This window comes from Stenotrophomonas sp. YJH_SMC_32 (genome assembly GCF_059369975.1).
This window is the reverse complement of sequence record NZ_JCAFTE010000001.1, coordinates 736,715-852,057: the sequence shown is the minus strand read 5'-3', so window position 1 is coordinate 852,057 and position 115,343 is coordinate 736,715. Positions and strand designations below refer to the sequence as shown.

Below are 115,343 nucleotides of genomic sequence, written 5' to 3'. Positions count from 1 at the left end.
CATGCGTGCCGCGATAGCCGCGCTGGAACAGCTTGGCGGCATCCTCTTCGCTCAGCCCCGGTCCGCTGTCGGTCACCGACACCGAATTGCTGCCGACAAAGACGCGCACTTCGCCATCCTGCGAGTACTTCACCGCGTTGCCGATCAGGTTGCCCAGCGCCACCGACAACGCGGCTTCCGGCGCATCGATCACCAGGTTGCGCTCGCCTTCCAGTGCCAGTTCCAATGGCTTGCCTCCCAGCTGTGCACGGTGGGCGTCCAGCAGCTGTTCGGCCACGCGCGCGACGTTGCTGGTGCCCTGCCCGCGTTCATTGCGCGACAGCAGCAGCAGTGCGCCGATCAGGTCGCTGCACTGTTGTTCGGCGCGCTGGATGCGCTGCAGACGCTGCAGCACCTTCTCATCCAGGCCGGGCCGGGTCAGCAGCAGTTCGGTGGCGCCACGGATCACCGCCAGCGGCGTGCGCAGCTCGTGGCTGACGTCGGCATTGAACTCACGGTCGCGCTGCACCACTTCAGTCAGCCGCGACGAATAATCATCCAGCGCCTGCGCTAGTTGCCCCACTTCGTCATCGGGGAAACGTGGCGCCAGCGGCTCGGGCTCGCTGGTGCCGCCGCGATAGGCACGCAGCCGCGCGGCCAGGTCCGAGACCGGCTTCATCACCTTCGAGGCCGACCACCAGCCCAGCACCAGCGACAACAGGCTGAACACCAGCACCGACAGTACCAGCGCGCGGTTGAGCTGCTGCCCGCCGCGCACGCTGTCGGTCATGTCGTAAGCCAGGAATGCCCAGGCGTCGGGCGTCTTGCGCACGGCCAGCTTGTACGAATAGCGCTGGCCGCGCTCATCCACGCCGCCCATGTTGTACAGGCCATCCTTGAACTCGTACCAGTCCGGCTCTTCCTCGCGCAGCGCCTCGAACTTGTCAGGCTTGATCAGGCGCGCACGCATCTGCTGCACGGGCAGGTCGGGGTTGCGATCCGGGCTCTCGTAGAACCGCCGCACGTACTCGTTGATGTTGCGGTTCATCACGTCTTCCACCAGCTGGTTTTCCACGCGCATGCGGGCCCAGTTGGTGGCGAACGCGAACAGTGTCGTCAGGCAGAAGCCCAACAACACGAACGAGACGATGATGCGGCTGCGCAGGCGCCGCCGATACGGCGAACGCCGGCGCTCCCCCTTGGTTGCCACGGAATCAGGCTTCCGGGGTGGCGATGCGGTATCCGATGCCATGGCGGGTCTGGATCAGCGGCACTTCAAACGGCTTGTCGACCACCGCACGCAGGCCGTGGATGTGGACACGCAGCGAATCCGAATCGGGCAGCTCTTCGCCCCAGACGCGGGTCTCCAGTTCCTGGCGGGTAACCACGGCCGGCGCGGCCTCCATCAGGGCCTGCAGAATCTTCAGCGCGGTCGGGTTGAGCTGCAGCAGCTTGCCCTGGCGACGCACTTCCAGCGTGTCCAGGTTGTATTCCAGATCGCCGGTTTCCAGCACGCGGGTCTGCACGCCCTTGCCGCGGCGCGACAAAGCGTTCAAGCGCACTTCCACTTCCTGCAGCGCGAACGGCTTGATCAGGTAGTCGTCGGCGCCGGAATCGAAACCGGCCAGCTTGTTGTCCAGCGAGTCGCGGGCGGTCAGCATCAGTACGGGGGTCTGCTTGCGCGCTTCGTTGCGCAGCTTGCGGCAGACTTCAATGCCGTCCATGCCCGGCAGGTTCAGGTCCAGAACGATGGCGTCGAACTCGTGGACCACCGCCAGGTGCAGGCCGGTCACGCCGTCGGCGGCGAAGTCCACGGTGTGGCCACGATCCTCAAGGTAGTCGCCAAGGTTGGCGGCGATGTCGCTGTTGTCTTCGATTACGAGAATGCGCACTGGGACCTCTGGTTCTTGAAGGGTCGTCGGGGGGCCAGGCCCACCTGCTCAGGATGCCCCTGTGCGGGTGGACGCGACGTCTACCTGCTGAACGATACAGGTTCCATTCTTAACATTTCGTACCGGAGGGACGACACCGGCAAACGCCCCCGGGGCGAGCGCTCAGCGGCTGATGCGCTGCTGGTCGGTCAGCGCCCGGCGGCTGTCTTCCTGGGCCTTGCGACGCTGGGCCACGGTCAGGCAGACACTGGTCGGCATGTTGCTGCCGGTCAGGCGCTCGCGGCGGCAGATCATGCGGCTGTCGGCCTGGGCGCGGGTCATGATGGTGTTGACGATCTCCTGCTCGTTGAACAGGTCGTTGCGCTCCTGCGGGGCCAGCTCATCCAACTTCTCGCGGCCATTCATCTTGATCCGGATCCGGTTCAGCGCCTGCTGCACGCGGCTCTTGTCCTCCAGCCCGATCTCGCTGTAGTCCTCGCTGCCCATGGCCGTTTCAACGCGGCGGATCTGCTCGGATACCGGGGTGAAGGAATCCATCTGCACGGTGTCCTTCTGCGCCTTGGCCTGCACGGTGGCCACCAGGCCGAGCGACAGCATCAGGGCGAGCGTAGTGGTGCGGTACATGACGAGCTCCATGTTCGTCCATGAATAGGGTCTCGACTTTACGGTTGCGCCGATGCGTCCACAAGGGACGCACGGCAGGGTGACCGATGGCGGCCTGCGACCGGTCCAACCACGGTTACGGCTTGTAGTTGTTGAAACGCTGGTTGTCGTTGAGGGCCTTGCGGCTGTCTTCCTGCGCCTTGCGGCGCTGGGCCACGGTCAGGCAGACGCTCTGCGGCATGTTGCTGCCGGTGGTGCGCTCGCGGCGGCAGACCATGCGGCTGTCGGCATGGGCGCGGGTCATGATCGTGTTGATCACTTCCTGGTCGTTGAAGATCTCGGTGCGGTCCTGCGGGCTCAACTGCTCTACCCGTTCGTGGTCGCCCATCTTGATCTTGATACGGCCCAGCGCCTGCTGCACGCGGCTTTTGTCTTCCAGCCCGATCTCGCTGTAGTCCTCGGTGTTGATCGCCGTCTCAACGTTGCGGATCTGTTCGGCCACCGGCGCGTTGGCGTCGAACTTCACCTGCCCTTTCTCGGGCTTGGCGTGCGCGGTGGTGGCCAGTGCCAGGCCCAGCATCAGGGCGAAGGGGGTCATGCGCTGCATTGTTACCTCCAGGTTCTTCCATGAGTGGAACACCGACCCTGCGGTGCCACCGATACGCCGTTACGGCACCCCGGTGGACCGAAAGGCGGTGCGGTCAACGCCCGGCGGGCGGTGGGCTGAGCGTGTTGTAGCTGCGCTGGTCGTTGATCAGCGCCTTGCCTTTCTCTTCGATCCGGCGCCGTTCGGCCACGGTCAGGCAGCGGCTCCTGGGCATGTTGCTGCCGGTGGTGCGTTCGTACCTGCAGATCTGCCGGCTGTCGTCATGGCCACGCGCCATCAGGGTGTTGATGCGTTCCTGCTCGTTGAAGACCTCGGCCTGCAACTGCGGCGGCAGCTCCTGCACGGTCTGGCGTTCGCCCATGTGCTGGCGGATACGCGACAGCGCCTGCTGCACCTGGCCGCGATCCTCGGCAGACAGTTCGGCATAGTCGGGGGCAGCCAGCGCGGTTTCCACCTGGCGCATCTGCTCGGCGACCGACCCCTGCCGGTCCATCTGTACAGCGACTTTCTCCGGCTTGGCGGCAACAGCGCCAGACAGGCCCAGCAGCAACGCGATCGTCATGATGCGGTACATCGCCAACCTCCCGATCCATCCCGGAACGAAGGGCCAACTCTACGACCGTCACGCGGCCTCCACAAGAGACCTTGGGCACAGAGCCGACAGGCATAAAAAAGGCCCAGGCGGTGCACCCGCCTGGGCCTGAAGTCGTATCCCGATACCGATCCTGCTGAGAGGCAGAGCTACGGTTCGCTGAAGCCTACGCCGGGGCCGATTAAAGCCTCGTTAAAGCCCCGGATCATTTACCCATGAGAATCACAACCCCATGAATAATCAAGGCTTTTTGATCTTCTCTACGTGTTCGATGATGCGTGTGGCCACGTCCACACCGCAGGCCGCTTCGATGCCCTCCAGCCCCGGCGTGGAGTTGACCTCCAGCACCAGCGGGCCGCGCGCGGAGCGGATCAGGTCCACGCCGCACACCGACAGGCCCAGCGCCTTGGCCGAACGCACCGCCACCTGCTGCTCGGCGCGACTGGCCTTGGCCGCCACGGCGGTGCCGCCAGCGTGCAGGTTGGAGCGGAAGTCACCCTCCGGTGCCTGCCGCTGCATCGACGCCACCACCTGGTCGCCCACCACGAAGCAGCGCAGGTCGGCGCCCTTGGCCTCGCCGATGAATTCCTGCATCAGGAAGTTGGCGTACAGGCCGCGCAGCGCTTCGACAATGCCGCGCGAGGCACTGGCCTTTTCGGTCAGGATCACGCCGCGACCCTGGGTGCCTTCATTGAGCTTCACCACATGCGGCGGCGGGCCGAGCATGGACAGCAGATCGACGGTGTCATCGGGGTTGTCGCCGAACACGGTAACCGGCATGTCGATGCCCTTGGCCGCCAGCAGCTGGTGCGCGCGCAGCTTGTCGCGCGAACGCAGGATGGCATCGGACGGATTGGGCGTGCGTGCGCCCATCAGTTCGAACTGGCGCAGCACGGCGGTGCCGTAGCGGGTGATCGAGGCACCGATGCGCGGAATGACCACGTCCACGCCGGTCATCGGCCGGCCCTTGTAGTGCATGGAAAAGCCATCGGCGGCGATGCGCATGTAACAGCGCAACGGGTCGAGGATGCGCACGGTATGGCCGCGCGCGCGCGCCGCCTCGACCAGCCGACGGGTGGAATACAGGGAGCTGTTGCGGGACAGGATGGCGAGCTTCATCGCGGCGGGATCGGTCGGCAGGCGCGCAGCATAGCGCGGGCGTGTGGCGGGCGGATGATGCCCGTCGTCGACGATCTCGAGCGTTGTGGATGAAGCTTCAGCTGTCCCGTTCAGCACTGACCTGGAAGCCACGGGCCGCTTCGCCCAGCGCCGCCACGCAGGCCATCTGCAGGGCAGAATTGCTGAACGCCTGCTGGTAGATCTGCTCGAGCAGTTCCGCGGCCTTGGGACCACCGGCACGCCCCAGCGCGCGCACGGCTTCAAGCTGCTTGTTCGAGCCGACGCCGGCGGAAAGAAAGATCCGATGGATGCGCTCGACGACGTCGTTCCGGCAGTTCATGGAAGGCAGCTCCTGGTCAGTATCCGCTCACGCTAGTCGGTCAGCGCCGGCCTGCCCATGGGAAAAGTTTGAAGCGTTACGCGCCCCCTCCGCAGCGCCTCTAGGAGTTCTACGAAAATGTCGCTTTCGGCTGGAAGCAGGCGAGCGTGCCGATCACCATGGAAGCTCCTCCCAAAGCGGAAATCCCGATGTCGAAAATGGAGCAACTTGCACAGAAGCTGCAGCAATCTGCACACGCGGAGCAGGCCAGGGCCGCCGCCGTCGAAAAGCAGTACCAGGACTGGATCCAATCGCTGCATGTGCTGTTCGACACCCTCGAACTGTGGCTGCAACCGTTGGTGCAGGCGGAGGTGGCCACGCTGCGTCGGGACACGGTCACCATCACCGAGAATCCGTCATCCGGGGAACTGAAAACCTACGCGGCCCCCGCACTGACCCTGAACGTCAATGGCAAGGCCGCCGCGATCAAGCCTCTGGCCCGCTTCTGCTTCGGCTGCCAGGGACGGGTGGATATTCTGGCCCGGGAAAACCAGTGGCACCTGACACGGCACTTGGAGCCGGACGAGGTCTGGTACCTGCACACGCATGATCGCGCCCAGGGACGCGTGCTGGACGCGGACGCGTTGGCCGCGGTGTTCGCGGCGTACTGAGGCTGTCTGAAGGAACCTGCGCGGCGGAAACGCGGCGCGGTCTTGAAAGATGGAGCGGGCGATGGGAATCGAACCCACGTCAGTAGCTTGGGAAGCTACAGCTCTACCATTGAGCTACGCCCGCAGTGCGCGGTGAAAGTCTATGCGGTTGGCCCGGTGTTGCGCAATGGCGGCCACCGCATCCGCGAGGGGTCAGAGCCCTTTCCTCGCGGAAAGGGCTCCGACCCCGGCGATTGCTGCTTAGAACGTGCCGCTGAAGTTGGCGAACAGGGTGGCGTCCTGCGCGCGCTTCTGGCCGGTCGACGCGCTCAGGCCGAAGTTGCTCTGCAGGCCGAACAGTTCGGTGCGGGCACCCAGCACGACGGTGGCGTAGTTCTTGTCGAACTTCAGGCCCGGCACGCGGTAGCTGCCCAGTTCCGGCAGGGTCTGCAGCCAGGCGCTGGCCTGCTTGGTGTCCTCGAACTCGTGGTCGTAGGTCACCTGCGCATACGGCTTGAGGGTGCCGCCATCGAAGCGGGCCTGCCAGCCAATGCGGCCGACGGTCGAATCGACGTTCTGGCGGTCGTAGCCCAGTGCAGTGGCCAGCGTGCCGGCCGCGGCGCTTTCGGTGTAACCGTCGATCTTCACCTTCTGCCAGATCACCGAAGCGATCGGGCCGTGACGGAAGCCGCCTTCGGTGCCGAACTCGTAACCGGCGTTCAGGGCGGCGGTCAGGTTGCTGCCGTCCGGCGAACCACCATGCTCACGGGTGACCGGGCCCAGCTGGACCTTGCGGTTCACGTCATAGGACAGCCAGGTGTAGCTGACCTGACCGTTCACCCAGATGCGGTCGCCGTACCAGCCAGCGAACAGACCGGCCGAGGTGTCCTTCTGGGTGAAGTCGCCACGGTTGTTGCCGAAGTCGGCGTTGAGGCGACCGAAACCGGCGAAGCCGCCGAACACCATGCCGTCGCGTGCCCAGTCGATACCGAACAGGCCGGCCGGGGCCAGCCCGTCGTACAGGTCGGCGTGGTCGTAGCGCTGCAGGTCACCCCGCACGCCTCCCCACCAGGACAGGCCGTCAGCCGGACGGCCGCCCAGATGCATGCTGACCTGGTCGGCGCGCGAGCGGCCGATGGTCTGCGCCGAGTGACTCAGCACCTGCTGCAGGCGCGGCGCTTCCAGCACCGACACGGCGTACTGGCCCAGCAGCTGATGGCCGGCGGTGGTCGGGTGCACGCCATCGGCGAACAGGTAGGTGTTGGCCGCATCCGGGCTGACGTAGCTGGTCGGGTTGCAGGTCAGGATGCTCTGCGTCGAGTTGGCCGGATCGATCTTGCAGGCGGTGCTGGTGACGTTGGTGAAACCGTACATGCCCGGGTTGGCGGTCACTTCACGCAGGATGCTGAAGGTATCGAGCGGAATGAACTCGATGCCCGCCTGCTTCAGGCCACCGTACAGGGCCTTGTTGTAGCCGGCCGACAGTGCGGTGGCGGCGGCGGCATTGGGGCCGCGGAACTGTGGGGTGATGCCCACATCCGGCAGGTTCGGTACCAGCACGTACTGGGCGCCGGCCTGCTTCAGGGCACCCACCAGCGCGATCTGGTCGGTGACTGCTGCGCCGATGATGCCCTGCACCTGGGCCTGCGACGCGCCACCTGCCGCCGCACGGGTGGCCGCGAACAGATCATTGGCGCCTCCCCATACGGTGTACAGGGCGTTGCCGTCAGCCTTGCCACCGTTCGCGGCAAGGTAGCGGGTTGCTTGCGACTTCAGCGACGGAATCACGCCCAGGCCACCGGCCTCGTCCACCGACACGCGGGCACCGCCGACTGCATAGTTGTCACCGCTCTGGCCGTTGCCGTTGGCGGCGCCATTGAGGCCATAGTAGTTGGCGACCTGCTGCGACCACACCCAACCCGGGTTGGTGGTGAACTGGCCGGTCACCGGACGCACATCGGCCGGCAGCAGCGGGCGGAAATAGCCGGCATCGGTCAGGCTGTCGCCGAAGAACACGGCCTTGGAATACGGGGATTCGCCTGCCATGGCCGGAACCGCGGCCAGCGCGATCGCGGCCGCCATCAGGGAGCGGATCGGGCGTTTGCTGAGCAGCATGGTAAGAAACTCCTGTGGGGATATCGTTGAGGACCCGGCGGACGTACGCCGGCGCACGGTGAATGGTTTCACTGCGCCGCGTTTTGCTCACGCTGCGCCGCCGCATGGATTGTCGCCCGGCAACGTCGGACAACGCTGTGCCGGGGCTGGCGGCCGAGGCAATTTGCAAGGGTTCCGATCCGCGCAGGCCGTAGGCGACAATGCGGCGATGAACATCCAGCTCAACGGCGAACCCCGTACCCTGCCCGCCTCGGCGACCCTCCACGATCTGCTGCAGGCCGAGCAGTTGCTGCAACGCCGGGTCGCGGTCGAGGTCAACGGCGAGATCGTCAGCCGCAGCCGCCATGGCGAGCACGTCCTGGCCGAGGGCGACGTGGTGGAGATCGTGCACGCGCTGGGTGGGGGCTGAGGCTGCGCGGGTGTTCAGGGGTCAGATCCCTTTGCCGGTGGCAAAGGGATCTGACCCCACGCTCGACCCCGCCCTCTACGTGACCCCATCTTCAGGCGGATAAGCGATAATCGCGCCATGAACGTTCATGTCTCCCCCGATTCGCTGGTAATCGCCGGCAAGACCTATGGCTCGCGGCTGCTGACCGGCACCGGCAAGTTCAAGGACCTGGAAGAAACCCGCCTGGCGACCGAGGCCGCTGGTGCCCAGATCGTCACCGTGGCCATCCGCCGCACCAACATCGGGCAGAACCCGGGCGAGCCGAACCTGCTGGACGTGCTGCCGCCGGAGCGCTTCACCATCCTGCCCAACACCGCCGGCTGCTACACCGCCGAGGACGCGGTGCGTACGTGCCGCCTGGCCCGTGAACTGCTGGACGGCCACAACCTGACGAAGCTGGAAGTGCTCGGCGACCAGAAGACCCTGTACCCGGACGTGATGCAGACCCTGAAGGCCGCCGAGCAGCTGGTCAAGGACGGTTTCGAGGTGATGGTCTATACCTCCGACGACCCGATCCTGGCCAAGCGCCTGGAAGAGATCGGCTGCGCTGCGGTGATGCCGCTGGCCGCGCCGATCGGTTCGGGCCTGGGCATCCAGAACAAGTACAACCTGCTGCAGATCATCGAAGACGCCAAGGTCCCGATCATCGTTGATGCCGGCGTGGGTACCGCGTCGGACGCGGCGATCGCGATGGAGCTGGGCTGCGACGGCGTGCTGATGAACACCGCCATTGCCGGTGCGCGAAGCCCGGTGCTGATGGCCAGCGCGATGCGCAAGGCGGTCGAGGCCGGCCGCGAGGCCTTCCTGGCCGGGCGCATCCCGCGCAAGCGCTACGCCAGCGCCTCCTCGCCGGTGGATGGGCTGATCGGCTGATGACCAATCCTTTTGACAGCGCCGGTTCCAAGGCCCCGCCCAAGCCCTTCACCGTGAGCGAGGGCCGCCGCGAGGTGCGCAGCTTCGTATTGCGCCAAGGCCGTTTCACTCCCGCCCAGCAGCGCGCGTTCGACGAACGCTGGCCGCGCTTCGGCATCGATTACACCGGCCAGCCGCGCGACCTGGACGCCACCTTCGGCCGCCCGGCACACAAGGTGCTGGAGATCGGCTTCGGCAACGGTGCCGCGCTGCGCTTCGCGGCCCAGCACGACCCATCGCGCGACTACATCGGCATCGAGGTGCACGCCCCGGGCGTGGGCCGGCTGCTGAACGCGCTGGCCGAGGACGATGCCGACCATGTGCGCCTGTACCACCACGACGCGGTGGAAGTGCTGCAGAACGAGATCGCCGACGGCGCACTCGATGAAGTGCGCATCTACTTCCCGGACCCGTGGCACAAGAAGCGCCACAACAAGCGCCGCCTGCTGCAGCCGGCATTCGCCGAACTGCTGGTGCGCAAGCTGCGCCCGGGGGGCCGCCTGCACTGCGCGACCGACTGGGAAGACTACGCCGAGCAGATGTGGGACGTACTCGACGCAACCGCCGGGCTGGTCAACCGCGCCGGCCCGCGGGGCAGCGTGCCGCGCCCGGACTGGCGCCCGCAGACGCACTTCGAGACCCGCGGCCAGAAGCTGGGCCACGGCGTCTGGGACCTGCTGTACGACCGCACCTGACGATCGCCTGAGGACGCCGCGCCCCACATGGATACCGCGCTGACGCTGACCAACGACATGAAGCTCGTGCTCGGGCTGGTCGGCTTCACGATGGCGATGTTCCTGTTCGAGCGCATCCGCGCCGACGTGGTCGCGCTGGTGGTGCTGGTGGTGCTTGGTGTCACTGGGCTGATCGCGCCGGAGGAGATCTTCGGCGGTTTCTCCGGTAACGCGGTGATGAGCATCATCGCCACCACCATCCTCGGTGCGGGCCTGGACCGCACCGGGGCGCTGAACCGGCTGGCGGCCTGGCTGCTGCGGCGCGGCCACGGTGTCGAGCAACGGCTGCTGATGATGACCACCGCCATCGCCGGCCTGAACTCCTCCTTCATGCAGAACCCGTCGGTGATGGCGTTGTATCTGCCGGTTGCCTCACGACTGGCAGCGCGCACCGGGCTGACGATGCAGCGCCTGCTGCTGCCGATCTCGGCGGCGATCGTGATGGGCGGTGCACTGACCATGGTCGGCAATTCGCCGCTGATCCTGCTGAACGATCTGCTGGCCTCGGCCAACAACAACCTTCCCTCCGGCCTGGCCACCATCGAGCCGCTGCGCATGTTCGCGCCGCTGCCGATCGGTGTGGCGTTGCTGATCGCTTCGTTGCTGTACTTCCGCTACTACGGCGACCGCAAGCTGATCGAAGAGGAAAGCCTGGTCAATGACGGGGTCACCCCGGCGCGCACCGAGAGCTACTTCGCCAAGACCTATGGCATCGAAGGCGATGTGTTCGAGCTGTTGGTGACCGCCGAGAGCCCGCTGGTGGGCATGACCCTGGGCGAGGCCGAGACCCTGCACGATGCGCCACTGCTGCTGGCCCTGAAGACCGGCAACGACACCCGCCTGGCGCCGCCGGCGGAGATGCGCATCTGGGTCGGCAGCGTGCTCGGTGCGATGGGACCGCGCCAGCAGATCAGCGACTTCGCGCAGAACCAGTTCCTGCGCATGTCCTCGCGCCTGAAGCACCTGGGTGACCTGTTCAACCCCAGCCGCGCCGGCATTTCCGAGGCAGTGGTGCCACCGACCTCGAACGTGATCGGCAAGAGTGCGGCCGATCTGCGCCTGCGCAAGGAGCGCGGCATCAGCCTGCTGGCGATCAACCGCGACAAGCAGGTGATCCGCGAGGACGTGCGCGACGTGCAGCTGCGCGCCGGCGACATGCTGGTGTTCCACAGCATCTGGACCGACCTGGCGCAGGCCGCGCGCAGCCGCGACTTCGTGGTGGTGACCGATTACCCGACCGGCGAGCAGCGCCCGCACAAGTTCAAGATTGCGATGGCGATCTTCGCGCTGACCATCCTGATCGCGCTGACCAGCAAGCTGCCGGTGGCGCTGACGCTGATGACCGGCGTGGCCGGCATGCTGCTGACCGGCGTGCTGCGTATGGACGAGGCGTATGCCTCGATCAACTGGAAGACGGTGTTCATGATGGCCGGGCTGATTCCGCTCGGCTGGGCGATGGACTCCAGCGGTGCGGCCGCGTGGGTGGCCGGCCATACCATCGACAAGCTGCCGACCGGCATTCCGGTGTGGGTGCTGGAGGTGGCGCTGGCGCTGCTGACCACGGCGTTCTCGCTGGTGATCAGCCATGTGGGTGCGACCATCGTGATGGTGCCGATCGCGGTGAACCTGGCACTGGCAGCGGGGGGCAACCCGACCGCGTTCGCGCTGATCGTGGCGCTGTCGGCGTCCAACAACCTGATGACGGCCTCCAACCCGGTGATCTCGATGATCACTGGCCCGGCCAACTACACCCCGCGCGAGATGTGGCGGGTCGGCGGCCCGCTGTCGCTGATCTATACCTGCGTGGTGGTGCTGATGATCAACCTGATGTTCTGAGGGTTAGGTTCTACAGTAGATCCACGCCATGCGTGGATGCCTTTTGTAGCGTCGAGCCATGCTCGACTGCTCCTGGTTTGATGGGGTCAGAGCCGTTTTCCTGCGGAAAACGGATCCGACCCCCAGCTGGCCTCAGGCCAGGTAGACCAGCCCGTCGCGTACGTCCACCGGCACCGTACGCAGGCGGTCACCCTTGCACGGGCCGGCGATGCAGTCGCCGCTGTCCAGCGTGAACGAGGCGCCATGCGCGGCGCATACCAGGTGGCCCTCACGGCTCTTCAGGAACTGGCCTGGGGCCCAGTCCAGGCGGCGGCCAGCGTGCGGGCAGATGTTCAGGAACGCGCGCACCTGCGCGCCGTCGCGGTACAGCACCAGCGATTCGGCATCGCCATCGACCACCGCTTCGACCTCGGCAAACGCGCCATCGGCAATGGCATCAAGGGCGATCAGGGCAGCAGCGATAGTCATGGCAAAGGCTCGGACGGTAAACCGGAATTGTCGCATGCCTGCTCAGGTGACTGGCTGCGACATGAACACAAGTCATTGATCCGTAATAAGCACAGGCTATATTTAACGAGTTTTTCACTCAATGACAGTGGCGCGTCCCGATACTCTGTTTTCGCTGATCCCAGCCTATCGAGCCGCCATGTTCAATCGCGCATCCGCCTTCAACCAGTTCCGCACCCTGTTCGCGCCGCGTAAGCCGCGTCATCCGCTGGTGCGCGTCGCCGTGGGCCTGCTTGGCCTGGCGATCCTGGCGGCGATGGTGTTCATCGGTGTGTTCGTTGGCGCGGCGATGATCCTGGTCGGCCTGGCGTGGAAGCTGCTGGCTTCGCGCAAGCCGGGCGTTGCGCGTCCGGTTGACCCGACCGTGGTTGAAGGCGAGTACCGCGTGGTGCGCAAGCCGGTGTTGCCGGCCTCGCGCTGATCCAGGCCTTCCGCGCCCGCTGACGGCGGGCGCCATGCGTTCTAGACTGCGGGCACGCCCTTCCTGGATGCCCGCATGTCCGATGTCTCCGATGTGATCCCTGCCGTAGCCCTGCCGCGTGTACCGGTAGCCGGTGGCGGCAGCTTCCCCGTGCACCGCATCTACTGCGTCGGCCGCAATTTCGCCGACCACGCCCGCGAAATGGGCGCGGCGGTGCCGGCGGCCGATGACCGCGGCCGCCCGATGTTCTTCAGCAAGCCGGCCGATGCGATCGTGGTCGGCCACGACGATGCCATCCCCTACCCGCCGGCAACCGCCAACCTGCACCACGAAGTGGAACTGGTGGTGGCGATCGGCCGCGATGCGCCCGCAGGCGAGCTGGCCGTGGCCGACGCCGATGCGCTGGTCTATGGCTACGCCGTCGGCCTGGACCTGACCCGCCGCGACCTGCAGGCCGCGGCCAAGGACAAGGGCCACCCGTGGGACGCGGCCAAGGGCTTCGACGCCTCCGCGCCGATCAGCGAAATCGTCCACGCCGAGGAAGTCGGCGACCTGGCCGCGCTGAACCTGTCGCTGGAGGTCAACGGCGAAGTGCGCCAGCAGGCACTGCTCGACCAGATGATCTGGAACGTGCCGGAGATCCTGCATGAGCTGTCCAAGCTATGGCAGCTGCGTGCCGGCGACCTGGTGTTCATGGGCACCCCGTCCGGGGTGGCTGCGTTGAAGCCCGGCGACCGCTTCAGTGCCCGCCTTGAAAACGTGGCCGAGCGCCACGGCGTGATCGCCGGCTGACATCACCTGCGCTACCCTGCGCGCTGTCCACTTCCCCACCGGAGAAAAACAACAATGGGAATGCTCACCGAGTTCAAGGAATTCGCCATGCGCGGCAACGTCATCGACCTCGCCGTCGGCGTGGTGATCGGCGCGGCCTTCGGCAAGATCGTGACGGCGCTGGTCGAGAAGATCATCATGCCGCCGCTGGGCTACCTGATCGGGCGCGTGGATTTCTCCAGCCTGGCCTGGACGTTGTCGCCAGCCCGGCTCGGACCGGATGGCAAGGAGATCCCGGCGGTGGTGGTTGGCTACGGCGACTTCATCAACACCGTCATCCAGTTCGTGATCGTGGCTTTCGCGATCTTCATCGTTGTCAAGGCGATCAACCGACTGTCGCGGAAGAAGGAAGCTGCCCCGGCGGCGCCGGCCGAAGAAGTGGTGCTGCTGCGCGAGATCCGCGACAGCCTGAAGAAGTAAGGTGTCGGGCGCCTATGGCGCCCCTCCCACCTGTAGAGCCGAGCCCACGCTCGGCTGATCTGCAAAAGGCAGCCGAGCATTGGCTCGGCTCTACAGAAGCAGGCGAAAGCCCCGTCCTGGCGGGGCTTTCGCTTTGCCGGTCATGGCGGAAAACAGCGTTCGCGCCAGCCATGACCTCCCGCCCATGCGCCGGGCTGAACGACTGTTAAGCTCCAAGGCTTAGGTCCCTTCCCGGAGTTGTCCATGCGTCGCCGCGTCCTTGCCATCGCATCCTCCCTCGCCCTGCTGGCCGCCCCGGCCTTCGCGGCGCCGCACACCACTACCCTGCCCCCGGCGTCGCTGGCCACCGCCGCACAGCTGCGCGACCAGGCGCTGGCCGATGACACCGGCTGGAAGGTGGTCGAGTCGCTCACCACCGAAATCGGTCCGCGCATCGCCGGCAGCGAAGCCGACGCCCGCGCCGTGGCCTGGGCCGAAGCCAAGTTCAAGGCCCTCGGTTTCGACAAGGTGTGGAAGGAGCCGGTGACATTCCCGAAGTGGGAGCGGCGCAGTGAACACGCCGCCGTGACCGGCAGGAACCCGCAGCCGCTGCAGATCACTGCGCTGGGCGGCAGCCCAGGCGGCACCGTGGAAGCCGAGGTGGTGCGCTTCGCCGACCTGGCCGCGCTGCAGGCCGCACCGGCGGGTTCGCTGAAGGGCAAGATCGCCTTCGTCGATTACCAGATGCTGCCGTTCCGCGATGGCCGCGATTACGGCCGCGGCGGTGCGATCCGCAGCAAGGGGCCGTCCGAAGCGATCCGCAAGGGCGCGGTCGGTTTCCTGATGCGCTCGGCCGGTACCGACTCGCACCGCGTGCCGCACACGGGTATCACCCGTTTCGATGACGGCCTGACCCCAGTGCCGTCGGCCGCGCTGTCGGTGCCCGATGCCGACCAGCTGGCCCGCCTGCTGGCGCGTGGCAGCACCACGGTGAAGATGGCACTGGATTGCGGTTGGGATGGCACCGCCACCTCCTACAACGTGATCGGCGAGATCACCGGCCGCAGCCTGCCGAAGGAAGTGGTGGTGATCGGTGGTCACCTGGATTCGTGGGACCTGGGCACCGGCGCGGTGGATGACGGCGCGGGCGTGGGCATCACCATGGCCGCCGGCCACCTGATCGGCCAGCTCAAGCAGGCACCGAAGCGCACCATCCGCGTGATCGCCTTCGCCAATGAGGAACAGGGCCTGTATGGCGGCAAGGCCTATGCCGAAGCGCACGCGAAGGACGTGGCCCTGCACCAGCTGGCCGCCGAGAGCGATTTCGGCGCAGGCCGCATCTACGCCTTCAATACCGGTTCGCCGAATCCGGACGGCTCGCGTGAAGCGACGAAGCAGATTGCCGAAGTGATGAAGCCGCTGGGCATTGAGTACCAAGCCGACAAGGGTGGCCCGGGCCCGGACGTCGGCCCACTGGCCGCCAAGGGCGGTGCGTGGGCGTGGCTGGCGCAGGATGGCTCGGACTACTTCCACCTGCACCACACCGCCGACGACACGCTGGACAAGATCGACCCGAAGGCACTGGCGCAGAACGTGGCCGCGTACACCGTGTTCGCCTACCTGGCGGCGGAAGCGGATGGCAGCTTCGGTAGCGAGGCCAAGGCGACCACGCCGCCGAACGAATGAAATTCTGAAGGCGGAAGACGCTGAGTTGCAAGCTCAGCGTCTCCCCCTCTTTCCCTCAGCTGCGAGCATCCCCATACAGACAATCCGTCTTCCTGGAAAGTACGCGTGGAAGGATTCGAACTGCTCAACCAAATGGATTTCCACTTGGGTTTCCATAGCGCGTATCCGTTCTGGCTGGGACAACGCGTCAACATCTATGATCCCGAACAGAATCAATGCCTTCTCGGCATCATTCCGGAAGTGAAGGCGTGCCTGCAAACCGAACGATTCAATGCGGCAATTTGCGTCAACGGTTTGATGCTGCTGAATGTGCGACACCTTTCGCAGACCGCGCCAGACATGGGCATTTCAGGTGATTTTGATCAGTCTGCAATATGGATGGATCGACACTTGGATTACGCCAATGCACTTCAGCTGTGCTTGGAATCGGAGTCAATAAAGCATCCTGACTCCTACGAAGTCTCCGCCACTGCAACCCGGGCGAAGGAGATATGCAAGGTCGGATTCCTCGACGGCCGCCCCGTAAACGTCAGCTTTGGCACGGCTCGCACCTTGACCACGGTCATGCATGCGCTGTCCGGATGGGTAGCTGGAGGCGCCCTTGCGCCGTCTCCCCTGGAAGCACCCGGATGGAGAATTCCCCACGAAGTAGTTCATGTCGAAGCTGCTCGGTTTGCGCTGCAGAAATTCGCGCTCATAGCACGCAACGAACATCACGTCACATGGCTCTCCTATCTGCTCAAGGCCAAAACCGCATACGCCGACAACGACTACAGGATGTCATTCGTCCTCTCATGGTTCATCATCGAGTCCTCCCTCCGGTGGCACTGGATGATCGAGAACGAGAAGAACGTTAGATCTCCCGAAACCTGGAAAATCATCGACGATCTTTGTGCAGGGAAACTGATCTGCGACCAACACAAGCGCGCCCTCACGTCTTTGCGGACGCTGAGAAACGAACTCATGCACAATCCCGCCGACACCGTCTGCCAGCCAATTCAATGTTACGAGGCTGGACAGATCGCATGTGACCTTGCGCTGCTCGGCACCGACGTGGACCTCGTAACATCGTGGCGCACCAAGGTGCAGTTCTGAACCAAATGTTGCTGGAGAAGCGTCCCCGGCTCGTTTACTTCCCAAGCCGAGGCACTTCCAACTGGACCTGCAGACGTGGACTCGAATCACCCTAGCCTGTCTGCAGCTCTCACCTCACGCGGCGACTGGCCCATTGCGCCAGCAGTACCGCCGTGGCCGAGGCTACGTTCAGGCTCTCCACCGCGCCGCTGCCGGGAATCGAGACCTGCAGGTCGCACGCCCCCGCCAGGCTGCGGTCCATGCCCTCGCCTTCGGCACCCATCACATACACCAGGCGGGCCGGTAGCGAGCTGCGGAACACGTCATCACCGCCCTCGACCAGGGTCGCGGCCAGGCCGAAACCGGCTGCGCGCAATTGCGCCATTGCCTGATCGGTCTCCGGCAGCTGCACCAGCGGCACCGCTTCGGCACCGCCTTCGGCAACGCGCGCGGCGGCGCCGGACAGGGCCAGCGTGCTGCCGGCCGGCAACAGCAGCGCCTTGGCACCGAAGTGCGCGGCCGAGCGCAGGATCGCGCCGAGGTTGTGCGGGTTGCCCACGCCATCGAGCCACAGTGCCAGCGCCGGGGCCTCGCCGACCTGCTCCAGCCACTGCGCCAGCGGCAGTGCAGGTGCACGCAGCACATCAGCCACCACCCCTTCGTGATGGGTGGTGCCGGCGAGCTTGTTCAGATCGCCATCCTCGACCACGCGGTAGCCCACGCGGTTGGCAACGCACCACTTCAACAGCGGCTGCAGGCGCGGGATGCGTGCTTCCAGCAGGTACAGCTTGCGCAGCGCCTGCGGCCGCGCTTCGAACGCAGCCAGCACGGCATTCAGGCCGTACAGACGCAGCTCATCGCTGCCACCGCGCCCAACACCGCCCGTGGCCGGCACCTCCGGGCGCGGCAACGGCGTTGCGCGCGGCGGACGGGCGGACGGGCGGCGGTTGTTCCAAGGGTTGTTCACTTACACACTCTCCTGCTTGCGCTGGCGCCAGAAATCGGCGTTCTTGATGCCCAGGGCATCAGGGTCGAACACCGGATCCAGGCCCAGCTTCTTCTGTCGTTCGTAGTCACGCAGGGCCAGCATCGCCGGCTTCTGGATGATGAGGATGGCGATGATGTTCAGCCAGGCCATCAGGCCGACGCCGATGTCGCCCAGCGCCCAGGCCAGGGTGGCATTGTGGAACGCGCCGAACACCACCATGCCGATGATGCCCAGGCGCAGCAGCAGCACGGTCAGCGGCCGCTTCCTGTTGTGGTTCACATAGCTGAGGTTGGTCTCGGCCATGTAGTAGTACGCCATGATGGTGGTGAAGGCGAAGAAGAAGATGGCCACCGATACGAACGCCGAACCCCAGCCCGGCAGCACCGCTTCCACGCCGGCCTGGGCGTAACCGGCGCCTTCCGGAATGCCGGCCAGGCCCTGGAAGATCGGCGCGGCGCCCTCCACCGGCGAGTACACGTTGTAGGTACCGCTGGCCAGGATCAGGAACGCGGTGGCGGTGCACACCATCATGGTGTCGAAGTAGATCGCGAAGGCCTGCACATAGCCCTGCTTGGCCGGATGCGAGACTTCCGAGGCGGCCGCTGCGTGCGGGCCCGAGCCCTGGCCGGCTTCGTTGGCGTAGATGCCGCGCTTGATGCCCCACTCCACAGCCAGGCCCATCATCGCGCCGAATGCGGCATGCGTGCCGAAGGCACTCTTGAAGATGATGCCGAACATTTCCGGCACGCGGTCGTAGTTGATGATCATGATGATGATGGCCATCAGGATGAAACCGGCGGCCATGAACGGCACCACCACTTCGGCGAAGTTGGCGATGCGCTTGACGCCACCGAAGATCACCACGCCCAGCAGCAGCGCCACCACGATGCCGATCCCCAGCTTCAGCGCCTGCACCGATTCCATGCCGAAGGCCTGGCCATCGAGCGGACCGCACAGCGCGGTGCCACGGCAGGCGTTGATGATGCTGTCGGCGATGGCGTTGGCCTGCACGCCCGGCATCAGGAAGCCTGCGGCGATGATCGTGGCGATGGCGAAGGCCAGCGCATACCACTTCAGGCCCATGGCCTTTTCGATGTAGTACGCCGGGCCACCGCGGTAGCGGCCTTCGGCATCCTTGGTCTTGTAGATCTGCGCCAGGGTGCATTCGACGTACGAGGTGGATGCGCCAAGGAAGCCCATCACCCACATCCAGAAGATCGCACCGGGACCGCCGAATGCGATGGCGGTGGCCACACCGGCGATGTTGCCGATACCCATGCGGCCGGCCATCGACATGGCCAGCGCCTGGAACGAGGACACACCGGCGTCGGATTTCTCACCCTTGACGGTGAGGCGGCACATCTCGAGGAACCCCCGGATCTGCATGAAGCGCGTGCGCAGGCTGAAGAACAGGCCGGCGCCCAGGCACACGAAGATCAGTGCCTTGCTCCAGATGATGCTGTTGATGAAGTGTACGGTTGCTTCCACGCGCGCTCTCTCCAGTCGGCGGGTTGTAAGGACGTCCCGTCGGCTGGAGGGGACCGGTCGATTCTCCCTGATCGAAGGCCGCTGCGGTAGCGCCAGAAGACAAGGGGTCGGATCCCTTGCGCGCCGCGCGAGGGCTCCGACCCCGGTTCGCCCTTATGGCGGGTTGGGGTCAGAGCCCTTTTCTGGCGAAAAGGGATCTGACCCCGAGGGCTCACGGCAGCTGCGTGCGCACCCGGGCGAAACGGCGCAGGTCGTGCAGCACGCCGCGCTTGTAGACCGCACAGCGCTCCACGCCCTCTTCCTGGAAGCCGTTCTTCTCCAGCACCCGGGCCGAGCCGAGGTTGAAGTCGACCACGGTGGCCTGCAGCCTGAACAGGCGCAGCTCATCCATCACCCACGTGGCAAACAGGCCGACCACGCGGGTCATCAGGCCCTGCCCCCAATAGGCCCGGCCCAGCCAGTAACCCAGCTCGGCGGTATGCCCACGCTCGGCCAGGCCCTGTTGGGCACCGACGCTGCCGCAGGCCTGGCCGTCGATCTCGATGGCCAGGTTCAGGGTGCCGGGAGCCAGCACGCGGCCGGCGAGGAAAGCCTCGCCATCCCCGCGCGTGTACGGGTAAGGAAAGCGGTCGCGCAGGCCGCGCGATACCTCGGCATCGTTGGCGTGGCGCAGCAGGGAGTCCAGGTCATCCGGGCGCCAGGGGCGCAGCTGGAAGCCGTCGCCTTGCAGGTCTGGGGTCAGAGCCCTTTCCCTTTGGGAAAGGGATCCGACCCCGCCGGCGTACCGGTCAGGCATGCCCGCCCACCGACGGCGATTCCGCTTCCTGCTTCTCCAGCTCGCGCTTCACCGCTTCCGGCGAACGGGTGTACGGCGCCAGCCGCGCGTAGAACGCCGGCACCACGAACAGCGACAGGAAGGTCGAGAGGGTCACACCGAAGATGATCACGATGCCGATCGTGCCACGGCTGGCCGAACCAGGACCACCGGCGACCACCAGCGGGATCGCGCCGACCACGGTGGCGATCGAGGTCATCAGGATCGGGCGCAGGCGCACCATCGCCGACTCGATGATCGCCTCGCGCACGCTGCGCCCATCGTCGCGCAGCTGGTTGGCGAATTCGACGATGAGGATGCCGTTCTTCGCGGCAAGGCCGACCAGCATCACGATGCCGATCTGGCTGAACAGGTTCACGGTACCGCCACTCACCCACAACCCGACCAGCGCGCCGAGTACGCCCAGCGGCACGGTCAGCATGATGGTGAGCGGATGGATGAAGCTCTCGAACTGCGCCGCCAGCACCAGGTACACCACCAGCAGCGCCATCGCGAAGGTCAGCAGCACCGCGCCGCCGGCGCTCTGGTACTCGCGCGATTCGCCCTTCCAGTTCACCTGCGCGTACTGCGGCAGCTCTTCCTGGGCTACGTTCTGTGCCCAGGCAATGGCTTCGCCCAGCGGATAACCGGGCGCCAGGCCGGCACTGATGGTGATCGAGCGCAGTCGGTTGAAGCGGTTCAGGGTGCCGGCCTCGGCCACTTCACTCAGCGTGACCAGGTTGGACAGCGGCACCAGCTCGCCGGAGTTGGCGCGCACGCGGATCGCGGCCAGGTCGGCCGGGCTGGCACGACCATCGCGACCGGCCTGCACCAGCACGTCGTACTCCTCGCCGTTGTCGACGAAGGTGGTGACGCGACGCGAGCCCATCATGGTTTCCAGCGCCGAACCGATCGCGGTGACCGGCACGCCGAGATCGGCCGCACGCTGGCGGTCAATGTTCACCCGCATCTGCGGCCGGGTTTCCTTGTAATCGGAATCGGGGCCGACGAGGCCGGGATTGTCGGCCATGCGCAGCAGGATGCGGTCGCGCCACTGCGCGATCTCGGCATATTCCGGGCCGCCCAGCACGATCTGGAACGGTTGGCCGCCGCTGCGCACCAGGCCACCACCCACCTGCGTGCGTACGCGCACGCCGCGGATGGTATCCAGTTCCTTCTGCAGTTCGTTGGCGACTTCGGGCGTACCCTCGCTGCGCTGGCGCCACGGCTGCAGGAAGATGCTGACGCGGCCGGTATGCATTTCCTCGCTGGCGCCCCAGCCGCCCGGCACGCGGGGGTTGGCACGCACGATCGGCTTGTCCGGGCCGACATGCGGTGCCAGCAGCGCTTCCACCTGCTGCACCTGCTGCACGGTGTAGTCGTAGCCGGCGCCTTCCGGGCCGTCGATCATGATCTGGAACGAACCACGGTCTTCGGCTGGCGCCAGTTCCGACGGCAGCAGCTTGAGCAGGCCCCAGCTGGCGGCCAGCGCAGCCACCATCACCAGCAGGTAGATCCAGGTACGGTCGACATGGTGATCGAGCACCCGCCCATAGGCACCCGCAAGGCGTTCCAGGTTGCGGTTGATGAAGCCGTGCAGGCCTCGCGGGGCCTGCCCGGTATGCGGCTTGAGCAGCTTGGAAGCCATCATCGGCGTCAGTGTGAGCGCAACGAACGCGGACAACGCCACGGCAGCGGCCAGCGCCACGGCCAGTTCGCGGAACAGTCGCCCGGTGTTGCCCTCCAGGAAGCCGACCGGCAGGAACACCGCCACCAGCACGGCAGTGGTGGCGATCACCGCGAAGGCGACCTGCGCGGTGCCGCGCTTGGAGGCCACCAGCGGTGGTTCGCCCAGGTCGATGCGGCGCTGCACGTTTTCCACCACCACGATCGCATCGTCCACCACCAGGCCGATGCACAGCACCAGCGCCAGCAGGGTCAGCAGGTTGATCGAGAAGTCGAACGCATACAGCGCGATGAACGCCGCCACCAGGCAGACCGGCACCGTCACTGCCGGAATCAACGCGGCGCGAAAGCTGCCGAGGAACAGCCAGATCACCGCCAGCACCAGGATCATCGCTTCCACCAGGGTGGCGTAGACACGGTCCACTGCAGCTTCGATGAAGGTGGTGTTGTCGAAGGCGACGAAGATCTGCGTGCCCTTGGGCAGGGTCAGCGCCACCCGCTCGGCCTCAGCGCGCGCAGTGCGTGCCACGTCCAGCGAGTTGGCGGTGGAGGTCTTGACGATGCCCAGGCCGATGCCGGGCTCGCCGTTGCTGCGGTAGTACGCGCGGCGTTCGGCCGAGGCCAGCTCGATCTTCGCCACGTCGCCCATGCGCACCACGTAGCCGTCGCGGCCCTTGCCCAGCGGGATGGTCGCGAAATCCTCGGGCTTGATGTAGTTGCGTTCCACGCGCAGGGTGAAATCGCGGTCGGTCGACTCGATGCGGCCGGCCGGCAGCTCCACGTTCTCGTTGCGCAGTGCGGTTTCCACGTCGCCGGTGGTCAGCCCGCGCGCGGCCAGCTGGTCACGGTCCAGCCAGATCCGCATCGCATAGCGCTGGCGGCCGCCGATGCGGACCTGGGCCACGCCATCGAGGCTGGAGAAACGATCGACCACGTAGCGGTCGGCGTAGTCGCTCAACTCCAGCGTGTCCATGGTCGAGGACACCATGTTGAACCAGATGATCGGGTCGGCATCGCTCTCGACCTTGGCAATCTCTGGTGGCCGCGCCTCTTCCGGCATGCGGTCGGCGACGCGGCTGACCGCATCGCGCACGTCGTTGGCCGCCGCTTCGATATCACGGTTGGAGGTGAACTCGATGCTGACCTGCGAGCGGCCGTTGGTGCTGCGCGCGTTGATCGTATCGATGCCTTCGATGCCGGCCAGCGCATCTTCCAGCACCTGGGTGATGCGGCTTTCGATGACCGCCGCCGACGCGCCGGTGTAGTCCACCGACACCGAAACGATCGGAGGGTCGATGGCGGGCAGTTCGCGCAGGGTCAGGCGGGTGAAGGACATCACGCCCAGCACCAGCAGCAACAGGCTCATCACCACGGCGAACACCGGCCGCTGGATGGAGATGTCGGACAGCTTCATCCGCCGTGGCCCTCGGTCGCGACCGGCGCCGGCGCGTCAGCCGGTTTGGCGCCAGAGGCCGGTGCGGCGCCCTTCGCAGCGACCTTCAGGCCCGGGCGCAGCTTGCCGGTGCCATCAACCACGATGCGCTGGCCTGCTTCCAGGCCCTGCCGGATCTCGACCACGCCGGCACGGCGCGCGCCGGTTACCACGTCCACCCGCTCGACGCTGTCGTCGGCCTTGATGCGGTACACGAAGGTATCGCGGCCGACCTGTACCACGGCGATTTCCGGGACCACCAGCGCCGGGCGCTCGGGGCGGAACAGGCGCACGTCCAGCAGCATGCCCGGGCGCAATGCGTGGTCGCCATTGGCGAAATCGGCGCGCACGGTCACCGCACGGGTGGCCGGATCGATGCGCGCATCGATGGTGCTGACCACGCCCTCGAAGGTGCGACCCGGCCAGGCCACGCTGGTGGCACTGACCTTGTCACCAACGCCCAGCGCAGCCAGCTCCACTTCCGGCACCTGGAAATCGACATGCATGTGCTCGATGTCGTCGAGCGTGGCGATGACCGTGGTCGGGGTCAGCAGCGATCCCGGACTGACCTGGCGGATGCCAAGCACACCGGCAAAGGGCGCACGCACACGGCGGTCGCCAATGTCTGCCTGCATCTGCATCACGCGCGCCTCGGCGGCGTCGCGGATCGACTTCTGCGTATCCAGCGTGGCGATGGACACCAGCCGCTGGGCGGCCAGTTCGCGCTGGCGCTTGTACAGCTGATCGGCTTCATGGAAAGTGGCCTGCGCCTGCACCAGTGCGGCTTCCTGGGCCTGCCCGCGCAGCGTCACGATCGGCGCACCGGCGGCAATGTGCTGGCCGCTCTCGAAGTGCACTTTCTCGACGATCTCGCTGACTTTGGCAGTGACGCTGATCGACTCGCGCGCCTTGGCCGTGCCCAGTGCCTGAAGGGTGTCGTTCCACTGCGTGGGCTGCACGACCTGCGCGGTGACCGGCACCGCTTCGCCCTGCCGACGTGCGGCGGCCTCCTGTTTGCCTGCGCACCCGGCCAGCACGGCCAGGCTGAGGCCGAGGGCCAGGGTCGAAGCGATACGAGCCAACATGAACGGTCCTGATTGATCCACGGCCGCCGAGTGTAGGCAAGTGCCCATAAAAGCGGTATGTGCCAAGCGTTTACCGGCGTGGAACCTAGGCTGCGATAGCGCCTTGAACCCGTTCCGTGCAAGGCTGCCATGGGCAGTGTCGGCGTGTGTCGGGGTGTATCCGGTGGTGCACCACCGCGGCCGTCATCGTAGAGTCGAACCTGCCCGACCGAGGGCGTCGGGCGGGGACGGATCCTGGCGGGGATCCGGCCCCGTTTTTTTATGCCCGGCGGATCAATACCGGTAGTTCAACTTCATCCACACGCTGCGCCCCGGCTCGTTGATCCGCACCGGGTCGGCCGGGAAGCCGAAGTCGGCGCTGCCGGCCAGGTTCAGGTGCTCGCTGTAGGCGCGGTCGAACAGGTTGTCGACGCCGGCGCTGAGCTGCAGCTGCGAACTGAAACGGTACGCGGCATTGAGCGCGAAGGTGGCAAACCCGGCGCTCGGCCCGAGGTCCTGCGCGACCACGTTGCCCTGTCCATCTGCGACACGATGCTGATGGGTCACCGCGCGCAGCAATGCGCCGGCACTCCAGCGCTGGCCCTCCCAGTTCGCGCTCAGGCGTGCTTCCAACGGCGGCATCTGCGGCAGCGGACGCTGCTGGTCGCGGTTCTCTCCCCAGGCATAGGCCAGCGTGCCGCCCAGCTTCCACTGCTCGGTCAGGCTCACTTCCAACCCGGCCTCGGCACCGGCAATGCGCGCCTCGACGTTGCTGGCCTGGCTCATGCCCATCATGCCGCTGCCGTGGTAGGTGAACAGGATGTAGTCCTGGATCTGCCCGGCATAGGCCGAGACCCAGGCCTGCACGCGCGGTCCCTTGTACTGCAGGCCCACGTCGAGCTGGGTGGTGCGCTCGGGCTGGATGCCGGCAAACGCGTTCACTGCACCGGCCGGTCCGTGGTCGGGCGAGAACAGCTCCCAGTAGTCGGGCATGCGTTCGCTGTGGCCGAGGCCGGCGTACCAGGTCAGGCCGTCGGCCAGGTCCTGCTCGTAGCGCAGGAAGCCACTGCCGAGCCACGCCTTGCGCTTTTGCTCGGCCGTTGGGTTGGGCCGGCTGCCCATCATTCCACGGATCGACTGCCGCTCATCACGCACGCTGGCACGATCGATGCGCAGGCCGCTGATCCAGCGCTGATCGGTGCCGGCGCCGAGGGTCAACTCGGTGAAAACGCCATAGCGGCGGAAGCTGGCATCGGTCTGCCACGCCGCCTGGCGATAGGTGCCCCGGCCCATGCCCATTCGCCCACGATGGCGGCTGTCCTCGCCATCCACACCCGCCACCAGTTGCACGTCCTGCCAGCGCCACTCGGAACTGACCCGGCCGCCCTGGGTGCGTCGGTCCACGTTCGATGCCATCGGCATCGGCATCATGCTGTGCGGATTCGGCGTTCGCAGCGTGTAGTTGTCCATCACGTGGTCGGCCTCGTTGTAGTACACGTTGGCCTGCACTGTGTCCCACGCACCCGGCAGATTGCGCTTCTCGAAGCGCGCGGCGTAGCTGGTGCGTTCGAACGCGGCACCGTCCATGCCGCGCCCCGCGTAGCGTGCGATCGCATCGCCGGCACCGGCAGAAATTTCCAGCAGCGTGTCGGCATCCGGCGTCCAGCCGATCGCCACGTCACCGTTCCACTTGCGCCACTTCGACGGCACCACATCGCCGTTGCCGTCCTTGTAGTCATCGGCTTCGGAACGGTTGCCGCTGGCGCGCACATAGCCGGTCGGGTTGCCCAGGGTCAGGTCCAGCACCTGGTCGTTGCGGTTGCGCGAACCGACCAGCGTACTGGCATCGGCACGCAGGCCCGGTTCCTCGAAGCGCGGTGTATCGCGTTCGAAGCGCACGGTGCCGGCCGAGGCACCTGCCCCCCAGCGCACGCTCTGCGGGCCCTTGATGATGGTCAGGCGGTCGAAGCTCTCCGGTGCGATGTAGGACAGCGGGTTGTCCATGCGCGAGGGGCAGGCGCCGATCAGGTTGCCGTCATTGCTGAGGATGTTCAGGCGCGAACCCAACATGCCGCGCAGCACCGGGTCACCGTTGGTGCCGCCGTTGCGGATGGCGGAGAAGCCAGGAACGGTCTTCAGGTAATCGGCGCCGTCACTGGCAGGGACCGGCTGCCGCGGCAGGCGTGGATCGGTCACCCAGTGCAGTGGCGACGAAGGCGCGGCGGCGGTGACCACCAGCGTATCGAGAGTGCGCGCCTCTTCGGCGGGCGCGGCATGGGCGAGCGTTGCAGCTGCGGCCAGGCCAAGGGCAACCGGCAGGCGCACGCAGGCGCCCGCGGGGCGGGAAGTCATTTTCATCGGAACAGCTCCAAGGTACGCACGCGCGCACGGCGCCCGGTCAGGCGTCGTGCGGCAGATTCGACAGGAAAATCAGCGGACGATGGAGGCGCGCGGTGGCCCACGCGCGGCGTGTGCCGGCCAGCGCAGTGCCGGCAGTACCTGCTGCGACCACGGGAATACCAGCCGCGGCCGCCACAGCAGCGGCAACAGCAGCACCAATACCGCCAGCCACGGCAGCAGGCGCATGGCCAGCACGCAGTATTCGCAGGCTTCGCCATGCATGGCGTGGGGATCGGCCGGTGGGGTCGGACTCCGTTGCCCGTGCAGAGGGCTCTGACCCACTGCGGCAGCGTCGTGGTGCATGTGCGCGTGGTCCATGCCTGCCATCGCCGCGTGGTCCATCGGCGGCGCCTGCAGCGCGCGGCTGACCAGTGGCGCAAGCACCATCAGCAGCGTCGCCAGGACGGCGAGCTGCAGCAGGAGGCGCTGCGGGCGGGACAGGCGGGTCACCCCGCTAGTGTAGAGGCGGGTCCAGGGTTGCCCGTGCGACGAACCGTCGCAGGCGTTTGCGACACCCCGTCGCGGGGGTGTTCGGCAGGGCTGCGCCCTGCACCTGCAGAGACCACGTCCACGGCAAGAGCCCAAGCAACAGCAAAAGCAAAAGCAGTTTCCTGTGGGTAGGCGGGGTGGGTCCGGTTGCGGGGGACGCCGTAAATACGTCCATGCAGGCTCGGCTCACGCCCCCGCAACCGGACCCACCCCGCCTTCGACAGTCTTCTGCGGTCTGTTGAAACGGCTCTTGGGGTCAGATCCGTTTTCCGCAGGAAAACGGATCTGACCCCAGATGCATTTCCATATCTGACAGATTTCATCCACGCATGGCGTGGATCTACCGTGTCGACCAAGGTCGACACCTACCAACAGCCATCGGAATCTGTCAGAGGCGGGGCGGTGTGGGCAGGCAGGACCGTTGGCGCCATGGATGGCGCCATCGAGCCCCCAGGGATGGGTTTACGGCGTGTCCTGCCTGCCCACACCGCCCCGCCGCCCCACGGAAGCCAGCAGTTGCTGTTGCTTCGGCTTTTGCCTTTGATTCGGCAGGTGCAGGGCTGCACGCCCTGCTCGACCCACCTCACACCGTGATGGTCTGGGTCAGCGACTCCCAGGTCGGTGGCACCGGCCACGCCGCCGCCTGGTTGCCATCCAGCACCCGCCGCAGGTCGCGCGGATCAATCTGTGGGGCCAGCACGTGCACCAGCTCCAGCGCGTAATCACGCAGCACGCGGTCGCGCGGCAACACCGCCCAGGCGATGCACTCGCTGATCGGATCCGGCGCCGGCCACGACCTCAGGTCTTCGTCATTGGAACTGACCGCCATCTCGGCCAGCAGGCCTACGCCCAGGCCCGTGCGCACGTAGGTCTTGATCAGGTCGGCATCGAGCGCGGTCAGCGCCAGGTCGGGCACCAGCCCATTGGCGGCGAAGGCGCGTTGCAGGGAAGAGTTCGGTCGGGTCGAGGATTCGTAGCTGATCAACGGCTGGCGGGCCAGCGCGGCCAAGTCCGGTGCGCGGCCGGCGCGGTCCAACGGGTGGCCCTTGGGTACCACCACCAGGCGCCGCCAGCGGAACAGCGGCACTGCGATGCCGTCGGTTGGCTCACCGCCTGCGGTGCTGATGATGGCGATATCGGCGTCACCCTGGTTCAAGCGGTCCAGCGCGTCGGTTTCACCGGCCTGCTGCAGGTGCACGCTGACCTGCGGATAGGCCTGCTTGATCGCCGCCACCGCCGGCGGCAACACGAAGCGCGCCTGGGTGTGCGTGGTGGTCAGGATCAGCTGGCCCTGGCTTTCGCGCCGCTGGTTTGCCGCGTACGTACGGATGTTGTTGGCTTCGGCCAGCACCGCGCGGGCACGCGCGATGACTTCGGTTCCGGCCGGGGTAACCGACTCCAGGCTGCGCCCCTTGCGCACGAACAGCAGGAAGCCGAGCTCGTCCTCCAGCTGCTTGAGCTGCTTGGACAGGCCGGGCTGGGTGGCGTGCACGCGCGAGGCGGCCAGCGTGATGTTCAGCTCGGCGTCGGCGATGGCTACCAGGTAGCGCAGCTGGGTCAGCGTCATGGGCAGGCAGGCGGCATGGGGCGGAAGTCCACTCTAGGGTCAATTGCCGTCACCAGCTTATAACCAAAGGTTGTTTAAGAAAGGTATCTGGTCATTTCCGGGCGTCATATGCCGGCGCTACGGTCAGCCGGCAGCCGCTGGCCTGAACGGCCGGCCCTCCCCCCTTCGCCCGCCGTGACCCGTCGCGGCCCCGTTTCCGGAGCGCTCCCATGGCCCTGTACGACTCCATCCTCGATACCGTCGGCAACACCCCCATCGTCAGGCTGCAGCGCCTGGCGCCGCCCCAGGTCAGCGTCTACGCCAAGGTCGAGTCGTTCAACCCGGGCGGCTCGGTGAAGGACCGCCTGGCGCTGGCGATCATCCTCGATGCCGAAGCACGCGGCCTGCTCAAGCCGGGCGACACGATCGTGGAGGCCACCTCGGGCAACACCGGCGTGGCACTGGCGATGGTCGCCGCCGCGCGCGGCTACAAGTTCGTGGCCACCATGGTCGAAACCTTCTCGGTCGAGCGCCGCAAGCTGATGCGTGCCTACGGCGCCAAGGTGATCCTGACCCCGGCCGCCGAGCGCGGCAGCGGCATGGTGCGCAGGGCGGCCGAGCTGGCCGAGCAGCACGGCTGGTTCCTGGCCAGCCAGTTCGCCAACCCGGCCAACCCGGCGTATCACCGCAACACCACCGCTGCCGAGATCCTGCGCGACTTCGCCGGCAAGCGGCTGGACTACTTCGTCAGCGGCTGGGGCACCGGCGGCACGCTCACTGGCGTAGGCGAAGTGCTGAAGGTGGCACGCCCGCAGACCCGCATCATCGCCACCGAACCGGCCGGCGCCGCCCTGCTCAAGGGGGATGACTGGAAGCCGCACAAGATCCAGGGCTGGACCCCGGACTTCGTGCCGGACGTGCTCAACCGCGACGTGGTGGATGAACTGGTCTCGGTCGAAGACGATCGTGCGATCGCCACCGCGCGTCGCCTGGCCGCCGAGGAAGGCATCTTCGTCGGCATCTCCGCCGGCGCCACCGTGGCCAGCGCGCTGGACATCGCTGCCCGCGCTGAACCGGGCTCGGTGATCCTTGCGATGCTGCCGGACACCGGTGAACGTTACTTCTCCACGCCGCTGTTCGCCGATGTGAACGAAGGATCCGACGACGACTGGCTGGCCGGCCTGCCGTAACAGCAGGGGTCAGAGCCTTTTCCGTGCGGAAAAGGATCCGCCCCCTTCCCGCTTCAGCCTGCGTGAAGGCGTCGCCCGCCATCGTGCGCGAAGGCCGTTGGATCGCAGCGCGTGAGACGGTCATGACGCAGCATCGATGCCCTGTCCCCTACCGTGGGAACAGCCGGCGCAGATGCTGCGCGGATCACCTCACAGGCAGGAGACGGACGCATGAAGATCGAGGTTTGGCAGGGCGACATCACGACCCTGGCGGTGGATGCGATCGTCAACGCGGCCAATGAAACGCTGCTCGGTGGCGGCGGTGTCGACGGCGCGATCCATCGTGCGGCCGGCCCCGCCTTGCGGGCAGAGTGCGAGCGGTTGCCGGAGCTGCGCCCGGGCGTGCGTTGCCCGACGGGTGAAGTGCGCGCCACCGGTGCCCATGCGTTGCCGGCGCGCCATGTACTGCACACGGTGGGCCCGGTCTGGCACGACGGCCAGCGCGATGAACCGGCGTTGCTGGCCAACTGCTACTGGAAGTCACTGCAGCTGGCCGAATCACTGGGCGTGCAGTCCATCGCCTTCCCGGCGATCAGCTGCGGCGTGTATGGCTATCCGTTGTACCAGGCCGCGCAGATCGCTGTCACCGAAACACTGGCCTGGCAGCGCAGCCATGCGCAACCGATGCGCATCGTGCTGGTGGCGTTCAATACCGCGACGGCCAAGGCCTACCAGCAGGCGTTGAGCGCCGCCGGGCAAAGCGCGGACAGCGAACCGCGCGGGTCGCTGCTGCCGCCGCTGGGGGATACGGGCTTTGCCGCCGCGCACTGAACCGTGGTGCTTCAGGTAAAAGAAAAGGCCGGGCATTGCCCGGCCTTTTCCGTTGCAGCGTAGTGCTCTTCCACGCACGGCGTGGATCACACTCAGCGACTGGAGGCTTCCACCGCGGCGGCATCATCGGCCACGGCGGCTGCATCGGCTGCGGCACGTGCCGCCGAGGCTGCGGCCCCGTCGGCGCTCGCGCCATCCACCTGCACGCGCACTTCCACCATGCCTGCGCCATTGTTCAGGCTGGACACATCGACGGTGTAGTGACCGGCCGGCAGGGTTTCTTCCAGGCGTGAATTGGTACCGTTGCCGCCGTCGTCGTCGGTCAGCTCGACATCGCCGCCAACCACGCGCAGCAGGGTATCGACCTGGCTGGAGATCGCATCCAGGCGCACATCGGCCGGGCGGTCCAGGGACAGCAGGAAGCGGCGGCGGCCATCGTTGTCGAGCATCGTGTACACGCTCCCCGACTTCGGCAGCGCCGTACCATCGCGCTCGACCAGATTGCCGGGCAGCTCGATGCGGGTGGCCGACAGGGTGAACATGCCGCTGACGCCGTCGCCCAGGCCACGCGCGGTCAGGGTGTACTTGCCCGGCTTCAGCGACAGGGTCAGGCGCGAGTTGGTGCTGTCACCGCCGTCGTCATTCTCGGCATCCACGCCCTGGCCCGACAGCTTCAGCACTGGATCGAAGACCTCCGACACCAGGCGGATTTCGTACAGGCCGGCCTTGTCCACCTGCAGGGTGTAGTCCTGGGAACCACCGGCCAGCATGTCGACGATCTCGCCGCTGCCCGCCAGCGGCTTGCCGTCGTACGGCACCAGCTTCTCGGCACGCAGGCGGTACGGACCATAGTCGGTCGAGCCGTTGGCGTTGACCGCCACCTGGTAGATGCCGCCACCGTTGGCACGGAAGGCCAGCGAGACGTCGCCTTCGCGCTCGTAGCCGGTGTTGCTGCTGGCCACCAGGCTGCCGTTGTTGAACACGGCAATCGAGCCACTCAACGAACCGGTCAGCTTCAGTCCGACCAGTTGCTTGTCTTCCAGCTTGATCTGGTAGAGCTGGTGGTGGCTGCCGTCGTTGTAGTTGATGCCGCTGCGCGAGGTGATCTCGCCGGATACCGGCTTGTCGAAATCGAGCGACGCGGCCTTGCCCGCATCCGCGCCGCCGCCGATGCGGTTGCAACCGCCGGCGACCAGGACCGTGGCTACGGCCAGTGTGATTGCTGCCAAACGCATGTTGTTTCTCCTTGGCCTTCCATGTGGTTCCCACGCACCGGCCAGGCGCATGGGGGCGGAAAAGATACCCGCAAAAGCAAACGCCGGCGTGATGCCGGCGCTGCCTTGTTCATCCAGCGATGGGACGGATCAACCGTTCCACTTGCCCAGCGCCGCCAGGCCGTTGTCCCTGGCGCGCTCGTACACGGTCTTCTGGGCAGCAGCGTAGTTGCCCTTCATGTCCTTGGCCCACAGCTTCAACGCGGCCTGCTGCATGGCGCGGCCGTAGGAGAAGCTCAGCGGCCACGGCAGGTTGCCCAGCTGGTTCATCGCGTTCAGGTGCTCGGTGGACTGCTCGTCGCTCTGGCCACCGGACAGGAACACGACGCCCGGCAGGATCGCCGGCACGGTGCTCTTCAGGCACATCACGGTCGACTCGGCCACTTCCTCGACGTCGGCCTGCTCATCGCAGCCCTTGCCGGAGATGACCATCGACGCCTTCAGAATGGTGCCTTCCAGCAGCACGTTCTGCTGATACAGGGCGTCGAACAGCGAACGCAGGGTGGCTTCGGTGACTTCGTAGCAGGTCTCGATGTCATGATCGCCGTCCATGATCACTTCCGGCTCGACCATCGGCACCAGGCCGCATTCCTGGCACAGCGCTGCATAGCGGGCCAGCGCATGGGCGTTGGATTCGATGCAGGTACCCGACGGGATGCTCTCGCCGATGTTGATGACTGCACGCCACTTGGCGAAGCGCGCGCCCAGCTTGTAGTACTCCTGCAGGCGCTCACGCAGGCCATCGAGGCCTTCGGTCACCAGCTCGCCCGGGCAGCCGGCCAGCGGGTGCGCACCCTTGTCCACCTTGATGCCCGGAATCATGCCGTGGTCGGCCATGTACTTGGCGAACGGCACGCCGTCCTTGGTCGACTGGCGGATGGTTTCGTCAAACAGGATGGCGCCGGAAATGTGCTCGTTGAGCTTCGGCGTGGTCAGCAGCAGCTCGCGGTAGGCGCGACGGTTCTCCTCGGTGTTCTCGATACCGACGCCGGCGAAACGCTTGGCGATGGTAGCGGTGGATTCGTCGATCGCGATGATGCCCTTGCCCGGGGCGACCATGGCCTGGGCGGTTTCAGCCAGCTGTTCGATGCTCATGTATTTCCTGTGGCGGGTGCGGGAAAAACACAAGTATAGCCCCGCGGCCCGTTGCCTCGCCGTGGAGGACAGGATGGAAACGCTTCCACGTCTACGCAGGACAAAGGATGTCCTGCGGCATGGGGTCAGAGCCCCCTCGGGGATCTGACCCCTGGTCAGTACGGGGTCAGATCCCCGCAGGGGCTCTGACCCCAGATCGGCAGAGCCGACCCGACCGTCAAGGCTTACAGGTCGCCCAGGCCGATGGCGCGGCCGTCCTCACCCACTTCCAGCAGGCGCAGGGTATTGGTGGCACCGTGGGTTTCCATGTGCTCGCCACTGGTGAACACGACGCGATCACCGGCCTGCAGCAGTTCCGATTCCACCAGCAGGCGGATGCTGCCGCGCGCGGCTTCACGCGGGGTCAGGCCGCGGCTGTCGAAGTTGATCGGGAACACATCGCGCATCAGCGCCATCTGCCGGCGCGCACCGTCATGGCGGGTCACCGCGAACACCGGCGCCTTGGCCCTGAAACGCGACAGGTAACGTGCGGTGCCACCGGATTCGGTCATCGCCACGATCGCGCGCACGCCCACGTGCTGCGACAGGAACATGGTGGCCATGGCAATCGCCTGGTCGGCACGTTCCAGGTTGCGCGGCGACGCGTTGAAGTCGGTCTCGGTCTGGAACTGGCGCTCGGCACCCAGGCAGATGCGTGCCATCGCCTCCACGGCCTTGACCGGGTAGGCGCCAGCGGCAGTTTCCGCCGACAGCATCACTGCGTCGGTGCCGTCGATGACCGAGTTGGCCACGTCCAGTACTTCGGCGCGGGTCGGGATCGGGCTTTCCACCATCGACTGCAGCATCTGCGTGGCGGTGATCACCACCTTGTTCTGCGCCAGCGACGCCTTGATGATCTTCTTCTGCAGGCCCGGCAGCTCGGCATCGCCGATTTCCACGCCCAGGTCGCCACGGGCGACCATCACCACGTCGCTGGCCTCGACGATTTCTTCCAGGTTCTCGATTGCCTCGGTGCGCTCGATCTTCGACACCAGCGCGGCATCACAGCCGTGCGAACGGGCGATGTCGCGCGCATCGTTCATGTCCTGCGCATTGCGGCAGAACGACACGGCGATGAAGTCCACGCCGATCTTGGCAACGATGCCGATCAGCTCCTTGTCGCGCTCGGTCAGCGCACCCAGCGAGAGGCCGCCGCCCTGCTTGTTCAGGCCCTTGCGGTCGGACAACACACCATCGTTGAGCACGGTGTTGACGATACGGTCGCCCTGTACTTCCACCACCTGCAACTGCATCAGGCCGTCGTCGAGCAGCAGCACATCACCCGGGCCGACGTCCTGCGGCAGGCCGAGGTAGCTCACGCCCACCTCGCTGGCAGTGCCCGGGCCGGCGTTCTCGCTGGCGATCAGGTCGAAGCGGTCGCCCGCCTTCAGCTGCACCTTGCCTTCGGCGAAGCGCTCGATGCGGATCTTCGGGCCCGGCAGGTCGGCCAGGATGCCCACTTCCACGCCCACGCGGGCCGCAGCGGCACGCACTTCGGCGGCACGCTTGGCCTGGCCGGACGGATCGCCATGGCTGAAGTTCAGGCGCACCACGTTGACGCCGGCGCGGAACAGATCCTCCAGCACGCCCGGCGGGTCAGTGGCCGGACCGAGGGTGGCAAGGATCTTGGTGCGACGCTGACGCTCGAACATGGTGGATGGGCCTCTCCCGATAAAGAACGGAAATTAGCACATCCTTCACGCCGCATGTATACGGTTACAGCCTTGTGCCGCCTGACTTCGCGGGTCATGGAATGGACATCATCCGGACATACGCTGGCGCAGGGGGGCGGTTCTGTGGAGCCGAGCATGGGCTCGGCTCCACAGGAAGCTAGGCCAGCAGCGCTTCCAGCTGCGCCGGCTCACGTGCCAGTTGGCTGGCACCGGCTTCGGTCAATTCCGCCTCTCCGCCAAAGCCCCACAGCACGCCGACACTACGCAGGCCGTGGTGGCGCGCGCCTTCGATGTCCATGCGCCGGTCGCCGATCATCCAGCACTGTGCAGGCTGCACCTGCAGCCGGCGCAGTGCCTCGCCGACCAGTTCCGGCTTGTGGCTGCGCGAGCCATCCAGGGTTGAACCGACGATCTCCTCGAACAGCCCACCGAACGGCAGGTGGGCGAGGATGCGGCGCGCGTGCGGCTCGTTCTTGGCGGTGACCACCGCCAGCCGGTGTCCACGGCCATGCAGCGTGCGCAGCGTGCCTTCCACCTGCGGGTACACCGTGTGCTCGCGCCAGCCTTCGACGTCGAAGCGCTCCCGGTAGTAGCCCACGGCCTGTTCCACCCGCGCCGGTTCGACGAACAACGGCGCGAAGGTGGTGCGCAGCGAAGGACCGATCCAGCCCAGCAGGGTTTCCTGCGGCGGCACCGGATGGTCCATCTTCTGCAGCGCATAGGCGATGCAGGCGGTGATGCCCACCTGCGAATCGATCAGCGTGCCGTCGAGATCGAAGAACAGCACATCCTTGCCGCGCTCGGCGCTCATGCGCCGCGCGCGTCGAGTGCGGCGACAGCCGGCAGGGTCTTGCCTTCCAGGAATTCCAGGAACGCACCACCACCAGTGGAGATGTAGCTGACGTCGCCGGCGATATCGAACTTGTCGACTGCGGCCAGGGTGTCGCCACCGCCGGCGATGGAGAACGCCTTCGAGCTGGCGATCGCGCGGGCCAGCGCTTCGGTGCCCTTGCTGAAGGACTCGAACTCGAACACGCCGACCGGGCCGTTCCAGACCACGGTGCCGGCCTTCTCGATCAGCTGCGCGTACTGCGCGGCGGTCTGCGGGCCGATGTCCAGGATCAGGTCGTCTTCGGCAACGGCATCGACCGCCTTCACTTCCGCGGCAGCGTCGGGCAGGAACTGCTTGGCGGTGACCACGTCCACCGGCAGCGGAATGTCGGCGCCGCGTGCCTTGGCATCGGCCACGATCTTCTTCGCGGTGTCCAGCAGGTCCGGCTCGTACAGGGACTTGCCGACGTTGTAGCCAGCTGCGGCGATGAAGGTGTTGGCGATGCCGCCACCGACGATCAGCTGGTCGACCTTGCCAACCAGATTGGCCAGCAACTCCAGCTTGGTGCTGACCTTGCTGCCGGCGACGATGGCCAGCAGCGGCTTGGCCGGTGCATCCAGCGCCTGCGCCAGCGCGTCCAGCTCGGCCATCAGCAGCGGGCCACCGGCCGCGACCGGTGCGAAGCGGATGACACCATGGGTGGAGGCCTGCGCACGGTGCGCGGTACCGAAGGCATCCATCACAAACACGTCGCACAGGGCGGCGTACTTCTTCGACAGGGCCTCGTCATCCTTGCCCTCGCCGACGTTCATGCGGCAGTTTTCCAGCAGCACCAGCTGGCCCGGCTGCACGTCGACGCCGTCGACCCAGTCGCGCACCAGCGGAACGTCGCGGCCCAGCAGTTCGGACAGGCGCTGGGCGACCGGTGCCAGCGAATCGGCCTCGCTCCACACGCCTTCCTTCGGGCGCCCCAGGTGCGAGGTGACCATCACCGCCGCGCCCTGCTCCAGCGCGCGCTTGAGCGTCGGCAACGAAGCGGTGATGCGCTGTTCGGAGGTGATGCGGCCATTCTCGATCGGCACGTTCAGATCCTGGCGGATCAGCACGCGCTTGCCGGAGAGGTCGAGGTCGGTCATGCGGACAATGGACATGGGCAACTCTTTGGCTCGGGGACGGGATGCCGGTCTGCGGCAGACGGCCATTGTATCGGGTGCGGCTGGTGGGAGGGCCGATGCCTGCGGCAGGCAGAGGCGCGGGGCAAATGCAACAGCAACGGCAACGGCCAAAGCGCTGGCGCTTCGTGGTGCTGTGAGTGGGCCGGGGTGGTGTGGGCTGGCAGGGGACGCCGTGAATCCATCCCTGGAGGCTTGGCAGCCGCATCCATGCGGCTGACACCCCTGCCAGCCCACACCGCCCCGGCCTCGACAGGCACCTGAGGTGATGCAGATGGCAAAGGCAAAAGCGGTTTCTGGTGTCGGAGAAAAATGTAGAGCCGAGCCCGTGCTCGGCTGGGTCTATCGCGAACAGCAGCCGAGCATGGGCTCGGCTCTACAAAGAGCGCCCTGCCAAGCAGCTTTTGCTCTTCTTTTTTTCTTTCCGTGGGTGGACGCACACGGAAATTGTCAGAGGCCGGGCGGGGTGGGTTCGCGGGGGTGTCAGCCGCATGGATGCGGCTGCCAAGCCTACAAGGACGTACTTGCGGCGTCCCCCGCGAACCCGCCCCGCCCGGCCAAGCGCTGCTTTTGCTTTTGCTTTACGCGACCAACCGCCCACCCACGAGGGGCTGCGCCGTTCGCTGAAACTATTCCGAAGGCGCGGGCTTCTGCCGAAGCAGGCTGAGCGCCAGGCCACCCACCACCAGTACGCCCAGGCCCAGCAACGCCCACAGCAACCACGATTTCCAATCGCGCTGCGGTTTCAGCGCCGCATCGCCGGCCAGCGGCTCCGGGCTGCCTTCCAGGCGCGCCAGTGTTGGCTGCCACGAAGGATCGTTGCGCTGCCGAAGTTCCTCGATCAGTACCCCGATCGGCGCGTCCGTGCGGCGCGCGGTCGCGCTGCCCACCGCCAGTGCGTAGGGCGCCGCGCCCTGGCTCAGGAACACCAGCACTTCCGGCTGGTAACCCAGGCGCAGCGTCGGCGCGGTGGCGGTTTCCGCCGGATTCGCCACCAGTTTCCAGTAGCGGTCGCGGTGCACCCCTCCCAGCGGCTGTGCCGCCGACTGCTGGCGCTGGCCCTGCGTGCCCTGCTGCACCTGGTAGGCGATCCACGGCGCGCTGCGACGTTGCCATTCCGCACTCTCGTCATCGCGGCTGAACAGCGTCCATTGCACCAGGCTGTTATCGGTGCTGGCGACATCGGCACGTGCCACCGGGAACCGGCCATCCATCTCGAAGGTGTACTCGCCCTTGCCCGACGACGTCGGCTCCAGCGACAGCCATTCCCAGGGCAGCGTGGCCGGTGCTGGCGGCAGTTCCGCCAGTACGCCGCGCAGGGTCGGCAGGCGCGAGTCGCCCTGCGCCAGGATGCGCAGGTAGCGTGCAGCGCCGTCCACCTGCAGGCGGCGCTGCAGCAGGCGCTTGCCGGCGCGCTGCAGATCCACCAGCGGCACGTCGCGGCCAATCGATCGCCAGTGCTGCAGGTCGTCACTGGCATCCAGCTGCACCTGCACCTGCAGCGGCTGGTCGCTGTCGTTCCAGTCCAGCACCAGTGCCGCCAGCGGCTGCTGATCGAGCATGCTGGCGTCGATCAGCCAGCCGCCCTGCCCGCTCGACCCAGCCCCGCCACCCACCCGCGCTTCGACCCGGCGCACGCGCCCATCGGTATCACGCTCGGTCAGCAGCTGCAGGTCGTTGCGCTGTGCATCGGCCAGCGGCGGCAGCACGAACCACGGCAGTTCACGCTGCACCGGCGACTGCGCCAGCGGCTGGTCCGGCGCCAGCAGTGCCGACGGCAACAACTGGCTGGCCGCGTTGAACACCTGCAGATCGCTGAGATCGGCGGTCACGGCACGGCGGTAGATCGCCGGCTCCAGCACGATACGGTAGGCACCGGACTGCGCACTGGACAATGTGAGCGGCCATTGCTCGGCATACTGCGTGCGGTAATCAGCCGCCTGTACCACGACGGCGGCCAGCATGCCGAACATCGCCGGCAGCAGCGCCCTGCTCCACTTCCTCATTGCGATTTCTCCACGGTCGGCGCCGCGCTTGGCGGTGCCGGTGCCAGATAACCCACGACCGTGCACAGCAGGCCGTAGGCGATGAACGATGCGATGCCCAGCAGGTTGCCCAGGTGCTGGCGATCGACAATAACCAGCTTGGCCAGCACCACGCCCATCAGCACGGCACCGACCATCCACAACACACGCTGGCTGCGACGCGACCCCCACACCCAGGCAATCACACCCAGCACGCTCCACAACACGGTCAGGCTGGTCTGCGCCAGGCTGAAGCGCATCATCGAGGCATTCCACGCCAGTCCACCCCATTGGTGTACGCCATGCAGCACCAGGCTGGTCAACGCGAGGAAGGCCGCCAGTGCCAGCAGCGGCATGCGGATGTTCAGCAATGCCTGCGGTGCCTCACTGCCGTACAGCCAGCGCGCCAGCAGCAGCAGGCTCAGCCACTGGCCGATCTCGGCCGGATTCAGCACCGGCAGCCACAGCAGCGGTGCGGCGTCGCCCGGCAGCAGCTGGCCCAGCAGCCAACCGATCGCCAGCAGACCGAACAGCACGCACTGCAGCGGGACCCGCGCGCTGTCGAAGGCCGCGCCCATCGGCCAGCGCAATGCGTTCCAGCGCCACAGCGACAGCGCCGCCATCAGCAGCCACGGCAAGGTCACCAGCAGGGTCGTCCAACCCTGCGCCAGGCCGGCCTCGCCACTACCCCACAAGGCCAGCAACGAAAGCAGCGACGGCCACAGCAGCCACCACAGGAACTGCGCGATGCGGGCCACGGTATCGCCGCCTTGGCGCAGGCACAGCAGGGTACGCACGCCCAGTACCGCGAACACCGCCCAGGCCAGCGCGCCGTGGCCGGCGAACGGCTGGTGGTGTGCATCGCTCTGCATCAGGGCCAGCGGGAAGCCCAGCGCGAGCATGGCCAGCGCGGTCACGCCCAGCGCACGCGCCGGCTGGCGACGCTGCGCTTCGGCCGCCAGCCAGGCAGTGACCGCGGCCAGCACCAGCAACGCGTCCACTTCGGTGCGGTACGGGAAGAAGCGGGTGATCTCATGGACCAGGCCGCCCAGCCACCACAGCAGGCCCCACAGGTAATACACCAGTGCGACCTCATGACGCGGCCTGCGCTGGTAGCTCCACGCCGACGCGAAGCCGGCCAGGGCCAGCAACAGCGCGCCAACGGCGGTCGGGTTGATCAGGAAGCGCAGGTCTTCGTGCCAGTGGTCGCCACCGGCAACGAAGGCGAATGCGGCGCCGATCTGCAGCAACGCGCCGGAGACCTGCGGCAGCCACCGCTTCTGGCGCAGCCCCAACCACGCCAGGCCAGCGCCTTCCAGTGCAAACACGGCGCCGGTGGCGCGCGCCGACAATGCCAGCGGCACCGCCAGCGTGGCGAAACCCACCGCGAGCACGGCATGCGACTGCGCCAGCACGGTGTACGACGCACGTGCGATCAGCGCCCGGGCCAACACCGCGTAGATCGCCGCCAGGCCCAGCGCGCACAGTGCCAGCGTCATCGGTTGCGCGTGCAGCATGCCTGCCTGCAGCGAGAACGCGACCAGCGGCGTGCCGAACACCAGGCTGCCATCGATCAAGTCACGGCGGCCGGCCGGCTGGCGACGCGCGTACAGCAGCGGTATCAGCAGGTAGAACACGAAGAACAGCGCCAGGAACGGCTCGGTGCTGCTGAACTTGTCCGGCGCGTACTGCAGCACGCCCCAGAAGGTGCCAATGCCGAAGGTGAAGGCGAAGCCCAGCAGGTTCAGCGCGCGCCACGGGCGGAACCAGGCGATCGCGAAGATGCCCGCGTTGAGCACGGCGTAATAGCTGAACAGCCCCACGTGGTTGCCACTGCCGGTGGACAGCCACAGCGGTGCCATGAAGCCGGCCAGGATGCCCAGTACGGCCAGCGTGCGCGAGTTCTGCACCACCGCCAGCACGCACAGCCCGGCCACCAGTGCGATCGAACTGGCAAAGGCAAAGGCCGGCGGAATCAGGTCGAAGCGCTTGAACGCCGCGAAGATGGTCAGCAGCAGTACGCCGATGGCACCGCCCTGCAGCGCCAGGGCAAACAGCCGCCGGCGTTCACGCTGGTGCCAACCGAAGGCCAGCAGGCCCAGCGCAGCCACGGTGATGCCGGCAAGGCGCAGTTCGATCGGCAGCACCAGCCAGCCCTGGTCGCTGACGTACTTCAGCAGCGCTGCGACACCGGCCAGCAGCACCAGCATGCCGATCTTGACCGGCACGTTGCCTTCGGTGAACCAGCGCTTGACCGCACCGATGCCACGCTCGATGACATTGGGCAGTTCCGGTTCGGAAGGCAGCGGCGGCTGCACCGGCACCGGCGGCACCGGCGGTGGCGCAGCAGGACGGGGGACAGGCACCTCGGTGGGCGTTGCTTCGCGCACCGGTGGCTGCGGGGGCTGAGGCGCAGCAGCAGCGGCGGCCGGCCGCAGGAACGGTGGATCGGCGCTGGCAGCAGGTGCGGCCACAGGCCGTTCAGGCGCGGGTGCGGTGGCGGCCGGCCTGACGGCGGCCGGCGCGGCGGCCATCGCGCTTTCCAGCGCAGCGACGCGGCGGCGCAGGCCGGCAATCATCACCAGCGCGACCACCAGCAACAGCGGGATGGCCAGAAGAACCAGTACGACCAGGGCTATCAGTGCTTCCATTGCGTGCTTCCAATGCGATCCCGCGCCCCAGCGGCGGCGGTCGACCGCCCCATGCTACGACAGGGTGGGTCCCATAAACGACGAACCCCGGCCAGGCCGGGGTCCGTCTGCGATCTACACCGGCCTTACTTGGCGGCGATGACCTTGGCCATTTCCAGGCACTTGTTGGAGTAGCCCCACTCGTTGTCGTACCAGGTCACCAGCTTGACGAAGGTGCCGTCCAGGGCGATGCCGGCGTCGGCGTCGAACACCGAGGTGCAGGTCTCGCCGCGGAAATCGGTGGCCACAACCTTGTCTTCGGTGTAGCCGAGGATGCCCTTCAGCGCGCCTTCGCTCTGTGCCTTCACTTCAGCGCAGATCTCGGCGTAGGTGGCTTCCTTCTCCAGCTCGACGGTCAGGTCGACCACCGACACGTCCGAGGTCGGGACGCGGAAGCTCATGCCGGTCAGCTTCTTGTTCAGTTCCGGGATGACCACGCCGACGGCCTTGGCCGCACCGGTGGACGAGGGAATGATGTTTTCCAGGATGCCACGGCCGCCGCGCCAGTCCTTGTTGGACGGGCCATCGACGGTCTTCTGGGTGGCGGTGGCCGCATGCACGGTGGTCATCAGGCCGCGCTTGATGCCCCACTTGTCATTGATGACCTTGGCCAGCGGAGCCAGGCAGTTGGTGGTGCACGACGCGTTGGAGATGATTGCCTGGCCAGCATAGGTCTTGTCGTTCACGCCGAACACGAACATCGGCGTGTCGTCCTTCGACGGGGCCGACATGATGACCTTCCTGGCGCCGGCATCGATGTGCTTCTGCGCGGTTTCCTTGGTCAGGAACAGGCCGGTGGCTTCCAGCACCACGTCGGCGCCGACTTCGTCCCACTTCAGGTTGGCCGGGTCGCGTTCCTGGGTCAGGCGGATCTTCTTGCCGTTGACCAGCAGGTCGTTGCCCTGCACCGCCACATCGGCCTTGAAGCGGCCGTGCACGGAGTCGTACTTGAGCATGTAGGCCAGGTAATCCGGCTCCAGCAGATCGTTGATGGCCACGATTTCGATGTCGTCGCCGAAGTTCAGCACCGCCGAGCGCAGGACGTTACGCCCGATGCGACCGAAACCGTTGATACCAACCTTGATTGCCATTTCTCAAGCTCCTGCAGCCGCGACGGGTGCGGCGGGATGGATAGGGCCCACAAGTCTAGCAGGCCGGGGCTGGCCACCGTGGGCCAGGCCGGGCCGCCAGCAGGTCGGCGGACAGGATTTGATCCGGATCAAAGCGTTAGCGCGGCGTGAGGCCGAGACTGTCGCCATCCACCCAGCAACGAGAACACCCCCATGCGCAAGACCTCCCCCCTGATCGTGGCCAGCCTGGCCGCCGCCCTGTCCCTCGCCGCCGCCCCGGCCATGGCCCAGTCCAAGGGCGACTGGACCGTTTCGGCCGGCGTGCACCAGGTGGCGCCGAAGTCGAACAACGGCTGGCTGGCCGGCGGCACCCTGAAGGTCGACGTCGACAACGACGTCAAGCCGACCATCACCGGCGAGTACTTCATCGCCGACAACCTGGGCATCGAAGTGCTGGCCGCGCTGCCGTTCAAGCACGACATCAACATCAACGGCCTGGGCCGCGTCGGCAGCACCAAGCAGCTGCCGCCGGTGGTGACCCTGCAGTACCACTTCAACAGCAAGGGCAAGGTCTCGCCGTTCGTTGGCGCGGGCGTGAACTACACCACCTTCTTCAGCGAAGACACCACCGGTGCATTGGCCGGCAGCAAGCTCAAGCTGCAGGATTCGTGGGGCCTGGCCGCGCATGCGGGCATCGACTTCGCGATCGGCGAGAAGGGCGCCCTGCGCGTGGACATGCGCTGGATCGACATCGACAGCAAGGTGAAGTTGAACGGCGAGAAGATCGGCACCGTCAACATCGATCCGCTGGTCTACGGCGCTTCGTACGTCTTCAAGTTCTAAAGCGGTGTGTTGAGTGCGGGGGGCTTCGCCCCCCCGCTCCCCCGCTATACGCAAAACCCTCGCAGCATGTTGCCCCGGTGATTGCCGGGGCTTTTTTGTGCCTGGGACTGAAGCGGTTCCGGAGCTGGGGCGAGGCGGGGAGCAGAGCCTGTACATCCGAGGCGTAATGGTTGCCTGCAATTGCAAAAGGCGGATTTTGATCCTGCATTTGTTCTTGATGTTGCCTTTGACGTTTGCATCCGCCTCCGCAGCCATGTTGGATGGGGCTGCAGGGGCAGGCGCTGCGGGACCGTCCGCGGCATGAATGCCGCGTACGAGCTTACAGGGACGTACTTGCAACGTGTCCCGCAGCGCCAGCCCCTGCAGCCAGCCCCCAGCAGACAGGAACGCGCCGCTCTTCAATCCACCTACCCCGCTAGAATATGTGCATGAAAGCCCTGCACTCCCTGTTCCTCGCCGCCACCCTGGTGCCGGCCCTGCTGTCCGTCTCCGCCCCCGCCCATGCCTGGGGCGCGCAAGGCCACCGCCTGGTTGCCGAAGTCGCCGACGCCCGCCTCAACCCCGCCGCCCGCGCCGAAGTGGACCGCCTGCTGGCCACCGAAGCGGACGCCACCCTGGCCAGCATCGCGCCGTGGGCCGACCAGCTGCGCGCCAAGGACCCCGGCCTGGGCCGTCGTTCGGCCGGCTGGCACTACGTCAACATCGCCGAAGACGACTGCCATTACGAAGCACCGAAGCACTGCAGGAACGGCAACTGCATCGTCGAGGCCCTGAAAGCACAGAGCGCCATCCTGGGCGACCGCAGCCTGACCGATGGCGAGCGCCTGCAGGCACTGAAGTTCGTCGTGCACCTGGTCGGCGACATCCACCAGCCGATGCATGCCGGTTACGCTCATGACAAGGGCGGCAACGATTTCCAGCTGCAGTTCGGCAACCGCGGTACCAACCTGCACTCGCTGTGGGACAGCGGCATGCTCAACACCCGCAAGCTGGACGACGCCGGCTACCTGCCGCTGCTGCAGAGCCAGCGCGCGCCGAAGCTGGCGCGCCAGTCCAACCCGCAGCGCGACCCACAGACCTGGGCCGAGGCCAGCTGCCGCATTTCCATGCAAGCTGGCGTTTATCCGGCCACGCGTAAAATCGGTGACGAATACACCGAGCGCTACCGGCCGCTGGCCGAAGCGCAGCTGCGACTGGCCGGCGAGAACCTGGCGCAGTTGCTGAACCGCGTGCTCGGCACGCGCTGAGGAGAGTTCCGATGCCGGTCCAGGTGCAGTCGTTCTTCCACCGTGACAGCAATACCTTCAGCTACCTGGTCAGCGATCCGGCCAGCGGTGATGCGGCGCTGATCGATCCGGTCCTGGACTACGACCCGGATACCGACGCCAGCAGTGAAGCGCCGCTGCATGCCGCATTGCAGGCCATCGAACAGCAAGGCTTGCAGCTGCGCTGGCTGCTGGAAACCCATGCCCATGCGGACCACGTGTCGGCCGGGCGCCGGCTCAAGCAGCGCTTCCCGCAGGCCACGCTGGCCATCGGTGAAGGTATCCGCGCGGTGCAGGCCACGTTCGCGCCGCGCTATGGCCTGCAGCTTCCGGCCGCCGATGAGATCTTCGATCACCTGTTCAGCGACGGCGAAACCTTTGCCATTGGCGAGCTGCAAGGACAGGTGATCGCCGTGCCCGGCCACACCAGCGACAGCATCGCCTACCTGATCGGCGATGCGCTGTTCACCGGCGATTCGCTGTTCATGCCCGACGGCGGCACCGCACGCTGCGATTTCCCGGGTGGCGATGCCGCGCAGCTGTATCGCTCGATCCAGCGCCTGCTCGCGCTGCCCGATACCACCCGGGTTTTCGTCTGCCACGACTACGGCCCGGGGGGCCGTGATTTCGCCAACGAAACCACCATCGGTGAACAGCGCGCGCACAACATCCACGTGCATGACGGCGTGGCCGAGGCAGAGTTCGTCAGCGTGCGCCAGGCCCGCGATGCCACGCTGGAAGAACCGAAGCTGATGCAACCGGCGGTGAAGGCCAACATCCAGGGAGGGGCCTGACGTACGCCGGGCAGAGCCCGGCGCCATCGGTTTCCATCACGGACCGCGAGCGTTCATTTTCCCTGCGTGCGCACCACATGCTGGCCCTTCACGATCTCGAAGGTGAAGGCGTACTGCAGGGTGACCGCCACCGGCTCGACCCGTTCGGCGCCCCGGCAGTCACCGCGGTCGGCAGGCACCTTGCCAGCCGCGAAGTGGCAGACCGCTGCGGACGAGTACTTCCACATCGCCACGGCCTCCTGCGCAGCCTGCAGCAGGGGCGCATTCTCGCCCGCAGCACCTGCCGCGCACTCCGGGCGATCGGTCAATGGCAGGCTGCGCTCGACGACGCCGTTGGCATCAACCACCACCTGCAGGCAGATCGTGGTCGGCGCCAGTTCCGCACGCGGGTCACGATCGCCGACCTCCGGGTCCGGTGCCGCGTACAACTGCGGCATCCGGTAGCCCTCGGTCGCACCCAGCGAATACGCCTGCAACTGCCCACTGCCACCGCCCGCCTGCGGCTGCAGTCGCTGGTGGCCGACATTCTCGCTGCGGGTGTGCACGGTGGCCAGCCGTTCCTGGCTCGCACACCCCATCATCAGCGCCGCCACCACGAGCAGCGGCGCGGACTTCACTGGGCGTCCTCGCTGTTGTCCATCGCAAAGGTGATCGGAATCTTCACTGCGCCTGCCACCGGCTTGCCGTTCTTCATCGCCGGCCGATAGGTCCAGCTGCGCGCTGCGGTGATCGACACCGCGTCGAACACGCCCGGATTGGTGGCACTGAGCACCCTGACATCGGTGGGTTGGCCGCTGGCATCCACTTCCACGCGCAGGTTCACCACGCCCACCTGGCGCTCCTCGACCGCGGATTTCGGATAGGAAGGCGGTGGCATCTTGACGACCTGGATCTCCCGATCCATGACCGCCGCTGCCGGGCGGCCAGCCATCGCATCGCCCTGGCTGGCCCACGCTACTGCGCCCATTCCCAGGCACAACCCGACGACCAGCACCTGCCCCGATACCCACGGCAATGCCTTCCGCTTGGACTGCTTCAACATGGCGATACGCTCCTTCAACACGGGTTGGCTGCGCCAATGGCAGACCGCTGGCGCAACCGGGTGGACCAGCTGCGCCTTCAGCAGCGTGCTGGCGTAAAGCCCGCGCAGCGCAGGCTGCGGGGCGATGGTGCGGGCATCGCAGGCCAGTTCCTGGTCGCGCAGGAAGCAGCGTGCAGCCCAGAGCACCAGCGGGTGGAACCAGAACACCGCACGCATAAGCAGCAACGCACCATTGGCCCAGTGATCGCCATTGCGGCGGTGGCTGTGCTCGTGCTGCAGGATCAGCCCCTGTTCCTGTGCGCTGAACTGTTGATCGAAGTCCGGGCCAACCACGATTCGCGGCCGCCACAGGCCAACCAGTGCTGGCAGGCCTGGGTCACCACTGGCCTGCCAGCTGCCATCGGCGCGCGGCTTCAGCGGGCCCATGCGCCGTTCGAAACGACGCTGTGCGCGCAGGTCGCGCAGCAGGCAGATGCCCATGCCCAGCGCCCATGCCAGCAGCAACAGCGGTGCCCATGGCAGCGACGGCCCTGCCAGTTCGTCCACGGCCCCTGGCTCGACTTTCAGCAGCACTGTCGGCACGTGCTGCAACAGCGCAGCCTGCGGCAACGGCAGCAGCAAGGTCACCAGCAGCATCGGCAACAACCACCAGCTGCGATAAGCCAGTCCAGCGCCCCCCATCCACACCAGCAGCGGTCGCAGCACGGCCAGCAGGATCACCCCCATGGCCAGCCACACGCTGGCCTGCCACAGTCCACCGAGCAGCTCAGTCATGGTCCAGCTCCTGGATCAGCTTCTTCAGTTCGGCGATGTCCTGTGCGCTCAACTGGCCGCGTTCGCTGAAGTGCGCGACCAGCGGCGCCACGCGCCCTTCGAAGACACGGCCGATGAAGTCCTGGCTCTGCGCCTCCACCCACACCTGGCGCTGCAACAGCGGGCGATACAGATAGCGCCGGCCATCGCGCTCGGCGGCGATCGCGCCCTTGGTCAGCAGGCGGTTGAGCAGGGTCTTGATGGTCGGCTCGGCCCAGTCGCGGTGGGCCAGCGCGGCCACCACGTCATCGGCACTACGCGGTGCCTGATGCCACAGCACCTCCATCACAACGGCTTCGGCTTCGCTGATCGGGGTCATGATTTACATCCGTAATCGACAGCTCGATTACGCGCGTAATCGAACCGACTGTCAAGCCCCTCGACTCCGGATTCATCGGCTTTGCGCCAGCATCGAGCCCTCCCGGCCGAGGCCTCGGATGAAAGCGCTTCCCAAGAAGGAGTTCCCGGTCGAGCAGGCCCGCCGCTTCCTCGAACCCGGCCCGATCGTGCTGCTCAGCACCGCCTGGCGCGGCCAGCACAACCTGATGACGATGGGCTGGCACATGGTGATGGGCTTCTCGCCGTCACTGGTCGCCACCTACCTGTGGAATGAAAACCACAGCCATGCACTGGCCGTCGGCAGTGGCGAGTGCGTGATCAACGTACCCGGCGTGGAACTGCTCGATACCGTGGTGGACATCGGCAACTGCAGCGGCCGCGAGGTCGACAAGTTCGCCCGTTTCGGGCTCGATGCGCTGCCCGCGCGCGAGGTCGGCGCGCCGCTGGTCGGGCAGTGCCACTCGAACTTCGAATGCCGGTTGTACGACGACAGCCAGGTGGCGTCGAGCAATCTGTTCATCTGGGAGATCGTGCGCGCCCATGTTGCGCCCCGGCCGAAACTGCCGCGCACGGTGCATTACCGCGGCGATGGGCAGTTCATGGTGTCCGGCGCAGAAGTCTCGCGTCGACGGCGGTTCAAGCCCGACATGCTGTAATGCCCGCACTCCCCCACACGCAGGACCGCCGCGCATGACCGAACACCTCACCGACCTGGACGCCGCCGTCGACTGGCTGTTTGCGCGCGTGGACGGGCCGCTGCGGATCGGGGCACCGCTGGCGCTGGGCAAGCCACATCGGCTGCTCAACGCCCTGTATGCGCGCGTCGAGCACGATCCCTCACGACCGCTGCAGCTGTATACCGCGCTGTCGTTGAATCCGCCGAAGGCGCGTGGCAACGGCCTGGAGGCACGCTTCCTGGCGCCGTTTGCGCAGCGCCACTTCGGCGACGATTTCCCGCGCCTGGCCTATGCCGATGCTATCGCGCGCGACGCGTTGCCAGCGCACGTGCAGGTGGAAGAGTTCTACATGCAGTCCGGCGCCCTGCTCGGTTCACGGCAGGCGCAATCCAGCTATACCAGCCTGAACTACACCCACGCCGCCGATGCGGTCGCTCAGCGCGCACCGCAGGTGATCGTGCAGAAGGTGGCGATGCGGCCGAATGACCGCCGGCTTTCGCTGTCGTGCAACAACGACATCACCCAGGACACGCTCGATGCGATGACCGCGCGCGGCCTGCCGCGCCCGTTGCTGATCGCCGAGATCGATCCGCAGCTGCCCTACCTGGCCGGCTCGGCGACGGTCGATGTGTCGTTCTTCGATCTGGTGATCACCCCACCGCCACCGTACCCGGCGCTGTTCGGGCTGCCGCGGCAGCCGGTCGGCGATGCCGACTACGCCATCGGCCTGTATGCCAGCACCCTGGTGCGCGACGGCGGCACCCTGCAGATCGGCATCGGCACGCTGGCCGACGCGCTCAGCCATGCGCTGGTGCTGCGCCACACCGACAACGCGCGCTACCGCCGCGTGCTGCATGCACTTGATCCGCAGCTGGCCAGCCACCCGCTGGTGCAGGAGATCGGCGGCGTGGATCCATTCGAGGTGGGCCTGTACGGCTGCAGCGAGATGCTCAATGAAGGCTTCCGCCGCCTGGTGCAGACCGGGGTGATCAGGCGCAAGGTGCACGACGACCTGGCGCTGATGCAGCGCATCGAGAATGGCAGCACGTTGTCGATCGACCATGCCACCCTGGCCGCGGAAGGCGAGTACCTGCATGGCGCGTTCTACCTGGGCTCGCCGGAGTTCTACGAGTGGCTGCGCACGCTGCCGGAAGACGAATGCCGTGCGATCGGCATGCGCCGCATCAGCGAGATCAACCAGCTGTATGGCGGTAACGAGGCACTGGAGCGCCTGCAGCGCCGCCATGCGCGTTTCTTCAATTCCTGCATGATGGCTACCGCGCTCGGCGCGGCCGTATCGGATGCGCTGGACGATGGACGCGTGGTGTCCGGCGTGGGCGGCCAGTACAACTTCGTGGCGATGGCACATGCCCTGCCGGAAGCGCGCAGCGTGCTGATGTTCCGTGCCGCGCGCGATGACAAGGGCCGCCGCGAATCGAACGTGCGCTGGAACTACGGGCACACCACCATCCCACGCCACCTGCGTGACATCTACCTCAACGAGTACGGCATCGCCGATCTGCGCGGGCTGACCGACGAGGACTGCGTGCATGCGATGACCGCAATTACCGAAGCGCCCTTCCAGGGCGATCTGCTGCAGCAGGCACAGGCCTCGCGCAAGCTGCTGGCGGCGTCCCAGCCCGACCCGCAGCGCCTGCAGCGCAACACGCCCCAGGCGCTGGCGGCGGCACTGGCACCATTCCGCGCCGATGGCAGCCTGCCGGACTACCCGCTGGGCAGCGATTTCAACGAGATCGAGCAGGTGCTGGTCAAAGCGCTGGCGTGGCTGAAGGCCAACACGCAGACCCGCAGCGACAAGCTGCGCACCGTCTGGGCAGCGCTGCGGCAACCGGCCGGCGACGGCGATGCCGTGTACCTGCAGCGCATGGGCCTGCAGGCACCGAAAGACTTCGCCGAACGCCTGGACGCGCGGCTGCTGCGGCTGGCGCTGGCGCGTACCGCCTGAGAAAAAGGGGACGGAGGGAATTAAGTCGTTTGTGCACAAACGACTTAATTCCCTCCGTCCCCTTTTTCTTCCGGCAACGAGAAAGGCCGGCTTGCGCCGGCCTTTCCTTTGTTGCGCCGAGAGGCTGCTTACAGCGCCTTGGCGGCTTCCACCACGTGCGCCGTGGTGATGCCGAAGTGCTTGTACAGCTGGTCGGCCGGGGCCGAAGCACCGAAAGTGTCGATACCGATCACCGCGCCGTCCAGGCCGACGAACTGGCGCCAGAAACCGGTGACGCCAGCTTCCACGGCCACGCGCTTGCGCACCGCGTTCGGCAGCACCGATTCACGGTAGGCCGCATCCTGGCGCAGGAACACGTCGGTGGACGGCATCGAGACCACGCGGGTCTTGAGACCGGCCGCATCCAGCTGGGCCTTGGCTTCGGTAGCCAGCGAGACTTCCGAACCGGTGGCGATCAGGATCACGTCCGGGGTACCGGCGGCATCGGCCAGCACGTAACCGCCGCGCTCGATCTGCTTGATCTGCTCGGCGCTGCGCGGCTGGTGCGGCAGGTTCTGGCGGCTGAACACCAGGCAGCTCGGGCCGTCCTGGCGGGTGATCGCGGCCTTCCAGCTCACGGCCGACTCGACCGCATCGCACGGGCGCCACACGTCGTTGTTCGGGATATAGCGCAGCGAGGCCAGGTGCTCCACCGGCTGGTGGGTCGGGCCGTCTTCGCCCAGGCCGATCGAGTCGTGGGTATAGACGTGGATGGCGTGGGCCGGAATCAGCGCGCTCATGCGCACGCCGTTGCGGGCGTAATCACTGAACACCAGGAAGGTGGCGTCGAACGGAATGAAGCCACCGTGCAGGGCCAGGCCGTTGGCGATGGCGGTCATGCCGAACTCGCGCACGCCGTAGTACACGTAGTTGGCGTTGGCGTCGTCGCTGGCAACCGACGTGCTGCCCTTCCACAGGGTCAGGTTGGAGTGCGCCAGGTCGGCCGAGCCGCCGACGATTTCCGGCAGCAGCGGGGCGTAGGCTTCGATGGCCAGCTGCGAGGCCTTGCGCGAGGCGATCGTCGGGCCCTCAGCGGCCACCTGGGCGATGTAGGCATCGGCCTTGGCAACGAAGTCGGCCGGCAGCTCGCCGTGCGAGCGGCGGGTCAGCTCAGCCGCCTCCGCCGGATACTGGCTGGCGTACTTGTCGAACAGCTGTTCCCACTCGGCCTGGCGCAGGGTGCCGGCGCCATTGGCGCGCCAGCCATCGTAGATCGCCTGCGGAATCTCGAACGGGCCGTATTCCCAGCCCAGCTGCTTGCGGGTGGCTTCCAGCTCGTCCTTGCCCAGCGGAGCACCGTGGCTGGATTCCTTGCCCGCCTTGTTCGGCGAACCGAAGCCGATGGTGGTGCGGCAGCAGATCAGGGTCGGCTTGTCGCTCTGCGACAGCGCGGCCTCGATGCCGGCCTTGATGCTCTCCGGGTCATGGCCATCGACGTCGCGCACCACGTTCCAGCCGTAGGCCTCGAAACGCTCCGGAGTGTTGTCGGTGAACCAGCCCTCGACATTGCCGTCGATGGAGATGTGGTTGTTGTCCCAGAAGCAGACCAGCTTGTGCAGGCCCCAGGTACCGGCCAGTGAGGCCGCTTCGTGCGACACGCCTTCCATCAGGCAGCCATCACCCATGAACACCCAGGTGCGGTGGTCGACCACTTCCAGCTCCGGGCGGTTGAAGCGCTGTGCCAGCAGCTTCTCGGCCAGGGCGAAGCCGACGGCATTGGCGAAACCCTGGCCCAGCGGGCCGGTGGTGGTTTCCACGCCCGGGGTCTCGTGGCGCTCCGGGTGGCCGGCGGTGTGGCTGCCCAGCTGGCGGAACAGCTTGAGCTGCTCGATCGGCAGGTCGTAACCGCTCAGGTGCAGCAGCGCGTACTGCAGCATCGAACCGTGGCCGTTGGACAGCACGAAACGGTCGCGGTTGAACCAGTGCGGGTTGCTCGGGTTATGGCGGAGGTAGTCGTTCCAGAGGACTTCGGCGATGTCGGCCATGCCCATGGGCATGCCGGGGTGGCCGGACTTTGCGGTTTCAACCGCATCGGCGGCGAGGAAGCGGATGGCGTTGGCCAACTGGCGACGGGTAGGCTGCGTCATGGTTCTGTCGGAATCGGGAGGCGGCCGCGGACGTGCGGGCGGCCTATTGTCCCACAGACCCGGGGCCGGGTTCAGGCGTAGGACCAGATCCCTTGCCAGTGAAAGGGATCTGGTCCCGCCAACCCCTTACTTGGGCGCGGCAGCCTCGATCACGCCACACATCGACTTCTTCTGGAAGTCCTCGCCAGTGGCGTAGGTGGCCGGGGTGGTCTTGGTCACGGTGATCTTCGAACCCTTGCCCTCGGCTTCAACCAGCACGTTCCACGGCAGGGTGGTCTGGCCACCATTGAACTGGACGTTCTGTTCCAGGGTCAGCATGCCCAGGTCCTTGTCCACGCTGGCCACCTTCAGGCCCGACTTCACGCCCTCGATCTGGATACGCTTGAGAGCGTCGGCCGGGGTAACGTTGGGCACCACGTCCCAGGTGGTGAAGGTGCGCCCGGCGAAGAAGCTGCCGGTCTTGGTGTAGTTGGTTTCACAGGCCTTCTGGGCACTGGCGTCGAAAGCCAGCAGGCCCAGGGCGGCGACCATCACGTACGAAATCCTCATTTCTGCTCCCTTTCGCACGGCGCCAATCCCGACGCCTTCCATGCGTCGGGATAGTATCCATGGCATTCAGGGCGCGTTCAATCGAGGGGCGTGCCCAGCGCCGGTCCGTCATGCGACTCGCCCTTGGCCACCAGCGTGGTCAGGGCCAGGTCGCCGGTCACGTTCAGGGCGGTACGGCACATGTCCAGGAAGTGGTTCACGCCCAGGATCAGGCCGATGCCCAGCGGGTTCACACCGACCATCGCGCAGATCATCGCCACCACCGGCAGCGAGCCCGACGGCACACCAGCAGTGCCGATGCCGCCGAGGATGCAGACCGCCATCACCATGATCTGCTGGCCAATGCTCAGGTCCACGCCAAAGAACTGGGCCAGGAAGATCACCGTCACGCCCTCGAACAGCGCGGTGCCGTTCTGGTTGGCGGTGGCGCCCACGGTCAGCACGAAGCGCGACACGCGCTGCGGCAGGCCCATCTGGTCGGCCACGCGCAGTGCGGTCGGCAGGGTGGCGTTGCTGGAGGCGGTGGAGAACGCCATCACCGTCGCTTCCTGGGTATCGCGGAAGAACGACAGCGGCGAGCGGCCAGACAGCCATACGGCAGTACCGTAGGTCACCACCATGTGCAGGCCGAGCGCCAGCACCACCACGCCCACGTAGGCGCCCAGGCGGATGATCAGCTCGAAGCCGAACAGCGCGGCCAGATTGAACATGAAGCAGGCCACCGCATAGGGGGCCAAGCGGATGACCAGGTTGATCAGGGTCATCGAGATTTCAAACACGCCTTCGATGGCGCGGCGCAGCGGGGCGACCTTCTCGTTGTCGGTCAGCACCATGCCGATGCCGAACATCAGCGCGAAGAACATCAGCGACAGGATCGCACCGTTGTCCGACGCGGCCTGCAGCACGTTGCTCGGCACGATCGACAGCAGCATGTCCATGCCCTTCGGCGTGCCATGGATGCCAGCGACGATTTCCTTGCTGCGCTCGGCGTTCTCCGACAGCATCATGGCGGCGACCTGCGGATCGACGCCCGCGCCCGGCTTGAGCAGGTTGACCAGCACCAGGCCGATGCCCACGGCAATGCCGGACAGCAGCACGGTATACGCCAGGGTCTTCCAGCCGATGCGGCCGAGGGCGCGGATGTCGCCCATCTCCGATACGCCCATGATCAGCGCCGAGAAGATCAGCGGCACGATCAGCATGAAGATCAGGTTGAGGAACAGGCCCGACGCCGGGGTGGTGACGTAGTCCATGACCCACTTGGCACCGGCCTGCAGACCATCGACGCTGCCGCCCAGGGCGTGCACGATCAGTCCCAGGACCAGGCCGATCGCAAAGCCGATGCCCATCTTCCAATGCAGGGGCAACTTCTTCTTGTCGGCAGCAGCTGCTGTCATACGCGGGTTTCCTCGAAAAATGAATGCACTCTAACAAAGCGCGCAAGCGGCGCCGGTTCAGGTTCGCCGCGTTGGATACAACGGCGCCAGGCCAGTTTCGGCGGTGCCCTTAGCCGCCGACCAGTGCGGTCCGTCACGGAAGACCTCGCGCAGGCGCGTGCGCAAAGGGGCCAGTTCGCCCTGCCCGCCCCAGCGCGCCTGCTGCAGGTCCAGCAACACCTGGCGCTGGGCCGGGTCATCCAGCCGGGCGATCACCTGCTCGATGCGCTCCACGCCCGCCATCGCACACAGATGCGCCTCCACCTGATCGAAACCCTCACCATCCAGCGCGCGGCGCAGTTCGGCCAGGCCCGCGCGCCCGCTCACCACGGTCGGCACAGAGGGCGTGCCGGCTGCAGGCGCCGCCACACGCGGGCGTCGGCCTCGCTGCCAGCCCCACAACAGGGTCAGCAGCCACAGCAGCGCCAGGCCAATGGCCGCCGCCATCCACGGCCACGGACGCTCGGACAGGCCGCTGGCGCGTGGAACGGTCGCGGCGATACGCGCATCCTGTCCATCGCTGCCCGGCAGCGCGGCAGCGGTGTCGATCGGTGGCAGCGCTGCCGGCGAGGCAGTGGCAGCGCCGGTACCGGCCGCAACGGCCAGCGTCAGGTCCGGCAGATTGGCTTCCTGTGCCTTGCCGTTGCGCACATCCCACCAGGGCAGGCGTGGTCCCGGCACCACCAGCGAACCCGGCTGGCGCGGCACGATCGAATAGCGGCGGGTGACCTTCAGGCGCGGCGTGCTGCCGTTGAAGGTCTCTTCGTACTGTGCCGGTTCGGCAAACACCTGCGCGTTGGCGCCGACATCCGGCACCGGCAGGTCGGTGAACTGTGCTCGGGTCGCGCCTTCGGCAACCGCTTCGACCACCACGTTGGCTGCCTCGCCGGTACGGGCACTGGTGGGCGCGCTGGTGTAGCGCAGTTGCAGGCTCTGCAGGGGCAACCACGGCTGCGGCGCCTGTGCCGGCTGTGCCTGCACCTGCAACGTGCGGTCTGCGCCAGTGGCATTCATGCGGCCATCGCCGCCCCCGAAGAAGTCATCGAAGAAACCTCCGGCGCTGCGCCCGCTGAAACGCGCACCGGACAGCCGCAACGCGCCGCTGCGCTCGGGGATCAGCAGGAAACGTCGTTCGACCACGTTGTAGCGGCGCCCGTTGACCTGGCGCACATCTGTGCGGTCGTCGCCAACGCGCTGCAACGACGCGCCCGCCGGGGTATCCAGCACCAGCTCGCCGGAGGCCAGCTGCGAGGCGAAATACAACCGCACCACCACGCCCACGCTCTGCTGCACGTACGGCGTATCGTCATCGACAACGGTTTCGATGAAGGCCATCGCATTGCTGTCAGGCCTGGCCACGGCGGCCGCATCGACCTGCAGCGTCAGCGGCGCAGTGCGCACACTGCCCACCTGCAGGCCCGGTACCACCAGCGCACCACTGCGCCGCGGCGTCAGCGCCACGCCATACAGGTTGCGCTGCTGCATGCTGCCATTGCTCCATTCCACCTGGCGGCTGCTGGTCTGGCCGCTCAGGTCGAAGTCGGTGCGCAATGGCGTGAAGTCGGGAGCGCCCTGATCGCTCTCGACATTAAGGGTGACCGTATCACCCATCGCGATGCGGTCGCGGTCCAGCCAGGCGCGTGGTTGCGCCCAGGCCAGCAGCGGCAGCCACAGCAACAGCGCCGCCAGTACCGGCCGTGACCAGTGCCCGTGCATGTTGATCGCCCGCGTCATCGCCCTTCCCTCTTCCTGCGTTCGTTTTCCAGCTGGAACTTGGCCCGCAGCAACGCGCCCGGATCATCCGGCACACGCCGCATCCACGCTTCCACCGCCTGTTGCTCCTCGCGCTCGCGCGGCGTGCGGCCCTCCCCCCCCGGTACGGGTTTGCCGTCCTTGCCAGCCTCGCCCTCGCGTGCCTGCTGCATCGCCTGCTGCATGCGCTGGCGCTGCTGCTCATCGGCCTGGGCCTGTGCCTTGGCATCCTCCACCTGTGGTGGCGCCTGCTGGCCATCGCGGCCGCGCTCGCCGGGCTGCGGGCTCGACGGGTTCTTGTCGTCACCCGCCTTGGCCTGCCCCTGCTGGCCCGACGGCGGCTGGCCCTGGCCGGGATTCTGCTGGCCCTGCTGCGGCTTCTGGCCCTGCGGGTTCTGCTGGCCCGGGGCATCGTTCTGCTGCTTCTGCTGCCCGTTCTGCGGTGGCTTCTGCTGATCCTGGCCTTTGCCACCCGACTGCTTGCGCTTGCGCGCGGCATCGACCACGGCACGGTTGGCGACCGCATCGGCCATACCGGGATGCAACGCCAGCGCGCGGTCGTAGGCGGCGATCGCTTCGTCGTAGTTGCCTTCGCGTGCCAGCGTGTTGGCCAGGTTGTACCAGCCGGCATCGCTGTCGATACCCTCGAACTGCCTGCGCGCAGTGGCGAAGTCGCCCTTGCGGTAAGCCTGGACCCCCTCGGCCAGGCGCTGATGCTGCGCCTGGTCGCTACGCTTCCACAGCGTGCCCTGCGCGGGTTGCGAGGCCTGCGTCGCAGGTGCCTGCGCCTGCGCGTCATTCATCCATGGCACGAGGCCGACCGCGAGCACCGCGGCCAGCAGCGCACGACGGCGGAAGGCCAGCAATGCCAGCAGCATCACCGGCGGCAGCAGCCAGAAGCCTTCGTCACGCCACTGCTTGCCTTCGCCCGGCCGCTGCGCCGCCGTGCCTTCGCGCGCGTCGAGTACACCGAGCGCACGCAGATCGCTGTCATCGGCGGAGATGCGTGCATAGCGGCCGCCGCCGGCAGTGGCCACCGCGCGCAGGCTGCCCTCATCCAGCGCAGCCTGGCGGATCTGCCCGCTGCCATCGCGGTAGGCCGCACCGGCAGGCGTGCCCAGGCCCAGCACCGACACCTGCAGGCCCAGGCTGCGTGCCTGCGCTGCCGCCAGTGCAGCTTCACCATCCGCCTGGTCGCTGACCAGCAGGATCTGCCCCTGCAGCGCACCGATCTGCCGCATCAGCCGTGTTGCCCAGTCGATGCCGCGGTCGGCACGCTGGCCATCGCGTGGCATAACGTCCGGCGACAGCGCATCCAGATACAGCGCAACATTGCGGCCGTCATCAGTCAGCGGCGCCACGGTGTAGGCATCATCGGCATACACCACCAGGCCCACCTGCCCGCCCTGGCGCGCGCGCAGCAGCTGGCCTACTTTCGCGCGCGCCTGCAGCAGGCGCGACGGTGGCAGATCGGTTGCGCTGATCCGGCTGGACAGGTCCAGTACCACCAGCAGTGGTGCGCTGGCCTGGAACATCGGCTGCGCCTGCTGCCGCCAGCTCGGCCCGGCCATCGCCAGCGATGCCAGTGTCCAGCCCAGCAGCAGCGCCCATGGCAGGCGCACACGACGCTTCGCGCCGGCGGCCAGCAGATGTGGCAACAGATGTGCATCCACCGCCTGCCGCCACGCATCACTGCGCCGTTGCCGGTACAGCGCCAACGCGATGATCAGCGGCAGCGCCAGCAGTGCCCACAACCACTCGGGCCGCAGGAAGTGCAGCGCGTTCCAGTCGGGAAGATTCGAAGCAAACGCGATCATCGGCGACGCTCCGGCCACAGCCATGCCAATGCGCCCAGCAGCAATGCCAGGCCCAACGGCCACGCATAGCGTTCCTCGCGAGGGCGCAGGCTCGGGCCCTTTGCGGCCACTGGCTCCAGGCGATCGAGCTCGGCATAGATGCCGGCCAGCTGCGCGGTATCACGCGCGCGGAAGAACTGGCCGCCGGTCATGCTGGCGATCCTCTTCAGAGTGGCCTCATCGACCGGATCCTGGTCGGTGGAAATCGGAATGCCGAACAACCGCATGCTGCCATCGCCGCCAAACGCAACCGTGTGGATGCGCACGCCTTCGGCGCGTGCGACTTCCGCAGCGCGCAGCGGTTCCAGCACACCGGCATTGCTGACACCATCGGTCAACAGGATCAGTACGCGCTGCCCCTCCGGCTGGCTACGCAGGCGCTTGACCGCCAGGCCGATGGCATCACCGATGGCGGTCTCGCGCCCGGCCAGGCCGACCACGCTGTCGCGCAGCTGATCGCGCACGCTGGCCAGGTCCGCAGTCAGCGGCGTGAGCGTATAGGCGCGGTCGCCGAAGATCAGCAGGCCAACGCGGTCGCCGGCACGACGATCCAGGAAGTCGGCCAGCACGGCCTTGGCCGCGGTGAGGCGATCGACCGCCTGGCCGCCCAGCACCATGTCGCCCTCGCCCATGCTGCCGGACAGATCCATCGCCAGCATCATCTGCCGCCCCTGCTGCGGCGGCGTGATGGCTTCGCCCAGCTGCTGCGGTCGTGCCAGCGCGATGCACAGTGCACACCAGCCCAGCCACAGCAGCAGCGTGCGCAGCCACGACGCGTCAACACGGCCGCCACCAGACAGGGCTTCGAGCTCGGCGGCAGCATAGGGCACACGCAGTGCGGCGCCGGGTTCTGCACGGCGCTTCCACCAGCGCATCAGCAGCGGCATCGGGAGGGCCAGCAGGGCCAGCGGCCACGCCAGCTGCAGGTCTGGCCATGGCCAGTAACTTGCCAGCAGGTTCATCGGCGCCGCTCCAGCAGCATCGCCAGATAGCGTTCGCGGGCCCAGCTGCGCACAGCGGCCACGTCGTTGCTGTCGACGCGCGGGCGATAGGCGCCTTCGGCCAACAGGCTGCGGCGCGCATCGGGCAACGTGCCCTGCGGGTCCAGGCGTTGCCACCAGGCGTCATCGCGCAGTGATTCGCTGCCCGGCTTCGCATGGCGTGCGGCACGGCGCAGCAGTCCCGCGATGGCCGCCAGTTCGGCCGTAGCGTCGGGGGCGATTGCCAGTTCCTGATCGAACAGCTGCAACCAGCGCTGGCGGCGGCGGCGACGTCGCCACATCACCACGGCGATCACCAGCAGCACCAGCACGACCACCGCGCCGATCATCAGGTAACCAGGGGCTGGCGGCCACCATGACGGTGCTGGCGGCAGCTGCACATCGCGCAACGGCAGCGCGGCGCTCATGCCGGCACCTCGGTCGGCGACGGCGCCAGCCAGGCGTCGCTGGGCGCATCGGTAGACAGCACCTGCACGTCGACGCGGCGCGCGCCGAGCTGGCGCCGAAGTTCCTGCAGCGGCTCGACAAAGTGCGCCTGCCAGTGCGCCTGCACTTCGCTGCGGCGCAGGTCGAGACCGATGCGCTGCTGCGCGGTCTGGAACTGCAACGCCGCCGACGGTGGCCGCAGCTCCAGTGGATCGACCAGCAGCACCAGGCTGAGGTCGTGATGCTGGGCCAGCGCGCTCCAGCGCGCGGGCGGAATGCGGATGGCCTGCTGCGGATCGGCCAGCACCAGCATGCGTGCCCCCGGGCGCAGCACGCGACCGGCATGGTCCAGCGCGCGCTCCAGGCCCAGATCGTCGGCTGGCGGCTGTGCGTACCAGCGGGTCAGCGCGTCGAGCACGCGCAGCACGCCGCGTGGCCCACCTGCCGGAGCGATCGGCGCTTCGCGGTCGCTGCCACGCAATGCGCCCACGCGGTCGCCACGGCGCTGCGCCGACCACGCGGCAACAGCACCGGCGCGTGCGGCCTGCACCGATTTGAAGCGCACGCGGGTGCCGAAGTACAGCGCCGGCGAGGTATCGGCCACGATCAGGCTGACTCGTTCGCGTTCGGCCTGGAACAGTTTGGTATGGGCGCGACCGGTGCGCGCCGTCACACGCCAATCGATGTGGCGCGCGTCGTCGCCGGCCACGTATTCGCGCGACTCGGCGTACTCCATGCCGCGGCCGCGCAGCGGGGACGGTGCCTGGCCCGCGTTGCCGGTGCGGCCACGGCGCGGCGGCGGCGGACGCTGTGCCAGCCGGCGCAGCGCGACCAGTTCGGCCAGCTGCGGGCGCAGCCCGTCACCTTCGAGCGCAGACGGTGCCTGTTCCACGGATGGATCGGTCATGCGCAGGCTCAGGGTGCCGGCACCCGGGCCAGCAGCTCCTGCACCAGGCGCTCGCCGTCCCAGCCTTCGGCGGTGGCTTCATAGCTGGGCAGCACGCGATGGCGCAGCACGTCGGCGGCGACCGCGCGCACGTCGTCGGGCGTGACGAAGTCACGGCCAGCCAACCACGCCCGCGCGCGGGCGCAGCGTTCCAGTGCGATGGAACCGCGCGGGCTTGCCCCCCATGCGATGCGGCGGCCGAGGCCGGCGTCGTAGCGCGATGGATCACGCGAGGCCAGCACCAGTTCGATCAGGTAGCGCTCCAGTGCCGGTGCCATGTGCAGGTCCAGCACTTCGCGGCGGGCGTCGAACACGTCCTGCATCGGCATCTTGTCTGGCGCCGGCGCGGCCTCGCCCAATGCACCACGGGCACGCTCACGGGCCAGCCGCAGGATCTCCGATTCGGCGGCCTGGTCCGGGTAACCGATGCGCACATGCATCAGGAAGCGGTCCAGCTGCGCTTCCGGCAGCGGGAACGTGCCTTCCTGCTCGATCGGATTCTGCGTGGCCATCACCAGGAACAGCGGCGGCAGCGCATAGGTATGGCGGCCAACCGTGACCTGGCGCTCGCCCATGGCTTCCAGCAGCGCCGACTGCACCTTGGCCGGCGCACGGTTGATCTCGTCGGCCAGCAGGATCGGGTGGAAGATCGGGCCAGGCACGAACTCGAAGCGGCCCTCCTGAGGGCGCCAGATCTCGGTGCCGGTGAGGTCGGCCGGCAGCAGGTCGGGGGTGAACTGCACGCGGGCAAAGTCTGCTTCCAGGCGCGAGGCCAGTGCACGGATCGCCGTGGTCTTGGCCAGGCCCGGCGCGCCCTCCACCAGCAGGTGGCCGTCGGCCAGCAACGCGATCAGCAGGCGTTCGACCAGGGCCGCCTGGCCGACGATCTCGGTCGACAACGCATCGCGCAGCTGGGTGAATGCCGCATGCAGGCGGGAGGTTGCCGGCGCGGGCGGCGGCGAGACAGTTTCGGGCATCGGCGGTGGCAGGTTCATGGGGGCCTTTGACCGGCGCAGGACGGCACGGGTTCCCGACATCATCGCAGGGTGCCTTGCGATTGGCATCAAGAACGGCTGAACAGCGCATCCGCGCATGGCGTGGATCTACCGGCGGAAACGAGGAAGGGCCGCACAGGGCGGCCCTTCTTCGAAGACTTCGGAGCGGTGGCTCAGTTCTGCTTGGCCACGCGCAGCACCTTCGGGGTGACGAACACCAGCAGTTCGGCCTTGTCCTTGTTGCGGCCGCGCTTCTTGAACAGGTTGCCCAGGAACGGCACGTCGCCCAGGAACGGCACCTTGCTGATGCTGTTGCGATCGGTGAACTCGTAGACACCACCGATCACCACGGTCTGCCCGTCCTCGACCAGCACCGCGGTATTGACTTCGCGGCGGTTGATCGACGGCACGGTGCCGTAGCCCTCCAGCTGGATCAGCTGGTCGACTTCGTCCTTCTTCACCTGCATGTTGAGGAACACGCGGTTGTCGTTGGTGATGGTCGGAGTGACCTTCAGCTCCAGCACCACTTCCTTGAACTGCACGTTCGGCGTCGCCACGCCGCCAGCGGTACCACCGCTGATGGTGACGTAACCGATCTCCTTGCCCTGCTTGATCATCGCTTCGCGCTGGTTGGTGGTGACCACGCGCGGGTTGGAGATCACCTCGCCTCGCGATTCCTGCTGCATGGCCGACAGTTCCACGTCCAGCAGGTAGCCGGCATTGAGGATCGACAGTGCCAGCGAACCCGGGTTGCTGGCGGCGGCCACCGGCAGGTTCCAGTTCAGGCCACGGGTGATCGCCGAGCCGGACTTCACCGGCGGCGGGCCGACCCGGCCACCGGCTTCCCAGTCACGCTCGGCCTTGGCGTTGGCCAGGTCTGTTGCGACCTGCGACTTGCGGGTCTCGGCATTGGCATCCAGGCTGCCGCTGAAGTACACGTTGTCACGGCTACCGCTGACACCGAACTTCGCGCCCAGTTCGCGGGCGAAGGTATCGGTGGCGATGACAATGCGGCTTTCGATCAGCACCTGGTCGACCGGGCGGTCGATCACGTTGATCAGCTCGCGCATGCGCGCGATCTTCTTCGGGATATCGCTGATCATCAGCGTGTTGGTGCGCTCGTCGGCCACGATGCGGCCGCGCGAGGACAGGAAGCCACTGTCTTCCTGCGACGAGCTGCCCGAACCACCACCGCTGCCACCACCGCCACTGCCACCAATGCCCTTGGCCTCGGTCAGCGCTTTGAAGATCTGCGTGGCGCTGTGGTAGTTGATCTGGATGTAGTCGGTCTGCAGGTCTTCGCGGTTCTCGATGGCGATGCGCGCGTCTTCCTTCTCCTGCTCGAACTTGGCCAGTTCAGCCTGCGGCGCCACCCAGATCACGCTGCCATCGCGACGCTTGTCCAGGCCCTTGGCGCGCAGGACGATGTCCAGCGCCTGGTCCCACGGTACATTGACCAGGCGCAGGGTCACATTGCCCTGCACCGAGTCGGACGCAACCACGTTCAGGTTGGACTCCTCGGCGATCAACTGCAGCACGGTGCGCACCGGCACGTCCTGGAAGTTGAAGGTCACCGGCTTGCCGGTGAAGCCGCGCTGGCCGACGGCCTTGGCCGCCTGGGTGACGCTGCCGGCGGTGACCGCGCCGACGGCGGCCTGGGCCTGCCGCGGGCTGATCTCGACCACGTACTCGTTGCCGCTCTGGTAGGCCAGCGACTCCACTGCACCGCCGGTACTCAGCACCAGCTGGGTGCCGGCACCCGACGGCTTGGCGTCGATGCGCTGTACCGGCGTGGCGAAGTCGGTGACGTTCATCGGCTTCTGCAGGTTGGCCGGCAGTCGGGCATTGCCGACGTCGACCACCACGCTGTTGCCCTGCGTGCGCAGGTCAGGAATCGCGCCCTGCCCGTCGAACTGCACGATCAGGCGCCCGGCGCCGTCATCGCCACGCTTGAAATCGATCTTGGCCACCGACAGGCCTGCCGGCGCAGCGGCCGGTGCCACGGTGGCGCCCACCGGTTTTTCCGCCGGTGCGGCAGCCAGCGCCGGAGCGCAGGCCAGCATCAGCGCGACTCCCAGCGCGCTGACACGGTTCAAGGTAGAGCGCCGGATGGGACGCAGCCCCTTGGCTTGGTGAAAGGTCATCGTGCTATCCCCAGTAAACGATCATTGATCTTCAAGCGAGAGCGTTGCCGGCCGTTCCAGCCAGCCACCCGCGCCATCCGGCACCAGTTCGATCAGCTCCACGCGGTCTTCGAAGACCGCCGTGACCCGCCCGTCGCTCTGCCCCAGGTAACCGCCCGGGCGAACCCGGTAGGTGACCTTGTCCGGCCCCATCACCAGCGCCACGGTGCCTGCACCGGTACCGATGGTGCCGACCATGTCCAGCGCATCCAGCGGGAAGCCTTCCAACGGCTCCTTGCGCCGGTTCGGGTCCGGTCGCAATCCGCCGTTCCCCTGCTGCGGATTGGTCCAGGCATCGGTGAACGGATCGCGCATGCCCTGCGCGGAGTATTCAAAGGTCTCGAACTGCTGCATCACCGGCAGCGGCTCCAGCGGTTGCGCCGGTCGCGCGCGCTCGCCTTCCACCCACTTCTCAAGGTTCGGTGCGTCGCCGGGCGTGCTGGTCACGCCACGGCCGCAACCGGCCAGCAGCAGTACAGCCAGCACCATCGCACCACGTACGGTCTGCGCGCGCATCACTTCTTGCCCTCCTTGCCAGCGTCGGCCGCCTGCTGCGCCTGCACTTCGGTCTCGTCCAGGTAACGGTAGGTCTTGACCGTACCGGACAGTTCCAGTGCACCGCTGCGGACGTTGCCGCCGGTCTTTTCCTTGGGCTTGAGGTTGATGTCATGCATGGTCAGGATCACCACCCGCGGCAACGAGGCCACGCCACTGACGAATGCGCCGAACTGGTGGTAACTGCCCACCATGCGCAGCTTGATCGGCTTCTCGGCGTAGAACTCCTTGATCTGCTCCTGCTCCGGCTCGAACAGCTCGTTGGTCAGGCCGCTGGACAGCGCGGTCTGCGAGATGTCGATGATCAGGTCGGGCATTTCGGTCTTGCTCGGCAGCTGCCGCAGCATCTGCTGCAGCACCTGCTCCATCTGCGCCAGCTGCTGCTTCAGCGGCCCCAGGTTCACCGCGCGTTCCTGCTGCTTGGTGAACTCGGTGCGCAGCTCGACTTCCTTCGATTCCAGGCCGGCCAGTTCCTCGCGCTTGCCGCTGATCAGCAGCATCCACGCCACGAACATGATGACCAGCGCCAGCAACGAGCAGAAGACGATCTTGGCCTTCTGCGGCCAGTTGCCGATGTCGTTGAAATCCAGGTTCTTGATGTCGATCTTCTGGCTCATGCGCGGTCCCCCTGCAGCAGCGCATTGAAGGCCTGCGGCGGCTGCGCCAGGCGGCTGCCCTCAGGCTTCGGGGCAGGTGCCGGGGCCGGCGCGGCGGCCGGAGCGGCCGGTTGGTTCGGCTTGGCCGGAGTGGCCGGCGGTGCAGCGGCCGGTGCGGCGGGAGCCGCTGCCGGCTGGCCCGCTGCCGGAGCCGCAGGCGTCGCGGCATCCGTACCTGCGGCCAACGGAGCCACCGGTGCCGGCGCAGCCGTCGCCACCGAGCCATCGGCGTTCAGGCCCGGCGTCGCCGAGACCTCTTCGCTCTGTGCCGGCAGTTTCACCTTGACCACGAACACGTAGGGCAGCGCCTTGATGTCGGCCAGCGGACCGACCTTGCCATCCTTGTCCTTCTCCGGGTCACGCGCTTCGATGATCGACAGCTCAGGATTGGTCATCCAGCCGGAGGTCTCCAGGTTGCGCATGTAGGCCGAAACGCGGGCATTGGACTGGGTGCGACCTTCCAGCGTCAGCACATCCCCTTCCTGCTTCAGTGCGGTCAGCACCACGCCATCGGGAATGGTGCGCACCAGCGCGTCGAACAGGTGGACCATCTGCGAGCGCTTGGCCTGCAGTTCCTCGATCACCTTCTTGCGGGCCAGCAGGCGTTCCTTCTGCGCGTCGAGGCGATCGATCTCCTTGTTCTGTTCCTTGACCTTCTCGATCTCGGCTTCCAGATAGGCGTTGCGGTCCATCTGGCCGCTCACCTGGCGGTCGTAATAGAACCAGATCATCAGCGACAACAGCAGGCCACCGACAGCGGCCATGCCCAGCATTGCGTAGAACTCGCGTTGGCGTTGCTTGCGCCGTTCGGCGCGCCAGGGCAATAGATTGATGCGTGCCATCAGTCGAAGCTCCTCAGCGCCAGACCGGTCGCGATCATCAGCGCGGGGGCATCCTGGGCCAACGCATGCGCGTTCACCTTCGGCCCCAGGGTCATCTGCGCCAGCGGGTTGGCGACCACGGTCGGCACGCCCAGCTGTTCCTCGACCATCTCCGGCAGGCCACCGAGCACGGCGCAGCCGCCGGCCAGCACGATGTGATCGACGCGGTTGAATTCGCTGCCCGCATAGAAGAACTGCAGCAGGCGGCTGATCTGCTGGACCGTGGCTTCCTTGAACGGCTCCAGCACTTCCATCTCGTAGCTTTCCGGCAGGCCGCCCTGGCGCTTGGCCAGCCCGGCTTCCTCGTAGCTCAGGCCGTAGCGGCGCATGATCTCGTCGGTCAGCTGCTTGCCACCGAACACCTGCTCGCGGCTGTAAAGGCTACGACCGCCGCGCAGGACATTGAGGGTGGTCATGGTGGCGCCGATGTCGACCAGCGCAACCACGCCGTCGATGGACACCGGCAGCTCGCTGGCGACCAGGGCGTAGGCGTTCTCGACCGCGAAGGCCTCCACGTCCATCACCTTGGCCTGCAGGCCACCGAGCTCCAGCGCGGACTGGCGCAGCTCGACATTCTCCGAACGCGACGCGGCCAGCAGCACCTGGACCATCTCCGGGTTGTTCGGGATCGACCCGATCACCTCGAAGTCCAGGTTCACTTCCTCGATCGGATACGGAATGTAGTTGACCGCTTCCAGCTCGATCTGGGCTTCCATGTCGTTTTCGTCGAGATCGGCCGGCATCGGGATCACCTTGGTGATCACCGCCGACCCCGCGACGGCGGCAGCGGCCAGTTTGGCCTTGCTGCCTGAACGGTTCATCGCCCGGCGGATGGCCTCACCGACGGCCTCCACTTCGACGATGTTCTTCTCCACCACCGCATTCGGCGGAAGAGGTTCCACAGCGTAATGTTCCACGCGGAAACGATTGCCGCTGCGGGACAGCTGCAAAAGCTTTACCGCAGTCGAACTGATGTCGACGCCTACAAGCGGCGACTGACTTTTTGGGATGAGCCCCACGGTTTCTCCCCTGCCGACGGGCACTTGGACGCAAGACCTGCGTCCGAGCATTAATAACGTATTCTTAGCAAATGGCAACGGCCCTGCTGTGAAATCCCTCACGGATTCACCATGCAGCCCCTGACTGTTCCCCTTGCGCTCCCCGGTGCCGACCCCAGCCGCCACCTTGCGTAATCTATACTCTGCGACCACGAAATTCGCAATCGGAATCTGAACCCGATGACTCGACTCCGCCGCTGGCTGCGCTGGATCTTCCTGATTGTCCTGGTCCTGGCGCTGATCGGCGCGGCCGCCGTGGGCGGTCTGTACTATGCCGTTTCCTCCAAGCTTCCCGACGTGCAGACCCTGCGCGACGTGGAAATGCAGGAGCCGATGTACGTCTACGCTGCCGACGGCAAGCTGATGGCGGTGTTCGGCGAGACCCGGCGCACCCCGGTCACCATGAAGGACGTGCCCGAGCGGCTGAAGCAGGCCTTCCTGGCCACCGAGGACGCCCGCTTCTACGAACATGGCGGCGTGGACTACATGGGCATCGGCCGCGCGGTCTGGCTGCTGGCCACCACCAACGACAAGCGCGTGCCGGGTGGCTCCACCATCACCCAGCAGGTCGCCCGCCAGTTCTTCCTCAGCTCCGAGTACAGCTACACCCGCAAGCTGGCCGAGATCCTGCTGGCGCGCAAGATCGAGTCCGAGCTGAGCAAGGACGAGATCTTCGAGCTGTACCTGAACAAGAGTTTCTTCGGCAACCGCGCCTACGGCGTGGCCGCTGCCGCCGAGTTCTATTACGGCAAGAAGCTGAACGAGCTGGACCTGGACGAGATGGCCTCGCTGGCCGGTATCCCCAAGTTCCCGTCGTCGGGCAACCCGATCTCCAACCCGGAACGTGCCCGCCAGCGCCGCGACAATTACGTGCTGCAGCGCATGGCCGACCTGAAGTTCGTCAGCCAGGCCGAAGCCGACGCGGCCAAGGCCGTGCCGATGCACGCCACCGCGCATGAGCCGCCGGTGCAGGTCGATGCACCCTACGTGGCCGAGCTGGTGCGCCAGGAAATGATCGCCCGCTTCGGCGGCGACGTGGTCAACAAGGGCTACCACGTCACCACCACGATCGACTCCACCCTGCAGACCGCCGCCAACCTGGCCGTCCGTGATGGTCTGCTGCTGTACGACCACCGCCACGGCTGGCACGGCGTGGAGAAGCAGGTGCAGCTGGGCGCCGGCGACGATACCGCCGCGCTGGCCGAGCACCTGCGCGGCATGTACGGCCAGGCCGGCCTGCTGCCGGCAATCGTCGCCAGCACCGCGGCCGATGGCAGCGCCACGGTGGTGCTGGCCAACCGCACCGAGATCGTGCTGCCGGCCGGCGCCGCCAAGTGGACCAACAAGACCCCGGGCAAGCTGGTGCAGCGCGGCGACATCGTGCGCGTACGCGCCGGTGCCAAGGAAGGGGAGTGGCTGCTGGACCAGATCCCGCGCGGCCAGTCCGCACTGGTCTCGCTGGATGCCCACAGCGGCGCGCTGAAGGCGCTGGTGGGTGGCTTCAGCTTCTCCGGCAACAAGTTCAACCGCGCCACCCAGGCCCGCCGCCAGCCGGGTTCGAGCTTCAAGCCGTTCGTCTACGCGGCCGCTTTCGACAAGGGCTACAACCCAGCCTCGATCGTGCTCGACGCCCCGGTCGTGTTCCGCGATCGCCGCGGCAAGACCTGGGCCCCGCAGAACGACGGCGGCGGCTTCCGCGGCCCGATGCGCCTGCGTGAAGCGCTGGTGCAGTCGCGCAACCTGGTCTCGGTACGCCTGCTCGATGGCATGGGCGTGGACTACGCGCGCAAGTACATCAGCGAGTTTGGCTTTGCCGAATCGGAGCTGCCGCCGAACCTGTCGATGTCGCTGGGCACTGCATCGCTGACCCCGCTGTCGGTGGCGCGTGGCTACGCGGTGTTCGCCAATGGCGGCTCGCGCGTGGATACCTGGCTGATCGACCAGGTCAATGACCGCGACGGCAACCTGGTGTTCAAGGAAAACCCGGCGCTGGCCTGCCGCGACTGCGCCGGCAGCAGCGATCAGCCGGTCAACCAGGTGGTGGATGGCTTCAACTTCGGCGCCCCGGCCCCGAAGGTGGACCCGGCCGCTGCGGCCAAGGCCGAAGCCAAGACCGAAACTGCCGCCGCTCCGGCCAACCCGGATGCCCGCACCGCTCCGCGCGCGATCGACGCCCGCACCGCCTACCAGCTGGTGTCGATGATGCGCGACGTGGTCCAGCGCGGTACCGGTGTGCAGGCCAAGGTGCTCGGCCGCGAGGACGTGGGCGGCAAGACCGGCTCCACCAACGACCATCGTGACGCCTGGTTCTCCGGCTTCGGCGGCCCGTACGTGACCACCGTGTGGGTGGGCCGCGACGACTTCCGCTCGCTGGGTTACCGCGAGTACGGTGGCAAGGCGGCGCTGCCGATCTGGATCGACTACATGCGCACCGCGCTGAAGGACACCCCGATCGCGCAGAACGAGCCGCCCAGCGGCATGGTCCAGGCCACGCTCAACGGCGCGACCGAGTGGGTGAAGGTGGAAGACATGGATCGCCTGACCGACTACGACCTGAACCTCAATACGCCACAGGCCGACGCCGCCGCGTTCGATATCTTCTGAGGAAGGGTGCAGTGGGTGCCAACCGTGGGTTGGCACCGATGCGACTGTAGAGCCGAGCCCATGCTCGGCTCAGGGCCCCCGCGTAGAGCAGCCGAGCGTGGGCTCGGCTCTACATCCCCACCTTGAAATACCTACGCGGATGTCACATCCGTGCGCTAGTCTGTAGCCAGGTCGCAACAGGAGTCATCGCATGCATCGCGCCCGCCAGCATGCTGCCAGCCAGACCCGCGAGCGGCGCCACCGCCTCGCCCACGAAGCCGCCCGCCTGATGGCCGAAGGCGGCATCCGCGACTATCACCAGGCCAAGTTGAAGGCCGCCAGCCGGCTCGGCATCCACGACGATGCCTCCCTGCCCCGCAACACCGAGATCGAAGACGCCTTGCGCGAATACCAGCGGCTGTTCGCCGGGCCCCAGCACGGCAATGAACTGCAGCGCCGCCGCGAGGCCGCGATGCGCGCGCTGGAGTTCCTGCACGGCTTCGCCCCACGGCTGGCCGGCCCGGTGCTGGAAGGCACCGCCGATGCCAACAGCCCGGTGCAGCTTCACCTGCACAGCGACGACCCGGAAGCCGTGCATCGCTTCCTGGACGAGCACGGCATTCCCGCTGAATCGCGGACGCGCCGGCTGCGCATGGACCGCGAGCGCAGCCTGGACGTGCCGGTGTGGGTGTTCAGTGCCGAGGAGCTGACCTTTGACCTGGCCGTGCTGCCGTACGATGCGCTGCGCCAGGCGCCGCTGTCGCCGGTGGATGAGAAGCCGATGCGACGCGCGTCTGTCGCACAGCTGCGGCAGCTGCTGGCCGAAGCGGAGATCACCGCGTATATCGGCGGGTGACGGTTGCGCCGGCCTTGGATGGTTCCGGCCTTGGATGGTTCCGGCCTTGGTAGGTGCGGACCGTTGGTCCGCACTGTGCATCAGGCGTGCGGACACCTGGCCCAAGAGCAGCCGAGCATGGCTCGGCTCTACAGAAGACGCGCTACCTGCTTCCTTCTTCTGGTGGGTGCGGACCGTTGGTCCGCACTGTGCATCAGGCATCCGGACACCTGACCGAAGAGCAGCCGAGCATGGCTCGGCTCTACAGAAAAGCGCGCTACCTGCTTCCTTCTTCTGGTGGGTGCGGACCGTTGGTCCGCACGGTGCATCAGGCATCCGGACACCTGACCGAAGAGCAGCCGAGCATGGCTCGGCTCTACAGAAAGCGCGCTACCTGCTTCCTTCTTCTGGTGGGTGCGGACCGTTGGTCCGCACGGTGCATCAGGCATCCGGATAGCTGACCGAAGAGCAGCCGAGCATGGCTCGGCTCTACAGGAGGTGCGTTGCCCTACCAGACATCATGGTGCTGCTCCTCCGTCTCATCGCCAAGCAGGCGCATCAGCCAGGGGGCTCCCGCCCGCTGCGGGTACGCCATCATCATCCGCGCGTGCATGTTCTGCAGATCGCCCAACAACCAGGTCTGGTTGTAGACATCGCCGAACGGATCGGACCACGCCGTCTGTATCCGCGCGCGCTCACCGCCGTTGAGGTTGGGCATCCTGTCCAGCGGCACCTCCAGCACCGGCTCCAGCGCCCGGTTGATGGCCGCGTTCTCCGCCTCCGCCGCACGCATGAGTTCCAGCCGATGGCTCACCTGCCAGCACGGGAATGGGAAGCAGCTTCCCGTGGCATCGATGTACGCCGCGATGTCGGCCAGCATGTGGGCCTTCAGCTGCCACACCATCGCACTTTCCAGCAGCTGCCGCACCCGCAGTGTGCGCAGCGTACCGGCACGGACATCCTCCGGGGTGGTGAACGGCTCGCCCGGGGTTGGGCCGCCATGCCGCACCAGCACGATGCGATGGATCGCCTCCTGGGTGATGTTCTCCACGCGCAGCGCGGCGGCCTCCGGATGCACGCGCGGCGGCGGCACACTCGATACCCGCCAGGTGTACCAGGCCGCCAAGCCCACGCCCGCCACGCACAGCAGGGCGAACAGCAGCCAGCGGTCCAGATTGCGGGTGTAGTAGTAAAAACGTGCCCGCCACAGATAGAACGTGCGGTAGCTGATGAACCGGCTTACCCATCGATACATTGCCATTTCCTCGGCAAGAGCCCCGGCGCGGCGGGGCGGATTACGCGCGTCACGCCGGGGCTCCATGGCTTACCAGCCGATGCCCACGCCGACGCCCATGCTGCGCTCACCGCTGTTGGTGAACGCACCATTGAGGCTGAAGGTGGCTGAGCCCTTTTCGTTGAGCACGCGCTGGTAGCCCACCGCCATGGCCGATTCGCCTTCGGCATAACCCACGCCCGCGCCGAGGCGGTTGTAGGTGGCCAGGCCGGCCGTGTTCATGGCCATGGCCGTCTGCGCACTGCTCATCGCGGCCATGCGGTTGAAGCGCTTGTCCATCTTGTCCAGGCGGCGTTCGAAGTTGCTGATGGCACCATTGGTGTACTCGTTGGCGCGGGCCAGCATGTCCTCCAGATCACGTGTACTCACCTGCGGCGTGGGCGACGGCGTGTCGTCCTTCTTCGACTTCGGCTGCGGCGTGGGCGACGTGCCCTCGCCTGCCGAGGCCACCTGCGGCGAATCACTGGCTTCCGGCCTTGGCGTGACCTGTTCGGTGGGTGCGGCCGAAGCCGCAGCCAGCGCACGCGACTGCGGCTGACCGTCGACGCGCTGCTCCAGCCCATCCATGCGGCCATTGAGCTGCTGCTGCACGGCGTGCAGCTGGCCACCGTTGACCGCCTCGCGGCTGCCGGCAGCGATCAGGCCGTTGGCCACGTTGGAAATGACCATGCCGTTGGCGCCGGCCAGGGTGAGTTGGGCGATGCCGTCGCTACGGGTGGACGGCGTTTCCTGGAAGACCGAGCGGAGCTGGGTTTCAACGCGGTCCATGCGGGAGCCCGTGGTGACTACGGCGGAATCCAGCGTGGTGAGAGCGTCGTTGACGGTGCTCTGGTGCTGGCCCTGGATGTTGAAGCCGGGGGTGGTGACATTGCCGTTGGCGTCGATGTTGCCGCCGAGGGTGGAAAGGGCGCCGCGGAGCTGGCCGATGGTGGCTGCGTCATGCTGAGCGACCCCATGTGCGACATTGGTCAATCTACGCTTGAGCGAATCATTGCCAAAGGAAATCACCCCCCTTTCTGATGCATATGAATAGGCGCCGAGAGCGACGGACTCCAAAGCATCCTCCGTGACGATAGCATAGCTTCCCAATGCAACTCCCCCGCTCTGGTCTACTCTCGCACCTGCGCCAAGCGCATATCCGTTCTCCGCGAAAGAACTAACATACGCACCACGCCCCAAGGCAACAGAGTTCTTCCCGAGCGCGCTTGTATAGCTGCCAACTGCTGTCCCCCCTTCAGAATCCATCGAAGCCTGAGCTCCATTACCGAGGGCAACGCCGTAGATTCCTGCCTCAGCGCGCTCCCTATGCAGTTCCGATCCGACTGCCAGCATTTCTGTGCGCTCTTCCAAACTTTCGACTCTGGAATTGGTTGCATACAACTGCCCCCCGTTCACAACATCCTTACCCTCAGGCAACAGCATTCCATCGGCTACACCTGTAAGGGTCGCGCCACCGAAGTCGATTACGCCACCAGCGCTGGCGGCAACGGCGACACCGGAACTTTCCGCGTCGCGGAGTGCGTCAAGATCACTCCTGTTCCGCGCGATGTCCTGCTTCGCTGCGTATAGCTGGCTACCAGTCACCGCATCACGACTGCCTGCAGCAATGCGTCCATCGGCCAGATTCGACAGAACCATGCCCTGCGTACCTGCCAAGTTCAGCTGACCAACGCCATCCGCCCGGGTCGAGGGCGACTGCTGGAACGTCGCGCGCATCTGACTTTCGACACGTTCCGAACGACTGCTCGCCTTTACCACCGCTCCATCCAATGCAACCAGCGCCTCACCCACGGTACTGTGGGTGCTGCCCTGAACCTTGTACTCGGGCGCAATGATGCTGCCAGCGCCGTCCAGTCCTGCACCTCCACCCAAAGTGGCTAGAGCGTCATTCAGCTGCCCTGCGGTGGCGGCGTCGTTGCTTCCTCTTCCACGCGCAACATTCACCAGCCGGCGCTGAAGCGAGTCATTACCTATCGATACGGTTTCTGACTCACGCGCAATAGACTGATATCCGAGCGCAACAGATCCGATCGCGGAGACATGGACCTCACTCTCCGCCCCGAGGGAAACTCCGTACTTTGCCGCTACCTGAGACCTTCCACCCAGCGCGAAGCCATCCTCGGCGCCACTATGAACGTTGGCAGCCCGCCCAAGAGCTACTGAATTCTTTGCACTCGCAGTCGAGAATGCCCCAAGCGCGGTCGCCCCCTCCTTGTCAACAGATGCAATAGCGCCGTCGCCCACCGCAACACCCAGATCCCCAGCAAGTGCGGCTGTACTAAAGCCATCCGCACCCACCGCAATGAAGCGGGTCAGATCTTCCATTTCGGCCATTCGTAGATTGGTCGCAAACAGCTGCCCTCCATTCACGGCATCCGTACTAGCCGCAGAACTGATATCTCCAGCAGCCACACCCGATACGCGCGCTCCTTCCATATCCACCAGGCGACGATCAGCACTGAACTTGACCACGCCATCCAGATCCGGATCGAAGTTGTCGAAGTCCGCACGCAGCGCATCGATCTCGATCCGGTTGTCGGCGATACGCCCGTCCTGATCCGTCAGCTGCTGCGTGTGCCCAGCCAAAGCCTGTCGCTGTGTCTCCACCGTGGCATTGGTCGCAAACAGCTGCTGCCCGGTCACCGCATCGGTGCTGCCTGCACTCAGCGTGCCGTTGGCGATGTTGTAGACGCGTCGCTTGGCTCCGGTCTTGTTGGCGACATCCACAATGGTGCCGGTGTTCTCTGCCCCCAGGCGGACATTGCCACTGGCAGACACCTGGCCCACCAGTCCGCCCAAGGCATCAGCCTTCTGCACAGCGCCATCAGCCACGCCACGGGCGGCATCGGCCGCCGTCTTGGCCGCGGTTGCGGCGGTGCGCACGCTGGTCACTTCACTATTGGTGGCATTGAGCTGCTGCCCGGTCACTGCATCCGTGCTGGACGCACTGAGCACGCCATTGGCCAGATTCTGCAGTTTGCGCTTGGCGCCACTCTTGTTGGCCACGTCGACGACGGTGCCGGTGTTGTCTGCACCCAAGCGCACGTTGCCACTTGCCGACACCTGCCCCACCAGGCCATCCAGTACCGCCACGCGCGCCTGCGCACCGTCCGCGGTCGCCTTCACAGCAGCCACGCTGGTGTTGGTGGCATGCAGCTGCTTGCCGGTCACCGCTTCACTGCTGGACGTACTCAAGGCGGCATCCGCCACGTTGACCACTTTGCGCTTCAACGAGTCATTGCCCACCGAGACCTGATTGGTCCCAGTCGTTGCTGAGCCATTACCCAGCGCAACCGCGCCTGCATGTGCCGCATTGGCGCGATCACCTAGGGCCAGCGCGCTCTGTGCCTTAGCACTCGCCTGATTACCCAGTGCCGAGGCATACAGGCTGCTGGCAACCGCCCCGCGCCCGACCGCCGTGGCCTGGTTGGCCGACGCGTTGCTCTGGAAGCCCAGAGCGGTGGCGTGCGTGCCTTTACCAGACGCCTCATGGCCGACGGCAACGCCTCGATCACCCGTTGCGACGGCATCCAATCCAAGCGCCACCGCACCGTTGCCACTGCGGGTTCCAGCACCGATGGACACACCCGCGTTGCCACTGATCTTGTTACCCGCGTCATCCACCGTCGCGCGAGCGTCTGCGCCCATGGCGACACTCTTGCCGTTGTAGGCTTTGGCGTTGTTGCCCAGCGCCGTACTGATGCCGTAGCTGGCCTGCTCCGCGACAGCTCCCGCGCCAAGGGCCACTGCGCTGGCGTTCAGCCGTGTAGCCGTCGCGTCGGCTGCTGCCTGCGCCTTGCTGACATTGGCGTTGGTTGCATTGAGCTGCTTGCCCGTCACCGCCTCGGTGCTGGTCGTGCTCAGCGCCCCATCCTTCAGGCCAGTGATAGTGCGAACAGCATTGGACTTGTTGCGGACATCCAGCACGGTGCCGGTGTTCTCGCCGCCAATACGCACGTTGCCGCTGGCCGAGACCTGGCTGACCAGGCCACTGACCGCATTGGCCTTGGCCAACGCTGTGTTGGCATTGGTATTGGCCGTATTGGCCGTGGACTGTGCTGCCGTGGCTGTCGTCTTCGCAGCATCTGCCGCTGCCTGGGCCTTCGTCACATCTGTATTGGTAGCGTTGAGTTGCTTTCCTGTAACGGCGTCCGAGCTGGTCGCGGACAAACGCGCATCTTGAACGTTAACAATTCGTCTCTTAGCGCTACTCGTACCTACAGATACGGTATTGGCTTCGGTGGCGACCGAGCCCATCCCCAGTGCCACCGTGCCATTTGCCGTGGTGCGTGCCTGATGGCCTACAGCAACCCCATCATACTGCGCTTCGGCTGCGCCTCCCAACGCCACGGCTCCTGACCAGCCTGCAGACCCAGCGCGCGAGTTGCCACCGATGGCAATCCGAGAGTTGCCTGCTCCAGATTCGGTTCTAGCACCGCTTCCGAGCGCCATCGAGTTAACACCATAGGCGCTGGAAAAATTGCCTAGTGCAACGGTACCTATGCCATCCGTCGTTGCAAATGCTCCAACAGCGGTACTGTAGCCTTGGTATTGATGAACGAAGTGTCCGAGAGATGTCGTGTTGTCTCCACGTGTCCATAGATTGTTGCCAAAGCCGGTGGAGTTGCTCCCCAGAAAGCTCACTGCGTTTCCGGTGAAAAGCACGTGTTGGCCATCTCCCTGTATCCATTGGTAACCGTCTACCCACGCCCACATGGGTACGCATCCCTGACTTGCATTCCAACAGGAGTGGAGATTTCTACCTGCGAATGCGGACTCCACTGGCAGGAGTGCCAAGCCAAGGGAGAGGCCCAGGGCGAGTGACGGACGAGCGCAAGTTGCCTGACGCTTTCCGCGCGCACGCGCAACTTCACTGGCCACCACCCAGCACTGCCGAGTGCGACTCCATAGACGACGGTAGATACGATTCATTGGCTCTCCTTAACAAAGGGTTCGAGGAAGAACCCCACCAGCGCCGCTGGCGGGGCTGGGGAATCAGCCGGCGCTGGGCGCCAGGGTCTGTACGTGCTCGCGATAGCCATCGCGAGTCAGCCGGTAACGCATCTGCAGCGTGTGTCCGGGCTGCACGGGAAAAGGCAGTTCCAGCGCGCTGCCCGGGTACAGGCTTCGCGACACGTCGTGCGCGGTGCAGCGCGCGCCATCGCAGTCGGCGATGCTGGTGATGCCCACGCGCACCGTGCCGGTGTTGAGTAGCCGGTTTCCTTCCACCTGCACCGCCATGGCAGGCTGCGCAGGCAGCACATTGACCAGCGCCCCCCAGACCAGGCTGACGCCGATGTTGGCCTGTGCGCGCTCGCCCTCGCCTGCACGTTCGATCCCTTCAGGGCCACGCACACCTTCGAAGTACACGCGGTAGGCGGTTTCCTTCTCGACCGGCTGCAGCGGAATCACCCGGATCAGGCGATTGCCGCCACCTGCCAGCGCGAACTTGCCGGGGGTGATGGCGATGGCCGCTTCGCCGGGCTCGACCTCGACCTCCTGCTCGTCTGCACCGGCGGGATTGACGATGCGCTTGATCGAGGCCTGCACGTACTGCGGCTGGGTGGACTGCGAATAGATGCGGATCTGCGCACCCTTCTTCACGTCTACCGACGTGCGCATGGGGTGCACGGTGAGATTGGCGTGGGCAGGCATCGCCATCAGCAGCGACAGGGGAAGCAGGCAGCGAATGAAAGGCTTCATCGGGGGCTCCATGGGAATCAGGGCGTGACAGTGGGAACGCGCAGTTCCACCTTGAGGTCGCCGTCGTAGTAGCCGGGGCGTTTGCTGCTGACCGGCACACGGGGGGTGTCCAGCGTCAACGGCGTGGGCACGCAGAACACCGGCTGCGTCATGCCGGGCAACAGCACCAGGCGCAGCTTTGCGGTATCGATGCCGTGCAGCAGCTGCTCCACGCCGTTGCGCAGCGGTATGGCGCTGCCGTTGTGATCGAGGGTGACGGTGTAGTCCACGCGCTGCGTGGCGTCGCTGCCGCCGTCGGTATGCCAGACCGAGTAGCCGGAAGGCCCCGGAGGACGCGGCCCGCTGTCGCGCACGGTGACGCCCAGGTACTGGCTCTGCGAGCCCAGTCCGTCGTACAGACACATGTCGAGTTGGGCGCGACCGCCGACGGTCTGCGCGATCGGGTCGTACTGCAGGTTCAGGCCGACGTGCGGGGTGACTTGGTCGAACAGCGGGAAGTAGATGGAGACCGCGTTGTAGTCGGTAATGGTGAAGTCGAAGGTAAAGGCGTGGGTACCGATCACGCCTCCGTTGACGTCCACATGCAGATCGAGGATTAGCTCAGCATCCCAGTGTCCAGCCACAAGCTTCGCCAACTCCCCATTAGGAATGCGAAGATCGACGCCAGTTCCAACTGCGGGAGCATCAATACATGTCGCTCCAAAAGTTGTGTGGATAGGCCTGTCAGTGTCTTCCCAATAGCCGCGATAGCAACGTTGATCGCCATACGCGCGCTGGAGAGAGCCAACTACGTTGATTTCCGTCCAGAGCCCACTTCTGCGCTCAACGAACCGCAACGGGATCTCTGTCGCTCTGGATCCAGTCGTGCCATCTCCAATCGTTCTGCACTTTCCACTCTTTGCGTCTGTTTCGGATCGGCATGTCAGATGAATTCGCCCGTAGCCGAGGTCTTGATCGAGGTTGTATCCAAGGGGAGTTCTCCGCGCATACAGGACAATCTCACCTGGCATTGAGGATCGATCGTATGAGATGACATGGCTTTGCTGGGCGGCGCCAATTGGATCCAAGTCCGGCGGCCGCTGCGCCATCGCTCGCGGCATCAGCACCACCAGCGCACACAGCACCGCCATCACCCACCACACCCGGCGGTTCACTGCGTACCTCCCGCGGCCGCGGTCTGCGGCGTGGCGGCAATCAACGCCTGCTCCTGCAGCAGTCGCGTCACCCGTGCCTGATGGCGGATGTCGGCGGGCAGCTGCGCCACGGCCAGCGGTTCGCATTGCACCGCACCTACCAGCATCACCACGCTGCGGCGCTCGCGCACCTGCAGCGGGCAATGCAGCAGCCGGTCGTCCTGCAGCAGGTACAGGGTCTTCTCGCGTCGTGGGAAGTCGGCCACGAAGCCTCCATTGCTGCCGGTGCCGGGCACCGGCGCGTTGAGAATGCGGGCGCCGCGCAGCGGTGCACCGGCGATGTCGTGGGCGTTGCCGATGAAGGTGTAGGTCACTTCAATCGGCACCGGCATGCGCACCAGCCGCCCGGGCGAGAGGAAAAGCGGGCGCGCACCGCCGACGCCGCTCACCCGCACAGCGGCGATGCTGTCCAGGGCGCTGGCGTCCTGCACTTCGGCGCGGTGCGATTGGTAGGCGGAAACCGGCAGCAGGCGGCGTTCGCCCAGCTTCAGCCGCTGCCGGCGCAGTCCGCCTACCTGCAGTTCGGCGGCCACGCCGGTCAGATCCAGGTCGTCGGTGCCATCCACCTGCACCGCCAGCCCGGCATCGGCGCCCACGCCTGCGCCCCAGTACAGCCCGCGCGAGCCGATGGCCAGGCCGGAACTGTGCGTGGCGCTGTACGCCACCTCGTTGCCACCCTGGTGCTGGTAGCGGGATACCGTAGCGCCGGTCTGGCCGATGCGGTTCTGCAGCTGCCCGCTGAGCGTGGCGCTGTAGCGTTCGTTGTTGTTGCCGCGCAGTTCGCCGGACACTTCGCGGTACTGGTCTTCGTATTCCTGGCGCAGGGTCTGGCCGGCGCTGTAGTTGACGTCCGGTCGTGCGTGCTGCGGCTGGCGCACATCCAGGCCGTAACGCCGCTGCGAACTGCCGTGGTCGCCGCGCTGCAGGCGGTTGAGGCTGACGTTGAAGTAGATGCCGCGGTCACGACCATCGCGCAGGCCGCCGCCACTGGTCTGCTGCCACACGCCGATGCGGCTGGAGACACTGAACTCGCCCCAGCGCTGGCTGCGGCTGTAGCTGGCCTGCCAGGTGCGGCTGAGCTGCGGCACGCGCGTGCGCTGTGGCACCCACGGCGGCAGCAGCGGGTCGAGCCCGGCCAGCGGGTCATCCCCCAGCCCTGGTTGCACGGTGCCTGCGCGCCAGGTCTGGCGGCGGGTGTAGGCCACGTAGGCATTGCCGCCCGCCACTGGCAGCGCCATCGAGGCGCTGAGCGAGTCTGCACAGCCGAGCCGGTCGCGCGCGTCGTCCTCGAACTGGCAGGCGCGGCCGCGCATGCGCTGGTGGTACACATTCCACGAGGCGCGGCGACGATACGAAAGCTGATGCTGCTGGCCACGGCTGCCATCGCTGCCGTGCATGCCGCTGAAGGTGCCGCGAATCTCCTGGGTGGCGAACACATGGCGCAGGTCCAGCCGCAGTTCGCCATAGCTGAAGCCGCCGAGGTCGGCGATGCCGGCCGTCACTGCCACGTTGCGCGATACCGGCACGCGCAGGCCGGCCATCGCTGCCAGCTCGTCGTTGAAACGGTCGCTGCGGCGCTCGTTACGGCGGCCACCCTGCATGAACCACTGCACGCTGCTGTCGGTCCAGTCGCCGCCCTTGTCGAACGGCGCGTCCTCGCTGCGCACCAGCACACCGTCTTCGTAGATGCGCAGGGTGACGGTGTAGTTGCCCAGCGGAAACCGGCGCGTATCGAGCTGGTTGATACCGGCCTGCAGGTAGAAGGTCTGCAGCAGGCGCTCGCCATCGAACGCATCCACCCGTGCATCGCGTGCCAGCAGCACGGTGAGCGGCGTGGCTTGTACGGCGGCCGCCGAATCCACGTAGGCCTGCGTGGTGCCCAGGCGCAGGCCCTGGAAGCGGTCCATCGGCAGCATGCTGAAGCTGAAGGTGCCGCCCTGCGGACTGCTCAGGTTGCGGCGGTCCATGCACCCGGCCTGCAGGTAGTGCTGCTGCCCTAGGTCATGGCGGTAATAGGCGTTGTCCAGCTGGAAATCGCGGTTGGCGCGGCCGCCGCGATAGTGCTGCTGGCTGAAGGTCCAATCGGCAGACAGGTGCCCGCGCTGGAACACACCCAGCGCGCCCATGCCCTGCGCGGCCAGCGACTGGTAGCCGCGGCCGCCGCTGACGTTGAACGTGTGCTGGTGCAGGAAGGCATTTTCGGCATTGGCGCTGACCTGGTGGTAGCGCTCGGCGGCCGGTTCGCCGGGAATCCATTGGCGGGCGACGAACAGGCGCACGGCGCCCTCGCCTTCGTCATACAGCGCGCGCACGGCGGTGGGCTCCTCGGGGGGATCGATGTAACCGCAACCGGCGCTGGCGCCACCGTAACGGCAGGCCAGATGGCTGTTGCGCGGCAGCGGCTGCGACAGCGCTGGCAACAACGCGGCCTGTGCCTCGGCGGGCAGCTGCAATGCCTGCAGCGCCTCGGCCGGGGATTCCAGCTGCACGTGTTCCAGGGTCACGCGCACCGGCACCAGCCTGGTCGAGCGACCGAACAGGCGCACCTCAAGTTGTTCGGTCTGGCCTTCGACCAGATCCTCGAAACCGGCGGGAACGCCTCGCGCCGCGACCAGGGGCGTGGCCAACGACAGTGCGAGCGCGACCGCCAGCCGGGTGACGGCGGGTGCGGGAAATTTCATGGGGGTGTTACCGGAAGCGGCCGGCCCGGGATGCGGGCCGGCGCGGGCGCCTTACGGGCTGGCGGTCTTCTGCTGCATGGCGATGGTGACGATGCCTTCGTAGGTACCGCCCTTGGCGATCGGCGCCTGGGTGGTCTGCGCAATGCGCAGCGGCATCGGGATCGATGCGCCCGGCAGCGCGCCGTCGAACAGGTCGGAGGCGGTGAAGTCCTGTGCGGCCACGGTCAGCGCCTTGCCGTTGAGGCTGACGGTCAGTGGTACCGGGGCGCCGCTGCCATCGGTATTGAGCAGCTGCGGGGCGCTGCCGACGCGCACTTCGATGTCCTTGTCTTCGTCGTTGGAGTAGATGCGCACCTGCTGGGTCCAGGGCACCAGGCCGCTGACCGGGTTGTGGACCAGGTTCACGACGGAGTCCAGCGCGGTGCCATCGGCCTTCAGCAGGGCCAGGGTCGGGTCGACGTTGGCCCAGACCTTGATGTCGGCGTCGAACGCGTTGGCGGACAGCGAAACGGTGGCCAGCGCTGCAGCGAGCGTGGCCTTCTTCAGAATGGCGTGCATGTGTGTCTCTCTCGGACAGGGGGAATTTGAAAGCCCCCCTCCCCAAGGAGAAAGGGAGGGAGGCGCCGCCCGTGGAGGTGGTCACGGGCGACGAGAGAATGGTAGGTAGGCCTACCGCACGCAGGCCATGCAACGATTCCTAAATAGCTGGACGTTAAGAAGAATTCTTGAGGGCTTTCAATGTTTGAGGATTATGCATATTTCCTCACGACTTGAATGCAAGAAACCTCATTGCGTTGCATTTGTGGCGTCGAGCGATACTCGACTGTCGCTTGAGGCGCACCGTGTGCGCATGAGTCGAGCACGGCTCGACGCTACGTGTAGAAATCGCGAACGACCTTCAATGCGCAGGCACCACGGCGACGTACTCCACATCAATGTCGGTGGGCTTGAAGCGGTGCGTATCCACCTCTCCGTGCAACTCCACCACGGTGGTCGGGCTGACGGCCTGGTGGCTGGGCAGATCCTTGTCGTCGATTTCCACATCGATCTCGCCGGTGGCGTCCTTGAAGCGGTAGCGCTGGTGGCCGATCCTGGCCACCAGCGTGCCCCGCAGCACCACCGGCTGATCGTCACGCTGGGCGCGCGCCTCGGCCACTGTGGTGACGGCATCGGTGGCGCCCGGGCCGGTGTACTGGGCAAAGGCCCCAGCGCTGAGCAGGCTCAACGTGGTGGCGATGAGCGCAAGGGTGAGTCGTCGGTTCATGGTGTTGTCCATGCAGGGATAAGTGCCCACAGCTTCCCTCGCCTCGAAAGTGACGCCCATGCAATAACTCCGAAAAGATGTGAAAACGACATCCCATGTCAGAAACCATTCATCGCGGACCCGACGCGTCTTTCAGGAATGATTCCATCGCCGCCACCAGGGCCAGCGGCGCCTCATTCATCGGGTAATGCCCGGCATCGGCCAGGACATCCATCGTGGCCTGCCGGTAGCGGCGCAGATGGGTGCGCTCCATCAGTGCACGGTTGAAGGTGGGATCGTGCCCACCTACCAGCACCTTCAACCGATGGTTGCCGACGACCTCGCTGCTGAAGTCGGTATCCGCCCACGCCGGAAGATAGGCAGCAAATGCCGCAGGTGACGCATGTGCCGCCGAATACGCGGCCTTCCAGTCGAGCCATTGCGCAGGCAGCCGTCCGCCGGTACTGCGATCGATGATGGTCCGGCGGATGCCGACGTCTCCGGCTGCCGCTTCAAGCAGGCGTCGCGTCGCAGCGTCGTAGGCAATGCCGCCGCAGGGCACCGGCGCAATGGCCACCATGCCGCGCACACGTTCCGGCGCAAGCACCGCCACGCGTTCAATGGCCATGCCGCCCATCGAATGACCTGCCAGGCTGAAGTGTTCAAGGCCGAGGGACGTCATCAGGTCCAATGCGTCGGATGCAATCTCGTCGATGGTGTAGGCCCCTTGCGCATCGCGCATGCCGCCGTAGCCGCGGCAGTCCATGAAGAAGTAGCTGAAGTCATCGCGTGACAACCATGGCTCGATCGGCTCGAACGCGTGCGCGTCGCCGAACCAGCCATGCAGCACCAGGACAGCGTGAGGGCCGTGCCCCACGCGATGGAAAGTGTTGGCCATGGAGTTCCATTGCAGCTGAGAGGAGTGCTGATGCTAGGCAGCGCGGATCCGGCCCACTGTCGATGACGGGTCAATGACTATAGAATCCGGGCCATGCGCCATTCGCTGCTTGATCCGTACGAAGACCTGCCACGCGATGTCGTGGTCACCTCGAACGACTACGCAGCCGAGTTCACGTTTCCCCGCCATGCCCATCGACGCGGGCAGTTCGCGTTCGCTGCGCGCGGCACCATCAGCGTGACGACGCCACAGGGACGCTGGCTGGTGCCACCGCAGCGTGCCTGCTGGGTACCTGCAGGCTTGGCGCATGAGATGACGATGCGCGGTCCGGTGACGATGCTCAATGCCTTTCTCTCTGTCGGGACGGCGATGGCGGTGGCGCTGCCAATGCAGTGCCGCGTGTATGCGGTATCGCCGTTGTTGCGACAGTTGCTGGAGGCCGCCGTGGATCTGCCTGCGCTGTACGACGAGGACGGGCGGGCAGGCAAACTGATGCAGCTGCTGGCAGCGGAGATCGCGTCGATGCCGGCACTTTCCCTGCACGCACCCCTGCCTTCGGATGCACGCCTTGCACGTGTCTGCCGTGCCCTGTTCGATACTCCCTCGCTGGCGGCCCGCCTCAATGACGTTGCGGCCGACGCAGGCATGAGCCGGCGTACGTTCACCCGCTTGTTCCGCGCCGATACCGGGGTGAGTTTTGCCGAGTGGCGGCAGCAGGTGTGCCTGCTGGCGGCCATCGAGCGGCTGGGACAGGGGCAGGCGGTGACCCGTGTGGCATTGGACCTTGGCTATGCAAGCCCGAGTGCGTTTTCCGCGGCCTTCCGGCGTGCGCTGGGGTGTTCGCCGAGCCGGTATGCGCAGTCGTAGTTCAGCTGCCGCGTCTTGCTTTTGTAGCGTCGAGCAGAGCTCGACGCTGCAGACACATGCTCACGCACGACGGGATGGCATCAGGCCGCCGTGCGGCGGCCTGACGGGTCCCACTCAACGATGCAATCTCAGAAGAAGATTGCGTACAGGATCAGCAGCGGAATCGGCACGCCCAACAGCCAGAGCAGAATCATTTTCATCTCAGGTCTCCTCGTTCAAAGGTCGCGGCGGCGGCCGCCCCAGGTGGCGCTGAGGCTGGCGAAGAACGCGCCGATCAGCAGGGTGATGAACAGCCACAGCGCGGCATACGCTGCGGCCTTGCGGGCATCGTCGGCCGCCTGCTTGGCGGTGGTCTTTGCCTTCTCCAGCGCGGCACGCATGCGCGTCTGCACATCGGTCACACGGGCCTGCGCTTCGGCCGGGCTCATGCCGGTCTCGCCCGCAATCAGCTGCGAGAGGTACTGGCTGTCGGCCGGGTCCAAGCCCTCGCCCTGCAGGCTGTTGACGATGATGCGGTTCACTTCGGCGCGGACTTCGCGGCGGTCGCCCACCGGGCCGTTGCCCGGCATCGGGCGTGGCGGCGGACCCATGCGCGCGTCGCGCGGGCCGACACTAGCGGCCGGCGGCGGCGAGGGAGCATTCGGATCCATCGGCGCACCCGGCGGCGGCGCTGTCGGATCAGACGGCCCTGCGCTGGTCGCGCTGCGGAACAGCGAATCGACCCAGTAGTTGAGGTCGCCTTCCGGAGCCGCGCCGGCAGCGCTACCGGCACCTGCGGCGGCAACGCCGGCCGTGGATGCAGCGGCGCCCGCAGTGGCGCCGGCCACCTTCGCGCCCGTGCCGAGCACGCCGCCGATGGCCGAGGTCAGCAGGCCCGCAGTCAGCAGCGTGGCCACGGCCCACGACACGAAGCCATGCGCGGTATCGCGGAAATAGGTTTCATCGCCATGGATCTGTGTCCATTTGGTGCGCAGGCGGCCAGCCAGGTAGCCACCCAGGCCGGAGGCGGCCAGTGCGGTGAAGGTGAGCCAGGCGATGCTGGACCAGCCGAAGGTTTCCTTGCTGACGCCTTCGAACGACCACGGCGACACCGAGGAGAGGCCAAGGCCGACACCGAGGATGAGCAGGATGAGGGAGAGTGCGGCGGCAGCGGCGGCACCGGCGAAAATCGCGCCCCAGGAAACGGCGCTTTCGCAGGGAGGCGCGACGATGGGGGCGGTGACGACAGTGGCGACGTCGGGACCAAGCGGGCCGCGCTCGGGTGGGTCGAATCGGGTACTCATCGGGATGGACGCTCCATTTCAGGTGCTGCGGATGCAGCTGGCGTCCTGAGGCTGCGCGAGCGGTCGTGAAGCTGGCGAGACCCTTGAATCACGCGGTCTTGGCGCGGTGAAGCGCGTGCCAACCAAGGTTGGCACCTACCGAAGGCGGATGCGGTGGTAGATCCACGCCATGCGTGGACGATTTTTCGCGGGCGCCGAAATCGTGCGGACCAACGGTCCGCACCTACCAGGTCCGCGCAAAAAAAAACGCCCCGCGGATGCGGGGCGTTCTCGGCACAACCTACGCGGGCGATCAGCCCTGGTAGTCGCGCACGTCGCTGCCGGTGTAGACCTGGCGCGGACGGCCGATCTTCATTTCCGGGTCGACCTGCTGTTCCAGCCAATGCGACACCCAGCCGGAGGTACGGCCCAGGGCGAACATGACGGTGAACATCTCGGTCGGGATCTGCAGCGCCTTGTAGATGATGCCGCTGTAGAAATCGACGTTCGGGTACAGCTTGCGGGCGACGAAGTACTCGTCCTGCAGCGCGGCCTGTTCCAGCTTCACGGCCACGTCCAGCAGCGGATCCTGCACGCCCAGCTGCTTGAGCACCTTGCTGGTCATCTCGCCGATGACCTTGGCGCGCGGGTCGAAGTTCTTGTAGACGCGGTGGCCGAAGCCCATCAGGCGGAAGCCGGAGGTCTTGTCCTTGGCCTTGACCACGGCGGACTCGACGTTGTCGGCAGTGCCGATCTCTTCCAGCATCTTCAGCACGGCTTCGTTGGCACCGCCGTGGGCCGGACCCCACAGCGCGGTGACGCCAGCGGCGACCGACGCGTACGGGTTGGCACCGGTCGAACCGACCAGGCGCACGGTCGAGGTCGAGGCGTTCTGCTCGTGGTCGGCGTGCAGGATGAACAGCAGGTCCAGTGCCTTCACCACGTCCGGGTTCAGGTCGTACTGGCCGTCAGCGGACTCGAAGGTCTGCTTCAGGAAGCGGCTGACGTAGTCCAGCGAGGTGTCCGGCTTGTTGGCCGGCAGGCCCTTGCCGTGGCGGTAGATCAGCGCCGACAGGGTCGGCACCTTGGCGATCAGGCGCACGGCGGCCTTGCGGCGCTGCTCGGCGTCGGACAGGTCCAGCGAGTCGTGGTAGATGGCCGACAGCTGCGCGATCGCGGCCGCCAGGATCGCCATCGGGTGGGCATCCTTGGCGAAGCTGCCGATCAGGGTGTTGATCGAATCGTCGACGTTGGCTTCGGCGGTCAGCTCATCGGTGAAGGCCTTCAGCTGCTCGGCGCTCGGGCGCTCGCCGTTGATCAGCAGGTAGGCCACTTCGACGTAGCTCGACTTTTCCGACAGCTGTTCGATCGGGTAGCCGCGGTACAGCAGCACACCCTTGTCGCCGTCGATGTAGGTGATGGCGGACTTGCAGCTGGCCGTCGCGGTGAAGCCGGAATCGTAGGTGAAGAACCCCGTTTCCTTGGTCAGCTTCGCGATGTCGACGCAGTCGTTGCCAAGGGTGGGTTTGATGACGGGCAGAACGACGGACTTATCGCCGGCGTTGAGCGTGACCTGATCAAGATCGGACACTGTGTGCGCTCCTTCATGGGAAGGCGCCTGCCCAAGCGCATTGGTCAGGCACGTGAATGACGTCCTCGGCCTGTGCCGGGGATCACGTCATTATCGCACAGCAGCATTTGTCGGGTGCTAGACGGAAGTCGTATACGACAGGCGGCCGGACACCGGCCGTTGAGCGGCCCGGATCGGCAAAAGCGTTGTCACACGAACGCAGTGTTCCGTCCATCCAAACGCCCGTTGGGTTGGCGTCGGGGAAAAACAAACGGCCGCGCAGAGCGCGGCCGTCGGTTCGAAGCTGGATCGACAGATCAGCGCGCGTAGCGCTTCTGGAACTTGTCGATACGGCCCGAGGTGTCGATGACCTTGTGCTTGCCCGTGTAGAACGGGTGCGAAGCAGAGGAAATTTCAACCTTGACCAGCGGGTATTCGTTGCCGTCTTCCCACTGGATGGTTTCCTTCGTGCCCATGGTCGAGCGGGTCAGGAACTTGAAATCGGAGGTGACGTCATGGAAGACGACGTCGCGGTAGTTCGGATGGATATCGGCCTTCATGGGCTCACACCGTAAATGGGCTGGTGGTCAAGAGCGGCATTATAAGCACCGGTTGCCGCTCGGGGCAACCGGTGGCGGTCAATCGAGGTCAGTCCGCGCCCAGGGCCTGGCGCACCAGGGCCTCGAAACGCGGCTGGTCGTAGGCCATCAGCAGATCGCAATTGTCCGGCTGGCCGGTCTGGCGGTTCCAGTCGACGATGGTGGCGCCGCGGCTGAACGTGCCATTCAGCTCCACGTTCAGCGGCCGTGACTCGACCTGCAGCTGCCCTTCCGGATTCAGCGCCCACGCCATGGCCACCGCATCGGCCGTATACCAGCGGCCGCCCTTGGCATCTTCCGACAGCGCGCGGGTCTTGCGCGAGATCAGTTCGTAGAAGCGGGCGCGGTCGGAATCGGCCTGCAGCCATTTCTCGGCGTCCTCCAGCGGCAGGCCGTGGGCAACGGTCGCCTCCCAGTCCGACACCAGCAGGTGCTTGAACGAGGTGAACACCACGTGCGCGGCTTCAGGATCGAAGGCGATGTTGAATTCGGCTGCCGGGGTGATGTTGCCGTGGCAGGTAACCGCGCCACCCATCACCACGATGCGCTTGATGCGCTGGGGCAGGGTCGGGTCCAGCTTCAGTGCCAGCGCCAGATTGGTCAGCGGGCCCAACATCACCAGCATCAGTTCGCCGGCGTGTTCGTGCGACAGGCGCAGGATGGCCAGGGCAGCGTGCTCGGCCTCGGCCTGGCGGCTCGGCGGCGGCAGGTCCACGTCGCCGTAGCCATCACGGCCATGCACGTGGGCAGCGTCAACGGAGGGGTGCAGCAGCGGATCCGGGCTGCCGGCAAACACCGGTACGTCGGGGCGGCCGACGATGTCACAGAGCTTGAGGGCGTTGCGGACGGTGTATTCGAGGCCGACATTGCCGGCGGCGATGGTCAGGGCGACCACGTCGTGCCGTTCATCGGCAAAGGCCATCAGCAGGGCCAGGGCGTCGTCCACACCGGGATCGGTGTCGATCAACAGGGGGATCTTGTGGGTCATTATTGCCGTCTTCAGATCGGCAACGAAGTGTGGACCGGGATGATGACCGTTGCAAGTACGGAGGTTGGGGTTCTGACAGGGCTGCGCCCTGCACCCGCAGAGGCAACATCAACAGCAACGGCAAAAGCTGGTTTCCTGGGGGAGGCCGGGGTGGATCCGGTTGCGGGGGACGCCGTAAACCCCCAGGCCGGCCCAGCCGCTGGCGGCTGTGCGTTCGGGCGCTTGCGAAGCAGGGCTTCGCCAGCAAAGCGCCCTCACCCATGGGGGCTCGGCCGCGGCTTGCTCGTGTGCGCTGTCCTGCGCACACGGCAAGGCCTGGGTTGGGCGTCCTGCCCAACCCGCCCGAGGCATGCCTCGGGCCCATGCCGCGGACACCCCCGCAACCGGACCCACCCTGCCTTCGACAGATCGCTACCGCTGTTGGTAGGTGTCGACCTTGGTCGACACATCCACGCGATGCGTGGATGAACATGGAAATGATCAAAAGCGCTGTCTGTAGCGTCGAGCCATGCTCGACTCCCGCGCGCAGCGCGAACGGCAGCCGAGCACGGCTGTACAATAGATCCACGCCATGCGTGGGTGAGCGTGCCGGAAATGGGGTCAGAGCCCTTTGCTGTGCAAAGGGCTCTGACCCCACTACTCACGCCGAGGCGTAACGCACAGCGGTGCCGATCCAGCGCTGCACCACGCGATCAGCCAGGGCCGGTTGCTGGGCCAACAGGCGCTCGGCCAATTCATGCACGCCGGGCAGCAGGCCAGCGTCGCGGGCCAGGTCGGCAATGCGGAAACCGGCCAGGCCGGTCTGGCGCGTCCCGAGCAGTTCGCCGGGGCCGCGCAGTTCCAGGTCCTTCTCGGCGATGACGAAACCATCGTTGGTTTCGCGCATGGTCTGCAGGCGCTCACGCGCCATCTGCGAGAGTGGTGCCTGGTACAGCAGCACGCAGCGCGACACCGCCGAACCGCGGCCCACGCGGCCACGCAGCTGGTGCAGCTGGGCCAGGCCGAGGCGCTCGGCGTTCTCGATCACCATCAACGAAGCATTCGGCACGTCCACACCCACTTCGATGACCGTGGTCGCGACCAGCAGGTCGATCTCGCCGGCCTTGAACGCCACCATCGTCGCCAGCTTTTCAGCAGCCTTCAGGCGGCCATGCACCAGCCCCACGCGAACGCCCGGCAGCAGCGCCTGCAGCGATTCGTAGGTGGCCTGCGCCGGGGTGGCATCCAGTTCTTCGCTTTCCTCGATGAGCGTGCACACCCAGTACACCTGCCGCCCTTCCTGGCAGGCCAGCGCAATGCGCTCGATCAGTTCCGGGCGACGGTCATTGTTCAAGGCCACGGTCTGCACAGGGGTGCGGCCCGGTGGCAGTTCGTCGATGGCCGATACATCCAGGTCTGCGTATTCGGACATCGCCAGCGTGCGCGGAATCGGCGTGGCGGTCATCACCAGCTGGTGCGGCACGCTGTTGCCGCCCGCGCCCTTGTCGCGCAGCGCCAAGCGCTGGTGCACGCCGAAGCGGTGCTGCTCATCGACGATGGCCAGCGCCAGGTCCTGGAACACCACCGCCTCCTGCATCAGCGCGTGGGTTCCGACCACCACCTGCGCTTCGCCGTTGGCGACCTGCTCCATCACTTTGGCGCGCGCCTTGCCGGTGACCTTGCCGGCCAGCCAGGCGATGCGCACGCCGAGCGGTTCCAGCCAGCCACGCAGATTGTTGAGGTGCTGCTCGGCCAGCAACTCGGTGGGGGCGGCCAATGCGACCTGCTTGCCCTGCTCCACCGCCAGCATGGCGGCCAGCGCGGCCACCACCGTCTTGCCGGAGCCGACGTCGCCCTGCACCAGCCGCAGCATCGGGCTGGGCCGCGCAAGGTCCTCACGGATCTGCTTGAACACGCGTGCCTGCGCGCCGGTCAGCGCGAACGGCAACTGCTTCAGCAGCGCCTTGGCCAGTTTTCCGGGGCCGGCCAGCGGCGGCGCATGGTGCGCCTGCAATGCAATACGCTGGCGACGCAGGCTGAGGTGATGGGCCAGCAGTTCTTCCATCGCCAGGCGACGCTGCGCCGGGTGGGTACCAGCCGCCAACGCGGCCAGATCGGCATCCGGCGGTGGCCGGTGCACGGTCAGCAGCGCGCTGCGCAGCGGCGGCAGGCCCAGGCCATCGAGCCAACCGTTGGGCAGCAGTTCCAGCGTGCTTTCCTCGGGCAGGCGGTCCAGCGCCTGGCCGATCAGCTTGCGCATGGTCATCGGGCCGACCCCTTCGACGGTGGGATACACCGGGTCGAGGCGGTCGCCGAGTTCGGGATCGTCGTTGCGGCCCAGCACCTGGTAGCTGGGATGGACGATTTCCAGGCCGAGGTGGCCGGGCTTGGGCGTGCCGAAGCAGCGCAGCCGGGTGCCGACCGCGAACTGCCCGACCTGCTGCTGGCGAAAGTGGAAAAAGCGCAGCACCAGGGTGCCCTGCCCTTCGTCTTCCACCGCCACTTTCAGCATCGGCCGGTAGCGCATGCCACGCTCGACCGCGACCACCCGCCCTTCCACCTGCGCCGGCACGCCGTTGCGCAGGTCTTCGATGCGGGTCAGCCGGGTCCGGTCTTCATAGCGCAGCGGCAGGTGAAGCCAGAGATCCTGCAGGGTGGCCAGGCCACGTGCCTGCAGTTTGGCGGCCACGGCCGGACCGACGCCGGCAAGCATCGCCAGGGATGCTTCGCCGGACGGTGACAGGACCGGGGTGACCGCCGCCTTGCGTGCCACGTGGCGGTCAGTCGATGACCATCACCGCGTCGACCTCGAAGCTGGCGCCCTTCGGCAGGCCGGAGACTTCGATGGTGGAACGGGCCGGGTACGGGGCCTGGAAGTAGTCCTGCATGACCGCGTTGACCTTGGCGAACTCGCCCAGGTCGGTCAGGTACAGGCCCAGGCGCACGACCTTGTCCAGCGAGCCACCCGCCGCTTCGGCCACGGCCTTGAGGTTGTCGAAGGCGCGGCGGGCCTGTGCTTCGACGTCACCGGCGCCGACGATGTCGCCGGTGGCCGGGTCAAGCGGGATCTGGCCGGAGAAGTACACGGTGTTGCCGGCGCGCACGGCCTGCGAGTACGGGCCGATGGCGGCGGGGGCCTTTTCGGTGTTGATGATCTGGCGGGACATGGGTCGCTCCGGTGCTTGGGGGAAAACAGAGCGGTGATTGTACCGGCTGGGCGCGGCATCGGCCGGGGTCGGATCCGTTTCCTGGCGGGAAACGGCTCTGACCCCGTGCATGATGGGGTCAGAGCCCTCTCCGTTGGAGAGGGATCCGACCCCGGATCCGAAGCAGGGTTATTGGCGGCGTACCGATTGCACGACCGACAGGCGGCGCAGGCGGCGCATCACTTCTGCCAGGTGGTTGCGGTCGCGCACCTGGATGTTGAACGCCAGCACGGCGGCGTTGAAGTCGCGGTCCAGGTAGTCCACGCGTTCGATGTTGGAATGGCTCTGTGCGATGGCGGCGGCCAGCTGCGCCAGCACGCCGGTGCCGTTCTCCACTTCCACCACCAGCGAGGTGTCGTAGTCGCCGGAGACGGTGGTGTCCCAGCCAATCGGCACCCAGCGCTCGGGCGACTTGCGCAGCTCGGCCAGGTTCGGGCAGTCCATGCGGTGCACCACGATGCCCTTGCCGGCGGTGTGGTAGCCCATGATCTCGTCGCCGGGAATCGGCTGGCAGCAGCCGGCGAAGGTGACCACGCCGCGCTCGCTGCCGTTGATCAGGATCTTCTCCTGCGAGTGGTGGCGCGAATGCGGGCCGCCACGCAGTTCGGCGTAGGCCATCAGCGCCTGCGCGGCCTGAGTCGGCATCCAGTTGCCCAGTGCGACCTCGGCCAGCAGCGCTTCCAGGCGCGGGAACCGGTGTTCGGCCAGGAACGCATCCAGGCGGCCTTTCGGCAGGCGCTCCAGCGACGAATCCATCGCTTCCAGCGCGCGGTCGAGCATGCGATGGCCGAGCTGCACGGCATCTTCGTGCTCCAGCTGCTTGAGCTGGTGGCGGATAGCGGTGCGTGCCTTGCTGGTCACCACGAATTCCAGCCACTGCGGTTTCGGCGTGGCCGAGCGCGCGGTGATGATCTCCACCGACTGGCCCGACACCAGCTTGGTGCGCAGCGGCACCAGTTTCTTGTCCACGCGCGAAGCCACCGCCATGTTGCCCACGTCGGTATGCACGGCGTAGGCGAAATCGAGCGCGGTGGAGTTGCGCGGCAGGGCCAGGATCTTGCCCTTCGGGGTGAACAGGTAGACCTCGTCAGGGAACAGGTCGACCTTGACGTTGTCGAGGAATTCCAGCGAGGAACCGGCGGCGCGCTGCGAGTCGATCAGCTCGACGATCCACGCATGGGCACGGCTCTGTGCGCTGTTGGGCGAATCGCCGCCGAACTTGTAGGTCCAGTGCGCGGCCACGCCGCGTTCGGCGATCAGGTCCATTTCCTCGGTACGGATCTGCACTTCGATCGGCGAGCCATACGGCCCGAACAACACCGTGTGCAGCGACTGGTAACCGTTGGCCTTGGGAATGGCGATGAAATCGCGGAAGCGCCCATCCAGTGGCTTGAAGGTGGCGTGCACCGAGCCCAGCGCGTGGTAGCAGCTGGGCACGCTGCGCACGACCAGGCGGAAGCCGAACACATCCATCACCTGGTCGAAGGATTTATTCTCGTCGCGCATCTTGTTGTAGATGCTCCACGGGGTCTTGATGCGGCTGATCAGCCGATGCTCGATGCCCTCCTTGGCCAGGCGCTGCGACAGCTGCACTTCCACCTGCGCCATCGCTTCGCGGCGCACCACCGGCTGGCTGCGGATGTGTTTTTCGATGATGGCGTGGCGCCATGGGTAGAGCGCCTTGAACCCCAGGTTCTGCAGCTCGCTCTTGACCAGGCTCATGCCCAGGCGCTGGGCGATGGGCGCGTAGATCTCCAGCGTCTCGCGGGCGATGCGGCCACGCGCTTCGCGGCTCTGCGCGCCCAGCGTGCGCATGTTGTGCAGGCGGTCGGCCAGCTTGATCATGATCACGCGCAGGTCGCGCGACATCGCCAGCAGCATCTTGCGGAAGCTCTCGGCGGCCGCCTCCTGGCGGTCACGGAACTTCAGCTTGTCCAGCTTGGTGACACCGTCGACCAGTTCGGCCACGGCTTCGCCGAACTCGGCGGCCAGCGCTTCGCGGGTCAGCGGGGTGTCTTCGATGGTGTCGTGCAGGATCGCGGCGATCAGCGCTTCCACGTCCAGGCCGAGTTCGGCCAGCACCTGGGCCACGGCCACCGGATGGGTGATATAGGGCTCGCCCGACTTGCGCGTCTGCCCAGCGTGCGCGGAGGCCCCGACTTCCCAGGCACGGCGCAACAGCGGCAGCTGTTCCGGCGGCAGGTAATGGGCGGCGCGTTCGAGCTGGAGGACGTAGTCGGGTACGGCGGCAGTGGGGGCTGCGGCGACCTTGGCAGTGGGGCCTGGGTTCATGCCCGAAGCCTATTCCAGCGCGACGTTTACGGCAAATCCTGAATGCGAAACAGCCCGCACGGGGCGGGCTGTTCGGTGTATCCAACGATTACGTTGATCGATGCGATCAATCGTCGTTCTTGGACATGTCTTCGTCGGCGACCACTTCGGCGGCAGCCCACTCCAGCGCTTCGCGCTCGGCGCGCTCACGCTCGGCCTTCTCGACTTCGTCGATCAGGGCGTTGTCGATCTTGCGGGCGGCGATTTCGCGCAGCGCCAGCACGGTCGGCTTGTCCTCGGTCTCGCTGTTGTCCAGCGTGGCCTGCACGCCGTTGGCGAGCTGACGGGCACGCTTGGAAGCCATCATGACCAGTTCGAAACGGTTGTTAACGACTTCCAGGCAATCTTCTACGGTGATGCGGGCCATACGGGCTCCCGGCGACCGGTCGGCCGCTCAGTCGAATGAGGGAAAGGGGACGGAGTGTACTGGCAGGGGCTGGACAAAATCAAGCCAACCCCTACCCGATTCTTTTGGAATCAGTCAGTTGCACCCGGATCGGGGGTCAGCAGCGCCTGGATCAGGCCGGCGTGGCGGACCTTCTGGGCCTCCCGGCGCAGGCGGCTGGCAGTGAAGATGGCGCACAGCTCGTCCACGGCAGTGTCGAACACCTCGTTGACGATGACGTAGTCGAACTCGTTGAAGTGCAGCATTTCATCGCGGGCCGCGCCCAGGCGCTGGGCGATGACCGCCTCGCTGTCCTGGCCGCGCTTGCGCATGCGGTCCTGCAAGGCCTGCTTGGACGGCGGCAGGATGAACACGGTGACCGTGCCCGGCACCAGCTGGCGCACCTGCTGCGCGCCCTGCCAGTCGATCTCCAGCAGCACATCCTGGCCGGCGGCCAGCTGCGGCTCCACCGACTGCCGGGCCGTGCCCTTCCAGTCGCCGTGCACCCAGGCGTGCTCGAAGAAGTCGCCGGCGGCGATCATCTGCTCGAACTTCTCGGCACTGACGAAGTGGTAATGCTGGCCGTTCACCTCACCGGGGCGCATCGCGCGCGAGGTGAAGGAGATCGACAGGGCGATCTGCGGGTCACGGGCCAGGGTGGCATTGACGATGCTGCTCTTGCCGGCGCCGGACGGGGCGGCCACGATGTACAGCGTGCCGCGCGCAACGGCGTCCGACGGCTTCGACGGGGCGCTCATGCGCGGAACCCAATTGGTTGATTTCGCAAAATTTTTCCTCGGTGTTCCAGATCCGGCGCGGAGGATCGCGCCAGGACGGCGGGGGCTGCGCGGAACATCCTGGAACCAGGCCCGGCAGACGCTTCCCCAGGGGGCGGGCACGCAACTTTACCAGAGCAGGCCCTTTCCGGGCCCGTCCGGCAGGCGCCGCGCCTTGTGCCACATGGGCATCCGGGGGCCTGTGCTATAACCGGCCCGTACCCAACGACAGCCCGGAGGCCTGCGCCTCCCCGCCATCCCAGGAGAACGGCATGCCATCGATGAGCCGCCGCCAGTTCCTGAAAGTGACCGGGACAACCCTGGTCGGCTCCAGCCTGGCACTGATGGGCTTCGCGCCCGGCATCGCGCTCGCGGAGGTCAGGCAATACAAGCTGACCCGCGCGACCGAGACCCGCAACACCTGTACCTACTGTTCGGTGGCCTGCGGCATCCTGATGTACAGCCTCGGCGATGGCGCCAAGAACGCCGAGCCGAGCATCTTCCACATCGAGGGCGACCCGGACCATCCGGTCAACCGCGGCACGCTGTGCCCGAAGGGTGCCGGCCTGGCCGACATCATCCACAGCAAGTCGCGCCTGCTCTACCCCGAGTACCGCGCGCCGGGCTCGAACGAGTGGAAGCGGCTGAGCTGGGACGATGCGCTGGACCGCATCGCGCGGCTGATGAAGGAAGACCGCGATGCCAACTTCGTGCAGAAGAACGAAGCCGGGCAGACGGTCAACCGCTGGCTGACCACTGGCATGCTGGCGGCCTCGGCCACCAGCAATGAAACCGCGGTGCTGACCCACAAGGTCGTCCGCTCCCTCGGCATGCTGGCATTCGACAACCAGGCACGTGTCTGACACGGCCCGACGGTGGCAGGTCTTGCCCCGACGCTAGGCCGTGGTGCGATGACGAATCACTGGGTCGACATCAAGAATGCCGACCTGATCCTGATCATGGGTGGCAACGCCGCCGAGGCGCATCCGTGCGGGTTCAAATGGGTGACCGAGGCCAAGGCCCACAACAAGGCCCGGCTGATCGTGGTCGATCCGCGCTTCAACCGCTCGGCCGCGGTTGCCGATGTGTACGCGCCGATCCGCACCGGTACCGACATCGTGTTCCTGGGCGGCCTGATCAACTACCTGCTGACCGAGGACCGCATCCAGCACGAGTACGTGCTGAACTACACCGACATGTCGTTCCTGGTGAAGGACGAGTTCGCCTTCAAGGACGGCCTGTATTCGGGCTACAACGAAGAAAAGCGCAGCTACGACCGTTCCAGCTGGGACTATGCCTACGGTGACGATGGATTCGTGCGCAGCGACCCGACGCTGAAGGATCCGCGCTGCGTCTACAACCTGCTGAAACAACACTACGCGCGTTACACCGTGGAGATGGTCGAGCGCATCTGCGGCACGCCGGCCGACAGCATCCGCCAGGTGTGGGACATGATCGCGTCCACCGCCGGCAAGGACAAGGCGATGACCATCCTGTACGCGCTGGGCTGGACGCAGCACTCGATCGGCGCACAGAACGTGCGTGCCGGCACCATGGTGCAGCTGCTGCTGGGCAACATCGGCGTGGCCGGTGGCGGCATGAACGCGCTGCGCGGGCACTCCAACATCCAGGGCCTGACCGACATCGGCCTGATGTCCGACCTGCTGCCCGGCTACCTGACGCTGCCGAAACAGGATGAGCAGGACTACAACGCCTACATCGCCAAGCGCACGCAGAAGCCCCTGCGCGCCAACCAGATGTCGTTCTGGCAGAACTACCCGAAGTTCCACGTCAGCCTGATGAAATCGTGGTGGGGCGATGCCGCCACCGCCGACAACAACTGGTGCTTCGATTACCTGCCCAAGCTCGACAAGCCGTACGACATGCTGCAGGCGTACGAGCTGATGAACGAGGGCAAGATCCACGGCTACATCTGCCAGGGCTTCAATCCTCTGGCCTCGGCGCCGAACAAGGGCAAGCTGATCAGTGCGTTCTCCAAGCTGAAGTTCATGGTCAGCATGGATCCGCTGGAAACCGAGACCATCGCCTTCTGGCAGAACCACGGCGCACTGAACGACGTCGACCCGAGCACGATCCAGACCGAAGTGTTCCGCCTGCCCACCACTTCCTTCGCCGAGGAGAACGGCGCGGTGGTGAATTCCTCGCGCTGGCTGCAGTGGCACTGGAAGGGGGCCAACCCGCCGGGCGAAGCGCGCAGCGACATCGAGATCATGTCCGAGCTGTTCCATCGCATCAAAGCGATGTACGAGAAGGATGGCGGTGCGTGGTGGGAGCCGGTACGCGACCTGGCCTGGAAGTATTCCAACCCGGAGCTGCCGACGCCGGAAGAACTGGCGATGGAATACAACGGCAAGGCGCTGGCCGACGTGTTCGATCCGAAGGACCCGACCAAGCTGGTGCGCAAGGCCGGCGAGCAACTGGCCGCGTTCGGCGAGCTGCGCGACGATGGCAGCACGTCCTCCGGCTGCTGGATCTACATCGGCGCCTGGGGCCCGACCGGCAACATGATGGCGCGGCGTGACAACAGTGACCCGACAGGCATCGGCAACACGCTGGGCTGGGCCTGGGCGTGGCCGGCCAACCGCCGCGTGATGTACAACCGCGCCTCGTGCGACGTGGCTGGCCAACCGTTCGATCCACGCCGCACGCTGCTGGCCTGGAACGGCAAGAACTGGGGCAACGTGGACGTGCCGGACTTCAAGGCCGACGAAGATCCTGCCGGCGGGATGGGCCCGTTCATCATGAACCCGGAAGGCATCGCCCGCTTCTTCGCCAAGGCCGGCATGGCCGAAGGCCCATTCCCGGAGCACTACGAACCGTTCGATACCCCGCTGCGCAGCAATCCGCTCAGCCCCGGCCAGGCCCTGACGCTGAACAACCCCGCGGCACGCGTGTTCGCCAGCGACCGTGCACAGATCGGTTCGCCGGACGAGTTCCCGCATGTGGCCACCACCTACCGCCTGACCGAGCATTTCCACTTCTGGACCAAGCACGGCAAGCTCAACGCCATCATCCAGCCCGAGCAGTTCGTCGAGATCGGTGCGGCATTGGCCGACGAGCTGGGCATCACCAACGGCAGCCGCGTGCGCGTGAGTTCCAAGCGTGGCCATATCGAAGCCGTTGCGATGGTGACCAAGCGGATCAAGGCCCTGCAGATCGAAGGAAAGACCGTGCACCAGGTGGGCGTGCCGATCCACTGGGGCTTCCTCGGTGCGGCCAAGCCCGGATATATCGCCAATACGCTGACCAATGCCATCGGTGACGGCAACTCGCAGACGCCCGAATCGAAGTGCATCCTGGTCAAGGTCGAGAAGGTGTAGGAGAAACGCCATGTCACTGCAATCGCTGGACATCATCCGCCGCTCGGCCACCACCACGCCCTCACCGGAGGCGCGCGGTGCGCACACCGGCCAGGTCGCCAAGCTGATCGATGTGAGCAAGTGCATCGGCTGCAAGGCCTGCCAGGTCGCCTGCATGGAGTGGAACGACCTGCGCGACGAAGTGGGCAGCTGCGTTGGCAGCTATGACAACCCGCCCGATCTGAGCGAACAGTCGTGGACGGTGATGAAGTTCCGCGAGTACGAGGACGAAAAGGGCAAGCTGGAGTGGCTGATCCGCAAGGAGGGCTGCATGCACTGCAGCGACCCGGGCTGCCTGAAGGCCTGCCCGTCGCCCGGCGCGATCATCCAGTATGCCAACGGCATCGTCGACTTCCAGGAAGAGAACTGCATCGGCTGCGGCTACTGCGTGACCGGCTGCCCGTTCGACGTACCGCGCATCTCCAAGAAGGACCACAAGGCCTACAAGTGCACGCTGTGTTCGGACCGGGTGGCGGTCGGCCAGGAGCCGGCCTGCGTGAAGACCTGCCCGACCGGGGCGATCACCTTCGGCAGCAAACAGGCGATGACCGAGCATGTCGCCGGCCGCGTGGAAGATCTGAAATCGCGCGGCTACGAGAACGCCGGCCTGTACGACCCGCAGGGCGTCGGCGGTACCCACGTGATGTACGTGCTGCAGCATGTGGACAAGCCCGAGCTCTACGCCGACCTGCCCAAGGACCCGCGCATCAGCCCAATGGTGGAAGTCTGGAAGGGCGTAGCCAAGCCGCTGGGCGTGCTGGCGATCGCCGCCACGGCCTTTGCTGGGTTCCTGCATTACATCGGCATCGGCCGCAACACGGTCAATGACGAGGAAGAAGAAGAAGCCGAGCACGAGGCGAAGAAGATCGAAGAGGAGCAGCGGCCATGAAGTACGCCCCGCACCCGCGGCAGATCGTCCGCTACCGCGCGCCGACCCGCATCAATCACTGGATCGTGGCGATCTGCTTCGTGCTGACCGCGCTGTCCGGGCTGGCGTTGTTCCACCCTGCCCTGTTCCCGTTGACCCAGCTGTTCGGTGGCGGCCCGTGGACGCGCATCCTGCATCCGTTCATCGGCCTGGCCATGGTGGTGGGTTTCACATTGCTGGCGTTCCGCATGTGGCGCGACAATCTGCCGACCGCCGACGATCGCGCATGGATGCGCGGCATGCGCGATGTACTGCGCAACGAAGATGAGAAGCTGCCGCCGGTCGGTCGCTTCAATGCCGGCCAGAAGCTGCTGTTCTGGGCCATCATCGGCTGCCTGTCGGCACTGCTGCTGACCGGCTTCGTGATCTGGCGGCAGTATTTCAGTCATTTCTTCCCGATCGGAGTGATCCGCTTCTCGGTGCTGGCCCATGCGATGTTCGGCTGGGTGCTGGTCTGCGCGATCGTGGTGCACATCTATGCGGCGCTCTGGATCAAGGGATCGGTGCGGGCGATGACCCAGGGCAAGGTGACCTACGGGTGGGCGTACAAGCACCACCGACAGTGGTTCCGGGACATCCTGCGCGGGCGGCGGGAACAGGGGTAGCTGCAGGGCCTGCGGCCCTGCACCTGCTTCAAGCCAAGGCAACAGCAACAGCGGCTATCCGTGGGATGGCGGGGTGGATCCGGTTGCGGGAGACGCTGCAAGTACCCCTCCGGGGCCCGGCCCAGCCGCTGGCGGCTGTGCGTTCGGGCGCTTGCGAAGCAGTGCTTCGCAAGCAAAGCGCCCTCACCCATGTAAGCTCGGTCGCCGCATGCGGCTCACGCTCCCGCAACCGGACCCACCCCGCCTTCGACAGTTGGCCGCGATCTGTCGGTGGGTGCCGACCGTTGGTCGGCACTGATCGAATCCCGACCAACGCTCGGGATCCACTTTCAACCAACCGATGGGGTCAGAACCGTTTTCCTGTGGAAAACGGATCTGACCCCAACCTTTCAAATGGCCGGCAACACGCTGGACGCCAGCGCCGACAACAGCGAGGATGGAGCCTGGTTCTTCTGGCTGGCCCTGCATGGCGCAACGCATCCTTGAACCCGGTGAGATCGAGACGCTCGCCTCGCGCGATGTGCCGCGCATCATCCTGCCTGATACCGGGTCACTGTTCGCTACGCGCGCGGCACGCCTGCGCAGCCTGGCCGCGCACAGTGCCATCGGTGGCTACCTGCAGCTGCTGGCGGCGCTGGCCGATGCACAGCAGGCGCTGCTGGATGAGTTGACGCCGCAGCAACGCGAGGGGCTTCAGGCACAGGCGCGCGCGCAGCAGTCGAGCGCGGCGGCTAGCGCCGGCATGCCGTTGCGGCCGGCCAACACACTGCAACTGGATGGGCGCTGGCGCGACTGGCTGCGCACCCTGTGCCGGCACTGTGCCGACGAAACCGGGCTGCCTGTGGAAACCCGGCAGGAACTACAGCGCGTCGCCGCCGCTGATGATGCGTGGCTGGATGCACAGGCGCATGCGGTGCTGGAACGCGATGACGCGCCCTCGGTCGACGCCGTCGCTGCGCTGCTGGTGATGAACGCGCTGCAGGTGTACTGGGCGGTGCTCGCCGCCAGCTTCCATCCGACCGACCTGAAGCCGCTGGCCGATGCACCAGGGCTGTGCCCGCTCTGTGGCACGCTGCCGGTGGCCAGCGTGGTGCAGGCGCGCCCGCCCTACGCCGCCTATCGCTACCTGTCGTGCTCGCTGTGTGCCTGCCAGTGGCATTACGTGCGCGTGCAGTGCAGCCAGTGCGGCGCCGCAGGCAAGGACATTGCCTATCGCGCCCTGGCCGATGTGGACGGTGACCGCGGCGAGGCGGTGCGCGAGAGTGCGGTGCGCGCCGAGACCTGCGACCACTGCCACAGCTATCGCAAGATCCTGTACCTGGAGAAAGATCCGTCACTGGAGCCGATGGCCGATGACCTCGGCACGCTGGCGCTGGACCTGCTGCTGGCCGAGGAAGGCTATGCGCGCGCCAGCCAGAACCCGCTGCTGTGGCAATCCGACGGCGACTGACCTATGCCACGCACGCACGCCACGCCGGCATCGGCCGCCGCCCTGCCTTCGCTGGACCGGCTGCTGCGCCTGCCTGCGTTGTCGGCCATGATCGAACGCCACGGCCGCAGCCGCATCACCCAACTGCTGCGCGCGCACCTGCAGGAACTACGCGACCGTATCAGCGCCGCGCAGCTCTCGGCCGAACGCCTCGAACAGGCCATCAACGGCCCGTCGCTGGTCGCGGCGCTCGGCGCCGCACTGGCGGCCGACGCACGCCTGGAGCTGCAGCCGATGTTCAACCTGACCGGCACCGTGCTGCACACCAACCTGGGCCGCGCGCTGTTGCCCGATGCCGCCGTGCAGGCGGTCACCCGCGCAATGACAGCGCCGGTCGATCTGGAATTCGACATCATCCACGGCCGCCGCGGCGACCGCGATGCACGGGTGCAGGCGCTGGTCTGCGAACTGACCGGCGCCGAAGCCGCCACCGTGGTCAACAACAATGCGGCGGCGGTCCTGCTGCTGCTCAACAGCCTGGCCAACCGCCGCGAGGTGGTGGTGTCGCGCGGCGAACTGGTGGAGATCGGCGGTGCCTTCCGCATTCCCGATGTGATGCGCAGCGCCGGCGCGCGACTGCTGGAAGTGGGCACCACCAACCGTACCCACCCGGCCGACTTCGCCCATGCCATCGGCGCACGTACCGCGTTGCTGATGGAAGTGCATGCCAGCAACTACGCGATCACCGGCTTCACTGCCAAGGTCGACACTGCGGCGATGGCTGCGATCGCGCACGAGCACGGCCTGCCGCTGGTGGTGGACCTGGGCAGTGGCAGCCTGTGTGACCTGGCGGCCTTCGGCCTGCCGCACGAGCCGACCGTGCAGGAAACACTGGCGGCCGGTGCCGACCTGGTCTCATTCAGTGGCGACAAGCTGCTGGGCGGGCCACAGGCCGGCATCATCGCCGGCCGCGCCGACCTGATCGCGCGGATCAACCGCAATCCGCTCAAGCGGGCGCTGCGCATGGACAAGATGGGCCTGGCCGCACTGGAAGCCGTGCTGGCCCTGTACCGCGAACCGGAACGGCTGGCACTGCGGCTGCCGACCCTGCGCAGCCTTTCGCGCCTGCGGGATGACATCGATGAGCAGGCACACCGCCTGCTGCAGCCGATGCGCGCGTCGCTGACCGCCGGCTACGCGCTTGAACGGGCCTCGATGTACAGCCAGATCGGCAGCGGCGCGCAGCCGCAGGCGCAGCTGGCAAGCGCCGGACTGCGCGTTACCAGCGCGCGCCGCGGCGGGCTGGATCGCTTGGCCAAGCGCTTGCGCCAGCTGCCGCGGCCGGTGCTGGGCCGCATTGCCGATGACGCGCTGTGGCTGGACCTGCGCTGCCTGGAACCCACCGACGAAGCCGCCTTCCTCGCGCAATGGAGCACGCTGCAGGCATGATCGTCGGCACCGCCGGGCATATCGACCATGGCAAGACCAGCCTGGTGCGCGCACTGACCGGCATCGAAACCGATCGCCTGCAGGAAGAACGCACGCGCGGTATCTCCATCGAGCTGGGCTATGCCTATGTCCCGGTGGAAAGCACAGGCGGCGGGAGTGCCGAGGCGACGCTGGGCTTCGTCGATGCGCCGGGCCATGAACGCTTCGTGCACACGATGGTGGCCGGCGCCACCGGCATCGATGTCGCCCTGCTGGTGATCGCCGCCGACGACGGTGTAATGCCGCAGACCCGCGAGCACCTGGCAATCCTGCAACTGCTGGGCGTGGACCGCGGCGCGGTAGCCCTGACCAAGATCGACCGTGTGGACGCCGCGCGCATCGCCCGGGTCGAGATCGAGATCGCCGCGCTGCTGGCCGGAACGCCGCTGCAGGACTCCCCCGTATTCGCCTGCAACAGCACCGCACCCGACGATGCTGGCATCAACGCGCTGCGTACCCAGCTGCACGCGTGGGCGTCGGACAACGCCAACACGCGCCAGGCCGAACTGCGCAGCGAGCTGTTCCGCATGCCGGTGGACCGCGTGTTCTCGCTGGCCGGCCACGGCACGCTGGTGACCGGCGCAGTGCACGGCGGCATCGCTGCCGTGGGTGAGCATCTGCAGCTGATGCCGGCCGCCACTGACGTGCGCGTACGCAGCATCCACGCGCAGAACCAAGCCAGCGAACACGCCATGGCCGGGCAGCGCTGTGCGTTGAACCTGGCTGCCATCGCCCGCGACGACATCCACCGTGGCGACTGGATCGCCGACCCGCGCGCCCTGCTGGCGACCCGTCGCGTCGACGTACGCCTGCGGCTTTCCGCACTGGCAACACCGTTGCGCGACTGGGCGCCGCTGCACATCCACTGGGGCACGATGCACCGGCAGGCCCATGTGGTGCTGCTGGAGGACGTCGATCACGGCGACGGACAGTTGGTGCAACTGGTGTTCGATGCACCGGTCTGCGCGATGTGCGGTGATCGCTTCATCGCCCGTGATTCAGCGGCCATCCGCACGCTGGGTGGTGGCATCGTGCTCGATCCGGACCCGCCACAGCGGCGCCGGCGCAGCCAGGCACGGCTCGCCTGGCTGGGCGCACTGGAGCAGCTGGCCACAGGTGCGGGAATCGGCCCGCTGTTGCAGCAGGCTTCCTTCGGCATAGCCATGGCCGCCCTGCAACGCTACTGCCGGCGCGCGGCCGACCGGATCGATCTTCCTGCGGGCACGCGGCGCATCGTCACCCGCGAAGACACGGTGGTCATCCTTGCCTCGCACTGGCAGGCGCTTCGCGAACAGGTGATCACGTCGCTGCGCAGCTGGCACGAGCGACGTCCGGACGAGCCCGGTGTTGATAGCGGGCGCCTGCAGCGCAGTACGCTGCCCGCGCTTGCAGCGAGCCTGTGGAATGCCCTGCTGCAAGGCCTGCTGGACGACGGCAGCGTGCAGCGCGTGGGCGCCTGGTGGCGCCTGCCCGGCCATGACCATGCGCCACCGGAACGCGAACGACTTCTGCTCGAACGCGTGCTGCCGCAGCTGCACGCCGGTCGCTTCGATCCACCGTGGGTGCGCACGCTGGCCACCGACGTTGGTCTGGCCGAAGACGAGGTCCGCGCCGTCCTGCGCCGCGCTACCGCGCGTGGCGAACTGTTCCAGGTAGTGCCGGACCTGTTCTATGCACCGGCCCGCATTGCCGAGCTGGCCGCGATCGTCGCGCAGCTGTCGCAGGCCACCGGCACGGTGGATGCGGCCACCTTCCGCGATGCCATCGGCCTGGGCCGCAAGCGCAGCATCCAGATCTTGGAGTTCTTCAACCGCGTTGGCTACACTCGACGCGTCGGTGACCAGCATCGGCCGCGCGGCGACCTGCAGTGGAACGCAGCCCGCGACTGAGCCCACCGGTGCCGCCGTACTTTCGGAAGGCATGCGCATCCGGGCATGCGGCTGGGCTTCAAACCCAGTAGGGGGCGTCGATCGTTCCCTGGTAGGTTCGACTCCTGCTGCCTTCCGCCATTGGTGTTTCCGCAGGAGATGTCGGCATGGCCACGCACGCGCAGTCCCCCGCCCCTTCAACGGCCGATGCCCCGCAACGACTGACTTCGCTGGCACACGGCGGCGGCTGCGGCTGCAAGATCGCGCCGGGCGTGCTGTCCGAACTGCTGCGTGGCGTGCCAGCGCTTCCGGCACCGGCCGAACTGCTGGTCGGCCGCGAGACCAGCGACGACGCCGCGGTGTACCGCCTCGATGACCGCCAGGCAATCGTCGCCACCACCGATTTCTTCATGCCGATTGTCGACGACCCGTTCGACTTCGGCCGCATCGCCGCCACCAACGCGCTGTCGGACCTGTACGCGATGGGGGCACGACCATTGTTCGCGCTGGCCATCGTCGGCATGCCGATCAACACGCTGCCGCAGGAGACCATCCGCGGCATCCTGCAGGGCGGCGAGCGTGCCTGCGCCGATGCCGGCATCGTGGTCGCTGGAGGCCACAGCATCGATTCGGTGGAACCCATCTATGGCCTGGCCGCGATCGGCGTGCTCGACCCGCAGCGGCTCAGGCGCAATGCCGATGCCCGCGCCGGCGATGTGCTGGTGCTGGGCAAGCCGTTGGGCGTGGGCGTGTATTCGTCGGCGCTGAAGAAAGAAGTGCTGGACGCCGACGGCTACCAGCAGATGATCGCGTCGACCACCCGCCTGAACACCGTGGGCGTGCCCCTGGCCGCGCTGGACGGTGTGCACGCGATGACCGATGTCACCGGTTTCGGCCTGCTCGGCCACCTGCTGGAAGTGTGTCGCGCCAGTGGTGTCGCTGCGGAGGTGGACAGCGCACAGGTGCCGCTGCTGCCTCAGGCCCTGGAGCTGCTGCAGCGCGGCTGCTTGACCGGCGCGTCCAACCGCAACTGGGCCTCGTATGGTGCGGAGGTGCGTTTCGCCGATGGGTTGCCGGCACACTGGCAGCCGCTGCTGACCGACCCACAGACCAGCGGTGGGCTGCTGGTGTCCTGCGCCCCGGAAGCGGTGGATGCGGTGCTGGCCTGCTTCCACGACGCAGGGTTCGGCCAGGCAGCCGTCGTGGGGCGATTGAGCGCGGGCCTGCCGGGTGTCAGCGTCCGCTGAGACGCTGTAATGAGAAGGGCGCCCGAAGGCGCCCCGGCTGTAATGCTGGATGCAACATCACTCGATGTTCTGCACCTGTTCGCGGATCTGGTCGATCAGCACCTTCAGCTCCACCGCGGCATTGGACGTACGGCTGTCCACCGACTTCGAGCCCAGCGTATTGGCTTCGCGGTTGAACTCCTGCAGCAGGAAGTCCAGGCGGCGGCCGACCGGCTCGCGCTGCCTGAGCACGCGGCGGATCTCGACAATGTGGCTGCCGAGGCGATCCAGCTCCTCATCCACGTCCAGCTTCTGCAGCCACAGCACCAGTTCCTGCTCGGCGCGGCCGGGGTCGACCGGGTGCGGCAGGTCGGCCAGGCGTGCAGCCAGCTTGGCGCGCTGGCCGTCGCGAATGGCCGGAATCAAGGTGCGCACTTCGGTGGCGATGCGTTCGATGCCGTCCACGCGCTCACTGATGGCCGCCGACAACTTGCCGCCTTCGCGTTCACGCGCCTCGACGAACCCGTCCAGCACCTGGTCCAGCAGGGCCAGTGCCTCGGCCTGCAGGGCCGCGGCATCGGTGGCCTCGCCACGGGTCACGCCGGGCAGCTGCAGCAGCTCGGTGAAGCTGACCTGCAGGTTGGGGAAATCGGAGGTCAGCCGGTGCGCCAGGCGGCCGAGCTGGCCCAGCAGGGCCTCGTCCACCTGCAGGTTGGCCGCTGCTTCCGGCGCACGCAGGCGCATCACCAGATCCAGCTTGCCGCGGCTCAGGCGCGCAGCGATGCGCTCGCGCAGCTGCGGTTCCAGCGCCCGCAGTTCCTCGGGCAGGCGGGTGCCGACCTCCAGGAAGCGGTGGTTGACCGAGCGCAGCTCGCAGCCCAGCGTGCCCCACGGGGTGACCCGCTCGCCGCCGGCATAGGCGGTCATGCTTCGAATCATGGAATGTGTCCGGTGCGTGCAAAGGGGGAATGGTACCCTAGCGCCCTCACCAGAGCCCCCTTGCCCGCCCCGTGAAGGCCGCGGGCGTGGCGGCGTACTCCCTCGCCATTACGGAACCCGCACCATGTCCGACTCCCGCCCCAGCGGCCGCCAGCCCGACCAGCTCCGCCCGGTCGTCATCCAACGCGGCTTCACCCGCCACGCCGAAGGGTCGGTGCTGGTGTGCTTCGGTGAAACCCGCGTGCTGTGCACCGCCAGCGTCGAGAACCGCGTGCCGGGCTTCCTGCGCGGCAAGGGCGAAGGCTGGGTCACCGCCGAGTACGGCATGTTGCCGCGCGCCACCCATACCCGCAGTGATCGCGAAGCGGCCCGCGGCAAGCAGGGCGGCCGCACGCTGGAGATCCAGCGCCTGATCGGCCGCAGCCTGCGCGCGTGCGTGGACCGCAACGCGCTGGGCGAGCGCACCATCACCCTGGACTGCGACGTGCTGCAGGCCGACGGTGGCACCCGCACCGCCGCCATCACCGGCGCCTACGTGGCCCTGGTCGATGCGGTGAACGTGCTGATGAAGCGTGGCGACATCAAGCGCAACCCGGTCCTGGGCGCGGTGGCCGCGGTGTCGGTGGGCGTGTACCGCGGCACCCCGGTGCTGGACCTGGACTACGCCGAAGACAGCGACTGCGACACCGACATGAACGTGGTGATGAACGACGGTGGTGGCTTCATCGAACTGCAGGGCACCGCCGAAGGCCACGCCTTCCGTCGCGATGAACTGGACGCGCTGCTGGGCCTGGCCGAAAAGGGCGTGGCCGAGCTGCTGGCCGCGCAGCAGGCGGCGCTGTCGGCATGAACCGGCGCCTTGCCCTGACCACCCTGGTGGTGGCCGACTATGACGAAGCCATTGCCTGGTACACCGGCAAGCTCGGCTTCGTACTGCTGGAGGACATCGACCAGGGCCACAAGCGCTGGGTGGTGGTCGGCCCGACCGACGGCAGCGCCGCCGCCCTGCTGCTGGCCCGTGCCAGCGACGAGGCGCAGCGCAGCCGCATCGGCAACCAGACCGGTGGCCGCGTCGCCTTCTTCCTCAACACCGACGACTTCCACCGCGACCACGCGGCGATGCTTGCCGCGGGAGTCGAGTTCCTGGAAGCGCCGCGCGAAGAACCCTATGCAACGGTCGCGGTATTCCGCGATCTGTATGGCAACACCTGGGACCTGCTGGAGCCCCGTCAATGAAGAAACTGGTACTGGCCAGCCACAACGCCGGCAAGCTGGTGGAGATGCAGGAGATCCTCGCCGACCTGCCGCTGCAGATCACCTCGGCCGCCGAACTGGGCCTGGGCGACGTGGAAGAGACCGGCCTGACCTTCGTCGAGAATGCGCTGCTGAAGGCACGCGCGGCCTGCGAAGCGACCGGCCTGCCGGCACTGGCCGATGATTCGGGCCTGATCGTCGATGCACTCGGCGGCGCGCCCGGCCTGTACAGCGCGCGCTATGCCGGCCACCCGACCAACGCGGCGGCCAACAACGCCAAGCTGCTGGACGCGATGGCCGACATTCCCGACGGCCAGCGCAGCGCCCGCTTCTATGCGGTGATCGTGCTGCTGCGCCACGCCACCGACCCGCAGCCGTTGATCTGTGAAGGCCGCTGGGAAGGACAGATCATCCGCGAGCTGCGTGGCACGAATGGTTTTGGCTACAACCCGGTATTCCTGGACACCACCCACGGCCTGACCGCCGCGGAAATGGAGCCGGCACTGAAGAATGCCATCAGCCACCGTGCCATTGCCCTGCACCAGCTCAAGCAGCAGCTGGCGACGCTGTACTGACGCCACCCGATCGAACCAGGGAAGCCGGCCAGTGGCCGGCACTACCGAACAAGCCCATGCCGCACGACCACGACCACTGCAACCACCTGCCGGGCGAAGCCTGCTCCGCTGACCACGACAGCCCGCCGCGACTGGTGCCACCACCGCTGTCGCTGTACGTGCACCTGCCGTGGTGCGTGCGCAAATGCCCCTACTGCGATTTCAATTCGCACCAGGCCAAGGGCGAGCTGCCGTTCGACGCCTACATCGACGCGCTGCTGCGTGACCTGGACCAGGACCTGCCGCTGGTCTGGGGCCGGGTGGTGCACAGCGTGTTCTTCGGCGGCGGCACGCCCAGCCTGTTCCCGCCGGAAGCGATCGACCGTTTCCTGCAGCAGGCCAGCGCACGCCTGCGCTTCGCGCCCAATGCCGAAATCACCCTGGAAACCAACCCGGGCACCGCCGAGCATGGCCGCTTCGACCGCTACCGCGCGGCCGGCGTGAACCGCCTCAGCTTCGGCATCCAGAGTTTCGACGACTCCATGCTCAAGCGCCTGGGCCGCATCCACGACAGTGGCGAAGCCGAGCGCGCGGTGAAGATGGCGCAGGACGCGGGCTACGACAACTTCAACATCGACCTGATGTACGCGCTGCCGGAACAGACCCTGGCCGGTGCCGAGGCCGATCTGGAACGTGCATTTGCACTGCAACCGGCCCATATCTCGCACTACCAGCTGACCCTGGAACCGAACACGGTGTTCTTCGCGCGTCCGCCGCAGGGCATTCCCGATGAAGACAATGCCTGGGACATGCAGGAGCACTGCCAGGCGCTGCTGGCGCAGGCCGGTTTCAGCCAATACGAAGTCAGCGCCTACGCACGCCCCGGTCGGCAGAGTGCGCACAACCTGAACTACTGGCGTTTCGGCGATTACCTGGGCATCGGTGCTGGCGCGCACGGCAAGATCAGCTCGGGTGCCGAAGAACACGTGCTGCGCCGCTGGAAGCTGAAGCACCCGCAGGCCTACCTGGACAGCGCGGGCACCCCGGCCTCGTTCGGTGGTGACGACGTGATCGCGCCGGAGCGGCTGCCGTTCGAGTACATGCTCAACCTGCTGCGCCTGCACGAAGGTTTCGGCCTGCGCGATTTCGAGTCGCGTACCGGGCTGCCACGCAGCGTGCTGGACGCACCGCTGGCCGAGGCCGTCCAGCGCGGCTGGCTGGATGTGGCGGACGGCCACGTACAGCCAACCGAGCTGGGCCGCCGATTCACCAACGATGTGGTGAGCCTGTTCCTGGAGGAATAGACCTTGCGCCGTAGCGGGTAGTGCCGGCCGCTGGCCGGCACTCCGGTGGAGACAGCGCTGCCGGCCAGCGACCGGCACCACCGTTCATCCGTCGTCCCTCCCCAGCGGACGTGAGACACGTTCACCCTAAAGTAGCGCCGACTGCGGCCGACACGGTAGATTCACAAGATCGATCCGCGGGAATCCGGGTACCGCTCGCCGATGTCAGCTGTCTTTTCCATTACCTCTGCCGACAAAGCCCGCCTGGCCGCCAGCGACCTGCCACCGCGGGTGCGTGAGCTGCTGGGCGCGTTGATCGGCCTGTGCCGGCAGACGCTGGCCGCGCCGCTGATCCTGACCGTCGAAGCGTTGGAGCAGACGCTGCTGCACGACGCGGATCGCGCGCGCAATCCGCAGCTGCAGGCGGAGCTGATGGCCCAGCGCGGCCAGTTGCATGCCTTTTCCGGTCATTTCGCTGACCGCATGCTTGATGCCGTGGCCGATGCGCTGATACGGCTGCGCGAACCCACGGCCCACTTCAGCCCCGGTTCCACGCCGCCGCCGCAGCCCGGCATGCTCGGGCTGTCGCTGGTCGATGAACATGAAGTGGACCGCGACCTGCTGCTGACCGAGATGGTGCGGAGGGAGACGCTGCGTTCGACCAACACGCTGAACCTGCTGGGCCAACGCCTGGGCGTACTGGCGGCGGCACCGGCCTTCGAGGCCGACACCCTGCCGCTGGCACCACAGGCACTGTGCGCCATGCTGCGCCGGATTGCCGAACAGGATTCGCTCACTGTCGACGTTCAGCTGGCGCTGTACCGCAGCTTCGAACGCCAGGTGCTGGAACGCCTGGGCGACATCCTCGACCGTGCCAATGCCCTGTTGGCCCAGCATGGCGTGCTGCCCGGCCTGGTCTACACCCCCTATCTGGCGCGTTCATCGAGCACCCGGCGGATCATCACCCAGTCGGTGGGCGGTGGTCGCGCCACGCAGCCGGCAAAGCGTGCCGCCGCGCCACTGACCGGCTGGAACGGATCGGCACCGGCCGGCTCCTGGTCGAGCCTGGTGCAGGACGCTTTCCAGGATGACAGCACGGCCGGCGCGGCCTTGCCGGGCTTGACCACCTCCACGGGCAGCGCGCTGCATGCGCTGCTGCAGCAGGCACGCCATGCCAGCGCAGCACCTGCGGATCGCGATGCAGTGCCGAGCGCGGCCGTGGATGCGGTCCTCGCACGCTTGCAGGCGCAGTCCAGCGCCGCCACCGGCGTAGCCGACCTGCAGGCAGCCGTGGTGGCGCAACTGCGCAGCGAGCATGGCACGCAGGCCCAGCTGGGCAGCCACGACCGCGACAGCCTCGACCTGCTGCGCATGCTGATGCAGCAGGTGCAGCAGCAGCAGCGTCCGGACCCGGTGCCGGCCGCCCTGCTGGCGCGCCTGCAGGTGCCGCTGGCACGTGCGGCAATGGCCGACCCCGGCTTCTTCGTGCGCGACGAGCACCCCGCGCGCGAACTGCTCAACCAGATTGCCGAAGTCGGCGCCAACTGGCTGGCCGACGATGATGTCGACCCGCAGTTGCTGCAGCGCATGGCGCAGAGCGTGCAGGGCCTGCTGGGCCAGGATGCGCGGGCGCCGGAGGCCTTCGCCAGCGCGAACGAGGACGTGCAGCAGCATCAGCGTGCCGCAGCGCATCGCGCCGAGCTGGCCGAGCGCCGCCATGTGGAAGCTGCACGCGGCAAGGAGCGGCTGGAACTCGCGCGGCGACAGGCCAGTGCACAGATCGACCAGTGCTGCGACGCGCAGGAGCCGCCCCGCTTCGTGCAGACCCTGCTGCGTCAGGCCTGGGCCGATGCCCTCACCCTGACCCGCCTGCGCCACGGCGACGATTCACCGCAGTGGCAGGAACGCCTGCAGCAGACCCAACGCATTGCCACCATCACCGCGCAACCCGTTGATGCGCCCGGCGGCACCGATGCAACGCTTGCTGCCGAGGTCGAGGCCGCCCTGCTGCAGGTCGGCTACCACGCCGAGGAAGCCGCCGCCGTCGCACGCAGGCTGGCCACGCCTGGCGGCGAGGACGAGAGCACCTCGCGTACCGAACTCAGTGCCCGCCTGAAGGCGCGCGCGCGCCTGGGCGAGCACGCCTGTACGGCCGCCGGCACGACGCCCGCCACACCGCGCAGCAGTGCCGAGGAAGCCGCTTACCAGCAGCTGTCCTCCCTGCCCTTCGGCAGCTGGTTCGACATCGATACCGGCGATGGCACACTGCGCCGCCAGCGCCTGTCCTGGTACAGCCTGCTGACCGGCCACGCCCTGCTGGTCAATCCGCGCGGGCAGAAGATCGCCGATACCGACCTGGATACGCTGGCCCGGCAGATCAGTGCCGGCCAGGCGCAGCTGGTCACTGAGGACAAGGCCCGGCTGGTTGACCGTGCCTGGGAGGCCAGCCTTGGCGCATTGCGTGCACTGGCGGCCGGCCATACGCAGGAGACTTCCGCATGATCACCCAACCGCCGCAGGATACCCGCCGCGCGCCGCGCCGCCAGGTCTCGGACCTGGTACCGGTCACCGACCAGATGCGCGAAAGCGTGGTCGGCCGGCTCGGCAATATCTCCGAAACCGGCATGCTGATGCTGGCCAGCGCACCGTTGCGCGAGGATGCGCTGTACCAGTTGCGCTTCCCCTTGCCGCTGGGCGATGGCCGCCACCAGGACATCGACGTGGGCGTGCACCTGCTGTGGAGCGAACCCGCACACGCCCCCGGACAGAGCTGGACCGGCTTCCGCTTCCTCACCCTGTCGCGCGAGCATCGGCAGCTGCTGCGCCAGTGGGTGGGCGAAGACAGCGACGAGGGGCCGGTTTCGACGGCCTGAGTGCCGGTTCCAGCACAGCGGTTTTTCCCGCTATGCGGCAGAATCTAGGGCCGTTTTCCGTGTCGAGCCACCGCAATGATCCAGCAAGACCCCGGCGCCCTGTATCCCGACCACCTGGCCGTGCTGTGCCGACGTGCCGAACAGGCGCTGGCCCGCGGCGGCTTCGACCACCTGGTGGTGCCCAGCGGCACTCTGCACTACCAGGTGTTCGATGATCGCGACTACCCGTACGCGGTCAATCCGCAGTTCAAGGCCTGGCTGCCGCTGACCCGCGTGCCCAACAGCTGGATCGTGTTCAGCCCCGGCAAGCGCCCGGCGGTGATCTTCCACCAGCCCTTCGACTACTGGCACGTGGTGCCGGATGCCCCCAGCGGCTGGTGGGTGGATCACTTCGACATCCACATCATCCGCAAGCCGGAAGACGCGCTGGCGCTGCTGCCGGCCGATCCATCGCGCTGCGCGATCCTCGGCGAGCCGCAGAGCGCGCTGGGCAACTACGTACCGAACAACCCGGCGCCGGTGGTGAATTACCTGGAATGGCACCGCGGCAGCAAGACACCGTATGAGATCGCACTGATGCGCCAGGCCCAGGTGCTGGGCGTGCGCGGCCACCGCGCTGCGGAGGCCGCATTCCGCAATGGCGCCGACGAGTTCAGCATCCACATGGCGTACTGCCAGGCAGTCGGCCAGGATGCCAATGAGCTGCCGTACGGCAACATCGTGGCGCTGAATGAACATGCCGCTGTGCTGCATTACACCGAGCTGGGCCGCAAGGCACCGCAGCCGCTGCGCAGCTTCCTGATCGATGCCGGCGCCAGTGCCCACGGCTACGCCAGCGACATCACCCGTACCTACGCCGCGCAGGGCCACGACGAGTTTGCGGCGATGATCGCCGCCGTCGACGACGCCCAGCAGCGGATGTGCGCAGCGGTGCGCCCGGGCTTCGACTACAAGCAGCTGCACGTGGACGCACATCTTTCGCTGATGGGCGTACTGAAGGACTTCGGCGTGATCAAGGTCTCGCCGCAGACCGCGCTGGAGACCGGCGTCAGCGCCGCGTTCTTCCCGCATGGTATCGGCCACCTGATCGGCCTGCAGGTGCACGACGTGGCCGGTTTCGCGGCCAGCGACGAAGGCGGCCGCATCGAGCGCCCGGCGGGCCACCCGTACCTGCGCCTGACCCGCGTGCTGGAACCGGGCATGGTGGTGACCATCGAACCGGGCCTGTACTTCATCGACATGCTGTTGAACGAAGTGAAGGACGCCGGCCACGGCGATGCGATCAACTGGGACCGCGTGGACTTCTTCCGTCCGTATGGCGGCATCCGCATCGAAGACGAAGTGCTGTGCACTGATGGCGAGGCGGACAACCTGACGCGGCCGGCGTTTGCGGCGGCGAACGGCTGAGCCCCTCGTGGTTTGACGCTTGGAGCAAAAGCCGCGCTTGGTGGGGCGGGTGGGCCATGCAGGGGACGCTGCAAGTACGTCCCTGTAAGCTCGATGGCGCCATCCATGGCGCCAACGCCCCTGCATGGCCCACCCGCCCCACCTTTGACAGTTTCCTGCGCGCGTCCAACCACGGAGAAGAAAAAGAAAAGCAAAAGCGGGTCGCTTGCTGCGCTCACTCTGTGTCGACCAAGGTCGACACCCACCAACAGCCGCGCGCGCCAACAACCGCCGTTACCAACAGCCGCGTGAACCTGTCGAAGGCGGGGCACTGCGGGTTTGCGGGGTGTGAGCCGCATGGATGCGGCGACCAAGCCTCCAGGGATGGATTCACGGCGTCCCCGCAAACCCACAGTGCCCCGCCATCCCACGGATAGCCCGCTGTTGCTGTTGCTGTTGCTGTTGCTGTTGCTGTTGCTCCAGCTGTTGCCTCTGCGGGTGCAGGGCTGCAAGCCCTGCCGAAACCCCCTACCCCGCCATCACCGCTTCGATCTCATCGGCGCTGCGCGCCAGGCCTTCGGTCAGCACGCGATGACCGTCATCGGTGATCAGCACATCGTCTTCAGTGCGGATGCCGATACCCCGCCAACGCGGTTCCACCGTCGTGTCGTCCACGCCGATGTACAGCCCCGGCTCGATGGTGAACGCCATGCCAGGCTCCAGAAGGCGTGAATCACCGGCGAGGCGGTAATCGCCTACATCGTGCACGTCCAATCCGATCCAGTGGCCGGTCTTGTGCCGGTAGAAGCGCTGGTACAGGCCTTCGGACAGATTCTTTTCCAGCGTGCCCTTCAGCAGGCCCAGCCGCAGCAGGCCCTCGGTCAAGGTCTGCACTGCGGCCAGATGGCCGGCCTCGTAGGGCACGCCCGGCTTGGCCTGGGCCAGCGCCGCCGCCTGCGCTTCACCGACCAGGTCGTGCAGCGCGCGCTGCTCGGCACTGAAGCGGCCGTTCACCGGGAAGGTGCGGGTGATGTCGCTGGCGTAGCCGCGGTACTCGGCACCTGCATCGATCAGCACC

General features: G+C 66.7%; 96 protein-coding genes, 2 tRNA genes and 1 pseudogene (2 of these 99 running past the window's edge). 36 read left to right on the top strand and 63 right to left on the bottom strand.

Going from position 1 to position 115,343, the window contains the following annotated elements; genetic code table 11:
- The 7 genes from AC5P7S_RS03845 to AC5P7S_RS03815 all read right to left on the bottom strand — a co-directional run.
- On the bottom strand, positions 1–1,231 hold the 5' portion of the coding sequence (locus tag AC5P7S_RS03845) for a sensor histidine kinase (protein WP_032954439.1). The gene continues 140 nt to the left of window position 1, outside the view; only the first 1,231 of its 1,371 coding nucleotides appear in the window; the start codon lies at positions 1,229–1,231; its stop codon lies beyond the left edge, outside the window.
- Positions 1,194–1,871 (bottom strand): response regulator transcription factor, encoded by a 678-nt coding sequence (locus AC5P7S_RS03840; protein WP_005410804.1) that lies wholly within the window; start codon positions 1,869–1,871, stop codon positions 1,194–1,196. Before AC5P7S_RS03840 ends, AC5P7S_RS03845 begins: the two co-directional genes overlap by 38 nt.
- A 162-nt stretch (positions 1,872–2,033) precedes the next feature.
- Positions 2,034–2,495, bottom strand: coding sequence for a hypothetical protein (locus AC5P7S_RS03835; protein WP_005418645.1), 462 nt, complete (start codon positions 2,493–2,495; stop codon positions 2,034–2,036).
- Positions 2,496–2,610: 115 nt separating this feature from the next.
- Positions 2,611–3,081 (bottom strand): hypothetical protein, encoded by a 471-nt coding sequence (locus AC5P7S_RS03830; RefSeq protein ID WP_005418647.1) that lies wholly within the window; start codon positions 3,079–3,081, stop codon positions 2,611–2,613.
- Between the two features lie 94 nt (positions 3,082–3,175).
- Entirely contained in the window at positions 3,176–3,655 is a 480-nt protein-coding gene (locus tag AC5P7S_RS03825; RefSeq protein WP_005418649.1) for a hypothetical protein, read from the bottom strand.
- A gap of 258 nt (positions 3,656–3,913) precedes the next feature.
- Entirely contained in the window at positions 3,914–4,792 is an 879-nt protein-coding gene (gene rimK / locus AC5P7S_RS03820; protein ID WP_095377257.1) for a 30S ribosomal protein S6--L-glutamate ligase, read from the bottom strand.
- A gap of 97 nt (positions 4,793–4,889) precedes the next feature.
- Complete coding sequence (locus AC5P7S_RS03815) at positions 4,890–5,132, bottom strand: hypothetical protein (protein WP_005418653.1); 243 nt, start codon at positions 5,130–5,132, stop codon at positions 4,890–4,892.
- A gap of 146 nt (positions 5,133–5,278) precedes the next feature.
- Between AC5P7S_RS03815 and AC5P7S_RS03810 the strand changes: the two genes are divergently transcribed.
- The gene (locus AC5P7S_RS03810) at positions 5,279–5,782 is read left to right on the top strand and encodes a hypothetical protein (protein ID WP_141239336.1); all 504 of its coding nucleotides are present in this window, start codon (positions 5,279–5,281) and stop codon (positions 5,780–5,782) included.
- A 50-nt stretch (positions 5,783–5,832) separates the two neighbouring features.
- Here AC5P7S_RS03810 and AC5P7S_RS03805 read toward each other — a convergent pair.
- Positions 5,833–5,906 (bottom strand) — tRNA-Gly (locus tag AC5P7S_RS03805).
- 116 nt (positions 5,907–6,022) lie between these two features.
- Complete coding sequence (locus AC5P7S_RS03800; RefSeq protein WP_095377340.1) at positions 6,023–7,876, bottom strand: autotransporter outer membrane beta-barrel domain-containing protein; 1,854 nt, start codon at positions 7,874–7,876, stop codon at positions 6,023–6,025.
- 208 nt (positions 7,877–8,084) lie between these two features.
- On the opposite strand from AC5P7S_RS03800, the gene thiS reads away from it, so the two are divergent.
- From thiS to AC5P7S_RS03780, 4 genes are all read left to right on the top strand, one after another.
- Entirely contained in the window at positions 8,085–8,285 is a 201-nt protein-coding gene (gene thiS, locus AC5P7S_RS03795; protein ID WP_005418796.1) for a sulfur carrier protein ThiS, read from the top strand.
- Between the two features lie 117 nt (positions 8,286–8,402).
- On the top strand, positions 8,403–9,197 hold the full coding sequence (locus AC5P7S_RS03790; protein WP_005418798.1) for a thiazole synthase: 795 nt from the start codon (positions 8,403–8,405) through the stop codon (positions 9,195–9,197).
- Positions 9,197–9,931: a tRNA (guanosine(46)-N7)-methyltransferase TrmB gene (trmB, locus tag AC5P7S_RS03785; RefSeq protein ID WP_095377341.1), complete on the top strand. Its 735-nt coding sequence runs from the start codon at positions 9,197–9,199 to the stop codon at positions 9,929–9,931. The genes AC5P7S_RS03790 and trmB overlap by 1 nt, the downstream gene beginning before the upstream one ends.
- Positions 9,932–9,958: 27 nt before the next feature.
- Positions 9,959–11,806, top strand: a complete 1,848-nt coding sequence (locus AC5P7S_RS03780; RefSeq protein ID WP_095377342.1) for an SLC13 family permease — start codon at positions 9,959–9,961, stop codon at positions 11,804–11,806.
- Between the two features lie 132 nt (positions 11,807–11,938).
- Here the strand turns inward: AC5P7S_RS03780 and AC5P7S_RS03775 are convergent, their stop codons facing one another.
- The gene (locus AC5P7S_RS03775; RefSeq protein ID WP_065185296.1) at positions 11,939–12,274 is read right to left on the bottom strand and encodes a Rieske (2Fe-2S) protein; all 336 of its coding nucleotides are present in this window, start codon (positions 12,272–12,274) and stop codon (positions 11,939–11,941) included.
- 178 nt (positions 12,275–12,452) lie between these two features.
- On the opposite strand from AC5P7S_RS03775, the gene AC5P7S_RS03770 reads away from it, so the two are divergent.
- The 5 genes from AC5P7S_RS03770 (at position 12,453) to AC5P7S_RS03750 (ending at position 16,745) form a co-directional block, all read left to right on the top strand.
- On the top strand, positions 12,453–12,734 hold the full coding sequence (locus tag AC5P7S_RS03770; protein ID WP_005410817.1) for a hypothetical protein: 282 nt from the start codon (positions 12,453–12,455) through the stop codon (positions 12,732–12,734).
- 75 nt (positions 12,735–12,809) lie between these two features.
- On the top strand, positions 12,810–13,526 hold the full coding sequence (locus tag AC5P7S_RS03765; RefSeq protein ID WP_019660190.1) for a fumarylacetoacetate hydrolase family protein: 717 nt from the start codon (positions 12,810–12,812) through the stop codon (positions 13,524–13,526).
- A 54-nt stretch (positions 13,527–13,580) separates the two neighbouring features.
- Complete coding sequence (gene mscL / locus AC5P7S_RS03760; RefSeq protein WP_005418809.1) at positions 13,581–13,985, top strand: large-conductance mechanosensitive channel protein MscL; 405 nt, start codon at positions 13,581–13,583, stop codon at positions 13,983–13,985.
- 243 nt (positions 13,986–14,228) lie between these two features.
- Positions 14,229–15,650, top strand: a complete 1,422-nt coding sequence (locus tag AC5P7S_RS03755) for a M28 family peptidase (protein WP_005418811.1) — start codon at positions 14,229–14,231, stop codon at positions 15,648–15,650.
- A gap of 105 nt (positions 15,651–15,755) precedes the next feature.
- Positions 15,756–16,745, top strand: a complete 990-nt coding sequence (locus AC5P7S_RS03750; RefSeq protein WP_069139303.1) for a hypothetical protein — start codon at positions 15,756–15,758, stop codon at positions 16,743–16,745.
- A gap of 109 nt (positions 16,746–16,854) precedes the next feature.
- On the opposite strand, the gene AC5P7S_RS03745 is transcribed toward AC5P7S_RS03750, so the two are convergent.
- From AC5P7S_RS03745 to AC5P7S_RS03710, 8 genes are all read right to left on the bottom strand, one after another.
- Complete coding sequence (locus AC5P7S_RS03745) at positions 16,855–17,691, bottom strand: TrmH family RNA methyltransferase (RefSeq protein ID WP_095377343.1); 837 nt, start codon at positions 17,689–17,691, stop codon at positions 16,855–16,857.
- Entirely contained in the window at positions 17,692–19,200 is a 1,509-nt protein-coding gene (locus tag AC5P7S_RS03740) for an alanine/glycine:cation symporter family protein (RefSeq protein WP_005418815.1), read from the bottom strand.
- Between the two features lie 211 nt (positions 19,201–19,411).
- Positions 19,412–19,996: a GNAT family N-acetyltransferase gene (locus AC5P7S_RS03735; RefSeq protein WP_095377344.1), complete on the bottom strand. Its 585-nt coding sequence runs from the start codon at positions 19,994–19,996 to the stop codon at positions 19,412–19,414.
- A complete protein-coding gene (locus AC5P7S_RS03730) occupies positions 19,989–23,114 on the bottom strand; it encodes an efflux RND transporter permease subunit (RefSeq protein ID WP_005418827.1) in 3,126 nt (1,041 codons plus the stop codon). The genes AC5P7S_RS03735 and AC5P7S_RS03730 overlap by 8 nt, the downstream gene beginning before the upstream one ends.
- Positions 23,111–24,217, bottom strand: coding sequence for an efflux RND transporter periplasmic adaptor subunit (locus tag AC5P7S_RS03725; RefSeq protein WP_095377345.1), 1,107 nt, complete (start codon positions 24,215–24,217; stop codon positions 23,111–23,113). Before AC5P7S_RS03725 ends, AC5P7S_RS03730 begins: the two co-directional genes overlap by 4 nt.
- Before the next feature lie 273 nt (positions 24,218–24,490).
- On the bottom strand, positions 24,491–26,554 hold the full coding sequence (locus tag AC5P7S_RS03720; protein ID WP_095377346.1) for a TonB-dependent copper receptor: 2,064 nt from the start codon (positions 26,552–26,554) through the stop codon (positions 24,491–24,493).
- A 72-nt stretch (positions 26,555–26,626) separates the two neighbouring features.
- Positions 26,627–27,046: a DUF2946 family protein gene (locus AC5P7S_RS03715; RefSeq protein ID WP_005418850.1), complete on the bottom strand. Its 420-nt coding sequence runs from the start codon at positions 27,044–27,046 to the stop codon at positions 26,627–26,629.
- 622 nt (positions 27,047–27,668) lie between these two features.
- A complete protein-coding gene (locus AC5P7S_RS03710) occupies positions 27,669–28,652 on the bottom strand; it encodes a LysR family transcriptional regulator (RefSeq protein WP_005418854.1) in 984 nt (327 codons plus the stop codon).
- 209 nt (positions 28,653–28,861) lie between these two features.
- Here AC5P7S_RS03710 and cysK point away from each other — a divergent pair, with 209 nt between their 5' ends.
- Positions 28,862–29,821 carry a cysteine synthase A gene (cysK, locus tag AC5P7S_RS03705; RefSeq protein WP_061479314.1) on the top strand — a complete coding sequence of 320 codons (960 nt, stop codon included), beginning with the start codon at positions 28,862–28,864 and terminating at the stop codon, positions 29,819–29,821.
- Positions 29,822–30,031: 210 nt separating this feature from the next.
- Positions 30,032–30,631, top strand: coding sequence for an O-acetyl-ADP-ribose deacetylase (locus tag AC5P7S_RS03700; RefSeq protein WP_005418857.1), 600 nt, complete (start codon positions 30,032–30,034; stop codon positions 30,629–30,631).
- 92 nt (positions 30,632–30,723) lie between these two features.
- Here AC5P7S_RS03700 and AC5P7S_RS03695 read toward each other — a convergent pair whose 3' ends face one another.
- The 8 genes from AC5P7S_RS03695 to gap all read right to left on the bottom strand — a co-directional run bounded on the left by AC5P7S_RS03695 (position 30,724) and on the right by gap (position 42,521).
- Positions 30,724–31,866, bottom strand: coding sequence for a hypothetical protein (locus AC5P7S_RS03695; protein WP_005418859.1), 1,143 nt, complete (start codon positions 31,864–31,866; stop codon positions 30,724–30,726).
- Positions 31,867–31,995: 129 nt separating this feature from the next.
- On the bottom strand, positions 31,996–33,000 hold the full coding sequence (locus tag AC5P7S_RS03690) for a class I fructose-bisphosphate aldolase (protein ID WP_005418861.1): 1,005 nt from the start codon (positions 32,998–33,000) through the stop codon (positions 31,996–31,998).
- A 224-nt stretch (positions 33,001–33,224) separates the two neighbouring features.
- Complete coding sequence (gene pyk / locus AC5P7S_RS03685) at positions 33,225–34,691, bottom strand: pyruvate kinase (protein ID WP_005418863.1); 1,467 nt, start codon at positions 34,689–34,691, stop codon at positions 33,225–33,227.
- 178 nt (positions 34,692–34,869) lie between these two features.
- Positions 34,870–35,523: an HAD hydrolase-like protein gene (locus AC5P7S_RS03680; RefSeq protein WP_065179512.1), complete on the bottom strand. Its 654-nt coding sequence runs from the start codon at positions 35,521–35,523 to the stop codon at positions 34,870–34,872.
- On the bottom strand, positions 35,520–36,695 hold the full coding sequence (locus tag AC5P7S_RS03675; RefSeq protein ID WP_005418866.1) for a phosphoglycerate kinase: 1,176 nt from the start codon (positions 36,693–36,695) through the stop codon (positions 35,520–35,522). The genes AC5P7S_RS03680 and AC5P7S_RS03675 overlap by 4 nt, the downstream gene beginning before the upstream one ends.
- A 650-nt stretch (positions 36,696–37,345) precedes the next feature.
- Entirely contained in the window at positions 37,346–38,722 is a 1,377-nt protein-coding gene (locus tag AC5P7S_RS03670) for a DUF3999 domain-containing protein (RefSeq protein WP_005418868.1), read from the bottom strand.
- Positions 38,719–41,391, bottom strand: coding sequence for a DUF2339 domain-containing protein (locus tag AC5P7S_RS03665; RefSeq protein WP_095379252.1), 2,673 nt, complete (start codon positions 41,389–41,391; stop codon positions 38,719–38,721). The genes AC5P7S_RS03670 and AC5P7S_RS03665 overlap by 4 nt, the downstream gene beginning before the upstream one ends.
- Positions 41,392–41,516: 125 nt before the next feature.
- Positions 41,517–42,521, bottom strand: coding sequence for a type I glyceraldehyde-3-phosphate dehydrogenase (gene gap / locus AC5P7S_RS03660; protein ID WP_005418885.1), 1,005 nt, complete (start codon positions 42,519–42,521; stop codon positions 41,517–41,519).
- 192 nt (positions 42,522–42,713) lie between these two features.
- On the opposite strand from gap, the gene AC5P7S_RS03655 reads away from it, so the two are divergent.
- From AC5P7S_RS03655 to AC5P7S_RS03645, 3 genes are all read left to right on the top strand, one after another.
- Positions 42,714–43,343, top strand: a complete 630-nt coding sequence (locus tag AC5P7S_RS03655; protein WP_049410595.1) for an OmpW/AlkL family protein — start codon at positions 42,714–42,716, stop codon at positions 43,341–43,343.
- A 428-nt stretch (positions 43,344–43,771) separates the two neighbouring features.
- On the top strand, positions 43,772–44,590 hold the full coding sequence (locus AC5P7S_RS03650; RefSeq protein ID WP_065185306.1) for a S1/P1 nuclease: 819 nt from the start codon (positions 43,772–43,774) through the stop codon (positions 44,588–44,590).
- 11 nt (positions 44,591–44,601) lie between these two features.
- The gene (locus tag AC5P7S_RS03645) at positions 44,602–45,402 is read left to right on the top strand and encodes an MBL fold metallo-hydrolase (RefSeq protein ID WP_069139292.1); all 801 of its coding nucleotides are present in this window, start codon (positions 44,602–44,604) and stop codon (positions 45,400–45,402) included.
- 53 nt (positions 45,403–45,455) lie between these two features.
- Here the strand turns inward: AC5P7S_RS03645 and AC5P7S_RS03640 are convergent, their stop codons facing one another.
- The 3 genes from AC5P7S_RS03640 to AC5P7S_RS03630 are packed head-to-tail and all read right to left on the bottom strand — an operon-like array spanning position 45,456 to position 47,576.
- On the bottom strand, positions 45,456–46,019 hold the full coding sequence (locus AC5P7S_RS03640) for a hypothetical protein (RefSeq protein ID WP_069139291.1): 564 nt from the start codon (positions 46,017–46,019) through the stop codon (positions 45,456–45,458).
- Positions 46,016–47,218 carry a M56 family metallopeptidase gene (locus AC5P7S_RS03635; RefSeq protein WP_095379249.1) on the bottom strand — a complete coding sequence of 401 codons (1,203 nt, stop codon included), beginning with the start codon at positions 47,216–47,218 and terminating at the stop codon, positions 46,016–46,018. The genes AC5P7S_RS03640 and AC5P7S_RS03635 overlap by 4 nt, the downstream gene beginning before the upstream one ends.
- Positions 47,211–47,576, bottom strand: a complete 366-nt coding sequence (locus AC5P7S_RS03630; RefSeq protein WP_005418895.1) for a BlaI/MecI/CopY family transcriptional regulator — start codon at positions 47,574–47,576, stop codon at positions 47,211–47,213. Before AC5P7S_RS03630 ends, AC5P7S_RS03635 begins: the two co-directional genes overlap by 8 nt.
- 118 nt (positions 47,577–47,694) lie before the next feature.
- Between AC5P7S_RS03630 and AC5P7S_RS03625 the strand changes: the two genes are divergently transcribed.
- Positions 47,695–48,252 carry a flavin reductase family protein gene (locus tag AC5P7S_RS03625; RefSeq protein ID WP_095379247.1) on the top strand — a complete coding sequence of 186 codons (558 nt, stop codon included), beginning with the start codon at positions 47,695–47,697 and terminating at the stop codon, positions 48,250–48,252.
- 34 nt (positions 48,253–48,286) lie between these two features.
- Positions 48,287–50,239 carry an acetyl-CoA hydrolase/transferase C-terminal domain-containing protein gene (locus AC5P7S_RS03620; RefSeq protein WP_095379244.1) on the top strand — a complete coding sequence of 651 codons (1,953 nt, stop codon included), beginning with the start codon at positions 48,287–48,289 and terminating at the stop codon, positions 50,237–50,239.
- 128 nt (positions 50,240–50,367) lie between these two features.
- Here AC5P7S_RS03620 and tkt read toward each other — a convergent pair whose 3' ends face one another.
- The 14 genes from tkt to AC5P7S_RS03550 all read right to left on the bottom strand — a co-directional run bounded on the left by tkt (position 50,368) and on the right by AC5P7S_RS03550 (position 66,620).
- Positions 50,368–52,365 carry a transketolase gene (gene tkt, locus AC5P7S_RS03615; RefSeq protein ID WP_095379242.1) on the bottom strand — a complete coding sequence of 666 codons (1,998 nt, stop codon included), beginning with the start codon at positions 52,363–52,365 and terminating at the stop codon, positions 50,368–50,370.
- A gap of 126 nt (positions 52,366–52,491) precedes the next feature.
- Entirely contained in the window at positions 52,492–52,914 is a 423-nt protein-coding gene (locus AC5P7S_RS03610; protein WP_227837915.1) for a hypothetical protein, read from the bottom strand.
- A gap of 77 nt (positions 52,915–52,991) precedes the next feature.
- Positions 52,992–54,311, bottom strand: coding sequence for a dicarboxylate/amino acid:cation symporter (locus AC5P7S_RS03605; protein WP_005418900.1), 1,320 nt, complete (start codon positions 54,309–54,311; stop codon positions 52,992–52,994).
- Between the two features lie 57 nt (positions 54,312–54,368).
- A complete protein-coding gene (locus AC5P7S_RS03600; protein ID WP_095379239.1) occupies positions 54,369–56,084 on the bottom strand; it encodes a BatD family protein in 1,716 nt (571 codons plus the stop codon).
- Positions 56,081–57,919, bottom strand: a complete 1,839-nt coding sequence (locus AC5P7S_RS03595; RefSeq protein WP_095379237.1) for a VWA domain-containing protein — start codon at positions 57,917–57,919, stop codon at positions 56,081–56,083. The genes AC5P7S_RS03600 and AC5P7S_RS03595 overlap by 4 nt, the downstream gene beginning before the upstream one ends.
- Positions 57,916–58,920: a vWA domain-containing protein gene (locus AC5P7S_RS03590; protein ID WP_495213596.1), complete on the bottom strand. Its 1,005-nt coding sequence runs from the start codon at positions 58,918–58,920 to the stop codon at positions 57,916–57,918. The genes AC5P7S_RS03595 and AC5P7S_RS03590 overlap by 4 nt, the downstream gene beginning before the upstream one ends.
- Positions 58,917–59,366: a DUF4381 family protein gene (locus AC5P7S_RS03585; protein WP_095379235.1), complete on the bottom strand. Its 450-nt coding sequence runs from the start codon at positions 59,364–59,366 to the stop codon at positions 58,917–58,919. The genes AC5P7S_RS03590 and AC5P7S_RS03585 overlap by 4 nt, the downstream gene beginning before the upstream one ends.
- The gene (locus tag AC5P7S_RS03580; RefSeq protein ID WP_095379233.1) at positions 59,363–60,292 is read right to left on the bottom strand and encodes a DUF58 domain-containing protein; all 930 of its coding nucleotides are present in this window, start codon (positions 60,290–60,292) and stop codon (positions 59,363–59,365) included. The genes AC5P7S_RS03585 and AC5P7S_RS03580 overlap by 4 nt, the downstream gene beginning before the upstream one ends.
- 8 nt (positions 60,293–60,300) lie before the next feature.
- A complete protein-coding gene (locus AC5P7S_RS03575) occupies positions 60,301–61,326 on the bottom strand; it encodes an AAA family ATPase (RefSeq protein WP_005418911.1) in 1,026 nt (341 codons plus the stop codon).
- A gap of 173 nt (positions 61,327–61,499) precedes the next feature.
- Positions 61,500–63,470 (bottom strand): type IV pilus secretin PilQ, encoded by a 1,971-nt coding sequence (locus AC5P7S_RS03570; RefSeq protein WP_069139281.1) that lies wholly within the window; start codon positions 63,468–63,470, stop codon positions 61,500–61,502.
- A gap of 21 nt (positions 63,471–63,491) precedes the next feature.
- Positions 63,492–64,025 (bottom strand): pilus assembly protein PilP, encoded by a 534-nt coding sequence (locus AC5P7S_RS03565; RefSeq protein WP_005418914.1) that lies wholly within the window; start codon positions 64,023–64,025, stop codon positions 63,492–63,494.
- Positions 64,025–64,681, bottom strand: a complete 657-nt coding sequence (locus AC5P7S_RS03560; protein ID WP_005418916.1) for a type IV pilus inner membrane component PilO — start codon at positions 64,679–64,681, stop codon at positions 64,025–64,027. Before AC5P7S_RS03560 ends, AC5P7S_RS03565 begins: the two co-directional genes overlap by 1 nt.
- Positions 64,678–65,562, bottom strand: coding sequence for a PilN domain-containing protein (locus tag AC5P7S_RS03555; RefSeq protein ID WP_095379231.1), 885 nt, complete (start codon positions 65,560–65,562; stop codon positions 64,678–64,680). The genes AC5P7S_RS03560 and AC5P7S_RS03555 overlap by 4 nt, the downstream gene beginning before the upstream one ends.
- Positions 65,562–66,620 carry a pilus assembly protein PilM gene (locus tag AC5P7S_RS03550; protein ID WP_014038321.1) on the bottom strand — a complete coding sequence of 353 codons (1,059 nt, stop codon included), beginning with the start codon at positions 66,618–66,620 and terminating at the stop codon, positions 65,562–65,564. The genes AC5P7S_RS03555 and AC5P7S_RS03550 overlap by 1 nt, the downstream gene beginning before the upstream one ends.
- Positions 66,621–66,839: 219 nt before the next feature.
- Between AC5P7S_RS03550 and AC5P7S_RS03545 the strand changes: the two genes are divergently transcribed.
- Positions 66,840–69,263, top strand: coding sequence for a penicillin-binding protein 1A (locus AC5P7S_RS03545; protein ID WP_065179086.1), 2,424 nt, complete (start codon positions 66,840–66,842; stop codon positions 69,261–69,263).
- Positions 69,264–69,453: 190 nt separating this feature from the next.
- The gene (locus AC5P7S_RS03540) at positions 69,454–70,098 is read left to right on the top strand and encodes a hypothetical protein (protein WP_049411389.1); all 645 of its coding nucleotides are present in this window, start codon (positions 69,454–69,456) and stop codon (positions 70,096–70,098) included.
- A gap of 487 nt (positions 70,099–70,585) precedes the next feature.
- Here AC5P7S_RS03540 and AC5P7S_RS03535 read toward each other — a convergent pair whose 3' ends face one another.
- From AC5P7S_RS03535 to AC5P7S_RS03495, 9 genes and pseudogenes are all read right to left on the bottom strand, one after another.
- Positions 70,586–71,332 carry a hypothetical protein gene (locus tag AC5P7S_RS03535; RefSeq protein ID WP_095379083.1) on the bottom strand — a complete coding sequence of 249 codons (747 nt, stop codon included), beginning with the start codon at positions 71,330–71,332 and terminating at the stop codon, positions 70,586–70,588.
- Positions 71,333–71,401: 69 nt separating this feature from the next.
- On the bottom strand, positions 71,402–76,015 hold the full coding sequence (locus AC5P7S_RS03530; RefSeq protein ID WP_262233289.1) for a YadA-like family protein: 4,614 nt from the start codon (positions 76,013–76,015) through the stop codon (positions 71,402–71,404).
- A 156-nt stretch (positions 76,016–76,171) separates the two neighbouring features.
- A pseudogene (locus AC5P7S_RS03525) lies at positions 76,172–76,303 on the bottom strand (ESPR domain-containing protein); the annotation flags it as partial.
- A gap of 63 nt (positions 76,304–76,366) precedes the next feature.
- Positions 76,367–77,074 carry a pilus assembly protein gene (locus AC5P7S_RS03520; RefSeq protein ID WP_095379078.1) on the bottom strand — a complete coding sequence of 236 codons (708 nt, stop codon included), beginning with the start codon at positions 77,072–77,074 and terminating at the stop codon, positions 76,367–76,369.
- A gap of 17 nt (positions 77,075–77,091) precedes the next feature.
- Entirely contained in the window at positions 77,092–78,162 is a 1,071-nt protein-coding gene (locus tag AC5P7S_RS03515; RefSeq protein WP_495213597.1) for a CblD like pilus biogenesis initiator family protein, read from the bottom strand.
- Positions 78,163–78,224: 62 nt separating this feature from the next.
- Entirely contained in the window at positions 78,225–80,948 is a 2,724-nt protein-coding gene (locus tag AC5P7S_RS03510) for a TcfC E-set like domain-containing protein (protein ID WP_095379076.1), read from the bottom strand.
- A gap of 51 nt (positions 80,949–80,999) precedes the next feature.
- Positions 81,000–81,506 (bottom strand): CS1 type fimbrial major subunit, encoded by a 507-nt coding sequence (locus AC5P7S_RS03505; RefSeq protein ID WP_049453695.1) that lies wholly within the window; start codon positions 81,504–81,506, stop codon positions 81,000–81,002.
- Between the two features lie 340 nt (positions 81,507–81,846).
- Positions 81,847–82,212: a NirD/YgiW/YdeI family stress tolerance protein gene (locus tag AC5P7S_RS03500; RefSeq protein ID WP_095379087.1), complete on the bottom strand. Its 366-nt coding sequence runs from the start codon at positions 82,210–82,212 to the stop codon at positions 81,847–81,849.
- 109 nt (positions 82,213–82,321) lie between these two features.
- Complete coding sequence (locus tag AC5P7S_RS03495; protein WP_095379073.1) at positions 82,322–83,089, bottom strand: alpha/beta fold hydrolase; 768 nt, start codon at positions 83,087–83,089, stop codon at positions 82,322–82,324.
- Between the two features lie 93 nt (positions 83,090–83,182).
- Here AC5P7S_RS03495 and AC5P7S_RS03490 point away from each other — a divergent pair, with 93 nt between their 5' ends.
- A complete protein-coding gene (locus AC5P7S_RS03490) occupies positions 83,183–83,956 on the top strand; it encodes an AraC family transcriptional regulator (protein ID WP_095379071.1) in 774 nt (257 codons plus the stop codon).
- 215 nt (positions 83,957–84,171) lie between these two features.
- Here the strand turns inward: AC5P7S_RS03490 and AC5P7S_RS03485 are convergent, their stop codons facing one another.
- The 9 genes from AC5P7S_RS03485 to gmk form a co-directional block, all read right to left on the bottom strand.
- Entirely contained in the window at positions 84,172–85,239 is a 1,068-nt protein-coding gene (locus AC5P7S_RS03485; RefSeq protein ID WP_095379069.1) for a hypothetical protein, read from the bottom strand.
- A 292-nt stretch (positions 85,240–85,531) separates the two neighbouring features.
- Positions 85,532–86,809: a citrate synthase gene (locus tag AC5P7S_RS03480; protein ID WP_095379067.1), complete on the bottom strand. Its 1,278-nt coding sequence runs from the start codon at positions 86,807–86,809 to the stop codon at positions 85,532–85,534.
- Between the two features lie 296 nt (positions 86,810–87,105).
- Positions 87,106–87,348, bottom strand: a complete 243-nt coding sequence (locus tag AC5P7S_RS03475; protein WP_005418951.1) for a type B 50S ribosomal protein L31 — start codon at positions 87,346–87,348, stop codon at positions 87,106–87,108.
- A gap of 88 nt (positions 87,349–87,436) precedes the next feature.
- The gene (locus tag AC5P7S_RS03470) at positions 87,437–88,375 is read right to left on the bottom strand and encodes a nucleoside hydrolase (protein WP_065197147.1); all 939 of its coding nucleotides are present in this window, start codon (positions 88,373–88,375) and stop codon (positions 87,437–87,439) included.
- A 640-nt stretch (positions 88,376–89,015) separates the two neighbouring features.
- Positions 89,016–91,127 (bottom strand): ATP-dependent DNA helicase RecG, encoded by a 2,112-nt coding sequence (recG, locus tag AC5P7S_RS03465; protein ID WP_005418953.1) that lies wholly within the window; start codon positions 91,125–91,127, stop codon positions 89,016–89,018.
- Positions 91,128–91,134: 7 nt separating this feature from the next.
- Positions 91,135–91,521 carry a RidA family protein gene (locus AC5P7S_RS03460; RefSeq protein ID WP_005418954.1) on the bottom strand — a complete coding sequence of 129 codons (387 nt, stop codon included), beginning with the start codon at positions 91,519–91,521 and terminating at the stop codon, positions 91,135–91,137.
- Between the two features lie 168 nt (positions 91,522–91,689).
- A complete protein-coding gene (locus AC5P7S_RS03455) occupies positions 91,690–93,852 on the bottom strand; it encodes a RelA/SpoT family protein (RefSeq protein ID WP_005418955.1) in 2,163 nt (720 codons plus the stop codon).
- Positions 93,853–93,958: 106 nt separating this feature from the next.
- The gene (rpoZ, locus tag AC5P7S_RS03450; protein WP_005410877.1) at positions 93,959–94,258 is read right to left on the bottom strand and encodes a DNA-directed RNA polymerase subunit omega; all 300 of its coding nucleotides are present in this window, start codon (positions 94,256–94,258) and stop codon (positions 93,959–93,961) included.
- 110 nt (positions 94,259–94,368) lie between these two features.
- Positions 94,369–95,034, bottom strand: coding sequence for a guanylate kinase (gene gmk / locus AC5P7S_RS03445; protein ID WP_005410878.1), 666 nt, complete (start codon positions 95,032–95,034; stop codon positions 94,369–94,371).
- A 290-nt stretch (positions 95,035–95,324) separates the two neighbouring features.
- On the opposite strand from gmk, the gene fdnG reads away from it, so the two are divergent.
- From fdnG to selD, 9 genes are all read left to right on the top strand, one after another.
- A complete protein-coding gene (gene fdnG, locus AC5P7S_RS03440; protein ID WP_141239396.1) occupies positions 95,325–98,393 on the top strand; it encodes a formate dehydrogenase-N subunit alpha in 3,069 nt (1,022 codons plus the stop codon).
- Positions 98,394–98,403: 10 nt separating this feature from the next.
- The gene (gene fdxH, locus AC5P7S_RS03435; RefSeq protein ID WP_495213595.1) at positions 98,404–99,321 is read left to right on the top strand and encodes a formate dehydrogenase subunit beta; all 918 of its coding nucleotides are present in this window, start codon (positions 98,404–98,406) and stop codon (positions 99,319–99,321) included.
- Positions 99,318–99,965 carry a formate dehydrogenase subunit gamma gene (locus AC5P7S_RS03430; protein ID WP_095379062.1) on the top strand — a complete coding sequence of 216 codons (648 nt, stop codon included), beginning with the start codon at positions 99,318–99,320 and terminating at the stop codon, positions 99,963–99,965. Before fdxH ends, AC5P7S_RS03430 begins: the two co-directional genes overlap by 4 nt.
- A 270-nt stretch (positions 99,966–100,235) precedes the next feature.
- The gene (locus AC5P7S_RS03425; protein WP_134955450.1) at positions 100,236–100,451 is read left to right on the top strand and encodes a hypothetical protein; all 216 of its coding nucleotides are present in this window, start codon (positions 100,236–100,238) and stop codon (positions 100,449–100,451) included.
- On the top strand, positions 100,432–101,415 hold the full coding sequence (gene fdhE / locus AC5P7S_RS03420) for a formate dehydrogenase accessory protein FdhE (protein ID WP_095379059.1): 984 nt from the start codon (positions 100,432–100,434) through the stop codon (positions 101,413–101,415). Before AC5P7S_RS03425 ends, fdhE begins: the two co-directional genes overlap by 20 nt.
- A gap of 3 nt (positions 101,416–101,418) precedes the next feature.
- Positions 101,419–102,843 carry an L-seryl-tRNA(Sec) selenium transferase gene (gene selA / locus AC5P7S_RS03415; protein ID WP_095379057.1) on the top strand — a complete coding sequence of 475 codons (1,425 nt, stop codon included), beginning with the start codon at positions 101,419–101,421 and terminating at the stop codon, positions 102,841–102,843.
- Positions 102,840–104,771: a selenocysteine-specific translation elongation factor gene (gene selB / locus AC5P7S_RS03410; RefSeq protein WP_095379085.1), complete on the top strand. Its 1,932-nt coding sequence runs from the start codon at positions 102,840–102,842 to the stop codon at positions 104,769–104,771. The genes selA and selB overlap by 4 nt, the downstream gene beginning before the upstream one ends.
- A gap of 24 nt (positions 104,772–104,795) precedes the next feature.
- Positions 104,796–104,891 (top strand) — tRNA-Sec (locus AC5P7S_RS03405).
- Between the two features lie 26 nt (positions 104,892–104,917).
- Positions 104,918–105,997, top strand: coding sequence for a selenide, water dikinase SelD (gene selD / locus AC5P7S_RS03400; RefSeq protein WP_095379054.1), 1,080 nt, complete (start codon positions 104,918–104,920; stop codon positions 105,995–105,997).
- A gap of 57 nt (positions 105,998–106,054) precedes the next feature.
- Here the strand turns inward: selD and AC5P7S_RS03395 are convergent, their stop codons facing one another.
- Positions 106,055–106,915, bottom strand: coding sequence for a YicC/YloC family endoribonuclease (locus AC5P7S_RS03395; protein WP_005418965.1), 861 nt, complete (start codon positions 106,913–106,915; stop codon positions 106,055–106,057).
- Between the two features lie 124 nt (positions 106,916–107,039).
- Between AC5P7S_RS03395 and rph the strand changes: the two genes are divergently transcribed.
- The 7 genes from rph (at position 107,040) to pepQ (ending at position 114,286) form a co-directional block, all read left to right on the top strand.
- Positions 107,040–107,765: a ribonuclease PH gene (gene rph / locus AC5P7S_RS03390; RefSeq protein WP_014648280.1), complete on the top strand. Its 726-nt coding sequence runs from the start codon at positions 107,040–107,042 to the stop codon at positions 107,763–107,765.
- Positions 107,762–108,151 carry a VOC family protein gene (locus tag AC5P7S_RS03385; RefSeq protein ID WP_095379051.1) on the top strand — a complete coding sequence of 130 codons (390 nt, stop codon included), beginning with the start codon at positions 107,762–107,764 and terminating at the stop codon, positions 108,149–108,151. Before rph ends, AC5P7S_RS03385 begins: the two co-directional genes overlap by 4 nt.
- A complete protein-coding gene (rdgB, locus tag AC5P7S_RS03380; RefSeq protein ID WP_005418971.1) occupies positions 108,148–108,744 on the top strand; it encodes an RdgB/HAM1 family non-canonical purine NTP pyrophosphatase in 597 nt (198 codons plus the stop codon). Before AC5P7S_RS03385 ends, rdgB begins: the two co-directional genes overlap by 4 nt.
- Positions 108,745–108,800: 56 nt before the next feature.
- Entirely contained in the window at positions 108,801–110,027 is a 1,227-nt protein-coding gene (gene hemW, locus AC5P7S_RS03375) for a radical SAM family heme chaperone HemW (RefSeq protein ID WP_095379048.1), read from the top strand.
- Between the two features lie 201 nt (positions 110,028–110,228).
- Complete coding sequence (locus AC5P7S_RS03370) at positions 110,229–112,508, top strand: DUF1631 family protein (RefSeq protein ID WP_095379046.1); 2,280 nt, start codon at positions 110,229–110,231, stop codon at positions 112,506–112,508.
- The gene (locus AC5P7S_RS03365; RefSeq protein ID WP_005418979.1) at positions 112,505–112,879 is read left to right on the top strand and encodes a PilZ domain-containing protein; all 375 of its coding nucleotides are present in this window, start codon (positions 112,505–112,507) and stop codon (positions 112,877–112,879) included. Before AC5P7S_RS03370 ends, AC5P7S_RS03365 begins: the two co-directional genes overlap by 4 nt.
- 75 nt (positions 112,880–112,954) lie before the next feature.
- Complete coding sequence (gene pepQ / locus AC5P7S_RS03360) at positions 112,955–114,286, top strand: Xaa-Pro dipeptidase (RefSeq protein WP_005418990.1); 1,332 nt, start codon at positions 112,955–112,957, stop codon at positions 114,284–114,286.
- A 507-nt stretch (positions 114,287–114,793) separates the two neighbouring features.
- Here pepQ and AC5P7S_RS03355 read toward each other — a convergent pair.
- Positions 114,794–115,343 carry the end of an aminopeptidase P N-terminal domain-containing protein gene (locus AC5P7S_RS03355; RefSeq protein ID WP_088123875.1) on the bottom strand. The gene runs 773 nt beyond the window's last position, so the window shows 550 of its 1,323 coding nt (coding positions 774–1,323); the start codon falls outside the window, past its right edge — the gene reads right to left on this strand; its stop codon occupies positions 114,794–114,796.

Coding starts and splice junctions, on each gene's coding strand:
- AC5P7S_RS03665 (WP_095379252.1), bottom strand. CDS start 41,391: ATGGAAGCACTGATAGCCCTGGTCGTACTGGTTCTTCTGGCCATCCCG.
- AC5P7S_RS03535 (WP_095379083.1), bottom strand. CDS start 71,332: ATGTATCGATGGGTAAGCCGGTTCATCAGCTACCGCACGTTCTATCTG.
- AC5P7S_RS03520 (WP_095379078.1), bottom strand. CDS start 77,074: ATGAAGCCTTTCATTCGCTGCCTGCTTCCCCTGTCGCTGCTGATGGCG.
- AC5P7S_RS03645 (WP_069139292.1), top strand. CDS start 44,602: ATGCCGGTCCAGGTGCAGTCGTTCTTCCACCGTGACAGCAATACCTTC.
- AC5P7S_RS03720 (WP_095377346.1), bottom strand. CDS start 26,554: ATGAAAATGACTTCCCGCCCCGCGGGCGCCTGCGTGCGCCTGCCGGTT.
- AC5P7S_RS03495 (WP_095379073.1), bottom strand. CDS start 83,089: ATGGCCAACACTTTCCATCGCGTGGGGCACGGCCCTCACGCTGTCCTG.
- AC5P7S_RS03825 (WP_005418649.1), bottom strand. CDS start 3,655: ATGTACCGCATCATGACGATCGCGTTGCTGCTGGGCCTGTCTGGCGCT.
- rimK (WP_095377257.1), bottom strand. CDS start 4,792: ATGAAGCTCGCCATCCTGTCCCGCAACAGCTCCCTGTATTCCACCCGT.
- AC5P7S_RS03680 (WP_065179512.1), bottom strand. CDS start 35,523: ATGAGCGCCGAGCGCGGCAAGGATGTGCTGTTCTTCGATCTCGACGGC.
- gap (WP_005418885.1), bottom strand. CDS start 42,521: ATGGCAATCAAGGTTGGTATCAACGGTTTCGGTCGCATCGGGCGTAAC.
- AC5P7S_RS03595 (WP_095379237.1), bottom strand. CDS start 57,919: ATGATCGCGTTTGCTTCGAATCTTCCCGACTGGAACGCGCTGCACTTC.
- AC5P7S_RS03610 (WP_227837915.1), bottom strand. CDS start 52,914: ATGAGGATTTCGTACGTGATGGTCGCCGCCCTGGGCCTGCTGGCTTTC.
- AC5P7S_RS03510 (WP_095379076.1), bottom strand. CDS start 80,948: ATGAAATTTCCCGCACCCGCCGTCACCCGGCTGGCGGTCGCGCTCGCA.
- pyk (WP_005418863.1), bottom strand. CDS start 34,691: ATGTTCGAGCGTCAGCGTCGCACCAAGATCCTTGCCACCCTCGGTCCG.
- AC5P7S_RS03500 (WP_095379087.1), bottom strand. CDS start 82,212: ATGAACCGACGACTCACCCTTGCGCTCATCGCCACCACGTTGAGCCTG.
- AC5P7S_RS03670 (WP_005418868.1), bottom strand. CDS start 38,722: ATGAGGAAGTGGAGCAGGGCGCTGCTGCCGGCGATGTTCGGCATGCTG.
- AC5P7S_RS03515 (WP_495213597.1), bottom strand. CDS start 78,162: ATGGCGCAGCGGCCGCCGGACTTGGATCCAATTGGCGCCGCCCAGCAA.
- AC5P7S_RS03505 (WP_049453695.1), bottom strand. CDS start 81,506: ATGCACGCCATTCTGAAGAAGGCCACGCTCGCTGCAGCGCTGGCCACC.
- AC5P7S_RS03570 (WP_069139281.1), bottom strand. CDS start 63,470: ATGACCTTTCACCAAGCCAAGGGGCTGCGTCCCATCCGGCGCTCTACC.
- AC5P7S_RS03630 (WP_005418895.1), bottom strand. CDS start 47,576: ATGACCCCGATCAGCGAAGCCGAAGCCGTTGTGATGGAGGTGCTGTGG.
- AC5P7S_RS03385 (WP_095379051.1), top strand. CDS start 107,762: ATGAACCGGCGCCTTGCCCTGACCACCCTGGTGGTGGCCGACTATGAC.
- AC5P7S_RS03635 (WP_095379249.1), bottom strand. CDS start 47,218: ATGACTGAGCTGCTCGGTGGACTGTGGCAGGCCAGCGTGTGGCTGGCC.
- AC5P7S_RS03710 (WP_005418854.1), bottom strand. CDS start 28,652: ATGACGCTGACCCAGCTGCGCTACCTGGTAGCCATCGCCGACGCCGAG.
- cysK (WP_061479314.1), top strand. CDS start 28,862: ATGGCCCTGTACGACTCCATCCTCGATACCGTCGGCAACACCCCCATC.
- AC5P7S_RS03455 (WP_005418955.1), bottom strand. CDS start 93,852: ATGAACCCAGGCCCCACTGCCAAGGTCGCCGCAGCCCCCACTGCCGCC.
- AC5P7S_RS03755 (WP_005418811.1), top strand. CDS start 14,229: ATGCGTCGCCGCGTCCTTGCCATCGCATCCTCCCTCGCCCTGCTGGCC.
- AC5P7S_RS03365 (WP_005418979.1), top strand. CDS start 112,505: ATGATCACCCAACCGCCGCAGGATACCCGCCGCGCGCCGCGCCGCCAG.
- AC5P7S_RS03765 (WP_019660190.1), top strand. CDS start 12,810: ATGTCCGATGTCTCCGATGTGATCCCTGCCGTAGCCCTGCCGCGTGTA.
- rpoZ (WP_005410877.1), bottom strand. CDS start 94,258: ATGGCCCGCATCACCGTAGAAGATTGCCTGGAAGTCGTTAACAACCGT.
- AC5P7S_RS03730 (WP_005418827.1), bottom strand. CDS start 23,114: ATGAAGCTGTCCGACATCTCCATCCAGCGGCCGGTGTTCGCCGTGGTG.
- AC5P7S_RS03830 (WP_005418647.1), bottom strand. CDS start 3,081: ATGCAGCGCATGACCCCCTTCGCCCTGATGCTGGGCCTGGCACTGGCC.
- AC5P7S_RS03475 (WP_005418951.1), bottom strand. CDS start 87,348: ATGAAGGCCGATATCCATCCGAACTACCGCGACGTCGTCTTCCATGAC.
- AC5P7S_RS03815 (WP_005418653.1), bottom strand. CDS start 5,132: ATGAACTGCCGGAACGACGTCGTCGAGCGCATCCATCGGATCTTTCTT.
- hemW (WP_095379048.1), top strand. CDS start 108,801: ATGCCGCACGACCACGACCACTGCAACCACCTGCCGGGCGAAGCCTGC.
- mscL (WP_005418809.1), top strand. CDS start 13,581: ATGGGAATGCTCACCGAGTTCAAGGAATTCGCCATGCGCGGCAACGTC.
- AC5P7S_RS03470 (WP_065197147.1), bottom strand. CDS start 88,375: ATGACCCACAAGATCCCCCTGTTGATCGACACCGATCCCGGTGTGGAC.
- AC5P7S_RS03540 (WP_049411389.1), top strand. CDS start 69,454: ATGCATCGCGCCCGCCAGCATGCTGCCAGCCAGACCCGCGAGCGGCGC.
- AC5P7S_RS03695 (WP_005418859.1), bottom strand. CDS start 31,866: ATGCGTTTGGCAGCAATCACACTGGCCGTAGCCACGGTCCTGGTCGCC.
- AC5P7S_RS03590 (WP_495213596.1), bottom strand. CDS start 58,920: ATGAACCTGCTGGCAAGTTACTGGCCATGGCCAGACCTGCAGCTGGCG.
- AC5P7S_RS03625 (WP_095379247.1), top strand. CDS start 47,695: ATGAAAGCGCTTCCCAAGAAGGAGTTCCCGGTCGAGCAGGCCCGCCGC.
- selA (WP_095379057.1), top strand. CDS start 101,419: ATGCCACGCACGCACGCCACGCCGGCATCGGCCGCCGCCCTGCCTTCG.
- AC5P7S_RS03700 (WP_005418857.1), top strand. CDS start 30,032: ATGAAGATCGAGGTTTGGCAGGGCGACATCACGACCCTGGCGGTGGAT.
- AC5P7S_RS03580 (WP_095379233.1), bottom strand. CDS start 60,292: ATGACCGATCCATCCGTGGAACAGGCACCGTCTGCGCTCGAAGGTGAC.
- AC5P7S_RS03545 (WP_065179086.1), top strand. CDS start 66,840: ATGACTCGACTCCGCCGCTGGCTGCGCTGGATCTTCCTGATTGTCCTG.
- AC5P7S_RS03485 (WP_095379069.1), bottom strand. CDS start 85,239: ATGAGTACCCGATTCGACCCACCCGAGCGCGGCCCGCTTGGTCCCGAC.
- AC5P7S_RS03650 (WP_065185306.1), top strand. CDS start 43,772: ATGAAAGCCCTGCACTCCCTGTTCCTCGCCGCCACCCTGGTGCCGGCC.
- AC5P7S_RS03775 (WP_065185296.1), bottom strand. CDS start 12,274: ATGACTATCGCTGCTGCCCTGATCGCCCTTGATGCCATTGCCGATGGC.
- selD (WP_095379054.1), top strand. CDS start 104,918: ATGGCCACGCACGCGCAGTCCCCCGCCCCTTCAACGGCCGATGCCCCG.
- AC5P7S_RS03655 (WP_049410595.1), top strand. CDS start 42,714: ATGCGCAAGACCTCCCCCCTGATCGTGGCCAGCCTGGCCGCCGCCCTG.
- AC5P7S_RS03800 (WP_095377340.1), bottom strand. CDS start 7,876: ATGCTGCTCAGCAAACGCCCGATCCGCTCCCTGATGGCGGCCGCGATC.
- AC5P7S_RS03725 (WP_095377345.1), bottom strand. CDS start 24,217: ATGTTGGCTCGTATCGCTTCGACCCTGGCCCTCGGCCTCAGCCTGGCC.
- tkt (WP_095379242.1), bottom strand. CDS start 52,365: ATGACGCAGCCTACCCGTCGCCAGTTGGCCAACGCCATCCGCTTCCTC.
- AC5P7S_RS03620 (WP_095379244.1), top strand. CDS start 48,287: ATGACCGAACACCTCACCGACCTGGACGCCGCCGTCGACTGGCTGTTT.
- AC5P7S_RS03735 (WP_095377344.1), bottom strand. CDS start 19,996: ATGCCTGACCGGTACGCCGGCGGGGTCGGATCCCTTTCCCAAAGGGAA.
- AC5P7S_RS03675 (WP_005418866.1), bottom strand. CDS start 36,695: ATGTCCATTGTCCGCATGACCGACCTCGACCTCTCCGGCAAGCGCGTG.
- rdgB (WP_005418971.1), top strand. CDS start 108,148: ATGAAGAAACTGGTACTGGCCAGCCACAACGCCGGCAAGCTGGTGGAG.
- AC5P7S_RS03835 (WP_005418645.1), bottom strand. CDS start 2,495: ATGTACCGCACCACTACGCTCGCCCTGATGCTGTCGCTCGGCCTGGTG.
- AC5P7S_RS03600 (WP_095379239.1), bottom strand. CDS start 56,084: ATGACGCGGGCGATCAACATGCACGGGCACTGGTCACGGCCGGTACTG.
- AC5P7S_RS03560 (WP_005418916.1), bottom strand. CDS start 64,681: ATGAGCCAGAAGATCGACATCAAGAACCTGGATTTCAACGACATCGGC.
- AC5P7S_RS03490 (WP_095379071.1), top strand. CDS start 83,183: ATGCGCCATTCGCTGCTTGATCCGTACGAAGACCTGCCACGCGATGTC.
- fdhE (WP_095379059.1), top strand. CDS start 100,432: ATGGCGCAACGCATCCTTGAACCCGGTGAGATCGAGACGCTCGCCTCG.
- selB (WP_095379085.1), top strand. CDS start 102,840: ATGATCGTCGGCACCGCCGGGCATATCGACCATGGCAAGACCAGCCTG.
- AC5P7S_RS03575 (WP_005418911.1), bottom strand. CDS start 61,326: ATGAACCTGCCACCGCCGATGCCCGAAACTGTCTCGCCGCCGCCCGCG.
- thiS (WP_005418796.1), top strand. CDS start 8,085: ATGAACATCCAGCTCAACGGCGAACCCCGTACCCTGCCCGCCTCGGCG.
- AC5P7S_RS03770 (WP_005410817.1), top strand. CDS start 12,453: ATGTTCAATCGCGCATCCGCCTTCAACCAGTTCCGCACCCTGTTCGCG.
- AC5P7S_RS03370 (WP_095379046.1), top strand. CDS start 110,229: ATGTCAGCTGTCTTTTCCATTACCTCTGCCGACAAAGCCCGCCTGGCC.
- AC5P7S_RS03690 (WP_005418861.1), bottom strand. CDS start 33,000: ATGAGCATCGAACAGCTGGCTGAAACCGCCCAGGCCATGGTCGCCCCG.
- AC5P7S_RS03780 (WP_095377342.1), top strand. CDS start 9,959: ATGGATACCGCGCTGACGCTGACCAACGACATGAAGCTCGTGCTCGGG.
- fdxH (WP_495213595.1), top strand. CDS start 98,404: ATGTCACTGCAATCGCTGGACATCATCCGCCGCTCGGCCACCACCACG.
- AC5P7S_RS03395 (WP_005418965.1), bottom strand. CDS start 106,915: ATGATTCGAAGCATGACCGCCTATGCCGGCGGCGAGCGGGTCACCCCG.
- AC5P7S_RS03605 (WP_005418900.1), bottom strand. CDS start 54,311: ATGACAGCAGCTGCTGCCGACAAGAAGAAGTTGCCCCTGCATTGGAAG.
- AC5P7S_RS03790 (WP_005418798.1), top strand. CDS start 8,403: ATGAACGTTCATGTCTCCCCCGATTCGCTGGTAATCGCCGGCAAGACC.
- AC5P7S_RS03430 (WP_095379062.1), top strand. CDS start 99,318: ATGAAGTACGCCCCGCACCCGCGGCAGATCGTCCGCTACCGCGCGCCG.
- AC5P7S_RS03585 (WP_095379235.1), bottom strand. CDS start 59,366: ATGAGCGCCGCGCTGCCGTTGCGCGATGTGCAGCTGCCGCCAGCACCG.
- AC5P7S_RS03555 (WP_095379231.1), bottom strand. CDS start 65,562: ATGGCACGCATCAATCTATTGCCCTGGCGCGCCGAACGGCGCAAGCAA.
- pepQ (WP_005418990.1), top strand. CDS start 112,955: ATGATCCAGCAAGACCCCGGCGCCCTGTATCCCGACCACCTGGCCGTG.
- trmB (WP_095377341.1), top strand. CDS start 9,197: ATGACCAATCCTTTTGACAGCGCCGGTTCCAAGGCCCCGCCCAAGCCC.
- AC5P7S_RS03460 (WP_005418954.1), bottom strand. CDS start 91,521: ATGTCCCGCCAGATCATCAACACCGAAAAGGCCCCCGCCGCCATCGGC.
- gmk (WP_005410878.1), bottom strand. CDS start 95,034: ATGAGCGCCCCGTCGAAGCCGTCGGACGCCGTTGCGCGCGGCACGCTG.
- AC5P7S_RS03565 (WP_005418914.1), bottom strand. CDS start 64,025: ATGCGCGCGCAGACCGTACGTGGTGCGATGGTGCTGGCTGTACTGCTG.
- rph (WP_014648280.1), top strand. CDS start 107,040: ATGTCCGACTCCCGCCCCAGCGGCCGCCAGCCCGACCAGCTCCGCCCG.